This window comes from Streptomyces sp. NPDC102278 (assembly GCF_044766345.1).
In the GTDB taxonomy this organism is placed as follows: Bacteria; Actinomycetota; Actinomycetes; order Streptomycetales; family Streptomycetaceae; genus Streptomyces.
Genome location: NZ_JBIWLV010000014.1, coordinates 1 through 113,897, shown reverse-complemented (window position 1 = coordinate 113,897; position 113,897 = coordinate 1). Strand labels below are relative to the sequence as shown.

General features: G+C 72.1%; 102 protein-coding genes, 1 tRNA gene and 1 pseudogene (1 of these 104 running past the window's edge). 67 read left to right on the top strand and 37 right to left on the bottom strand.

What is annotated here, in order from left to right; genetic code table 11:
* The 6 genes from ACIRO3_RS28470 to ACIRO3_RS28445 all read left to right on the top strand — a co-directional run.
* Window positions 1-804, top strand: the 3' portion of a protein-coding gene (locus tag ACIRO3_RS28470; protein WP_404141550.1) for a TadA family conjugal transfer-associated ATPase. Its footprint begins 345 nt before the window's first position; 804 of the gene's 1,149 nt are visible here — the last part of the coding sequence; its start codon lies beyond the left edge, outside the window; its stop codon occupies window positions 802-804.
* On the top strand, window positions 801-1,694 hold the full coding sequence (locus tag ACIRO3_RS28465) for a type II secretion system F family protein (protein WP_404141548.1): 894 nt from the start codon (window positions 801-803) through the stop codon (window positions 1,692-1,694). The genes ACIRO3_RS28470 and ACIRO3_RS28465 overlap by 4 nt, the downstream gene beginning before the upstream one ends.
* A gap of 347 nt (window positions 1,695-2,041) precedes the next feature.
* Window positions 2,042-2,470, top strand: a complete 429-nt coding sequence (locus ACIRO3_RS28460; protein ID WP_404141546.1) for a type II secretion system F family protein — start codon at window positions 2,042-2,044, stop codon at window positions 2,468-2,470.
* A gap of 48 nt (window positions 2,471-2,518) precedes the next feature.
* Window positions 2,519-2,716: a DUF4244 domain-containing protein gene (locus ACIRO3_RS28455; RefSeq protein WP_361770087.1), complete on the top strand. Its 198-nt coding sequence runs from the start codon at window positions 2,519-2,521 to the stop codon at window positions 2,714-2,716.
* Window positions 2,703-3,080, top strand: coding sequence for a TadE family type IV pilus minor pilin (locus tag ACIRO3_RS28450; RefSeq protein WP_365998235.1), 378 nt, complete (start codon window positions 2,703-2,705; stop codon window positions 3,078-3,080). The genes ACIRO3_RS28455 and ACIRO3_RS28450 overlap by 14 nt, the downstream gene beginning before the upstream one ends.
* Window positions 3,077-3,490, top strand: a complete 414-nt coding sequence (locus tag ACIRO3_RS28445) for an Rv3654c family TadE-like protein (RefSeq protein WP_404141544.1) — start codon at window positions 3,077-3,079, stop codon at window positions 3,488-3,490. Before ACIRO3_RS28450 ends, ACIRO3_RS28445 begins: the two co-directional genes overlap by 4 nt.
* Before the next feature lie 412 nt (window positions 3,491-3,902).
* On the opposite strand, the gene ACIRO3_RS28440 is transcribed toward ACIRO3_RS28445, so the two are convergent.
* On the bottom strand, window positions 3,903-6,356 hold the full coding sequence (locus ACIRO3_RS28440) for a DEAD/DEAH box helicase (RefSeq protein WP_404141543.1): 2,454 nt from the start codon (window positions 6,354-6,356) through the stop codon (window positions 3,903-3,905).
* 79 nt (window positions 6,357-6,435) lie between these two features.
* Here ACIRO3_RS28440 and bldG point away from each other — a divergent pair, with 79 nt between their 5' ends.
* The 13 genes from bldG (at window position 6,436) to ACIRO3_RS28375 (ending at window position 24,294) form a co-directional block, all read left to right on the top strand.
* Window positions 6,436-6,777 carry an anti-sigma factor antagonist BldG gene (gene bldG / locus ACIRO3_RS28435; protein ID WP_008743037.1) on the top strand — a complete coding sequence of 114 codons (342 nt, stop codon included), beginning with the start codon at window positions 6,436-6,438 and terminating at the stop codon, window positions 6,775-6,777.
* 126 nt (window positions 6,778-6,903) lie between these two features.
* Window positions 6,904-7,344 (top strand): ATP-binding protein, encoded by a 441-nt coding sequence (locus ACIRO3_RS28430; RefSeq protein ID WP_404141541.1) that lies wholly within the window; start codon window positions 6,904-6,906, stop codon window positions 7,342-7,344.
* A 491-nt stretch (window positions 7,345-7,835) separates the two neighbouring features.
* On the top strand, window positions 7,836-10,238 hold the full coding sequence (locus ACIRO3_RS28425) for a sodium-translocating pyrophosphatase (protein ID WP_365998230.1): 2,403 nt from the start codon (window positions 7,836-7,838) through the stop codon (window positions 10,236-10,238).
* A 197-nt stretch (window positions 10,239-10,435) separates the two neighbouring features.
* Window positions 10,436-10,996 (top strand): small secreted protein, encoded by a 561-nt coding sequence (locus ACIRO3_RS28420; RefSeq protein WP_361770069.1) that lies wholly within the window; start codon window positions 10,436-10,438, stop codon window positions 10,994-10,996.
* A 112-nt stretch (window positions 10,997-11,108) separates the two neighbouring features.
* Window positions 11,109-12,623: a methyltransferase gene (locus ACIRO3_RS28415; protein ID WP_404141539.1), complete on the top strand. Its 1,515-nt coding sequence runs from the start codon at window positions 11,109-11,111 to the stop codon at window positions 12,621-12,623.
* Between the two features lie 143 nt (window positions 12,624-12,766).
* A complete protein-coding gene (locus tag ACIRO3_RS28410; protein ID WP_361770063.1) occupies window positions 12,767-12,964 on the top strand; it encodes a hypothetical protein in 198 nt (65 codons plus the stop codon).
* 278 nt (window positions 12,965-13,242) lie between these two features.
* Window positions 13,243-16,095: a type I DNA topoisomerase gene (gene topA, locus ACIRO3_RS28405; RefSeq protein WP_404141537.1), complete on the top strand. Its 2,853-nt coding sequence runs from the start codon at window positions 13,243-13,245 to the stop codon at window positions 16,093-16,095.
* A 178-nt stretch (window positions 16,096-16,273) separates the two neighbouring features.
* Window positions 16,274-19,540, top strand: coding sequence for a dTMP kinase (gene tmk, locus ACIRO3_RS28400; RefSeq protein WP_404141535.1), 3,267 nt, complete (start codon window positions 16,274-16,276; stop codon window positions 19,538-19,540).
* A 210-nt stretch (window positions 19,541-19,750) separates the two neighbouring features.
* Window positions 19,751-20,962, top strand: a complete 1,212-nt coding sequence (locus ACIRO3_RS28395) for a DNA polymerase III subunit delta' (RefSeq protein ID WP_404141533.1) — start codon at window positions 19,751-19,753, stop codon at window positions 20,960-20,962.
* A gap of 212 nt (window positions 20,963-21,174) precedes the next feature.
* Window positions 21,175-22,761: an alpha/beta hydrolase gene (locus ACIRO3_RS28390; RefSeq protein WP_404141531.1), complete on the top strand. Its 1,587-nt coding sequence runs from the start codon at window positions 21,175-21,177 to the stop codon at window positions 22,759-22,761.
* Between the two features lie 158 nt (window positions 22,762-22,919).
* Window positions 22,920-22,993: transfer RNA gene (locus ACIRO3_RS28385), tRNA-Thr, on the top strand.
* 177 nt (window positions 22,994-23,170) lie between these two features.
* Entirely contained in the window at window positions 23,171-23,401 is a 231-nt protein-coding gene (locus ACIRO3_RS28380) for a hypothetical protein (protein WP_404141529.1), read from the top strand.
* 392 nt (window positions 23,402-23,793) lie between these two features.
* On the top strand, window positions 23,794-24,294 hold the full coding sequence (locus tag ACIRO3_RS28375) for a GNAT family N-acetyltransferase (protein ID WP_404141527.1): 501 nt from the start codon (window positions 23,794-23,796) through the stop codon (window positions 24,292-24,294).
* A gap of 104 nt (window positions 24,295-24,398) precedes the next feature.
* Here ACIRO3_RS28375 and ACIRO3_RS28370 read toward each other — a convergent pair whose 3' ends face one another.
* Entirely contained in the window at window positions 24,399-25,994 is a 1,596-nt protein-coding gene (locus ACIRO3_RS28370) for a bifunctional 3'-5' exonuclease/DNA polymerase (protein WP_404141525.1), read from the bottom strand.
* 349 nt (window positions 25,995-26,343) lie between these two features.
* On the opposite strand from ACIRO3_RS28370, the gene ACIRO3_RS28365 reads away from it, so the two are divergent.
* A complete protein-coding gene (locus ACIRO3_RS28365) occupies window positions 26,344-27,513 on the top strand; it encodes a DUF2786 domain-containing protein (RefSeq protein WP_366147671.1) in 1,170 nt (389 codons plus the stop codon).
* 160 nt (window positions 27,514-27,673) lie between these two features.
* Here the strand turns inward: ACIRO3_RS28365 and tatA are convergent, their stop codons facing one another.
* Complete coding sequence (gene tatA / locus ACIRO3_RS28360; protein ID WP_404141522.1) at window positions 27,674-27,868, bottom strand: Sec-independent protein translocase subunit TatA; 195 nt, start codon at window positions 27,866-27,868, stop codon at window positions 27,674-27,676.
* Window positions 27,869-27,990: 122 nt separating this feature from the next.
* Here tatA and ACIRO3_RS28355 point away from each other — a divergent pair, with 122 nt between their 5' ends.
* Complete coding sequence (locus tag ACIRO3_RS28355) at window positions 27,991-30,057, top strand: FUSC family protein (protein ID WP_404141520.1); 2,067 nt, start codon at window positions 27,991-27,993, stop codon at window positions 30,055-30,057.
* 237 nt (window positions 30,058-30,294) lie between these two features.
* Window positions 30,295-30,540 carry a DUF397 domain-containing protein gene (locus ACIRO3_RS28350; RefSeq protein ID WP_267088410.1) on the top strand — a complete coding sequence of 82 codons (246 nt, stop codon included), beginning with the start codon at window positions 30,295-30,297 and terminating at the stop codon, window positions 30,538-30,540.
* Between the two features lie 168 nt (window positions 30,541-30,708).
* On the opposite strand, the gene ACIRO3_RS28345 is transcribed toward ACIRO3_RS28350, so the two are convergent.
* Window positions 30,709-31,227: an ATP-binding protein gene (locus ACIRO3_RS28345; protein ID WP_361770032.1), complete on the bottom strand. Its 519-nt coding sequence runs from the start codon at window positions 31,225-31,227 to the stop codon at window positions 30,709-30,711.
* Window positions 31,228-31,578: 351 nt separating this feature from the next.
* On the opposite strand from ACIRO3_RS28345, the gene ACIRO3_RS28340 reads away from it, so the two are divergent.
* From ACIRO3_RS28340 to ACIRO3_RS28320, 5 genes and pseudogenes are all read left to right on the top strand, one after another.
* Complete coding sequence (locus tag ACIRO3_RS28340; RefSeq protein WP_361770029.1) at window positions 31,579-32,457, top strand: helix-turn-helix transcriptional regulator; 879 nt, start codon at window positions 31,579-31,581, stop codon at window positions 32,455-32,457.
* A 92-nt stretch (window positions 32,458-32,549) separates the two neighbouring features.
* Window positions 32,550-34,007, top strand: a complete 1,458-nt coding sequence (locus ACIRO3_RS28335) for an aldehyde dehydrogenase family protein (protein ID WP_361770026.1) — start codon at window positions 32,550-32,552, stop codon at window positions 34,005-34,007.
* A gap of 63 nt (window positions 34,008-34,070) precedes the next feature.
* Window positions 34,071-36,137, top strand: a pseudogene (gene mrdA, locus ACIRO3_RS28330) (penicillin-binding protein 2); the annotation flags it as partial.
* A gap of 102 nt (window positions 36,138-36,239) precedes the next feature.
* On the top strand, window positions 36,240-36,998 hold the full coding sequence (locus ACIRO3_RS28325; RefSeq protein WP_404141518.1) for a MerR family transcriptional regulator: 759 nt from the start codon (window positions 36,240-36,242) through the stop codon (window positions 36,996-36,998).
* Window positions 36,999-37,138: 140 nt separating this feature from the next.
* Complete coding sequence (locus tag ACIRO3_RS28320; RefSeq protein ID WP_404141516.1) at window positions 37,139-37,843, top strand: DedA family protein; 705 nt, start codon at window positions 37,139-37,141, stop codon at window positions 37,841-37,843.
* A gap of 224 nt (window positions 37,844-38,067) precedes the next feature.
* Here ACIRO3_RS28320 and ACIRO3_RS28315 read toward each other — a convergent pair whose 3' ends face one another.
* Together ACIRO3_RS28315 and ACIRO3_RS28310 are read right to left on the bottom strand one after the other, a co-directional pair.
* Entirely contained in the window at window positions 38,068-39,714 is a 1,647-nt protein-coding gene (locus ACIRO3_RS28315) for a threonine/serine exporter family protein (protein WP_361770017.1), read from the bottom strand.
* Window positions 39,715-39,990: 276 nt separating this feature from the next.
* Entirely contained in the window at window positions 39,991-40,485 is a 495-nt protein-coding gene (locus ACIRO3_RS28310; protein WP_008742522.1) for an inorganic diphosphatase, read from the bottom strand.
* Window positions 40,486-40,649: 164 nt separating this feature from the next.
* On the opposite strand from ACIRO3_RS28310, the gene dacB reads away from it, so the two are divergent.
* The 7 genes from dacB (at window position 40,650) to ACIRO3_RS28275 (ending at window position 49,341) form a co-directional block, all read left to right on the top strand.
* Window positions 40,650-42,074 (top strand): D-alanyl-D-alanine carboxypeptidase/D-alanyl-D-alanine-endopeptidase, encoded by a 1,425-nt coding sequence (gene dacB / locus ACIRO3_RS28305; protein ID WP_404141514.1) that lies wholly within the window; start codon window positions 40,650-40,652, stop codon window positions 42,072-42,074.
* Between the two features lie 52 nt (window positions 42,075-42,126).
* Entirely contained in the window at window positions 42,127-43,269 is a 1,143-nt protein-coding gene (locus ACIRO3_RS28300) for a zinc-dependent metalloprotease (protein ID WP_366147669.1), read from the top strand.
* 325 nt (window positions 43,270-43,594) lie between these two features.
* Window positions 43,595-44,653 carry a tRNA lysidine(34) synthetase TilS gene (gene tilS / locus ACIRO3_RS28295; RefSeq protein WP_361770008.1) on the top strand — a complete coding sequence of 353 codons (1,059 nt, stop codon included), beginning with the start codon at window positions 43,595-43,597 and terminating at the stop codon, window positions 44,651-44,653.
* Window positions 44,654-44,721: 68 nt separating this feature from the next.
* Complete coding sequence (hpt, locus tag ACIRO3_RS28290; protein ID WP_404141512.1) at window positions 44,722-45,282, top strand: hypoxanthine phosphoribosyltransferase; 561 nt, start codon at window positions 44,722-44,724, stop codon at window positions 45,280-45,282.
* A gap of 247 nt (window positions 45,283-45,529) precedes the next feature.
* Window positions 45,530-47,560, top strand: a complete 2,031-nt coding sequence (gene ftsH, locus ACIRO3_RS28285; protein WP_053678470.1) for an ATP-dependent zinc metalloprotease FtsH — start codon at window positions 45,530-45,532, stop codon at window positions 47,558-47,560.
* 94 nt (window positions 47,561-47,654) lie between these two features.
* A complete protein-coding gene (gene folE, locus ACIRO3_RS28280; RefSeq protein ID WP_366147667.1) occupies window positions 47,655-48,263 on the top strand; it encodes a GTP cyclohydrolase I FolE in 609 nt (202 codons plus the stop codon).
* 154 nt (window positions 48,264-48,417) lie between these two features.
* On the top strand, window positions 48,418-49,341 hold the full coding sequence (locus ACIRO3_RS28275; protein ID WP_404141510.1) for a hypothetical protein: 924 nt from the start codon (window positions 48,418-48,420) through the stop codon (window positions 49,339-49,341).
* A gap of 14 nt (window positions 49,342-49,355) precedes the next feature.
* Here ACIRO3_RS28275 and ACIRO3_RS28270 read toward each other — a convergent pair whose 3' ends face one another.
* The 6 genes from ACIRO3_RS28270 to ACIRO3_RS28245 all read right to left on the bottom strand — a co-directional run bounded on the left by ACIRO3_RS28270 (window position 49,356) and on the right by ACIRO3_RS28245 (window position 54,330).
* A complete protein-coding gene (locus ACIRO3_RS28270) occupies window positions 49,356-49,844 on the bottom strand; it encodes a DUF3180 domain-containing protein (protein WP_361770001.1) in 489 nt (162 codons plus the stop codon).
* Window positions 49,845-49,897: 53 nt separating this feature from the next.
* Window positions 49,898-50,506, bottom strand: coding sequence for a 2-amino-4-hydroxy-6-hydroxymethyldihydropteridine diphosphokinase (folK, locus tag ACIRO3_RS28265; RefSeq protein WP_053678464.1), 609 nt, complete (start codon window positions 50,504-50,506; stop codon window positions 49,898-49,900).
* Window positions 50,503-50,862, bottom strand: coding sequence for a dihydroneopterin aldolase (folB, locus tag ACIRO3_RS28260; protein WP_053678462.1), 360 nt, complete (start codon window positions 50,860-50,862; stop codon window positions 50,503-50,505). Before folB ends, folK begins: the two co-directional genes overlap by 4 nt.
* A gap of 130 nt (window positions 50,863-50,992) precedes the next feature.
* Window positions 50,993-51,436 carry a nuclear transport factor 2 family protein gene (locus tag ACIRO3_RS28255; RefSeq protein ID WP_361769998.1) on the bottom strand — a complete coding sequence of 148 codons (444 nt, stop codon included), beginning with the start codon at window positions 51,434-51,436 and terminating at the stop codon, window positions 50,993-50,995.
* Window positions 51,437-51,464: 28 nt separating this feature from the next.
* Entirely contained in the window at window positions 51,465-52,337 is an 873-nt protein-coding gene (gene folP, locus ACIRO3_RS28250) for a dihydropteroate synthase (RefSeq protein ID WP_404141507.1), read from the bottom strand.
* Window positions 52,338-52,479: 142 nt separating this feature from the next.
* Window positions 52,480-54,330, bottom strand: coding sequence for a phosphatidylglycerol lysyltransferase domain-containing protein (locus ACIRO3_RS28245; RefSeq protein ID WP_404141505.1), 1,851 nt, complete (start codon window positions 54,328-54,330; stop codon window positions 52,480-52,482).
* Between the two features lie 152 nt (window positions 54,331-54,482).
* Between ACIRO3_RS28245 and ACIRO3_RS28240 the strand changes: the two genes are divergently transcribed.
* Window positions 54,483-55,592: an alpha/beta hydrolase-fold protein gene (locus ACIRO3_RS28240; RefSeq protein WP_361769989.1), complete on the top strand. Its 1,110-nt coding sequence runs from the start codon at window positions 54,483-54,485 to the stop codon at window positions 55,590-55,592.
* Between the two features lie 115 nt (window positions 55,593-55,707).
* Here ACIRO3_RS28240 and ACIRO3_RS28235 read toward each other — a convergent pair whose 3' ends face one another.
* Complete coding sequence (locus ACIRO3_RS28235; protein ID WP_365998198.1) at window positions 55,708-56,679, bottom strand: ATP-binding cassette domain-containing protein; 972 nt, start codon at window positions 56,677-56,679, stop codon at window positions 55,708-55,710.
* Between the two features lie 167 nt (window positions 56,680-56,846).
* On the opposite strand from ACIRO3_RS28235, the gene ACIRO3_RS28230 reads away from it, so the two are divergent.
* The 4 genes from ACIRO3_RS28230 to ACIRO3_RS28215 all read left to right on the top strand — a co-directional run bounded on the left by ACIRO3_RS28230 (window position 56,847) and on the right by ACIRO3_RS28215 (window position 60,526).
* Entirely contained in the window at window positions 56,847-57,575 is a 729-nt protein-coding gene (locus ACIRO3_RS28230) for an ABC transporter permease (RefSeq protein WP_404141503.1), read from the top strand.
* A 3-nt stretch (window positions 57,576-57,578) separates the two neighbouring features.
* On the top strand, window positions 57,579-58,250 hold the full coding sequence (locus ACIRO3_RS28225; RefSeq protein WP_404141501.1) for an ABC transporter permease: 672 nt from the start codon (window positions 57,579-57,581) through the stop codon (window positions 58,248-58,250).
* A 61-nt stretch (window positions 58,251-58,311) separates the two neighbouring features.
* Complete coding sequence (locus ACIRO3_RS28220) at window positions 58,312-59,301, top strand: glycine betaine ABC transporter substrate-binding protein (protein ID WP_361769977.1); 990 nt, start codon at window positions 58,312-58,314, stop codon at window positions 59,299-59,301.
* Window positions 59,302-59,413: 112 nt separating this feature from the next.
* Window positions 59,414-60,526, top strand: a complete 1,113-nt coding sequence (locus ACIRO3_RS28215; RefSeq protein WP_404141499.1) for a hypothetical protein — start codon at window positions 59,414-59,416, stop codon at window positions 60,524-60,526.
* 17 nt (window positions 60,527-60,543) lie between these two features.
* Here ACIRO3_RS28215 and ACIRO3_RS28210 read toward each other — a convergent pair whose 3' ends face one another.
* The 4 genes from ACIRO3_RS28210 to ACIRO3_RS28195 all read right to left on the bottom strand — a co-directional run bounded on the left by ACIRO3_RS28210 (window position 60,544) and on the right by ACIRO3_RS28195 (window position 64,241).
* Window positions 60,544-61,785, bottom strand: a complete 1,242-nt coding sequence (locus tag ACIRO3_RS28210; RefSeq protein ID WP_404141497.1) for an alpha/beta hydrolase family protein — start codon at window positions 61,783-61,785, stop codon at window positions 60,544-60,546.
* A gap of 85 nt (window positions 61,786-61,870) precedes the next feature.
* Entirely contained in the window at window positions 61,871-62,086 is a 216-nt protein-coding gene (locus tag ACIRO3_RS28205; protein WP_361769968.1) for a hypothetical protein, read from the bottom strand.
* A 42-nt stretch (window positions 62,087-62,128) separates the two neighbouring features.
* On the bottom strand, window positions 62,129-63,052 hold the full coding sequence (locus ACIRO3_RS28200) for an arylamine N-acetyltransferase (RefSeq protein ID WP_404141495.1): 924 nt from the start codon (window positions 63,050-63,052) through the stop codon (window positions 62,129-62,131).
* A 46-nt stretch (window positions 63,053-63,098) separates the two neighbouring features.
* Window positions 63,099-64,241 (bottom strand): NADH-quinone oxidoreductase subunit D, encoded by a 1,143-nt coding sequence (locus tag ACIRO3_RS28195; protein WP_361769962.1) that lies wholly within the window; start codon window positions 64,239-64,241, stop codon window positions 63,099-63,101.
* Between the two features lie 31 nt (window positions 64,242-64,272).
* Here ACIRO3_RS28195 and ACIRO3_RS28190 point away from each other — a divergent pair, with 31 nt between their 5' ends.
* Both ACIRO3_RS28190 and ACIRO3_RS28185 read left to right on the top strand, forming a co-directional pair.
* Window positions 64,273-64,764 carry a PH domain-containing protein gene (locus ACIRO3_RS28190; RefSeq protein WP_404141493.1) on the top strand — a complete coding sequence of 164 codons (492 nt, stop codon included), beginning with the start codon at window positions 64,273-64,275 and terminating at the stop codon, window positions 64,762-64,764.
* Entirely contained in the window at window positions 64,761-66,065 is a 1,305-nt protein-coding gene (locus tag ACIRO3_RS28185; RefSeq protein WP_404141491.1) for a PH domain-containing protein, read from the top strand. Before ACIRO3_RS28190 ends, ACIRO3_RS28185 begins: the two co-directional genes overlap by 4 nt.
* Window positions 66,066-66,153: 88 nt before the next feature.
* Here the strand turns inward: ACIRO3_RS28185 and ACIRO3_RS28180 are convergent, their stop codons facing one another.
* Both ACIRO3_RS28180 and ACIRO3_RS28175 read right to left on the bottom strand, forming a co-directional pair.
* Window positions 66,154-66,822 (bottom strand): response regulator transcription factor, encoded by a 669-nt coding sequence (locus tag ACIRO3_RS28180; RefSeq protein WP_053678436.1) that lies wholly within the window; start codon window positions 66,820-66,822, stop codon window positions 66,154-66,156.
* Window positions 66,823-66,839: 17 nt separating this feature from the next.
* The gene (locus ACIRO3_RS28175) at window positions 66,840-68,042 is read right to left on the bottom strand and encodes a sensor histidine kinase (protein WP_404141488.1); all 1,203 of its coding nucleotides are present in this window, start codon (window positions 68,040-68,042) and stop codon (window positions 66,840-66,842) included.
* 107 nt (window positions 68,043-68,149) lie between these two features.
* Between ACIRO3_RS28175 and ACIRO3_RS28170 the strand changes: the two genes are divergently transcribed.
* Entirely contained in the window at window positions 68,150-69,196 is a 1,047-nt protein-coding gene (locus tag ACIRO3_RS28170) for an SAM-dependent methyltransferase (protein ID WP_404141487.1), read from the top strand.
* Window positions 69,197-69,229: 33 nt separating this feature from the next.
* On the opposite strand, the gene ACIRO3_RS28165 is transcribed toward ACIRO3_RS28170, so the two are convergent.
* From ACIRO3_RS28165 to ACIRO3_RS28155, 3 genes are all read right to left on the bottom strand, one after another.
* Window positions 69,230-70,780, bottom strand: a complete 1,551-nt coding sequence (locus ACIRO3_RS28165) for a M28 family metallopeptidase (protein WP_404141485.1) — start codon at window positions 70,778-70,780, stop codon at window positions 69,230-69,232.
* Window positions 70,781-70,966: 186 nt separating this feature from the next.
* The gene (locus ACIRO3_RS28160; RefSeq protein WP_404141483.1) at window positions 70,967-72,091 is read right to left on the bottom strand and encodes a DUF5937 family protein; all 1,125 of its coding nucleotides are present in this window, start codon (window positions 72,089-72,091) and stop codon (window positions 70,967-70,969) included.
* A gap of 237 nt (window positions 72,092-72,328) precedes the next feature.
* A complete protein-coding gene (locus ACIRO3_RS28155) occupies window positions 72,329-73,453 on the bottom strand; it encodes a beta-eliminating lyase-related protein (protein WP_361769941.1) in 1,125 nt (374 codons plus the stop codon).
* A gap of 97 nt (window positions 73,454-73,550) precedes the next feature.
* On the opposite strand from ACIRO3_RS28155, the gene ACIRO3_RS28150 reads away from it, so the two are divergent.
* The 7 genes from ACIRO3_RS28150 to ACIRO3_RS28120 all read left to right on the top strand — a co-directional run bounded on the left by ACIRO3_RS28150 (window position 73,551) and on the right by ACIRO3_RS28120 (window position 80,282).
* Window positions 73,551-74,495, top strand: coding sequence for a DUF2520 domain-containing protein (locus tag ACIRO3_RS28150; RefSeq protein WP_361769938.1), 945 nt, complete (start codon window positions 73,551-73,553; stop codon window positions 74,493-74,495).
* A complete protein-coding gene (panC, locus tag ACIRO3_RS28145; RefSeq protein ID WP_365998184.1) occupies window positions 74,492-75,487 on the top strand; it encodes a pantoate--beta-alanine ligase in 996 nt (331 codons plus the stop codon). Before ACIRO3_RS28150 ends, panC begins: the two co-directional genes overlap by 4 nt.
* Window positions 75,484-77,214, top strand: coding sequence for an L-aspartate oxidase (locus ACIRO3_RS28140; RefSeq protein WP_404141480.1), 1,731 nt, complete (start codon window positions 75,484-75,486; stop codon window positions 77,212-77,214). Before panC ends, ACIRO3_RS28140 begins: the two co-directional genes overlap by 4 nt.
* Before the next feature lie 44 nt (window positions 77,215-77,258).
* Window positions 77,259-78,212: a carboxylating nicotinate-nucleotide diphosphorylase gene (nadC, locus tag ACIRO3_RS28135; protein WP_361770950.1), complete on the top strand. Its 954-nt coding sequence runs from the start codon at window positions 77,259-77,261 to the stop codon at window positions 78,210-78,212.
* Window positions 78,213-78,215: 3 nt separating this feature from the next.
* The gene (locus tag ACIRO3_RS28130; RefSeq protein WP_053678414.1) at window positions 78,216-79,025 is read left to right on the top strand and encodes a type III pantothenate kinase; all 810 of its coding nucleotides are present in this window, start codon (window positions 78,216-78,218) and stop codon (window positions 79,023-79,025) included.
* 208 nt (window positions 79,026-79,233) lie between these two features.
* The gene (locus ACIRO3_RS28125) at window positions 79,234-79,986 is read left to right on the top strand and encodes a GntR family transcriptional regulator (RefSeq protein ID WP_361769929.1); all 753 of its coding nucleotides are present in this window, start codon (window positions 79,234-79,236) and stop codon (window positions 79,984-79,986) included.
* A 98-nt stretch (window positions 79,987-80,084) separates the two neighbouring features.
* Complete coding sequence (locus tag ACIRO3_RS28120) at window positions 80,085-80,282, top strand: DUF397 domain-containing protein (protein ID WP_365998182.1); 198 nt, start codon at window positions 80,085-80,087, stop codon at window positions 80,280-80,282.
* A gap of 27 nt (window positions 80,283-80,309) precedes the next feature.
* Here the strand turns inward: ACIRO3_RS28120 and ACIRO3_RS28115 are convergent, their stop codons facing one another.
* A complete protein-coding gene (locus ACIRO3_RS28115; RefSeq protein ID WP_404141477.1) occupies window positions 80,310-80,621 on the bottom strand; it encodes a winged helix-turn-helix domain-containing protein in 312 nt (103 codons plus the stop codon).
* Window positions 80,618-81,013, bottom strand: a complete 396-nt coding sequence (locus ACIRO3_RS28110) for a hypothetical protein (RefSeq protein ID WP_404141475.1) — start codon at window positions 81,011-81,013, stop codon at window positions 80,618-80,620. The genes ACIRO3_RS28115 and ACIRO3_RS28110 overlap by 4 nt, the downstream gene beginning before the upstream one ends.
* A gap of 179 nt (window positions 81,014-81,192) precedes the next feature.
* Here ACIRO3_RS28110 and ACIRO3_RS28105 point away from each other — a divergent pair, with 179 nt between their 5' ends.
* From ACIRO3_RS28105 to ACIRO3_RS28085, 5 genes are all read left to right on the top strand, one after another.
* Window positions 81,193-81,780, top strand: coding sequence for a hypothetical protein (locus ACIRO3_RS28105; RefSeq protein WP_404141633.1), 588 nt, complete (start codon window positions 81,193-81,195; stop codon window positions 81,778-81,780).
* Between the two features lie 13 nt (window positions 81,781-81,793).
* Complete coding sequence (locus ACIRO3_RS28100) at window positions 81,794-81,961, top strand: hypothetical protein (RefSeq protein WP_266948012.1); 168 nt, start codon at window positions 81,794-81,796, stop codon at window positions 81,959-81,961.
* Between the two features lie 135 nt (window positions 81,962-82,096).
* On the top strand, window positions 82,097-82,612 hold the full coding sequence (locus tag ACIRO3_RS28095; protein WP_404141473.1) for a BlaI/MecI/CopY family transcriptional regulator: 516 nt from the start codon (window positions 82,097-82,099) through the stop codon (window positions 82,610-82,612).
* A gap of 10 nt (window positions 82,613-82,622) precedes the next feature.
* Window positions 82,623-83,153 (top strand): amino-acid N-acetyltransferase, encoded by a 531-nt coding sequence (locus tag ACIRO3_RS28090; protein WP_361769914.1) that lies wholly within the window; start codon window positions 82,623-82,625, stop codon window positions 83,151-83,153.
* A 176-nt stretch (window positions 83,154-83,329) separates the two neighbouring features.
* Complete coding sequence (locus tag ACIRO3_RS28085) at window positions 83,330-83,665, top strand: Lsr2 family protein (protein ID WP_267801306.1); 336 nt, start codon at window positions 83,330-83,332, stop codon at window positions 83,663-83,665.
* Here the strand turns inward: ACIRO3_RS28085 and ACIRO3_RS28080 are convergent.
* A complete protein-coding gene (locus ACIRO3_RS28080; RefSeq protein ID WP_404141471.1) occupies window positions 83,647-84,249 on the bottom strand; it encodes an SCO3374 family protein in 603 nt (200 codons plus the stop codon). The two genes, ACIRO3_RS28085 and ACIRO3_RS28080, sit on opposite strands and share 19 nt — an antisense overlap.
* Before the next feature lie 462 nt (window positions 84,250-84,711).
* Here ACIRO3_RS28080 and ACIRO3_RS28075 point away from each other — a divergent pair, with 462 nt between their 5' ends.
* The gene (locus tag ACIRO3_RS28075; protein ID WP_267801308.1) at window positions 84,712-87,237 is read left to right on the top strand and encodes an ATP-dependent Clp protease ATP-binding subunit; all 2,526 of its coding nucleotides are present in this window, start codon (window positions 84,712-84,714) and stop codon (window positions 87,235-87,237) included.
* 661 nt (window positions 87,238-87,898) lie between these two features.
* On the top strand, window positions 87,899-88,540 hold the full coding sequence (locus tag ACIRO3_RS28070) for a M23 family metallopeptidase (protein WP_361769908.1): 642 nt from the start codon (window positions 87,899-87,901) through the stop codon (window positions 88,538-88,540).
* Window positions 88,541-88,667: 127 nt separating this feature from the next.
* Here ACIRO3_RS28070 and ACIRO3_RS28065 read toward each other — a convergent pair whose 3' ends face one another.
* The 7 genes from ACIRO3_RS28065 to ACIRO3_RS28035 form a co-directional block, all read right to left on the bottom strand.
* Window positions 88,668-89,897 carry a LamG-like jellyroll fold domain-containing protein gene (locus tag ACIRO3_RS28065; RefSeq protein WP_404141469.1) on the bottom strand — a complete coding sequence of 410 codons (1,230 nt, stop codon included), beginning with the start codon at window positions 89,895-89,897 and terminating at the stop codon, window positions 88,668-88,670.
* 119 nt (window positions 89,898-90,016) lie between these two features.
* The gene (gene cseC, locus ACIRO3_RS28060; RefSeq protein ID WP_361769902.1) at window positions 90,017-91,330 is read right to left on the bottom strand and encodes a two-component system sensor histidine kinase CseC; all 1,314 of its coding nucleotides are present in this window, start codon (window positions 91,328-91,330) and stop codon (window positions 90,017-90,019) included.
* Window positions 91,327-92,031 (bottom strand): two-component system response regulator CseB, encoded by a 705-nt coding sequence (gene cseB / locus ACIRO3_RS28055; RefSeq protein WP_361769899.1) that lies wholly within the window; start codon window positions 92,029-92,031, stop codon window positions 91,327-91,329. The genes cseC and cseB overlap by 4 nt, the downstream gene beginning before the upstream one ends.
* 13 nt (window positions 92,032-92,044) lie before the next feature.
* Window positions 92,045-92,722 carry a hypothetical protein gene (locus ACIRO3_RS28050; protein WP_404141466.1) on the bottom strand — a complete coding sequence of 226 codons (678 nt, stop codon included), beginning with the start codon at window positions 92,720-92,722 and terminating at the stop codon, window positions 92,045-92,047.
* An 11-nt stretch (window positions 92,723-92,733) separates the two neighbouring features.
* On the bottom strand, window positions 92,734-93,294 hold the full coding sequence (locus ACIRO3_RS28045; protein ID WP_053678383.1) for a SigE family RNA polymerase sigma factor: 561 nt from the start codon (window positions 93,292-93,294) through the stop codon (window positions 92,734-92,736).
* A 206-nt stretch (window positions 93,295-93,500) separates the two neighbouring features.
* On the bottom strand, window positions 93,501-94,418 hold the full coding sequence (locus ACIRO3_RS28040; protein ID WP_361769896.1) for an A/G-specific adenine glycosylase: 918 nt from the start codon (window positions 94,416-94,418) through the stop codon (window positions 93,501-93,503).
* 29 nt (window positions 94,419-94,447) lie between these two features.
* Window positions 94,448-95,056 (bottom strand): phosphatase PAP2 family protein, encoded by a 609-nt coding sequence (locus ACIRO3_RS28035; RefSeq protein WP_404141464.1) that lies wholly within the window; start codon window positions 95,054-95,056, stop codon window positions 94,448-94,450.
* A 223-nt stretch (window positions 95,057-95,279) separates the two neighbouring features.
* Between ACIRO3_RS28035 and ACIRO3_RS28030 the strand changes: the two genes are divergently transcribed.
* Entirely contained in the window at window positions 95,280-96,026 is a 747-nt protein-coding gene (locus ACIRO3_RS28030; RefSeq protein WP_404141462.1) for a hypothetical protein, read from the top strand.
* A 60-nt stretch (window positions 96,027-96,086) separates the two neighbouring features.
* Here the strand turns inward: ACIRO3_RS28030 and disA are convergent, their stop codons facing one another.
* Entirely contained in the window at window positions 96,087-97,211 is a 1,125-nt protein-coding gene (gene disA / locus ACIRO3_RS28025) for a DNA integrity scanning diadenylate cyclase DisA (protein WP_365998171.1), read from the bottom strand.
* Window positions 97,212-97,432: 221 nt separating this feature from the next.
* A complete protein-coding gene (radA, locus tag ACIRO3_RS28020) occupies window positions 97,433-98,869 on the bottom strand; it encodes a DNA repair protein RadA (protein ID WP_361769884.1) in 1,437 nt (478 codons plus the stop codon).
* A 207-nt stretch (window positions 98,870-99,076) separates the two neighbouring features.
* Here radA and ACIRO3_RS28015 point away from each other — a divergent pair, with 207 nt between their 5' ends.
* Entirely contained in the window at window positions 99,077-100,822 is a 1,746-nt protein-coding gene (locus tag ACIRO3_RS28015; RefSeq protein WP_404141460.1) for a hypothetical protein, read from the top strand.
* A 77-nt stretch (window positions 100,823-100,899) separates the two neighbouring features.
* Here the strand turns inward: ACIRO3_RS28015 and ACIRO3_RS28010 are convergent, their stop codons facing one another.
* On the bottom strand, window positions 100,900-101,763 hold the full coding sequence (locus ACIRO3_RS28010) for a hypothetical protein (protein ID WP_404141458.1): 864 nt from the start codon (window positions 101,761-101,763) through the stop codon (window positions 100,900-100,902).
* Window positions 101,764-101,826: 63 nt separating this feature from the next.
* Here ACIRO3_RS28010 and ACIRO3_RS28005 point away from each other — a divergent pair, with 63 nt between their 5' ends.
* The 4 genes from ACIRO3_RS28005 to ilvD all read left to right on the top strand — a co-directional run bounded on the left by ACIRO3_RS28005 (window position 101,827) and on the right by ilvD (window position 106,377).
* On the top strand, window positions 101,827-102,756 hold the full coding sequence (locus ACIRO3_RS28005) for a Ppx/GppA family phosphatase (RefSeq protein ID WP_404141456.1): 930 nt from the start codon (window positions 101,827-101,829) through the stop codon (window positions 102,754-102,756).
* Between the two features lie 75 nt (window positions 102,757-102,831).
* Window positions 102,832-103,671, top strand: a complete 840-nt coding sequence (locus ACIRO3_RS28000) for a sugar phosphate isomerase/epimerase (protein ID WP_365998168.1) — start codon at window positions 102,832-102,834, stop codon at window positions 103,669-103,671.
* Window positions 103,668-104,288: a TetR family transcriptional regulator gene (locus tag ACIRO3_RS27995; protein ID WP_361769872.1), complete on the top strand. Its 621-nt coding sequence runs from the start codon at window positions 103,668-103,670 to the stop codon at window positions 104,286-104,288. The genes ACIRO3_RS28000 and ACIRO3_RS27995 overlap by 4 nt, the downstream gene beginning before the upstream one ends.
* A gap of 238 nt (window positions 104,289-104,526) precedes the next feature.
* Entirely contained in the window at window positions 104,527-106,377 is a 1,851-nt protein-coding gene (ilvD, locus tag ACIRO3_RS27990; protein WP_361769869.1) for a dihydroxy-acid dehydratase, read from the top strand.
* A 79-nt stretch (window positions 106,378-106,456) separates the two neighbouring features.
* Here ilvD and ACIRO3_RS27985 read toward each other — a convergent pair whose 3' ends face one another.
* Window positions 106,457-108,622: a protein kinase gene (locus ACIRO3_RS27985; protein ID WP_404141453.1), complete on the bottom strand. Its 2,166-nt coding sequence runs from the start codon at window positions 108,620-108,622 to the stop codon at window positions 106,457-106,459.
* A gap of 105 nt (window positions 108,623-108,727) precedes the next feature.
* Here ACIRO3_RS27985 and ACIRO3_RS27980 point away from each other — a divergent pair, with 105 nt between their 5' ends.
* From ACIRO3_RS27980 to proC, 5 genes are all read left to right on the top strand, one after another.
* A complete protein-coding gene (locus ACIRO3_RS27980; protein ID WP_361769863.1) occupies window positions 108,728-109,027 on the top strand; it encodes a peptidase in 300 nt (99 codons plus the stop codon).
* 149 nt (window positions 109,028-109,176) lie between these two features.
* Window positions 109,177-109,713, top strand: a complete 537-nt coding sequence (locus ACIRO3_RS27975; protein ID WP_404141451.1) for a hypothetical protein — start codon at window positions 109,177-109,179, stop codon at window positions 109,711-109,713.
* 108 nt (window positions 109,714-109,821) lie between these two features.
* Window positions 109,822-110,625, top strand: coding sequence for an ABC transporter ATP-binding protein (locus ACIRO3_RS27970; RefSeq protein WP_404141449.1), 804 nt, complete (start codon window positions 109,822-109,824; stop codon window positions 110,623-110,625).
* Window positions 110,622-111,359 (top strand): ABC transporter permease, encoded by a 738-nt coding sequence (locus ACIRO3_RS27965; protein WP_404141447.1) that lies wholly within the window; start codon window positions 110,622-110,624, stop codon window positions 111,357-111,359. Before ACIRO3_RS27970 ends, ACIRO3_RS27965 begins: the two co-directional genes overlap by 4 nt.
* A 105-nt stretch (window positions 111,360-111,464) precedes the next feature.
* The gene (gene proC / locus ACIRO3_RS27960) at window positions 111,465-112,274 is read left to right on the top strand and encodes a pyrroline-5-carboxylate reductase (RefSeq protein WP_053677118.1); all 810 of its coding nucleotides are present in this window, start codon (window positions 111,465-111,467) and stop codon (window positions 112,272-112,274) included.
* A 43-nt stretch (window positions 112,275-112,317) separates the two neighbouring features.
* Here proC and trpS read toward each other — a convergent pair whose 3' ends face one another.
* The gene (gene trpS / locus ACIRO3_RS27955) at window positions 112,318-113,316 is read right to left on the bottom strand and encodes a tryptophan--tRNA ligase (RefSeq protein WP_404141445.1); all 999 of its coding nucleotides are present in this window, start codon (window positions 113,314-113,316) and stop codon (window positions 112,318-112,320) included.
* Window positions 113,317-113,897: the final 581 nt, after the last annotated feature.

Here is a 113,897-nt window from a genome sequence, read left to right as displayed (position 1 = left end):
GACGCCCGGCCCTGGGTGGACGCCCGGATGCCGGACGGCACCCGATTGCACGCCGTGCTGCCACCGGTGGCCGTCGGATCCGCCTGCCTGTCACTTCGGGTCGTACGGCCGAAGGCCTTCACGCTCGATGAGCTGGTGGCTGCGGGGACCCTGCCGCCGGGCGGACACGAACTGCTCCGGGCGATGGTCGAGGCCCGACTCTCGTTCCTCGTCTCCGGGGGCACCGGGACGGGCAAGACCACCCTGCTGAGCGCCCTGTTGGGGCTGGTCGGACCGACTGAACGGATCGTGCTGGCCGAGGACTCGGCCGAGCTGCGCCCCGACCATCCGCATGTGGTGCGGCTGGAGACACGGCCGGCCAACCAGGAGGGAGCGGGCCTCGTCACCTTGGCGGACCTGGTCCGGCAGGCGTTGAGGATGCGCCCCGATCGGCTGGTGGTCGGGGAAGTGCGCGGCCCGGAGGTGGCGGATCTGCTGGCCGCCCTGAATACGGGCCACGAAGGTGGCTGCGGCACGGTCCATGCCAACGCGGCAGCCCATGTCCCGGCTCGGTTGGAGGCGCTCGGTACGACCGCGGGGCTCGATCGCGCAGCTCTGCACAGCCAGCTGGCAGCCGCGTTGACCCTGGTGGTCCACCTGGTTCGGGATCGGGCCGGGCGGCGTCGGGTGGCCGAGGTGCACGTCCTCGAACGGGACCCGGTCGGGCTGGTGGTGACGGTTCCCGCGTTGCGCTGGTCCGCGCGGGGATTCGTGCGGGAACGGGGCTGGGCCCGGCTCGGTCCGCTGCTGGAGGTCCTCCGATGAGCGCCGGGACGGTCGGAGCGGCAGGGTCCGTGCCGGTGCTCGCCGGGGTGCTGTGCGCAGGCGCCGCCGCCTGGATGCTGGCCGGCGGTGATCAGTTGTCCCGGCGGGCGCGGTTGTTGCCGGTCGGCGGCGCCACGGTGGTGCCGATCGGGCCCGCTCGTGGGGAACGGCTGTTGATCGCGGTGCGGGTACGGGCCGCGCGATGGCGGGAGTGGTCCGGCGTCGGGGTCGGGGCATTGGTGTCGTTGCTCGGCGGTTCGGTGGTTCCGTTGGTGCTGGGGGCGGTCTCGGTGCCGTTCGTGCGCAAGTGGTTGAGGAGCCGGGATCAGGAACGCGCCCGGGGCGCACGGGCCGCCGATGTGGTGGCGCTGTGCGGGGTCACGGTGGGGGAGCTGAGGGCGGGCGCGCAGCCCGGCCAGGCCCTGGGCGCGGCATTGAGGCGGACGACATCGGGCGCAGACGGTCTGGGCGCGGTGGAAGCCGGCGTGTTGGCCGCCGCGGCGTTCGGTGGCGATGTGGTCGCGGCGCTGCGCGAGGCCTCGCGGCAGCCGGGAGCGGAGGGACTGGCCGGGATGGCGGCCTGCTGGCGGGTCTCCGTGGACGGGGGCGCCGGTCTGGCGGCCGGTCTGGACCGATTGGAAGGGGCGTTGCGGGCGGAACGGGACCGGCAGGAGTCACTGCGGGCCCAGTTGGCCGGGGCCCGTTCGACGGCAGTGGTGTTGGCGCTGTTGCCCCTGGTGGGGCTGGTGATCGGTACCGGCCTCGGGGCGGACCCGCTCGCGGTGCTGCTGCACACCCCGGTGGGGTGGGGCTGCCTGGTGGCGGGCGCGGTGCTGGAGGCGCTGGGGATGTTGTGGTGCCGGCGGATCGTACGGGCGGGGGAGCGGTGATGGGTGGGGCGTGGGTCCACAGGCTGGGGATGGCGTCGTGCCTCGCGGTGGCGGTGCTGTGCATGGGATCGGCGGTCGCGTCAGGCATGCGGCGAAGGGCGACCCGGCGGCGGATCGGAGCGCTGCTGAGGGTGCGGGCGGTTCGGCGCGGGCCGCCGTTCGGGCCCCTGGCACGGGCTCGGGTCATCACCTGGTCGTGGCCGGCCGGCGCTCTGTTGGCGGGCTGGGTGCTGGTCGGCGGCGTCACGGGCGTCCTCGTCGGGTGCGGAGCGGCGTTCGGGGTGTGGCGCCTGCGGTCGCGGGTCGGACCGTCGGTCGGATGGGATTCCCGCGAAACGGAGCGTCAATTGCCCTTTGCGGCAGATCTGTTGGCGGCCTGTCTGGCAGCCGGCGCCGGTCCGGTGGAGGCGGCCGAGGTGGTCGGGGAGTCGCTGGGCGGCCCGGTGGGCGAACGGCTGGCGCTGGCCGGTGCGGAGCTGCGGCTCGGCGGAGAACCGGGCGCGGGGTGGGGGAGGTTGGCGGAGCTACCGGGCGCCCGGTCGCTGGCGGAGTGCCTGGAACGGGCCGCCCGTACGGGGGCCCCGGCCGCCGAACCGGTCTCCCGTCTGGCGTCGGCTCTCAGGGCGGACCGGGCTCGACAGGCCACGACCCGAGCGCAGCGGGCCGCCGTACTGATCACCGCACCCGTGGGGCTGTGCTTCCTCCCGGCATTTCTTGTGGTGGGTGTGGCTCCAGTGGTGATTGGGATGGCGTCCGGCCTTCTCGGAGGCACTTGAAATCAAAACCTGAAATCACATCAAGAGGAAATCAAACAGGAGGTTGTCATGAGGATCATCTGGTTTCGAGTGCGGTCCGCGCTCGTTGGTCGTGGTCGCGATGCCGGGATGTCCACTTCGGAATACGCCATGGGCACGATCGCGGCGTGTGCGTTCGCTGCCGTTCTGTACAAGGTGGTCACGAGCGACGTGGTGTCGACGGCTCTTCAGTCGACCATCGGGAAGGCGCTCGATGTGCCGTTCTGAGGGAAACCCGGGCGGAAAGGGCGACCGGGGATATGTGACGGCGGAGGCGGCTCTGGTGATCCCGGCGCTGGTGTTGTTCGCGGCGCTGCTGGTGTGGGCGCTGATGGCGGCGGCCGCGCAGATCCGGTGCGTGGACGCGGCCCGGGCCGGGGCTCGGGCCGCGGCCCGCTCGGAGCCGGCGGAGATCGTGGTGGCGGCGGCCGGGGCCGCCGCCCCGCGGGGAGCGGAGGTGGAGCTGGAGCGGGTGGGGGATCTGTGGCGGGTCCGGGTGGCGGCGCCGGCGCCCGGACCGGGCGGGTTGCCGGTACGGCTCGGCGCCCAGGCGGTGGCCTTGGCGGAGGACAGCGTGGGGCCGCCGCCGTGAGCCGGGACCGGGGCTCCGCCACCGTGTGGGCGGCGCTGGTGACGACGGTGCTGGGGGCGGTGTTCGGGGGAGTCCTGCTGCTCGGTCAGGCCGTCGTGGCGAGGCACCGGGCGGCGGCCGCCGCGGACCTGGCGGCCCTCGCGGCGGCGGCGACCTGGGCGCACGGCCCCGAAGCCGCCTGTGCGACGGCGGTGCGGGTGGCACGGGCACAGGGCGCGACCCTGACCTCCTGCGAGGTTCAGGGCGAGGTCGCCGAGGTCGTGGCGCGTGCCCCGACCGGCCCCTTCGCCCCCGCGCTCGGGTCCCGCGCGGGTCCGCCGCTCCCGCCCTCCCCGGCCGTGAGCCCTCCCCGGCCGTCAGCCGGGCCGAGCCGAGAGGGGGGCCGAGACGTGAGCCGGCCCGGCCCGTGAGCCCGGCCGAGCCATGAGCCTGGCCGAGCCATGAGCCCGGCCGAGCCGGGCCCCCGGCCGAGCCGAGGGCCCGCCCCGTGAGCCGTGCCGGTGCGCCGGTCCTGCCGGGGGCACCACGCCGGCGGCTGCCGGGGTGCCGTACCGACCGGTTCGGGGTGGGCAAGGTCTGCGGGGTGGGGTCGTGCTGGCCCCGTGGCGGGCCCTGGGGCGGCGGCACAGGGGCGTGCGACACCCGTTCGGCCCATCGGGCCCCGTCGGATTTTCGGGGGCACCGGGGCCCGGGTGTGGCGATCTGCCCGGCAGGGGGCGTGATACGCCTCCGCGCCGCCGACGGGCCGCAGCGGCCCGCCCACCCCGCCGGCGGCTCCCTCGGTGAGCTTGGTTCGCCGGGCAGCGGGCGGGGCGGGCCGGCTCAGCCCTCCGGGGCGTCGGCGAGCAGTCGGGTCAGGAGGCGGATGGCGCCACGTTTGTGGAGGGGGTCGTTGCCGTTGCCGCACTTGGGCGACTGGATGCAGGACGGGCAGCCCGCCTCGCATTCGCAGGCCGCGATGGCGTCGCGGGTGGCCGTCAGCCACGCGCGGGCCGTGTGGAAGGCGCGTTCCGCGAACCCGGCGCCGCCGGGGTGGCCGTCGTAGACGAATACCGTCGGCAACAGGGTGTCGGGATGCAGCGGGACGGAAACCCCGCCGATGTCCCAGCGGTCGCAGGTGGCGAACAGCGGGAGCAGGCCGATGGAGGCGTGTTCGGCGGCGTGCAGGGCGCCGCCGAGGATCTCCGGATTGATCCGCGCCTCGTCGAGCTGATCCTCCGTGACCGTCCACCAGACGGCCCGCGTGCGCAGGGTGCGCGGCGGCAGGTCCAGCTTGGCCTCGCCGAGCACCTCGCCGGTGATCAGCTTGCGTCGCAGGTAGGAGACGACCTGGTTGGTGACTTCGACGGAACCGAAGCAGAGCCGGCCCTGCCCCCACGGGATCTCGCTCTCGGTCTCCAGCACCGCGATGGACGTGGTGTCGCGCGCGGTGGTGGAGAACGGCGGATCGGCCTGTTCCACCAGCGCGACCGAGTCCTCCAGGTCGAGGTGCTTCACCAGGTAGGTGCGGCCCTGGTGGAGATGGACGGCCCCGTCGTGGACGGCGGTGTGGGAGGCCGATTCGTCGACGGTGCCGAGCAGCCGGCCGGTCGCCGCCTCCACGATCTGTACGGGACGGCCACCGCCTCCCCGGATGTCCGTCAGGTCCGAGGCGCGTTCCCGTCGGGTCCAGTGCCAGGCCGTGGCCCGGCGGCGCAACAGCTTCGCCGCCTCCAACTGCGGGAGCAGCCCGGACGCCGCCGGGCCGAAGAGATCCAGGTCCGCCTCGGTCAGCGGGAGCTCGGCGGCCGCCGCGCACAGGTGCGGGGCCAGCACGTACGGGTTGTCCGGATCCAGCACGGTGGCCTCCACGGGCTGCCGGAACAGCGCCTCGGGGTGGTGGACCAGGTAGGTGTCCAGCGGGTCGTCACGAGCCACCAGCACGGCCAGGGCGCCCTGCCCCGAGCGCCCGGCCCGCCCGGCCTGCTGCCACAGCGAGGCCCGCGTGCCCGGATAGCCCGTGATCAGCACCGCGTCCAGGCCGGACACGTCCACGCCGAGTTCCAGGGCGGTGGTGGCGGCCAGCCCCAGCAGTTGCCCGGAGTGCAGGGCCCGCTCCAGGGCGCGCCGCTCCTCGGGCAGGTACCCGCCCCGGTACGCGGCCACCCGCCGCGGCAACGACCGGTCCACCTCGGCGAGCCGCTCCTGGGCGATCACGGCGATCAGCTCGGCGCCGCGCCGGGACCGCACGAAGGCCACAGTGCGGACCCCCTGGACCACCAGGTCGGTCAGCAGGTCGGCGGTCTCGGCGGTGGCCGTTCGGCGCACCGGAGCGCCCTTCTCGCCCTTCATGTCGGTCAGCGGGGGCTCCCACAGGGCGAAGACCACCTCGCCGCGCGGGGAGGCGTCGTCGGCCACCTCCACGACCTTCAGGCCGGTCAGCCGGGACGCGGAGGTCGCCGGGTCGCTGGAGGTGGCGGAGGCCAGCAGGAAGACGGGTTCCGAGCCGTAGCGGGCGCACAGGCGCCGCAGCCGGCGCAGCACCTGGGCCACGTGCGAGCCGAATACGCCCCGGTAGGTGTGGCACTCGTCGATCACCACGTAGCGCAGCGCCTTCAGGAACGAGGACCAGCGCGGGTGGGCGGGCAGGATCCCGCGGTGCAGCATGTCGGGATTGGTGAGCACGTAGTTCGCGTACTGGCGCACCCACTCGCGTTCCTCGACGGGCGTGTCCCCGTCGTAGACGGCGGGCCGGATCGCGTTGCCCAGCGGGCTCGCCAGTTCCCGTACGGCGCGCCGCTGGTCGGCCGCCAGGGCCTTGGTGGGGGCCAGGTACAGGGCGGTCGACCCCCGGCCGTTGGGTGCCTCGGCGCCGTCCGCGAGGGCGGACAGCACGGGGGCCAGGTAGGCCAGCGACTTGCCCGAGGCGGTGCCGGTGGCCACGACCACGGACGTGCCGTCCAGGGCGTGCTCGACCGCCGCGGCCTGGTGTTCCCACGGATGTTCGATTCCGGCGGCCTGGATGGCGGCCACGACATCAGTTCGGATGCGGTCGGGCCAGACCGCATGACGACCCGCCCGAGGGGGCAAGTGCTCCGTATGGGTGATGCGCGCAGCTCGAGAAGGCCCCCGTGCCAGCCGGTCCAGGACCGTGCTCGGGGTGGGTCGAGAGTCCGCGGCTGCCGTGGGCCGACCGGGACGGTGAGTATTGGCCATTGGAACCGAGTGTGTCACCGGCGTGCGGGACAATGGACCCAAGGCGTCGTGCGCGCCTGCCGGTAAGTGATTGAATGCCATCGCGGCAGCCGATCCCTCTCCTCTTCGGACGGGGAGGCCCCTGGGGGGCGCCGCTCGATAGCAAGGTGCTGGAGGATCCGTGGACCTGTCCCTGTCGACTCGCACTGTCGGCGACCGCACGGTCGTAGAGGTCGGTGGCGAGATTGATGTGTATACCGCGCCCAAGCTGCGCGAGCAGTTGGTGGAGTTGGTCAACGACGGCAGCTACCACTTGGTTGTCGACATGGAGCGAGTGGACTTCCTCGACTCCACCGGCCTCGGTGTGCTCGTGGGAGGCCTCAAGCGTGTTCGTGCGCACGAGGGCTCGCTGCGTCTGGTCTGCAACCAGGAGCGCATCCTGAAGATCTTCCGTATCACCGGTCTGACCAAGGTGTTCCCGATCCACACGACTGTGGAAGACGCCGTCAACGCCACCGACTGACGGTTTCCGGCGGCCCGAAAGGCCGTCAGAAGCCGACGAGGAGCGGGGGGTACCGGACCACGGTCGGTCCGGGCCCCTGTCAAGGCGCGCCCGTTGGTCCGCGCCCAGAGTCCGAGGGGGACGCGCATGGCCACCGTTGAACTGCGCTTCAGCGCCCAGCCCGAACACGTCCGGACGGCCCGCCTGGTCGCGGCCGCCGTGGCGCGGCGGGCCGGTGTGGAGGAAGCCGTCCTCGACGAGGTCCGCCTCGCCGTGGGCGAGGCCTGCTCGCGCGCCGTCGGGCTGCACCGCAGCAACGGACTGACCGGGCCCGTCCGGGTCGTGCTGACCGAGGAGGAGAAAGTTTTCTCCATCGAGGTCGGCGACGACGTTCCCGGCGCGGCCGGCGGTTCCGCCGAGGCCGTGTCGGGCATCGCGGCCGCCTTGGACCCGGACAACGAGGGCGAGGACGAAATGGGCCTCGCCGTGATCAGTGGACTCGTCGACGACGTCGAGGTGACCAGCGGGGAAGCCGGCGGCACCATCCGGATGAGCTGGCCCGTGGCGAAGATTTCCGCGCTCCCGTAGGGCCCCTGCCACCCGAATGGCCCCTTGAGGGTCGATTTTCGGCCGGCACGCGGATCTTTCCCCTGTCCCGGCCCCTGGATCTGCCGGGTGCGCGGCGAGGCTGTGGGTCCGCCACTTCCGCCCGCATGCCGGCTCTTCGCCATCGATGCACAGTCGGCGGCGGCCGTGCCGGGAACAGACGTCCGAACAGATGGGCTCGCGCCCCGTCGCGTGCCCGTCCCGCTGTCCCCGAACGGGTACTCCTTTCACATCGTCCGATCTTCGAAGGCCCTGCTCCGCGGGGCCTTTTTCGCTGTCCCGCCATGAATTCCCACTTCGATGACCAGGCGTCAATGCCTTTGCCCCATTACCACTTTCGAGGGTAATGGAGTGACGTGATCTATTGCTGAGGAGCAAGTGCAGGCCAATTACGTTTCCCGCCCACTGTTTTGATCAGGTCGCGCTCCCTACAATCCGTCCACATCTTGAGCTCATCACGTCAAGGAGGACGAATGACGGGGCTCTTCACCCCCAACGCGCCGATCGGCAACTCCGATCTGGCCGCCGCAGTACTCACCGATGACAATCGGCTCATCGTGATCGTGATTGCAGCGGTCGCACTTCTCGCACTCGTCGTCGCGCAGATCCTGGTCCGCCAGGTGCTCGCGGCCGACGAGGGCACCACCGGCATGAAGGAGATCGCCGCCGCCGTTCAGGAAGGCGCCAACGCCTACCTCGGACGACAACTGCGCACACTCGGCGTCTTCGCCGTCGTGGTCTTCTTCCTGCTCTTCCTGCTCCCCGCCGACGACTGGTCGCAGCGGGCGGGCCGCTCCGCCTTCTTCCTCGTCGGCGCGCTCTTCTCGGCCGCCACCGGATACATCGGCATGCGCCTCGCGGTCCGCGCGAACGTCCGCGTGGCCGCCGCCGCGCGGGAAGCCACCCCCGCCGAGGGCGAACCCGCCAAGGACCTGACCGAAGTGGCCCACAAGGCCATGAGGATCGCCTTCCGCACCGGTGGCGTGGTCGGCATGTTCACCGTCGGCCTCGGTCTGCTCGGCGCCTCCTGCGTCGTGCTCGTCTACGCCGCGGACGCCCCCAAGGTGCTGGAGGGCTTCGGGCTCGGCGCCGCGCTGATCGCCATGTTCATGCGTGTCGGCGGCGGCATCTTCACCAAGGCCGCCGACGTCGGCGCCGACCTGGTCGGCAAGGTCGAGCAGGGCATTCCGGAGGACGACCCCCGCAATGCCGCGACCATCGCCGACAACGTGGGCGACAACGTCGGCGACTGCGCCGGCATGGCGGCCGACCTCTTCGAGTCCTACGCCGTCACCCTCGTGGCCGCGCTGATCCTCGGCAAGGCCGCCTTCGGGGACCTGGGTCTGGCGTTCCCGCTGATCGTTCCCGCCATCGGCGTCGTCACCGCCATGATCGGCATCTTCGCGGTGTCCCCGCGCCGATCCGACCGCAGCGGGATGACCGCCATCAACCGCGGCTTCTTCATCTCCGCCGCGATCTCCCTGGTGCTCGTCGGGATCGCCGTCTACGCGTACCTGCCGGCCACCTACAAGGAGCTCGTCGGCGTCGAGGACCCCGCGATCCTCAACCACGCCGGGGACCCGCGGATCCTGGCCGTCGTCGCCGTCGCCATCGGCATCGTGCTCGCCGCCCTGATCCAACAGCTGACCGGCTACTTCACCGAGACCAGCCGGCGCCCCGTACGGGACATCGGCAAGTCCTCGCTGACCGGCGCGGCCACTGTCGTCCTTGCCGGCATCTCGGTCGGCCTGGAGTCCGCCGTCTACACCGCGCTGCTCATCGGCCTCGGCGTCTACGGGGCCTTCCTGCTCGGCGGCACCTCGATCATGCTGGCCCTCTTCGCGGTGGCCCTGGCCGGTACCGGCCTGCTCACCACCGTCGGCGTCATCGTCGCCATGGACACCTTCGGACCGGTCTCCGACAACGCCCAGGGCATCGCCGAGATGTCCGGGGACGTCGAGGGCGCCGGCGCGCAGGTCCTGACCGACCTGGACGCCGTGGGCAACACCACCAAGGCCATCACCAAGGGCATCGCGATCGCCACGGCCGTGCTCGCCGCCGCCGCGCTCTTCGGCTCGTACAACGACGCCATCGCCACCGCGGTCAAGCAAGTCGGAGCCAAGGCCGGGGAGATGAACCTCAGCCTCGACATCGCGCAGCCCAACAACCTGGTCGGCCTGATCCTGGGCGCGGCCGTCGTGTTCCTGTTCTCCGGACTCGCCATCAACGCCGTCTCCCGCTCCGCGGGGGCCGTCGTCTACGAGGTGCGCCGGCAGTTCCGCGAGCACCCCGGGATCATGGACTACACCGAGAAGCCCGAGTACGGGCGCGTCGTGGACATCTGCACCAAGGACGCGTTGCGCGAGCTCGCCACGCCCGGCCTGCTCGCCGTGCTCACCCCGATCGCGGTGGGCTTCTCGCTCGGCGTCGGCGCGCTCGGCTCGTTCCTCGCGGGCGCCATCGGCACCGGCACCCTGATGGCGGTGTTCCTCGCGAACTCCGGTGGGGCGTGGGACAACGCGAAGAAGCTCGTCGAGGACGGCCACCACGGCGGCAAGGGCAGCGAGGCCCACGCCGCGGTCGTCATCGGCGACACCGTCGGCGACCCGTTCAAGGACACCGCCGGCCCGGCCATCAACCCGCTGCTCAAGGTGATGAACCTGGTGGCCCTGTTGATCGCCCCGGCCATCGTGCAGTTCAGCTACGGCGACGACACCAGCCCGACCGTGCGGGCGATCGTCGCGATCCTGGCCATCAGCGTCATCATCGTCGCGGTGTACGTGTCCAAGCGGCGCGGCATCGCCGTGGGCGACGAGGGCGAGGACGGCGCGGCCGAGCGTGTGGCCCAGCCCACTGACCCGGCGGTGGTTTCCTGACCCTCCCCGAGCCGGGCCCCGAGCGGTTCCCGGTCGGTGTCCCGAAGGGCCTCGGGCCCCGTCCAGCACGGGGTTCGAGGGTACGACCGAACGGCGGACGGGCGGCGCGGACTGACGCGCCGTCCGTCCGCCTTTCCGTGTCCGCCCAGGGTGGGCGTGTATCTTCCGGGCCGAGAGTCTTCGAAGGGACCAATCCGGTGAACAAGAAGTTTGCGGCCGCAGTGTCCGGCGGTGCGGTGCTGATGCTCGTGCTGTCCGGATGCGGCGGCGAGGACGACGGGCAGAAGAAGACCGACGCGTGGGCCAAGAAGGTCTGTGACGCGTGGGGACCCCAACTCAAGAAGATCGAGACCTCCAACGTCGACATCAAGCGCGTGGCCACGGAGAGCAGCAAGCCGGAGGAGGTCCAGCAGACCGACTCGGCGGCGTTCCAGGTCATGTCCGACGCCTACAAGTCCATGGGCACCGCCCTGACCGGGGCGGGAGTTCCGCCGGTCAAGGGCGGCGAGGAGACGCAGAGCGCCGCCGTCCAGGGCTTCGCGGCGACCTCAAAGGGCTACGCCGACCTCAAGGTGAAGATGGACGCCCTCGACGTCAAGGACCAGACGAAGTTCGCCGAGGGCCTCAAGGAGGTGGCCGGCGGACTGGAGTCGGCGACGCAGGGCGGCAAGCAGGCCCTGGACAAGCTGAAGACGGGAGGCCTGGACAAGGCGATGAACGGCCAGCCGGGCTGCCAGGTCCAGACGACGACGGGTTAGTCCCTGTCGCCGACGCGGTGGGGCCGGTGACCCCGGCCCCGCCGCCGTCGCGTTCACCGAATGCCCGGGGTGGGCCGCCACGATTGCCGGGCCCAGCGGCCACAATGGACGCGTGAGTACCACCAGCCTTCCCTCGCCCGACCGTGCCGCCGCGCTCCGCGCCGCCCTGCTGGCCGCCGGCTTCACCGCCGACGGGCTGCTCGACGTGCTCGGCGCCCCCGCCTACGCCGCGTTGGCCCGCAGCGAGACGGTCCCCGCCCTGCGCGCCACCCGAGACCGCGCGGACGATCCGCTCGCGAGCCTGGTCCGGTTGTTCCTGCTTCGCCGGTCCGTGTCGTACGGACACGCCCGCACGGCGCTGCCCGTCGACGCGGCGCTGGAGGACGGCTGGCTGCGGCGGGAGGGCGACGAGGTGTACGCCACCGTCGACGTGCGCCCGTACGGCGGTCCGGACGGTGAGGACTGGTTCATCGTCTCCGACCTCGGCTGCGCCGTGGGCGGTGCCGGTGGCATCGGCCGCCGTGAGGAGGGCGTGGTCCTGGGAGTCGGCGGCGCCTCCACGACATTGGCCGGAATCACCGTCCGCGTCCCCGTGGGCTCTGCCCTCGACGTCGGCACCGGATCGGGCATCCAGGCCCTGCACGCGGCCCGGCACGCGACACGGGTCACGGCCACCGACGTCAACCCGAGGGCCCTGGAGTTCACCCGTTTGACGTTGGCGTTGTCCGGGGAGGCCGAGGCCGAACTGCTCGCCGGTTCCCTCTTCGAGCCGGTCGGCGAGGCCACGTTCGACCTGATCGTGTCGAACCCGCCCTTCGTGATCTCCCCCGGCGCCCGGCTCACCTACCGGGACGGCGGCATGGGCGGCGACGACCTGTGCCGGACCCTGGTCCAGCAGGCCGGCGAACGGCTGAACCCGGGCGGGTACGCGCAGTTCCTCGGCAACTGGCAGCACGTGGAGGGCGAGGACTGGCATGACCGGCTCCGCTCCTGGGTGCCGCGCGGCTGCGACGCGTGGATCGTCCAGCGCGACGTGCAGGACGTGACGCAGTACGCGGAACTCTGGCTGCGGGACGCGGGCGACCACCGCGACGACCCGGGTGAGTACGAGCGCCGCTACGCGCACTGGCTGGACGAGTTCGAGGCCCGCAAGACCAAGGCCGTCGGCTTCGGCTGGATCACCCTGCGCCGGACGGACGCGGCCGAGCCCTCCATCGTGGTCGAGGAGTGGCCGCACTCGGTGGAGCAGCCGCTGGGCGAGAGCGTCGTGGCGCATTTCGCCCGTCAGGACTACCTGCGCGAACACGACGACGCCGCGCTGCTCGCGGGGTACTTCGTCCTGGCCGAGGAGATCGTCCAGGAACAGGTCGGCGCGCCCGGGGCGGAGGACCCCGAGCACGTCGTGCTCCGGCAGAACCGCGGAATGCGCCGGGCCACGAAGGTGGACACCGTCGGGGCCGGGTTCGCCGGAGTGTGTGACGGCTCACTCAGCGCCGGCCGGATCCTGGACGCCATCGCCCAGCTGATGCAGGAGGACCCGGTGGTGCTGCGGGACCGGACCCCGGAGGCGATCCGGATGCTGGTGGAGCAGGGCTTCCTGGACCCCGTGCGCGATCCCGCCCCGTAGGCGTCGCCGGGCCGGGCCGGGGGGCGGCGCCGAAGCCGTGATGTAACCCGGGGTTCGCCTGCCGTACCCCCTCGGCCGGCAGGCTCCCGGGAAGCGGGATCCGGGGGGATCCCGGAGCGGCCCGGGGGCAAGGGGGGAACGGCATGGAACGCGGTCCGGCGCTCTTCTCCGCGCTCGTGTTCCTGCTGTTCGGGGCCGCTCTGCTCGGCTGGACAGGGGCGCGGGCCCTACACCGTGCGCCGGTGGCCGAGGGCGTACGCCCCGCCGTCGCCGTGCCCCTCGCGCTCCTGTCCGGATTCGGCTCGTCGGCCCTCGGCGTCTGGTGCCTCCAGCGGTTCTGAGGCGCCCTTCACGGATGATGTTTCTCCGAGTGGGAAACCCGACGTCGCAAGGGCCGGGCGGCAAGGCGCGGCCGGGGGCCAGACGGCCCCGGGGCCACTCCGCCCGGTGACCGTGGGGGGTCCGCCGTGGCATCCGGGCGGCAGAAACGGCGCTTGTCGGGTTACCGTTCGAGTGGCCGTTGCGGGCTTGTGCCGTTTGACACGGGTGCGGGTTGTACCGTCACACTCCGCAGCGTCGCCGTACCGCGACCGAGTGCCGACCGGAGAGAAGAGCCAAGTTGTCCCCGACTAGCGAGACCGCAAAGGGCGGCCGCCGACTCGTCATCGTCGAGTCCCCTGCCAAGGCGAAGACGATCAAGGGCTACCTCGGCCCGGGATACGTCGTCGAGGCGAGCGTCGGGCACATCCGCGACCTCCCCAGTGGCGCGGCCGAGGTTCCCGACAAGTACACCGGCGAGGTCCGTCGCCTCGGCGTGGACGTCGAACACGACTTCGCACCGATCTACGTCGTCAACGCGGACAAGAAGGCCCAGGTCAGGAAGCTCAAGGAGCTGCTGGCCGAGTCCGACGAACTCTTCCTCGCCACCGATGAGGACCGCGAGGGCGAAGCCATCGCGTGGCACCTGCAGGAAGTCCTCAAGCCCAAGGTCCCCGTCCACCGGATGGTCTTCCACGAGATCACCAAGGACGCGATCCGCGACGCCGTCGCCAACCCGCGCGAGCTCAACCAGCGCATGGTCGACGCCCAGGAGACCCGACGCATCCTCGACCGCCTCTACGGCTACGAGGTCTCGCCGGTCCTGTGGAAGAAGGTCATGCCGAAGCTGTCGGCGGGCCGGGTCCAGTCGGTGGCCACCCGCCTCGTCGTCGAGCGGGAGCGCGAGCGCATCGCCTTCCGTTCCGCCGAGTACTGGGACCTCACCGGCACCTTCGGCACCGGCCGCGCCGGTGACGCCTCCGACCCCTCGACGCTGGTCGCCCGCCTGAACACGGTCGACGGCAAGCGCGTCGCCCAGGGCCGTGACTTCGGTTCGAACGGGAAGCTCAAGAGCGAGGTGCTGCACCTCGACGAGGCCGGCGCCCGGGGGCTCGCCACCGCACTGGAGAGCGCTTCGTTCGCCGTCCGGTCGGTCGAGTCCAAGCCGTACCGCCGCTCCCCGTACGCCCCGTTCCGCACGACGACGCTCCAGCAGGAGGCCTCGCGCAAGCTCGGCTTCGGTGCGAAGGCGACGATGCAGGTGGCGCAGAAGCTGTACGAGAACGGCTTCATCACCTATATGCGTACGGACTCCACGACGCTCTCCGACACCGCCGTGAACGCGGCGCGGGCGCAGGTCACCCAGCTCTACGGAGCCGACTACCTGCCGGAGAAGCCGCGCGTGTACGCCGGCAAGGTCAAGAACGCGCAGGAGGCGCACGAGGCGATCCGACCCTCGGGTGATCGTTTCCGCACCCCGGCCGAGACCGGCCTGACCGGCGACCAGTTCCGTCTCTACGAACTGATCTGGAAGCGGACCGTCGCCTCCCAGATGAAGGACGCGGTCGGAAACTCCGTGACCGTGAAGATCGGCGGACGGGCCTCCGACGGCCGTGACGCCGAGTTCAGCGCGTCCGGCAAGACGATCACCTTCCACGGCTTCATGAAGGCCTACGTCGAGGGCGCGGACGACCCGAACGCCGAACTCGACGATCGTGAGAAGCGGCTGCCGCAGGTCGCCGAGGGCGACGCGCTGTCGGCCGAGGAGATCACGGCGGACGGCCACTCGACCAAGCCGCCGGCCCGGTACACCGAGGCCTCGCTGGTCAAGGAGCTGGAAGAGCGCGAGATCGGCCGCCCCTCGACCTACGCGTCGATCATCGGCACCATCCTCGACCGCGGCTACGTCTTCAAGAAGGGCACGGCCCTCGTGCCGTCCTTCCTGTCGTTCGCCGTGGTCAACCTGCTGGAGACGCACTTCGGCCGGCTCGTCGACTACGACTTCACCGCGAAGATGGAGGACGATCTCGACCGCATCGCGCGGGGCGAGGCCCAGTCCGTGCCGTGGTTGAAGCGGTTCTACTTCGGCGCCGAGGACGCGTCCGAGGTCGTACCCGCCGACGGCGACCACCTCGGTGGCCTCAAGGAACTGGTCACGGACCTCGGCGCCATCGACGCCCGGGAGATCTCCTCCTTCCCGGTCGGCGAGGGGATCGTGCTGCGCGTCGGCCGCTACGGGCCGTACGTCGAGCGGGGCGAGAAGGACACCGAAGGCCACCAGCGGGCCGACGTGCCGGACGACATGGCCCCCGACGAGCTCACGGTGGAGTACGCGGAGGAACTCTTCGCGAAGCCGAGCGGCGAGTTCGAGCTGGGCACCGACCCCGTCAGCGGGAACCAGATCGTCGCGAAGGACGGTCGTTACGGGCCCTACGTGACGGAGATCCTGCCCGAGGGCACGCCGAAGACCGGCAAGAACGCGGTCAAGCCGCGGACGGCCTCGCTGTTCCAGTCGATGAGCCTGGACACGGTCACGCTGGACGAGGCGCTCAAGCTGATGTCCCTGCCCAGGGTCGTCGGAGCCGACGCGGAGGGCGTGGAGATCACGGCCCAGAACGGCCGCTACGGCCCGTACCTGAAGAAGGGCACGGACTCGCGTTCCCTGGAGACCGAGGGCCAGCTGTTCTCGATCACGCTGGACGAGGCGCTCGCCATCTACGCGCAGCCGAAGCAGCGCGGGCGGGCCGCGGCCAAGCCCCCGCTGAAGGAGCTGGGCACCGACCCGGTGAGCGAGAAGCCGGTGGTGGTCAAGGACGGCCGCTTCGGTCCGTACGTGACGGACGGCGAGACGAACGCGACGCTGCGGCGGGACGACGACGTCGAGACGATCACGCCGGAGCGCGGCTACGAACTCCTCGCGGAGAAGCGGGCGAAGGGGCCGGCGAAGAAGACGGCCAAGAAGGCCACGGCGAAGAAGGCGCCCGCCAAGAAGGCCACGGCGACGACCGCCAAGAAGACGGCGGCCAAGAAGACGACGACGGCCAAGAAGGCCACGGCGACCAAGAAGGCCACGGCGACCAAGAAGACGGCAGCGGCCGCGAAGAAGACGGTGGCGAAGAAGGCGACGACCGCTCCGGCGGCGTCAGACGACTAGTCGCCGGACGCCGGCGTTCTCGGCCGGCCGAACCGAGTCGTGAAGGGCCCCCCGCGCATGCTGCGCGGGGGCCCTTCGGTTTCCCGGGGGAGGGCGGGTCGAGCGGTGGGTTCGGGGTCACACCCGGGGTTGTCCACAGGCCTCCGCAGCCACGAAGCACAGCGGATAGGCTGGGCGGATGACGCGAGCCGAGCAGCCGACGGTCGTGACCGACACCGAGACCGCCGACGAGAACGCCACCTACGACGAAGCCCTGGCCGCGGACTCCCGCGAGCGTGCGGTGCGCGCCCTCCTGCGCACGCCCAGACTGCGGCGTTTGTGGAGTGCCCAGTTGGTCAGCGGCATCGGCGACGCCCTTGCCCTGTTGGTCCTGGTGTTGCTGGCCTATCAGGCGGCGGTCTCCGAGGGAACCTTCGGGGAGGGGTACCGCGGAGCGGCCCTGGCCGTCGCGGCCGTGTTCGGGGTCCGGGTCGTGGCCACCGTGCTCTTCGGGGCCGTGCTCCTCGGGCCGCTCGCCAAGCTGACCGCCCCCGGCGGCAAGCTCGACCGCCGCTGGACGATGGTCGGCGCCGACGGGGTCCGCATCGGACTGTTCGTCGTCGCCCCGCTCTGGCTGGACTGGATCCCGGCGCACGCCATGACCGCGCTGCTGGCCACCGTCTTCGTCTCCGGGGCCGCCGAACGACTGTGGACGCTGGCCAAGGACAGCGCGGCTCCCGCCCTGCTCCCCGCGCCGCCGCCGGAAGGGGCGACCGTACGGCCGCTCCCGGACCACCTCGACACCCTGCGGCGCCTGACCCTGCGTACCGCCTTCGTGGCGCTGCCCGTCGCGGCCGCCGCGCTGCTCGCCTCGACACTGGTCGGCCGCGCGCTGGGGCTCGGCGTGGACTGGTTCGCCGCGAACCAGGCGGCCCTGGGGTCCTACGTGGCCGCCGGCCTGTTCGCCGCGTCCGTGTCACTGCTGCTTCCCCTGGTGCTGCCGGGCACGAAGACCCCGCGCCCGCGCTCCCCGCTGGAGGGCCTGCGCGCCCCCAAGGCCGGGGACCGGCCCGACAAGGGTCGTACGGGCGCCGTCCCGCTGCTCGTCCTGGCCTCCGCCGCCGTTGCCGGAGGGGTGGCCTCCGCCGCCTCCGTCTCCGTACTGCACGCCTTCGACCTGGGCAGGGGACCCGCTTCGTACGCGCTGCTGGTCCTCGCGCTGGTCGGCGGCACCGGCCTCGGCATCCGCGCCACCCAGGCCGGCAAGATCCTGCCCGCCCTGTCCCGCCGGCGGCTGCTCGCCCTCGCCATAGCGGTCACCGGGCTCGCCCTGCTGCTGGTCGGGCTGGTCCCGGACATGGCGACCGGACTGTTCCTGGCCCTGCTCGCGGGCACCGCCGCCGGTACCGCCGCCAACACGGCGCACACCCTGCTGGACCAGGAGACCGAGGAATTCCGTCGGGCCCGGGTCACCGAGCACCTCCAGGCCGTCGTACGGGTGGCCGTGGCCGTCGGGGCGGTGGCCGCCCCGCTGCTGGCCGCCGGGATCGGCCCGCACCGGCTGACCGGCGGCGAGGTCGTCTTCGCCCACGGCGGCGCGGCCTTCACCCTGATGCTGGTCGGCGCCCTGCTGCTGCCCGTCGCCGTGGTGGTGCTGACCAAGGTCGACGATCGTCGCGGAGTACCGCTGCGCCGCGACCTGCGCGAGGCACTGCGCGGCGGGGAACCGCTCCAGGCCGCCTCCACCACCGGCTTCTTCATCGCCCTGGAAGGCGGTGACGGCGCCGGCAAGTCCACCCAGGTGGAGGCGCTGGCCGACTGGATACGGGGCAAGGGCCACGAGGTCGTCGTCACGCGCGAGCCGGGAGCGACCCCGGTCGGCAAGCGGCTGCGCTCGATCCTGCTCGACGTGTCCTCGGCCGGGCTGTCGAACCGCGCCGAGGCACTGCTGTACGCCGCCGACCGGGCCGAACACGTGGACACCGTGGTCCGACCCGCCCTGGAACGGGGCGCCGTGGTCATCTCCGACCGCTACATCGACTCCTCGGTGGCCTACCAGGGCGCGGGCCGCGACCTGTCCCCGACCGAGATCGCCCGGATCTCCCGCTGGGCCACGGGCGGGCTCGTACCGAACCTGACCGTGCTGCTCGACGTGTCGCCGGAGGCGGCGCGGGAACGGTTCACCGAGGCGCCGGACCGGCTGGAGTCGGAACCCGCGGAGTTCCACCGGCGCGTGCGCTCCGGCTTCCTGACGCTGGCCGCGGCCGACCCCGGGCGCTACCTCGTGGTGGACGCGGGGCAGGACCCGGGCTCGGTCACCACCGTCGTCCGCCACCGCTTGGACCGGATGCTGCCGCTCTCCGAGCAGGAGATCGCGGCGCAGCTCGAAGCCCGGCGGCTCGCCGAGGCAGAGGCGAAGCGCAAGGCCGAGGAAGAGGCGGCGCGCAAGGCCGAGGAAGAACGGGTGCGCGTCGAGACGGAGGCCCGCAAGGCCCGCGAGGCCGAGGAGGCCCGGGTCAAGGCCGAGGCCGAGGCGGCGCAGGCACGCCGGCTCGCCGAGGCCGAGGCCGTCCGCAAGGCGGAACAGGAACGACTGCGCGTCGCCGAGGAGGCCCGGGCCCGGGCCGAGGTCGAGCGGCTGCGCGCGGAAGCCGAGGAGAAGGCCCGCGCGGCGGAGGCCGAGCGGCTGCGCGCCCAGGCGGAGGAAGAGGCCAGGCAGCGCGCCGAGGCCGAGGACCGGCGGCTGGAGAAGCAGCGCCGCGCCGAGGAGGCTCTGCTCAGGGCCGAGGAGGCACGCCGACTGGCGGAGGCCTCGGCTGCCGCCTCGGCGGCCCGGGCGGCCGCCGCTCCGACGTCCGCTCCGAAGCCGCCCCCGGCTCCCGCGCCGACCTCGCGCCCGGCTCCCGCCTCGACGTCCTCCGTACCTGCCGATGCCCCTGCCGAGGCGCCCGCGCCCAAGGTCGGCATGCGCAAGAACCCGCACCCGGACGACGCCGTCACGCTGGAAACCCCGGTGATCAAGCGGTTGGTGCAGCCCGACGACGTCACCCAGACGGTTCCCGTGCCGAAGGTCGACCCGGCCGCGGGGGCCTCGGTGCTGCCGCCGGTCCGTGAGACGGGTCCGGCCGATGGCCCCGCACGGTCGGCGCCCGCGCCCTCGGGGCGGACCCCGTCCGCCTCCCGGCCGACGACGCGCCGCCCCCAGGAGAGCCCCGCGGACCGGGTGCCTTCGGACATCTTCCGGGACACGGGGAACCGCGGGAGGGGCGCGAACGCCGACCGCGAGGACGACGTGACCCGTGAGCTTCCGGTCGTCGACGACGACGGACGGCCGCGTCGGACGCCGTCGGACTGGGCCGAGGCGACCCCGATGGACGACCTGCCGACACTGGCGGACGAACTGCTGGGCCCGCGGCCGCGCGAGCGCGACGAGGACGACGAGGACGGTCGGGGCCGCCGCCGCTGAGCGGCCCGGGACGCCGGCGGTGCTGACGGTTGCGGACAGAGCGGCCCGCGACGCCGGCGGTGCTGACGGCTGCCGACAGAGCGCCCCGGGACGCCGGCGGTGCTGACGGCTGCCGACGGTTGCGGACGACGCGGACGTGCCGTCGCTGTCAGTGCCGTCCGTCAGAATGTGTGTGCAGCTACGCACGGACAGTGAAAGGTGGTGGGCGGGATGCCCGTATGGGACGACCTGGTGGGTCAGGAGCGCGTGCAGACGCAGCTCGCTGCCGCCGCCCGTGACGCCGACGCCCAGGTCACGGCCACCTCGGACGGGACGACGCTGCCCACCGGGTCCAAGATGACCCACGCCTGGCTGTTCACCGGCCCGCCCGGATCGGGACGGGCCACCGCCGCCCGCGCCTTCGCGGCGGCCCTCCAGTGCACCAGCCCCGACCGGGCCCTCGGCGGGGAACCGGGCTGCGGCTTCTGCGAAGGCTGCCACACCACCGTGATCGGTACGCACTCCGATGTGGAGATCGTCCGTACCGATCTTCTGTCCATCGGTGTGAAGGAGACCCGCGCCCTGGTCCGCCGGGCCCAGCTGTCGCCGGCCGTCGGACGTTGGCAGGTCATCGTCCTGGAGGACGCCGACCGACTCACCGAGGGCGCCGGCAACGTCCTGCTGAAGGCCGTGGAGGAACCGGCTCCGCGGACGGTGTGGCTGCTGTGCGCGCCCTCCCTGGAGGACGTGCTGCCCACCATCCGCTCCCGCTGCCGGCACCTGACCCTGCGCACCCCGCCCGTGGCCGCCGTCGCCGAGGTGCTGATGCGCCGTGACGGCATCGAGCCCGCCCTCGCCGCCGCGGCCGCCCGCGCCACGCAGGGCCACATCGGCCGGGCCCGCCGACTGGCCACCGACGAGGCGGCCAGGACGCGGCGCAGCGCCGTGCTCAGACTGCCGCTCCGGGTGGACGACGTGGGTGATTGCCTCAAGGCCGCCCAGGAGCTGGTCGACGCCGCCGCCGAGGACGCCAAGTACCTCGCCGAGGAGGTCGACACCAAGGAGACCGAGGAACTGCGGGCGGCGCTCGGGGCCGGAGCGGGCGCGGGCAGCAGGATGCCAAGGGGCACGGCGGGCGTCATGAAGGAGCTGGAGGACCGGCAGAAGCGCCGCCGCACCCGCACCCAGCGCGACAGCCTCGACCTGGCGCTCACCGACCTCACCGGTTTCTACCGGGACGTGCTGGCCCTGCAGCTCGGCTCGGGCCTGGCCATCGCCAACGAGGAGATACGGGCCGACCTGGACCGGATCGCCCGGGACTCGGGCCCGGAGCGCACCCTGCGACGCATCGAGGCGATCATCGGCTGCCGGGACGCGCTCGACCGGAACGTGGCCCCGTTGCTCGCCGTCGAGGCCATGACGATGGCGCTGCGCGCGGGCTGAACCGTGTGGCCCGGCCATGACGGGTCGGCGACCGGCCCGCCGGTGTTCGTCGCGTGACGTCCGTTGACCTGTTCACCCGTACGAGCGTTCCGGCGCGGCGGCCGTGACGCCGCCCGTCCGCGCCGGGCGGTGGCCCGTGCCCGGGCCGGGCGGTTGACCGCCCGGCCCGGCGTGGCCCGCCCGGGTGCTCCGGCAGGCCGTAGGCTCGCCGCATGGACACCAGTCGCCTGCTGCGAACCACCGGAACCGTGATCGCAGCTGCCGGGCTGCTGCTTGCCGGGTGTACCTCGGAGGGTTCCGGGGGAACCCGGGCCGCGGCGTCCTCGTCCGGTGGTTCCGCGCCCAAGTCCACCGCGACGGCCACGCCGGCCGCCGTCCCGGCCGCGCTGCGCCCGTACTACGAGCAGAAGCTGAGCTGGCGCGACTGCGGTGTCCCCGGTTTCCAGTGCTCGACCATGAAGGCACCGCTGGACTACGCGCACCCCGGTACCCCCGGTTCGGCGCAGTCCATCGACATCGCGGTGGCCCGCCGCGCGGCCACCGGACCGGGCAAGCGGCTCGGCTCGCTCGTGGTCAACCCCGGCGGGCCCGGCGGGTCGGGCATCGGGTACCTCCAGGCGTACGCGGGCATCGGCTACCCGGCGGCCGTGCGGGCCCGGTACGACATGGTGTCCTTCGACCCGCGCGGGGTGGAACGCAGCAGTCCGGTCGAGTGTCTGTCCGGGCCGGAGATGGACCGCTTCACCCAGGTGGACCAGACGCCGGACGACAAGGCGGAGCAGGCCCTGCTGGTGGCGGCCTTCAAGAAGTTCGCGGCGGGCTGCCAGGCGCGGTCGCAGCGGGTCCTGCCGCACGTCTCCACCGTGGACGCGGCGCGGGACATGGACATCCTCAGAGCGACGCTGGGTGACGAGAAGCTGTCGTACGTCGGCGCCTCATACGGGACGTTCCTGGGGGCGACGTACGCGGACCTCTTCCCGGGCCGGGTCGGCCGACTGGTCCTGGACGGGGCGATGGATCCGTCCAGGCCCGCGCTCGAACTCAACCGGGACCAGACGGCGGGATTCGAGACGGCCTTCCGGTCCTTCGCCAAGGACTGCGCGAAGCAACCCGAGTGTCCGCTCGGCTCGGGCGACCCCGACGCGGTGGCGCAGCGGCTGAAGGAGTTCTTCCGCAAGCTGGACGCCCAACCGGTGCCCTCGGGCGAGCCGGCCCGCCCGCTCGGGGAGTCGCCGGCGACGACCGGGGTGATCGCCGCGCTGTACGACGAGAGCGCGTGGCCGCAGCTGCGCGAGGCGCTCACCTCCGCGATGAACGGCGACGGGGCCGGCCTGCTGGCGCTCGCCGACAGCTACTACGAGCGCGAGGCGGACGGCACGTACGCGAACCTGATGTTCGCCAACGCCGCCGTGAACTGTCTCGACCAACCGCCGGCCTTCTCGGGACCGGAATCGGTCCAGGCGGCGGTGCCCTCCTTCGAGAAGGCCTCACCGGTCTTCGGCGCCGGGTTGGCCTGGGCCTCGCTGAACTGCACGTACTGGCCGGTGAAGCCGACCGGATCGGCGCGGGCGCTGGAGGCCGAGGGCGCCGCGCCGATCGTGGTGGTGGGTACCACCAGGGACCCGGCGACCCCGTACAAGTGGGCGCAGGCACTGGCCGGGCAGCTCGCCTCGGGCACGCTCCTGACGTACGACGGGGACGGGCACACGGCGTACGGGCGCGGCAGCGACTGCATCGACACGGCGATCAACACGTACCTGCTGGAGGGCAAGGCGCCGAAGGACGGCACCAAGTGCTGACGTCCCACGGACACCCCGCGAGCGCCCCTTCTGTCCTTACTTATGGCTGTTTTCCGAACGCTGGACAACCCGGTTCGGGGCACCCGGTTTAACCCTGTAGACTTGGCGCCGCTGCTGATGAGAGCGTCCCTTCGGGGGAATTCTCGTCTCCCAGCGGTGCCGCCTTAGCTCAGTTGGCCAGAGCAACGCACTCGTAATGCGTAGGTCTCGGGTTCGAATCCCGAAGGCGGCTCTGTAGAAGCCTCAGGACTCACTCGCCGTGACCTGGGGCTTTTGCTTTTTCCCGGGGCGGGTTCGGTGGGGGGCCATCGACTGGTGGACGCGAGGTTCAACCGGTAGAGCCCGCCGGGCGGGTGGGGCTCGCGGCCGGCATGCAAGGCATGACGAATCTTCCTGTACGCATGGCCCGTTGGAACGCCGGGCACCCGTGGCGCGCGATCGTTTCGGTTGGTTCCTCTTCATCGCGCTGTGCCTGGGTGCGGGGACCGCCGTCGGGGGCAACCCGGCCACGACCGAGGACTTCCGCATCGGTGCGGCCGGTCGGGCGGAGGCGATGGCGGCCGAGGGCGGTCTCCAGCAGAGACCGGTGGAGCGCCGAGGTCCGGTACGGGCCGGTTGGACGTGGCCGAGGCCGACGTGACCGCCCGGGAGATCTCCGACCGGATGTGGAAGCTGCCCCAGGGGGCTGGTTGGTCGCTGCCCATGGGGTCGGGGCGAGGCGGCATGGCGCGTCCTGGCCCAACAGGCGAGTCGGTTCGGGGCTTTGCTCCACGGCGCCGGGCAAGGCTTGGGGATCTTCGTCGTCGAGTGCTCACGTCAGCCACGAGGGCTCTGTGCCGAGTGCGTGCTCGGCGCGGCGATCACCGGGATCGGGGCTCCGGGCCACGTCCTCAGGCCGCAGGCCGCGCCGCGCTCCTGTCCGGGAAGCTCCGAGCCCGCGTTGCGCCGTGTCGTGATGGCCCCGCCCGGCACCGGCTTCGTGGCACTTGCGGACAATGGTCGTCCGCGAGGAACGGACGAGGGAGAACAGACATGCACGGTCAGTCGGCGGAGCACGCCACCCAGGCCCCGCGGGAAGGTTCCGGGGTCGTCCTGCGGGTCGCGGGCGAGGCGGACGTCCCGATCGCGGCCGAGCTGTTCCGCGGCTACCTGGACTTCTACGAGGTGACCGTCGAGGACCCCGACCAGCCGCGCGCCTTCCTCGCCGAGCGCATCCGCAAGGACGAATCGCTTGTCCTGCTCGCCGATGTCCCGGAGATCGGAACGGTCGGCTTCGCCCAGGTCTACCGCACCTTCTCGTCGCTCTTGATGCGGCCCATGTGGATCCTGTACGACCTGTACGTCGCGCCGACCGGCCGGCGCACCGGCGCGGGTCGGGCGCTGCTGCGCGAGGTCCTGCGCCGCGCGGCCGAGGCCGGGGTCGCCGGCGTGCAGCTGGAGACCGCCTACGACAACCACGTCGCCCAGGGGCTGTACGAGTCGGAGGGCTTCGAACGCGACGAGTTCCACGTCTACTTCCACGGTCTCGGCTGACCGACTCCTGGCCGTGCGCCGTGAACGCCCGCACCGTGAACGCGCACTGTGAACGGCCTTGGTGTCGGCGGTGTTTCACGTGAAACGTCCTCGCGCGGGGTCGCTCACTTCGCGTCGGCGTAGCACTCCACGACCGCCGTCGTGAAAGGGAACCGGACCGGGGTGTCGCCGAAGGCGATGCGTCCGGCCCGGTCGCCGGCGGCGCGGATGGCCTCCGCGACGGCCTCGGCCTCCTCGGCCGGGCAGTGCACGATGACCTCGTCGTGTTGGAAGAACACCAGCTCGGCCCGCATCCCGGCGGCGGCGATGGACTGCCGCAGCGCCGCGAGCAGCAGCAGCGCCCAGTCCGCCGCACTGCCCTGGACGACGAAGTTCCGGGTGAACCGGCCGCGCGCACGGGTGTTGGTGGAGGCGTAGCTCGGTGTCCAACCGTCGTCCCGGTCCTGCGGTACGCCCGCCTCGCCGTCCGCGTCCTCGTCGGCGGAGGAGGAGACCGGCGGCGGGCAGGTCCGGCCGAGCCAGGTGCGGACGAGGCGGCCCTCCTCGCCGGCCCGGGCGGCGTCGTCCACGTAGGCCACGGCCTGGGGGAAGCGGCGCCGAAGCGCGGCCAGGTTCTTGAGGCCGTCGCCCGAGGTCTGCCCGTACACCGCGCCGAGGACGGCCAGTTTGGCCATGTCCCGGTCGCCGGAGAACCCCTGCCGGGAGATGGCCGTGTACAGGTCCTCGGGACGGCCCGCGACCTCCATGAACGCCGGGTCGCGGGAGATCGCGGCCAGTACCCGGGGCTCCATCTGGTCGGCGTCGGCCACGACGAGCCGCCAGCCGGGGTCGGCGACGACGGCCCGCCGGATCACCTTGGGGATCTGCAGGGCCCCGCCGCCGTTGGTGACCCAGCGGCCGGTCAGGGTGCCGCCGGGGATGAACTCGGGACGGAAGCGGCCGTCGTGGACCCAGTCCGCGAGCCAGGACCAGCCGTGGGCGGTGTGGATCCGGTACAGCTTCTTGAACTCGATCAGCGGTTTCACGGCCGGGTGGTCCAGCTCCTGGATCTCCCAGCGACGGGTGGACTTGAGCTTGATCCCGGTCTCGGCGAAGGCCTTGATGACGTCGGCGGGCAGGTCGGGGCGCACCCGGCGACCGAACGCGGCCGACACCTCGTCGGCCAGCTCCGCGAGCCGGCGGGGCTGCCCGCTGCCCGCGTACCGCTCGCCGAGCAGTTCGGTGAGCAGGGCGCGATGCGTGTCGGCCCGCCAGGGAAGTCCCGAGCGGTGCATCTCGGCGGCCACCAGGAACGCGGCCGACTCGGCCGTGGTGAGCAGCCGCATCCGGTCGGGATGGGCGGTGGCGTCGTGCCGTTCCACCTGGTCGGCGTGGACGGCGATCAGGGCGTCCAAGGGGACCGGGGCGGGTTGCGGTTCGAAGAGGGAGTCCTGGGCTCCGGGTTCGGCCGCCCGCTGCGGGGGATCCGGCGGAACGGGCCGGCCCTCCAGCCGGGCCCAGGCGGCGGCCGCCGAGCGGGGCTCGCCGAAGCGGCCCTCGTGACGCAGCAGCAGCAGTTCGGCGTTCTCGACGTCGTAGCACCGCTCGACGCGGACCCCGGCGGCGAGCAGGCGCGGATACACGGCGGCGGTGGACCGCCACACCCACCGGGTCCCGGCCGGGGCGGCCCGTACGGCCTCTGCGACCTGCCGCGAGCGCACCGGCGGGGTCCCGGGATTCGCCGACGCGGCTCCGCGAGACTCTCCCGACTCACCAGTGCGATGAGACCTGCCGGTCCCACGAGGCTCACCGGTCCCACGGAGCCCGCCGGCCTCGCTCGGGCTGTCAGGCCCGCCGGTTCCGCCAAGCCTGCCCGTCCCACCGGCCCCGCCCGTCCCGCCGGGCTCGATGGGTGCGGCGTGCCACCAGCCGTCTCCGTCCTCGGCGAGGGCCCAGCGGGGGGTGCGGTCGGTCATGTCCGCGAGTGTCCCACCGGGGTGTGACAGGGAGCCGGCACACCTGTCCGACCTGCGCGGCGGTGGCCCCGGTGGGCCGTGCCAAGCTTGAGCGGTGAGAGACATCGTCGACCGTGCCTGCGAAGCCGCCCTGTACGCCGACGGCGACAGCGGCCTGGACACCGGGGCCTCGCTGCTCGCCGCCGACACCGCCCGCTGGAGCGGAGCCGCGCGGGAGCTGCTGGCGCGCGGGGAGGGGTACCTGCGGCAGGCCTGGGAGCGGGGCTGGCGGCCCGCCGACGTGGTGCGGCTGGTGCGCCGGGACCTCGACGAGACGCACGTGCGGATCACGGGGGACCTGGTCGCGGCCGAGGCGCGACGGTACGCGCGCCTGCCCGAGCGGTGGACCGACGCCGAGGTGTGGTGGGGGGACGACACCCGCTACGGCGACGCCCTCGCGGGGAGGGAGCGGACGGACCGGTTCACGCTGGCGACCTCTGTCCTGGAGGTGTTCCGGCTGCTGATCCGGCTGCCCTCCATCGAGCCCGTCGGGCCGCTGCCGGGCGATCCGACGGACGCCCTGGAGCACGCCCACATCGAGCCCCGCATGCTGGGGCGGATCCGTGCGCTGCTGGCGAAGGCCGAGGCGACGAACTTTCCCGAGGAGGCCGAGGCGCTCAGCGCGAAGGCCCAGGAGCTGATGGCCCGGCACACGGTGGACGAGGCCCTGCTTGCCGCTCGCGGCGCCGGTCCCGACCGGCGGCCGGGCGCCTGCCGGATCGGGGTGGAGCCCCCGTACGAGGAGGCCAAGGCGGTGCTGCTGGACGCGGTGTCCACCGCGAACCGCTGTCGGGCGGTGTGGAACAGCGGGTTCGAGTTCTCCACGGTGGTCGGCTTCGAGAGCGACCTGGAGGCCGTGGAGCTGCTGTACACCTCGCTGCTGGTGCAGGGGACGGCGGCGATGACCCGCGCCGAGGCCGCGCAGCGCTCCGGCGGGCGCAAGCGGACCAAGACGTTCCGGCAGTCGTTCCTGTTGGCCTACGCGAGCCGGCTGGGTCAGCGGCTGGCCGAGACGGCCGAGCACACCGCGTCCGAGGCCCCCGACAACCTGCCGGCCCTGGTGGCCCGCGACGTGGCGGTCACCTCCCGGGCCGAGGAGATGTTCCCCCGTACGACCACGACCCGGTTGCGCGGCGCCACCGATCTGGCGGGCTGGGAGGACGGCACGGCGGCCGCCGACCGGGCGCGGGTGGGCGGCGGAAAGCGCCGGTCCCTGCCGGGGTGAACCCGGCCCGCCTGTACGCGCGCCTCTCGTAGCCTCCGCCCGCCTGCCCCGCCTGCCCCGCCTGCCCCGCCTGCCCCGCCTGCCCCGCCTGCCCCGCCTGCCCCGCCTGCCCCGCCTGCCCCGCCTGCCCCGCCTGCCCGCCCCGTCCGCCCGCCCGGCCTCAGCGCTCCGCCGGCGGCGTCGGGCCCTGCGCGGGGGAGTCCTCCGTGCGCAGCGCCCGCGTCTCCGACTTCAGGATCCGCATCGAGCGGCCGAGCGAGCGGGCCATGTCGGGCAGCTTCTTCGATCCGACTACCAGCAGGCAGACGACGAGCAGCACGATCAGGTGCCAGGGCTCAAGGGCGTTGCGGAGCATGGTGGACCCACCTCTCGGACGACCGGGGTCGTGATGGTTGTGATGATCCGCCTTATGGAACAGCCATGTGCCATACCTGTACAAATCTGAAGAAGTCCTGAAAGGGCTTTAGGCTCGACCCCATGAGTTGGCTCCGGGCGCTGAAGCACACCGCCCAGGCCGGCATGAAAGTCGAACGCACCCGCCTCGAACCGCTCGTCGCCCTGCGCGCCGCCGCGGGCCTCGCGATCGTGATCGGCTTCGGGCTCGCCTTCCTGGGGCCCGCAGCTGCCGCCAGCTCCGCCTTCGGCGCCTTCACGGCCGCGATCGCCACCTTCCAGAAGAGCTGGCGCCCACGTCCCGTCCTCGCGCTGGCCTCCGGGCTGACCCTGGCCGTCTCCACCTTCGTCGGCTACCTCGTCGGGTCCTCGCACACCACCCTGTTCCTCGCCCTGCTCGCCGTCTGGACCTTCGCGGCGGGGCTGCTCTGGGCGGCCGGCCCCACCGCCGGGATCATCGCCTCGGGCAACGTCGCGGTCATGCTCGTCACGGTGACCCTGCCGACCTCCGTCGCCCAGGCCGCCGGGCACGCCGCGATGATCGCCGCGGGCGGGGTGGTGCAGGCCCTGCTGATCGTGCTGTTCCCGATCCGCCGTTGGGGCGCCCAGCGCGACGCCCTGGCCGACGCCCTCGCCGCCGAGGCCGACTACGCCCGCCGGCTGCGCCACGACCCCGTCTGCGCCTTCGACCCGCAACCCCTGATGCGGGCCCGGGACGCCGCCACCGTGACCGCGCGGCAGGCCCGCCGCCGGCCCGCCGAGTTGCACGGGGCGCGGGGGCTCGCCGAGCGGGTCCGGCCGGTCCTCGCCTCCCTCGCCGACCCGGCGGTCGGGGCGCCGGCCGAGGGGCCGGCGCGGGACCGGGTACGGCAACTGCTGGACGCCGCCGGGACGGTGCTGGACGCCGCCGCCCGGGCGATCCGGCACGGGGATCCGGTACGCCTGCCCGCGCCGGCCCTGGCCGTGCTGAAGTCCCCCGACACGGCCGACCTCCTCACCGGCGCGCCGCTGCGGGCCGCGCGCCGGCTCGCCGCGCTGCTGGACGACGTCCTGGAGACCGCCGAGCCGGGCTCGGGCCGCGGCCGGAGCGTCGCCCCCGACGCCTCGATGCTGCGGCCGACCCTGACCGCCCTGGTGCCGATGGTGCTGAGGGCCGTACGGGCCGAACTGCACCCCGACTCGCCGATCCTGCGGCACGCCGTGCGCGTCACCGTCGTGACCTGCGCGGGCTACCTCATCGGGCACGCCCTGCCGTTCGGACACGGCTACTGGGCCCCGATGGCATCCGTCATGATCATGCGGCCGGACTTCAGCCAGACCTACGCGCGGGCCGTCGCCCGCTTCACCGGAACCCTGGTCGGCGTCGCCGTCGCCACGGGCATCGTGCAGCTCGCGCACCCGGGGATGTACCTGTCCGGGTTCCTCGCGGTGGTCTGCGCGGGCCTGATGTACGTGTTGATGCGCACCGGCTACGCCGTCTCGCAGGTCTGCGTCTCCGCGTACGTGGTGTTCCTGCTCGGCATGGGCGGCGTCCGCTGGGACCAGACCGTGCCCGACCGGGTCGCGCTCACCCTGGTCGGCGGGCTCCTGGCGATGCTCGCGTACGCCCTCTACCCGGCCTGGGAGACGCCGAGGCTGCGCAACCGCCTCGCCGACTGGATCGCGGCCGACGGACGGTACGCGGCGGCCGTGCTCGGGCACTACGCCGCGCCGGCCGACGCCCGGCGCGAGGACGTGCGCACCGCCCTGCTGGCCGCCCGGGACGCCCGGATCGACTGGCAGGACGCCGTGGACCGGGCGGCCGGGGAACCGGTGCGCCACCGGGGCCTGTCCCGCGCGGCGGCCGACGGCGCGGGCGATGCGGTGTCCGCCTTCGGGCGCAACGCGATGCTGCTGGAGGCCCACCTCCCGGACCGGTCCCACGCCCCGGTGCCCGGCGCGGCCGCCCTGGCGGAGGCGGTGCGCGCCGATACCGAGGCGGCCGCGAAGGCGGTGCGGGAGCGGGAGGTGCCGCGGTGGGAGCGGGTGCGCGCGCTCGTGGCGGACGGAGGCACGCCGGTGTGGGACGCCCGGGACCCGGGGGTTTTGCGCGCGGCCGGAGGACAGCTCCTGGACGCCCTGGACGAGGTGTCCGAGGCGCTGCGGGCCTGAGGGCGCGGCCCGCCGGCGCCGCTTTCCCCCCTTCCCGATGGCCCAGGGGAGAGGCGCCCCCGTACGAACGCGCCGGTCACCGCGGGGAGAATGCGGGAGGCGCTCCCGACACGCATAACGGCGCCCGCTCCGGTGACGACGACAGCACCCTCCGTGCACGTGCATCTGCCCATGCAGCTGCTTATGAACAGAGCTATGATCCGGTGCAGTTGACATCTGCACTATCGGGGGCTTCCTGTGGACCACGCGTACAACGGGATGGCAGCTGCAGAACTCGCTTCCTTGTACGGGCTGACCTGGCAGAAGAGCAGACACAGCAACTCACAAGGCTCCTGTGTCGAGTTCGCGAAACTGCCGGGCGGCGATGTCGCCATGCGCAATTCGAGATTCCCGGACGGCCCGGCCCTGGTCTACACGCCGGCCGAGATAGAAGCGCTGCTCCTGGGCGTAAAAGACGGCGAGTTCGACCACCTGATCGGCTGACTGGAACAGCGCAATGATCAAGCCATGCACGTGCACTGGCCGGGACTGATCGAAATGATCAATCCCGGCCGGTTGCCGTTCATGTGTCGAATTGTCCAGCGAGGGCGCGTGCCTGACGCGCGGTCGATCGGCAGGTGGCGTCCGGTAGCCCCGGAGTCGGTCCCGGAGTCAGTCCTGGAGCATGAAGAGCGCCCAGACGACCTTGCCGGTCAGCCGCCCGGCGAGCGGGTGCCAACCCCAGCTGTCGCTGTACGAGTCCACCAGGAACAGTCCCCGCCCCGACTCCAGGTCGAAGTTCTCCTCGGTCCGCTCCGGCGAGAACGCCCCGCCCGGCCGGTCCTCGCTGGGGTCCCGCACCGCGCACACCAACCGGGTGCTCCACCGCATCAGGTGCAGCCGAACCGGCGGTTCCGGCGCGTCCGAACCCTGACGTCCCACCCTGTCCTCGTCGGGCAGGGCATGGCGCAGCGCGTTGGTGACGAGTTCGGAGACGACCAGGGAGACATCGTCGAACCGGTCGTCGAGGCCCCACTGGGAGAGCGTCGACCGGGTGAAGGAACGCGCACCTCGCACCGCCTCGAAGCGGGCGGGCAGGGCGCAGGAGGCGGACCCGGAGACAGCCGTGGGGTCGACCGGGGGCAGCCCCTGCCGTAACGGCTCGAGCATGGTCGATCCATTCGTCCCCATGCGAGGCACTCCCGGGATTCGCGGACGGAGCGGCGGCTGTCGTCCAGAAAGAACTGCGGGGTGGGTCGGTCCGGCGCCTGCGCGAATGAAGAACGCAGGTGCGCGGGACCATCGTTCCGAATGCCGAAGCCGGATGCAAGGGCAGATGCACGTGCACGCGCCGGACCTGTCCCCTCCCGTGACGGTTCTTGCTCATTTCTTCCTACGCATACTTACGGACTTCTTTTCCGGGACGCCGGATTCCGTTACAGAACGAGTACGGGTCATAGCGTTTTGGTGGCAGACTGCGGGCCCTGGGGTTCGGGGGCCCGGGACGCGACACACCGCGCAGACCACGCGCACACCATTGCGATGGGGAGGGCAGGACTAGTGACCGCAGACGCCGGCGGTTCCGTGGTGCGCCGCATCCTCCTGGGCTCACAGCTCAGGCGACTCCGAGAATCCCGCGGCATCACCCGTGAGGCGGCCGGCTACTCGATCCGCGCATCCGAATCGAAGATCAGCCGCTTGGAGTTGGGAAGGGTGAGCTTCAAGGCAAGGGACGTCGAGGACCTCCTCACGCTCTACGGAGTGACCGACGGCGCGGAGCGGGAGTCCCTCCTGGGGCTGGTCCGCGAGGCCAACGCCGCGGGTTGGTGGCACAGTTACGGCGACGTGCTGCCCGGGTGGTTCCAGACGTACATCGGACTGGAGGGTGCGGCCTCGCTCATCCGCATCTACGAGGTCCAGTTCGTCCACGGCCTGCTCCAGACCGAGGCCTACGCGCACGCCGTCGTCAAACGCGGCATGCCCGGCGCCACTCCCGGCGAGATCGACCGCCGCGTCGCCCTGCGCCTGGAGCGCCAGAAGGTCCTGGTGTCGGAGAGCGCCCCGGTCTTCCACGCCGTCCTCGACGAGGCCGCGCTGCGCCGCCCGTACGGCGACCGCGACGTGATGCGCGGACAGTTGGAGCACCTCATCGAGGTCTCGCAGCGCCCCAACGTGCAACTTCAGGTCATGCCCTTCTCCTTCGGCGGACACGCGGGCGAGAGCGGAGCCTTCACCCTGCTGCGCTTCCCGGAGTCCGATCTCCAGGACATCGTGTATCTGGAACAGCTCACCAGCGCCCTCTACCTGGACAAAGAAGAGGAAGTGGGTCAGTACGCACGGGCCATGGAGCGGCTCCAGGGCGACTGCCCCGACGCCGACCGGACCCGCGATCTCCTGCGCGGACTGCTCCAACTGTCTTGATCCGCACGTACTATGACGTCTGATCAGTGCATGACGATGACCGATCGGTCTCCGGTGCAGCGCACGGGTGCGCGCTCGCAGTAAGGGATGGCATGTCCATATTCGACGACCTGGCTCACCAGTACATCGACGGCGAATGGCTGGCCGGCACCGGTTCGTGGGACATCATCGACGTCAACCCGTACAACGGGGAGAAGCTCGCGGCCATCACCGTGGCCACCGTCGAGCAGGTGGACCAGGCCTACCGCGCCGCCGAGCGCGCCCAGAGGGAATGGGCCGCCACCAGTCCCTACGCGAGACGCGCCGTCCTGGAACGGGCCCTGCGGATCACCGAGGACCGCCGCAAGGAAATCGTCGAGGCGATGATCGACGAGCTCGGCGGGACCCGCCCCAAGGCCGAGTACGAGGTCGACCTCGCGATGGAGTTCATCCGCGAGGCGATCCAACTGGCCATCCGACCCGAGGGCCGCATCCTGCCCTCCCCGGTCGCGGGCAAGGAGAACCGCGTGCAGCGGCTCCCCGTCGGGGTCGTCGCGGTCATCAGCCCCTTCAACTTCCCCTTCCTGGTGACCCTCAAGTCCGTCGCCCCGGCCCTGGCCCTCGGCAACGCCGTCCTGATCAAGCCGAACCAGAACGCGCCCGTGGTCGGCGGCGGGGTCATCGCCAAGATCTTCGAGGACGCGGGCCTCCCGGCCGGGCTGCTCAACGTCCTGGTCACCGACATCGCCGAGATAGGCGACGCGATCCTCACCCATCCCGTCCCGAAGGTGATCTCCTTCGCCGGTTCGGACCGGGTCGGCCGTCACGTCGGCGCGGTCGCCGCCCGCCACTTCAAGCGGACCGTCCTGGAACTCAGCGGCAACAGCGCGCTGGTCGTCCTCGACGACGCCGACCTCGACTACGCGGTGGACGCCGCCGTCTTCAGCCGGTTCGTGTACCAGGGCCAGGTCTGCATGTCCGCCAACCGCATCCTCGTCGACGCCTGCGTCGCCGAGGAGTTCACCGAGAAGTTCGTCGCGCGGGTGCGCGGCCTGAAGACCGGTGACCCGCGCGAGGCCGACACCCACATCGGCCCGCTGATCAACTCTTTCCAGGCCGACGCCCTCACCGCCCTCGTGGACCGCGCCGTCGAAGCCGGCGCGCAGGCGCTCGTACGAGGGTCTACGCGCGGCAACCTCGTCGAACCGACCGTGTTGGCCGGCCTCCCCGAGGACTCCCCGCTGCTGGGCCAGGAGATCTTCGGTCCGGTCGCGCTGCTGGTGGTCTTCGACGGCGAGGACGACGCGGTCCGGCTCACGAACGCGACCCCGTACGGGCTCAGCGGAGCGGTGCACACGCGCGACGTGGAACGCGGGGTCCGCTTCGCGCAGCGGATCGAGACCGGCATGATCCACGTGAACGACTCCACCATCGGCGACGAGCCGCTGGCGGCCTTCGGCGGCGAGAAGGCCTCGGGTCTGGGCCGGCTGAACGGCGAGGCCACGGTGGACGCCTTCACCACCCAGAAATGGATCTCGGTCCAGCACGGACGGACGCAGTTCCCGTTCTAGGCGGGGCTCCTCTTAGACTCGGCCGGGCAAGCTGCAGGCGCGCACGTCCCGGGGAGAGCCGAGTTGACCAACATTCCGGAGACCGGGCGGACCCAGCGGGTCCAGAACCGCCTCGTGATCATCCAGATAGTGGTCTTCTCGCTGCTGCTGACGCTCGGCGGGCGCCTGTGGTACCTCCAGATCCGCAACGGTCAGGAGTACACGGACGAGGCGAAGAACAACCACACCCAACAGGTGGTCCAGCCCGCCGTACGCGGTTCCATCCTCGATTCCCGAGGAGTCCCGCTGGCCGACAACGAGACCCGCATGGTGGTCTCCGCCAGTCGCACCGACCTGTCCAAGATGAAGGACCGGGGCAAGGACGTCCTGACCCGTCTCGCCGGGGTCCTCGGCCTCGACGCCCGGGAAGTCGCCGACAGCGTCCGGTTGTGCGACGCCAAGACCCCCAAGCCCTGCTGGAACGGCTCCCCGTACCAGCCGATCCCCATCACCGACGAGGCGACCACCGAGCAGGTCCTGGAGATACGCGAGCACGCCGAGCAGTTCCCCGGCATCACCGCCGAACCCACCGCCCTGCGCCGCTACGCCGCCCCCGACCAGGCCAACACCTCGCAGGTGCTGGGCTACCTCTCGCCGGTCACCGACGAGGAGATCACCAAGGCCAAGAACTCGGACTCGCCCTACCTGCGCTCCGACCAGGTGGGCCGCTCCGGTCTGGAGCGCACGTACGACAAGGACCTCCGCGGCAAGGCCGGCGTGACCCACTACGAGGTGGACAACCTCGGCCGGGTCATCGGCGAGGCCGAGAGCGTGAAGCCGCAGCCCGGATCGAACATCGTGACCTCGATCGACTCGCGGGTGCAGGCCGTCGCCGAGCGGGAACTGAACAACGCGATGATCGAGGCCCGCAAGGGCTACGACAAGAACACCCACCGCAACTACGAGGCCGACTCCGGCGCCGTCGTCGTCATGGAGTCCAAGACCGGCCGGATCGTGGCGATGGCCTCCAACCCGACCTACGACCCCAACGCCTGGGTCGGCGGGATCTCGGCCAAGGACTACAAGGCCCTCACCGAGAAGGGCTCCAACTATCCGCTGCTGAACCGGGCCATCCAGGGCCAGGCCGCCCCCGGCTCCATCTTCAAGGTGGTCACCTCCACGGCCGCCGTGAACGCCGGCTACCCCTTCAACGGCCGCTACCCCTGCCCCAGCTCCTACTCGGTGGGCAACCAGACCTTCACCAACTTCGAGTCCCAGGGCTACGGCGACATCACCATCGGCAAGGCCCTCGAAGTCTCCTGCGACACCGTCTACTACGGCATCGCGGACCGCGAGTGGAAGAAGGACGGCGGCATCAAGCCCAAGAAGGACCCCAACGACTGGTTCTTCAAGACGGCCCACGAGTTCGGTCTGGGCAAGCGCACCGGCATCGACCTGCCCAGCGAGGTCCCCGGCCGGGTGCCCGACCGGCAGTGGAAGAAGGACTTCTTCGAGGCGAGCAAGGCCGCCTGGTGCCGGGACGGCAAGAAGGACGGCACCTACGGCGAGAAGATCGCCTACGAGAACTGCCGCCAGGGCAACCAGCTCCGCGAGGGCGACGCGATCAACTACTCCATCGGCCAGGGCGACACCCTCGTCACCCCGCTCCAGATGGCCTCCGTCTACGCGGCCATCGCCAACGGCGGAACCCTGCACCAGCCCGCCGTCGGCAAGGCCGTCATCAGCCCCGACGGCACCTCGGCCCGGGAGATCGCCCCCAAGGAAATGGGCCGGCTCCCCATGGACGAGAAGCTCCGGGACAACATCGACCAGGCCCTGGCCTCCGTGGTCACCGACGGCAGCGCCGCCTGGCGCTTCGGCGGCTGGCCGCAGAAGCAGATCCCGATGCACGCGAAGACCGGCACCGCCGAGGTCCAGGGCAAGCAGACCACCTCGTGGTTCGCCTCCTACACCGCGGACTACTCGATCGTGATGACGATCTCGCAGGGCGGTACCGGCTCCGGAGCCTCGGGCCCGGCGGTCCGCAACATCTACGAGGCGATGTACGGGCTCGACGACGCCGGCAAGCAGGACCTCTCCAAGGCCCTCATGCCGAAGCCGCGCACCGAACTCCCGGCGATCAAGCCGGAAGCCCGCTAGCGACTCCGGCGGCCGGCGCGGCGTGCGGGCTTGCACCTCACGCCGCGTGAGGCACCACAGTGAGGGGCGTACTCGACCAGAGGAGCGGGAACCATGGGCCATTCCGTGGGCCAGGTCGCGGGGTTCGCCGGAGTCACGGTGCGCACCCTGCACCACTACGACGAGATCGGGCTGCTCTCCCCGAGCGGCCGCAACCACGCGGGACACCGGCGGTACGACGACGCCGACCTCGACCGGTTGCAGCGCATCCTGTTCTACCGGGAGCTCGGCTTCCCGCTCGACGAGGTCGCCGTATTGCTGGACGACCCGGACTCGGACCCGAGGGAGCACCTGCGTAGGCAGCACGCCCTCCTGACCGACCGGATCGCCCGGCTCCAGCAGATGGCCAAGGCCGTCGAGCACGCCATGGAGGCGAAGAGGATGGGCATCGACCTCACACCCGAGGAGCGGTTCGAGGTGTTCGGGGACAAGGACCCCGCGCGGTACGAACAGGAGGCGCGGGAGCGCTGGGGGGACACCGAGAGCTACGCGGAGTCGCAGCGCCGGGCCGCCACGTACACGAAGGACGACTGGAAGCGGATGCAGGACCAGGTGGCGGACTGGGGCGTCCGCTACTCGGCCCTGATGGACGGCGGCGAACCGGCCGACGGTGAGCGCGCCATGGACATGGCCGAGGAGCACCGGCAGCACATCCGCACGTGGTTCTACGACTGCGGGTACGAGCTCCACACGTGCCTCGGTGACATGTACGTCGCCGACGAGCGGTTCAAGGAGTTCTACGACTCGATGAGGTCGGGCCTCGCCGAGCACCTGCGGGACGCGATCACCGCCAACGCCATCCGGAAGGCGTAGCCGGGGCGGGGCGGAAGTTCCACGCCCGGTCCCCGCAGGTACCTGGAACCTGGCGGGGACCGTGTGCGTTCATAATTGGAACCACCCGTCCTGCCTCGTGTCCCCGCACACACCCCCCGATCCAGGAGATCCCGGAACTCGTGTACACGCTTGCGCTCGGCCCTGAGTGGCTGTCCCCGGAGTATCTGATCGGGCATTTCGGCCTGATCGGCATCCTGGTCATCGTCTTCGCGGAATCCGGCCTCTTCGCGTTCCTGCCCGGCGACTCCCTGCTCTTCACCGCGGGCCTGTTCGTCGCGAGCGGTGACATCAGCCAGCCGCTGTGGCTCGTGTGCACCCTGATCGTGGCCGCGGCGATCATCGGTGACCAGGTGGGCTACCTGATCGGAAAGTACTTCGGTCCGAAGCTGTTCAACCGCCCGAACAGCAAGGTGTTCAAGCGGGAGAACCTGGACGCCGCGCACGACTTCATGGAGAAGCACGGCCCCAAGGCGATCGTGCTGGCCCGCTTCGTGCCGATCATCCGCACGTTCGCGCCGATGGTCGCGGGCGCCGGCGCGATGAAGTACCGCACCTTCCTGACCTACAACGTCATCGGCGGCATCGCCTGGGGCGCGGGCGTCACCTGCCTCGGCTACCAGCTGGGCCAGTTCGACGTCATCAAGGACAACGTCGAGACGATCTTCATCGGCATCGTGCTGATCTCCGTCATCCCGGTGATCCTCGAAGTGCTCAAGGCCCGCAAGAACAAGGCCAAGGGCGCGGAGGCCCCCGCCCGGCCCGGCGACGGCGCCCAGGACGACCCGCAGCCCCCCGGTGGGCGCGGCCGGCACGCGAAGCGCTAGAGCGACCCGTCCGGGCGCCGTGCGGCCCGCACGCGGCCGCACACGCTCTCGTACGCAGAACGCCCCGCGGACCTTCCGGTCCGCGGGGCGTTCGCGTGCCCGGGTCCGCGAGGGACGGCGGAGCCCGTGAGGGGCGGCAGGGTCCGCGAGGGACGGCGGAGCCCATGAGGGACGGCGGAGCCCGTGAGGGACGGCAGGGTCCGCAAGGGACCGGCGGGGACGTCCTAGAAGCCGCGGGTGCGCTTCGCGGCCCGGCGGTTGGCGGCGCTCGCGGCCCCCGGGATGCGCATGAAGAGCCGCGAGGCCTCCGACCCGAGGTTGACGCCGATCGCGATGGCCAGGGCGATGGCCGCGGCGTTCACCAGCGATCCGAGCCCCTCGTTGAGCCGGTTCTCGGCGATCAGCAGCAGCCCGTAGTACGTGGCCGAACCCGGCAGCAGCGGGCCGATCGCGGCCGTCGTGTAGGGCAGGGCGGAGGCGAAGCGGTAGCGGGAGAAGAGCTGCCCGAACAGGCCCACCAGCCCGGCCGCGATGGCCGTGGACGGCACGGGCGGGATCTCGCCCGCGTAGTGCAGGGCGCCATAGGTGATCCAGGCGACGGCGCCGTTCAGCGTCACGATCAGCACGGTGGAACGTTCCTGCTGGAGCAGGACCGCGAAGGTGAACACCAGCACCATCGACGCGGCGATCTGGATCAGCGGCCGCTGGGTGATCTGGAGGACCTCGTCGGGGTTCGGCTGGGCATCGAGCTGGAGCCCGATGTACAGCACGACCAGCACGCCCATGATGATGCCGATGAAGAGGTACATGACCTCCAGCAGGCGGGCCGACGCGGTGATGTAGTACCCGGTCAGGCCGTCCTGCACGGCCGCGACCAGGGCCCGCCCCGGCAGCAGCGCGAACAGCCCACCGGTGATCACCGCCGAGGCCTTCACGTCGATCTCCGCCAGCTTCAGCGCCACCCCTATCGCGGCGGGCGGCATCGCGGCGACCACGAACTGGTAGAACTCCGGCAACCCGCGGCCCGCGCACAGCCAGGCCAGCCGGTCACCGAGGACCGCCCCGATCGCGGCGGCGAAGAAGACGAACACCCCACCGCCGACCAGGGTGGAGGCCGCCCCGGCGAGCAGCCCGGCGGACGCCGTGAGCATCCATCCCGGGTAGGGATGCCGGTTGCGTCGGATCTCGGCGAGACGGCGGTAGGCCTCCTCCAACGAGACGTCCATCTCGTGGGCGCTGATGTCGTCCACCAGCCGGAAGACGGCCGCGAGCCGGTTGTAGTCGGTGCCGCGACGACGCACCGTGCGGTTCGCCGAGACCGGATCGTCCACCAGCGAGGGCTGGTGCGTGACGGACAGCATGGTGAAGGTGACGGTGGGCTCGCAGCGGTCCAGGCCGTAACTGCGGGCCACGGCGAACATCGCCGCCTCCACGTCCTCCGCCCCCTCGCCGCCGGCCAGCAGCAGCTCGCCGATGCGCAGCGTGAGGTCGAGAACGCGCCCCACCGCGGGACCGGACTCGCTCACCCGCTGCACGGCCTCCGGCACGGGCCGCACGTCCACCGGCATGCGCAGCATCGTGCGCATCCGGTCCTGCCAGGGGGACTCCTTCATCCGCACCACGGGAAAGCCCTGGCCGGGCGTGTACGCGGGCGGGGACTGCGCGGCCGTGTAGGTGTGCGGCGTGGCGAACGCGGACCCCTCGGGTTCCGCGGCCACCGACGCCAAGCCGTCCGGAACGGCGAACTCCGAGGTCGGCTGATCGTCCTCCGGCGCCTCCGCGTGCGTCCCGGCGGGCGCCGTGAACGCACTGCGTGCCTCGTCGGATTTCGGCTTCCGGTCCTCGGAACCGACGCCCTCGCCCTCCGCCACCCGTCCTCCAGTCCACCGGCCTGATCATCAGTATGCGGAACACGCCCGTCCACGGCGAAAGCGGAAGCCGCGCCCCGACTCCGCCTGCCCGACTTTCCCGCCCGCACCCGACCTGCGAGACGGGGCGCACACCGCTCGCACACCGCCCGTACGCCGCTCGCACACCGCCCGTACGCCGGGCGCCGACGACAACGGGCGGCACCCCCTCCGAAAGGGGATGCCGCCCGCGATGTCACCGGGGTGGCGGAACGCGCCCACCCGTCACCGAGCCGGAGCTCAGTGGTGGCCGCCCTGGGCCTCAAGGCGCTTGTACGAGGCCTCGATCTCGGCCTCGGCCTCGGTACGACCGACCCAGTTGGCGCCCTCGACGGACTTGCCGGGCTCCAGGTCCTTGTAGACCTCGAAGAAGTGCTGGATCTCCAGGCGGTCGAACTCGGACACGTGGTGGATGTCGCGCAGGTGCTCGACACGCGGGTCCGAGGCGGGGACGCAGAGCAGCTTGTCGTCGCCGCCGGCCTCGTCCGTCATGCGGAACATGCCGATCGCGCGGCACTTGATCAGGCAGCCCGGGAAGGTCGGCTCGTCCAGGATGACCAGGGCGTCCAGCGGGTCGCCGTCCTCACCCAGGGTGTTCTCGACGAAGCCGTAGTCGGCCGGGTAGCTGGTCGAGGTGAAGAGGCGACGGTCCAGACGGATCCGGCCGGTCTCGTGGTCCACCTCGTACTTGTTCCGCGAACCCTTGGGGATCTCGATGGTGACGTCGAACTCCACGTCCTGCTCCTCCATGATCAGCTTCATTGCTTCGAGACTGCGCTGGTTCACCTGCGAGCGCGGCCGACCCGTCCCTGCCGGGGTGGGGTGCCATGCTCGCGGCAAGACGCAGTGGTTAAGTGTCCCTCACGCATATGTGTGATCGCGAAAGGGGCTGGTCCGAGGTGCCATTGGACAAGACGTGGCAGCTCATCGCGGGGTCGGCCGTCGCCGGCCTCGCCCTCTCGCTGGCGACGGTGGCCGCCGCCGGTCCGTGGGACTCCGGCCAGCGTAAGGCCGAGCGGGACAGGGCCGCCTCCTGGAGCCATACGGGTGGCGCAGATCACGCCGCCGGCGGCCTCCCGCAGGCCGCGCCGAGCGCCCCCGGCGTACTGGCCGGGATCGGCCGAGAGCCCCGGCCCGTGCCCGCCGGCGGCCCGGCACTCGCCGAGTCGCTGGAGCCGCTGCTCGCCGACCGCGGACTCGGGGACCTGCGTTCGGCCGCCGTGGTGGACACCGCCACCGGGCAGGTCCTCTTCGAATCCCGCGCGCGCGAGGCCATGACCCCCGCCTCCACCGTCAAGATCGCCACGGCCGCCGCCGCGCTGGCCGCCCTCGGCCCCGAACACCGGATCCGCACCACCGTCGTCCCCGGCCCCGGCCCCGGACAGATCGTCCTGGTCGGCGGCGGCGACCCCTCCCTCACCGCCAAGAAGAAGGCACCGGCCGGCTCCGGCGGCAGCCTCGTCGCCCTCGCCGCCGACACCGCCCGCGCCCTCAAGGCCGCCGGCACGGACTCCGTCGCCCTCGGCTACGACGACTCGCTCTACAGCGGCCCGGCCCGCCACCCCATCGGCGTCAACGACAACATCGCCCCCGTCACCGCCCTCATGGCCGACGAGGGCCGCCCCGACGACTCGGTCTCCGGACCCGTCGAGCGCACCGAGGACCCCGCGGGGGACACCGCCCGCGCCTTCGCCGCCCTGCTCAGGGAACGCGGCATCAAGGTCACCGGCGACCCCGCCGAAGCCACGTCACCCACCGGGGCCAAGCCGCTGGCCACCACCCTGTCCACCCCGCTGGGCGGCCTCGTCGAGCGCATGCTGACCAACAGCGACAACGACATCGCGGAAGCCCTGGCCCGCCAGACCGCCGTCGCCTCCGGACAACCCGCCAGCTTCGAGGGCGGGGAGAAGGCCGTCGCCGCCCGACTCGCCGCCCTTGGCGTCGACGTCACCGGCGCCCGATTCGCCGACGGCAGCGGCCTGGCCCGCGCCGACCGGGTCACCACCGCCCTGCTCACCTCCCTCCTCGCCCAGTCGGCCGACCCCCGGCGCCCCGAGCTGCGGCCGGTCCTCACCGGACTGCCCGTCGCCGGATTCTCCGGAACCCTGCGCGCCCGCAACGCCGGAAACTCGCCGGCCGCCGGCCTCGTCCGGGCCAAGACCGGCACGCTGAGCGGGGTCAACGCCCTCGCCGGCACCGTCGTGGACCCGTCCGGACGGTTGCTCGCCTTCGCGTTCCTGACCGCGAACAGCCCCGACCCCGCCGCCGCCGAGAAGGGCCTGGACAAGCTGGCCGCCACCGTGGCGGGCACATCCGGGCCGTGACCGCGCCCTTCGGGGGGATCCGCCACGGCGCGGGTCCACGTACGGTTGACGCATGACGAGCATCGGTGGTGTGGAGATGGTCGACTGGAACCTCGCGGTGGCGACCGCGACCCGGCTGGTCCGGCCGGGTCCGGAGGTCAGCCGCGACGAGGCCCGGGCGGTGGTGGCGGAGCTCCGCCGGCACGCCAAGACCTCGGAACGGCACGTGCGCGACTTCACCCGGATGCTGCCCGACGGCGCCGAGGTGAACGACACCCCCGTCCTGGTCGTCGACCGGGCCGGCTGGGTCAAGGCCAACGTGGCCGGCTTCCGCGAGCTGCTGGGCCCCTTGCTCGGAAAGATGCAGGAGCGCCGCGCGGGAACCCCCGGCGGCTCCGTGCTCGGGGCGGTCGGCGGCAAGGTCACCGGCGTCGAGCTGGGCATGCTGCTCAGCTTCCTGGCCTCCCGCGTCCTCGGCCAGTACGAGACCTTCGCGCCGGCCGCCCTCGACCTGCCGGGCTCCACCGGCGGCGGCCGACTGCTGCTCGTCGCACCGAACATCGTGCACGTGGAACGCGAGCTTGAGGTCGATCCGCACGACTTCCGGCTGTGGGTCTGCCTCCACGAGGAGACGCACCGTACGCAGTTCACGGCCGTCCCGTGGCTCCGCGCCCACCTGGAGGGCGAAATCCAGACGTTTCTCGGAGCCACCGAGATGGACCCGATGACCGTCCTGGAACGACTGCGCGAGGCCGCCCAGTCCTTCGCGGGCGCCCGCTCCGACGACGAACGCGGCGAAGAGGGCCGCTCGCTGGTCGAGCTCGTACAGACCCCCGAACAGCGCGAGGTACTGGGCCGGCTCACCGCCGTCATGTCCCTGCTGGAGGGCCACGCCGACTTCGTCATGGACGGGGTCGGCCCCGAGGTGGTGCCCTCGGTCGCCGAGATCCGGGAGAAGTTCCAGCAACGCCGCGCCAGCGGCGCCGGCCGGCTCGACGCCACCCTGCGCAAACTGCTGGGCCTGGACGCCAAGCTCCGCCAGTACCGCGACGGCGAACGGTTCGTCCGGGCGGTCGTCGGCCAGGTCGGCATGGACGGCTTCAACCGGGTCTGGACCTCCCCGAACACGCTGCCGACCAAGGCGGAGATCGCCAAACCCGCGGACTGGGTGGCACGGGTCCACGGCAAGGGGAGCGAGGACGGCGGACCGCAGTGACCCCGGGCGCCCCGGCCGTTCGCCGCCGCCCGACGAGCGGGCACCGCCGCCGGGACCCCCTGTCACCCGACTCACCCGCCCGGCAGGCTTGAAATTGTCCCGTTGGGGGAAACAGCGTCACCCGTCCGAGGGACCGTGGGCCGTGGAAGGGCGTGCGATGCTCGGGGAACGGCTCGGTTCTGTCACCATCGACGCACTCTGAGTGACAACCGGTGCTCGCCGGAGGCTCCTCGCGGAGGCCCCGCCGATCACCGGCACCACCGAACACCCCTGCGCACCACCCCAACGCCTCCGAGGCATCCGAACTCCACGAAGGGCACCGGACATGGGTCCCCATCCTGCGGTCGCGGCGATACGCCTGGCGGTCCGCCGCGTACTCCACGACGTCCTCACCGACCTCACCGATCCGATCGAGCCGCACCCGACCGGCCGCCCCGCCGACCGTCGCACCGCGCCCGGCACCCCGCCACTCGTCCTCGTCGCCTGCTCCGGCGGCGCCGACTCCATGGCCCTCGCCTCCGCCCTCGCCTTCGAGGCCCCCAAACTCGGCATCCGCGCCGGCGGCGTCACCGTCGACCACGGACTCCAGGCCGGATCCGACCTCCGCGCCGCCGAAGTCGTCAGCCGCATGACCGCGCTCCGCCTCGACCCGGTGGAGTCCGTCGCCGTGCGCGTCGGCCGTGACGGCGGACCCGAGGCCGCCGCCCGCGACGCCCGCTACGGAGCCCTGGACGCCACCGCCGAACGGCTCGGAGCCGCCGCGGTACTGCTCGGCCACACCCGGGACGATCAAGCCGAAACCGTCCTGCTGGGCCTCGCCCGCGGCTCCGGCACCCGCTCCCTCTCCGGCATGGCGGAGAAGTCCGGCGGACCCGGGCGCACCAACCGCTACCGCCGCCCCTTCCTGCAGATCGACCGGCAGACCGCCCGCAAGGCCTGCATGGTCCAGTCGCTCCCCGTCTGGGACGACCCGCACAACATCGACCCGGCCTACACGCGCTCCCGGCTGCGCCACGAGGGACTGCCCGCCCTGGAGAAGGCGCTGGGCAAAGGGGTCGTGGAAGCGCTCGCCCGCACCGCCCAGCTCTCCCGCGACGACGCCGACGCCCTCGACGCCTGGGCCGCCGACGCGGACGCCGGCGTCCGCGACGCGGACGGCCGCCTGGAGTGCGCCAAGCTGTACGCGCTGCCCCCCGCCGTCCGCCGCCGCGTACTGCGCCGGGCCGTGGTCGCCGCCGGCTCCCCCGCAGGCTCCCTCTTCGCCCGTCACATCGAGGAAGTGGACCGCCTCATCACCGGATGGCGCGGCCAGGGCGCCATCAACCTGCCCGGCCGGGTCGAGGCCCAGCGGCAGGGTGGCAGACTTGTCATCCGGCAGGGCTGACCGGTGCTGAAACGCGGCTGAGCCTCCGGGGGCACCCACCTCCGGAGTCGTGGCCGACAACGAAAGTGATGCGGGTGGACGAGAAGGACATGGGCTCCGACCTCGAGTCGGTGCTCATCACCAAGGAAGAGATCGACGCGAAGCTCGACGAGCTGGCAGCGAAGATCGACGCGGAGTACGCGGGCAAGGACCTGCTCATCGTCGGTGTGCTCAAGGGCGCGGTGATGGTGATGGCGGACCTGGCACGCGCCCTGTCCACCCCGCTCACCATGGACTGGATGGCGGTGTCCTCCTACGGCGCCGGGACCCAGTCCTCGGGCGTGGTCCGGATCCTCAAGGACCTCGACACCGACATCAAGGGCAAGCACGTCCTGATCGTCGAGGACATCATCGACTCGGGCCTGACGCTGTCCTGGCTGCTGTCGAACCTGGGCTCGCGCGAGCCGGCGTCCCTGCAGGTCGTCACGCTGCTGCGCAAGCCCGAGGCCGCCAAGGTCGCGATCGACGTGAAGTGGGTCGGCTTCGACATCCCGAACGAGTTCGTCGTCGGATACGGCCTGGACTACGCGGAGAAGTACCGCAACCTGCCGTTCGTCGGCACGCTCGCCCCGCACGTGTACGGCGGCTGACCCCGACGGCCGCAGCGGCCCCGGTCCGACGCGGGCCGCGCCACCCCCCGAGCACTCCGGGGAACCGACAGGGAAACCTGGGGAACCTGGAGGCGATTCCCGCCGTTGGAGCAGGGGAAGGTGGGTCTGTCAGCCGTCCCACGAGGCCGCGGGTGACAATACAGGGGTACATTCCGAAGAACAGTCTTTACTCACAGCAGCATTTACCTACGGGCAGGAGGGACGGGGTGCCTAGCGCCCCGTATGGATGGACGTGAAGCGATACTTCCGTGGGCCGGTCATGTGGATCGTGCTGGCCGTCCTCGCCGTGGTCGTGTTGATGAACGTCGTCGGCTCCGGCGGCGGCTACAAGTCGGTGGAGACCAGCGAGGTCATCAAGGCGATCAACAGTGGCCAGGTGGAGAGCGCCAAGCTCACCACCGGTGACAGCCAGATGATCAAGATCGAGCTGAAGAAGGACCAGAAGCTCGGCGACAACGACGGCACCAAGTTCCAGGCCAACTACATCGGGGACCAGGGCGTCCAACTCGCCCAGAACCTCCAGACCAAGTACGAAGCCGGTCAGATCCCGGACGGTTACACCGTCTCGCCGGACAAGACCAGCCCGTTCCTCAGCGTGCTGCTCTCGCTGCTGCCCTTCGTTCTCATCGTGGTCGTCTTCCTGTTCCTGATGAATCAGATGCAGGGCGGTGGCTCCCGAGTGATGAACTTCGGGAAGTCCAAGGCCAAGCTCATCACCAAGGACACCCCGAAGACGACGTTCGCCGATGTCGCGGGCGCGGACGAGGCCGTCGAGGAACTCCACGAGATCAAGGAGTTCCTCCAGGAGCCGGCGAAGTTCCAGGCGGTCGGCGCGAAGATCCCCAAGGGCGTGCTGCTCTACGGCCCGCCCGGCACCGGAAAGACCCTGCTCGCGCGTGCCGTCGCGGGCGAGGCCGGTGTTCCCTTCTACTCGATCTCCGGTTCCGACTTCGTCGAGATGTTCGTCGGTGTCGGTGCCTCGCGTGTCCGCGACCTGTTCGAACAGGCCAAGGCCAACGCTCCGGCGATCGTGTTCGTCGACGAGATCGACGCAGTCGGCCGGCACCGCGGTGCGGGCCTCGGCGGCGGTCACGACGAGCGTGAGCAGACCCTCAACCAGCTGCTCGTCGAGATGGACGGCTTCGACGTGAAGGGCGGCGTCATCCTGATCGCCGCCACGAACCGGCCCGACATCCTCGACCCGGCGCTGCTGCGCCCGGGCCGTTTCGACCGGCAGATCGCGGTCGACCGTCCCGACATGCAGGGCCGTCTGGAGATCCTCAAGGTCCACCAGAAGGGCAAGCCGGTCGCCCCGGACGTCGACCTGGGCGCGGTCGCCCGTCGCACGCCCGGCTTCACGGGCGCCGACCTCTCCAACGTCCTGAACGAGGCCGCGCTGCTCACGGCCCGCTCGGACAAGAAGCTGGTCGACAACCACGCGCTGGACGAGGCGATCGACCGTGTGGTGGCGGGCCCGCAGAAGCGGACCCGGATCATGTCGGACCGGGAAAAGAAGATCACCGCGTACCACGAGGGCGGACACGCCCTGGTCGCGGCGGCCTCCCCGAACTCCGACCCGGTCCACAAGATCACCATCTTGTCCCGCGGTCGGGCCCTGGGCTACACCATGGTCCTGCCCGACGAGGACAAGTACTCGACCACGCGCAACGAGATGCTCGACCAGCTGGCGTACATGCTGGGCGGGCGCGCGGCCGAGGAACTGGTCTTCCACGACCCGACCACCGGCGCGGCGAACGACATCGAGAAGGCCACCGCCACGGCCCGCGCGATGGTCACGCAGTACGGCATGACCGAGCGTCTCGGTGCGATCAAGTTCGGCGGCGACAACACCGAGCCGTTCCTCGGGCGCGAGATGTCGCACCCGCGGGACTACTCGGAAGAGGTCGCGGCGCTGGTCGACGAAGAGGTCAAGAAGCTCATCGAGACCGCGCACAACGAGGCCTGGGAGATCCTGGTCGAGAACCGCGACGTCCTCGACAACCTCGTCCTCGCCCTGCTGGAGAAGGAAACGCTGAACAAGGAGCAGATCGCCGAGGTCTTCTCCACCATCGTGAAGCGTCCGGCCCGCCCCGCGTGGACCGGTTCCTCCCGCCGTACCCCTTCCACCCGTCCGCCGGTGCTCTCTCCCAAGGAGCTCCAGCTGACGAACTCGGCGAACGGCACCTCGGCGGCGACGCCGGCCGTGTCGGTGGACAAGGACCCGGAGCCCTCCCCGGAGGAGCGTCCCGAGGCCTGATCAGTCCCGGAATGGATGCCGCGCCCCCCAGGTTCTAGCCTGGGGGGCGCGGCACTTTCACGTGTGCGCGTGTGCAGACAGGAACGAGGAAGAGATGACCGACCCAGTGACCCTGACCGGTGGCGAGGGCACGATCGGCGAGTTCGACGAGAAGCGCGCCGAGGCGGCCGTCCGGGAACTCCTGATCGCGGTCGGCGAGGACCCGGACCGCGAGGGCCTGCTGGAAACGCCGGCGCGCGTTGCGCGAGCATACCGGGAGATCCTGGCGGGGCTGCGGCAGAAACCCGAGGACGTCCTGACCACGGTGTTCGACCTGGGTCACGACGAGCTGGTCCTGGTGAAGGACATCGAGATCGTTTCGTTGTGTGAACATCACCTTCTGCCCTTCCATGGAGTGGCCCACGTTGGCTACATCCCGGCGGACAACGGCAAGATCACGGGACTGTCGAAGCTGGCCCGTCTCGTGGACGTCTTCGCCCGCCGCCCCCAGGTGCAGGAACGTCTCACCACGCAGATAGCCGACTCCCTCATGCAGATCCTGGAGGCTCGGGGGGCGATCGTCGTGATCGAGGCCGAGCACATGTGCATGTCGGTGCGCGGGATTCGCAAGCCGGGGGCCAAGACGATCACGTCGGCGGTCCGCGGTCAGCTGCGTTCCTCGACGACCCGTGCCGAGGCCATGAGCCTCATCATGGCCCGATAGGTCCACAGGTCCCCACGGGCAGTGCGTTGTCGGTGGGGACCGCTACGGTGCCCTTCCTGAAGCCGTCGGGAGTGCGGGAGGGGCACCGATGCTCTGTGGTCTGCCAAGCCGGCAGACGGTCAACGTCGTGGGCGGGAGGTCACGCGCGTGCGACGTGCGACCTGGGCACCGTCTCTGGACCCTCCACGACGGCCGCACGGAACAGACCACGGTGGTCGACGTGTGGGCGGCCACGACGCGCGAGGTGCTCGACGTGACCACGACCCACACGACCTTCGGCGTCATGCCCGAACAGCTCTTCCTGACACCGGATGGCTGGACGCGAGCGCGGGACGCCGCGGGCACCAAGATCGCCTGGACACACGCCCGCCGACTCTGCAGGGAACGGCCCGTGATCCGGCCGACCTACCCGTGGGGTTACCTGATCGGCGCGACCTGCGCGGACGGGACGGTGGGAAAGAACTACGTGTCCCTGGTCGTGAACGACGAGGGCTTCGCCACCAAGTACGCCCGGGCCCTCACGGCCGCCACCGGGCTTCCCGCCCGACTGGAGGCGGTAAGCCGGCCCTCGGGGTGCCTCGGGCGGGAGGCTCCGGGCTTTCGGGTGCGTGTCGTCTCGTCGTACCTGGCCGACCTGCTGCGGCAGTACGTGGGCGGGGACGCGCACCACATGCGACAGCGCTTTCCGAGGGTCGTCCTGCGCGACCGCGAGTGTTTCGACGGGTTCCTGGACGGCTACGCCGACAGCGACGGGTGCCGGATCGCACGGTGGCCCGCCCGCATGCTGGTCAGCGCGAACATTGCGTTCCTCACGGACCTCGCCGAGATCATCGGGGCGCGGTTCACACCCGATGCGAAGCGGTCGGCGTCGCACCTCGTGGTGAGTGACCGATGGGCGGCCCGAGGAACCTTCCGGGCCGAGGCGCACCGCGTCGAACTCGACGAGGGGGGATGGGCCGAGGTCGGCGCGGTCGGGGCGCGACCCGCGAGCACCAAGCCGTACACGGTGTACGGCTACCGGCTCGGGCCGCATCCGCACTTTCTGGTGAACGGGCACGTGGCGTGGGGCGGAGCCTGACGTCCGCGGGCGGGTCAGGCCGGGGCGGGGGCCTCGGGGGCGGTGTCGTCGTCCTCCGGGAGCTTCAGGACGTGTTCCAGGAACAGGGCGGCGGCGATGACCGCCGCGCCCGCCAGGACCGAGCCGCCCGCGTACCAGGCCTGGTCGCGGCGGGCGGGCACGTCGAGGGCGTCCGTCAGCAGGAAGACGCCGACGCCGCCGTACATGCCCGCCACGAGGGCCGCGACCAAGGCGCTGGCCTGTCCGAAGACCACCGCGCGGGCCGCCATCAGGGGCTCCACGCCCTTGGCTCCGGGGCGGCGCTCGCGCTGGGCCTTGAGCCGGGCGCGCATCGACAGGGCCGTGGCGAAGAGCACCACGGCGATGACCGCGAGCACGATCGGGGCGGCCAGGGGGACGCCCGGCAGCGTGCCGTAGGAGTTCCACATCCGGGCGCCCGCCCAGGACAGCACCCCGGCGACCACGAAGATGCCCGCCAGGACCGCCGGCCTCAGTTGCTTCACGTACCCGTTCCCCGCTTTCCGCACCGATTCGTCAGCAGTGAACAGGCTAACGACTAGTCGGGGAGGTGGAGTTCCAGGTCGGGTCGCGGCGTGACCCCGGTGAGGCCGATTCCGGCCAGCAGGGCGGCGACCGCGCCGCGGCCCGGGAGCTGGGCCTCCGGGTCGATGTCGTGCCAGGGGGCCAGCACGAAGGCGCGCTGGTGGGCCCGCGGGTGCGGGAGGGTGAGGACCGGGTCCTCGGAGATCACGTCGGCGTACGCGACGATGTCGACGTCGATGGTGCGGGGCCCCCAGCGTTCCTCGCGGACGCGGTCGAAGGCCTCCTCGATGGCGTGTCCGCGCTCCAGGAGCGAGGACGGCGGCAGGGTGGTCTTCACCGCGATGACCGCGTTGAAGTACGCGGGCTGCGAGCCGGGCTCGACGCCCCACGGCTCGGTCTCGTAGACGGGGGAGACGGCCTTGACCCGCAGGCCCGGGGTGTCCCCGAGGGCGTCGATGGCGCCCTGGAGGGTCTCCAGCCGGTTGCCCAGGTTGGCTCCCAGCGCGACCACGGCCCATTTCGGGTTGGACAGGGTGACGTCCGCCGCGTCGACCGCTTCGACGACGGAGGCGGGCACCGGCTGGACGGTGGGGTCGCTCTGGGCGTTCAGTCCGTTGTTCATGCGCGGCTCCGGGTGATCGTGATGGTCACGTCGTCGAAGGGGACGGTGATCGGCGCGTCCGGCTTGTGGACGATGACCTCCACCTGCGCCACCGCTTCGTGCTTCAGGCACTGCTGGGCGATTCGCTCGGCGAGCGTCTCGATCAGGTCGACGGGCTCTCCCTGGACCACGTCGACGACTTCTTCCGCGACTACCCCGTAGTGCACGGTCTTAGCCAGATCGTCTCCGGCGGCGGCGGGACGGGTGTCGAGGTGGAGCACCAGGTCCACGATGAAGGTCTGGCCCTCCTCGCGTTCCCGGGGGAAGACGCCGTGGTGCCCGCGAGCCTTGAGGCCGCGCAGCGCGACACGATCCACGCGAATCACTCCAACTTTCGTAGGTGCATCCGCCCCGGGACTCCCCGGGGCCATGGGCCTACGCCGAGTGCGGTCGGCGTCGTCCGCCTTCGAATTTACCTGCGATGTACGTCGCCCCCCGCCCTTGGGGTCAGTCGGAGTCCTCTTCGTCCTCATCTTCGGAGTCCGTAAGGACCGGTGAACCGTGGTGGGACCAGAGCCGCCAGCCCTCGGGTGTGCGTCGGAACACATTCGTGGCGACGACCAGCTGACCGACCAGCGGACCCAGTTCGCCGCCGTCCTCGGCGGGGCCGCCGCTGAGGATGTTCTCCGTACAGGTGACGAGTGCGGTGTCGCCCGTGACGGCGACCTTGGTGTCCGTGAGGAAGAACTGGATGTACTCGGTGTGGGACATGATCAGGGCGTAGGAGCGCAGTACCTCGCCCCGCCCCGACAGCACGGGCCAGCCCGGGTGGACACAGGAGATCTCGTCCTCCAGCCAGAGCGCCGACAGTGCGTCGAAGTCCCCCTGCTCCATGGCCTCGTAGAAGGCCGTGTTGACCTCTTCGACGGCTTCGATGTCGGTACGGCTCACCGTGCTCCTTCCTTGTCGGTACGGCGGATCACAGTGCCCCTTCCACCGCACGGGCCACCCGAACCGCGTCGGCGGTCGCCCGTACCTCGTGTACCCGGACCGCCCAGGCGCCCTGGTGGGCGGCGATGGCGGACACGGCGGCCGTGGCGGCGTCCCGTTCGCGGGCGGGCGGCGGGGCGGCGCCGTCCGGGCCGGCCAGGACGCGGCCGAGGAAGCGCTTGCGCGAGGCGGCGACGAGGAGCGGGAAGCCCAGGGCCCGCAGCTCGCGCAGGTGGGCGACCAGGGCCAGGTCGTGGTCGGCGTTCTTCGCGAAGCCCAGGCCCGGGTCGACGAGGAGCCGTTCGGGGGCGATCCCGCCGGCGACGACGGCGTCGACGCGCTCGCGCAGTTCGGCGGTGACCTCCGCGACGACGTCCTCGTAGACGGCGAGGTTGTTCATGCCGGCGCTGAAGCCGCGCCAGTGCATGACGACGAACGGCACCTCGGCGGCGGCGACGGCCGGGATCATGCCGGGGTCGGCGAGCCCGCCGCTGACGTCGTTGACCAGGACGGCGCCGGCGGCCACGGCCCGGGCGGCGACCTCCGCGCGCATGGTGTCGACGGAGACGGCGATCCCCTCGGACGCCAGTCCGCGGACGACGGGGACGACCCGGCGCAGTTCCTCCTCGGCGTCGACGCGGGAGGCGCCGGGGCGGGTGGACTCGCCGCCGACGTCCACGAGGTCGGCGCCCTGCGCGACCAGGTCCAGGCCGCGTTTGACGGCCGCGGTGGTGTCGAACCAGCGGCCACCGTCGGAGAACGAGTCGGGGGTGACGTTGACGACGCCCATGACCCCGCAGCGATCCCACTCCGGCAGGCCTGTCACCCGGCCCCTGGCGGTGACCCCGTGGTTCGTGTTCATGGGTCCAAGAGTAGAGCTGACCTGGATATGACAGGGCGCCGAGACGTTTCGGTCCGGTGTCGCGGGGGCTCGCGGAACGCGGACGGCCCCGCCCGGGTGGGGGCGGGGCCGTACGGGACGGGGCCGGGTGCGGTCCGGGGGCTCAGGCCGCCTGGATCTCGCGTTCGGCCTGGGCCGGCACCTTCGCGACCTGGTGGTGGGCGCAGGTGCGGACCGGCTTGGGCCGGCGGCGGCCGGCGAACAGCCGGGGCAGTGCCAGCGTGACGAATCCCTCGGCCTGCATCGCGGCGAAGCCGATGCGGGGCAGGTCGCGGCTGTGCCGGAAGACGACGAAGCGGGGCTCCCAGCGGGGGCGGAACTTCGCGTTGAACTTGTACAGGGACTCGATCTGGAACCAGCGGGAGAGGAAGACCAGCAGGCCGCGCCACATCCGCAGGACCGGGCCGGCGCCGATCTTCTCGCCGCGGGCGAGCGCCGAGCGGAACATCGCGAAGTTCAGCGAGACCTTCTCGATGTTCAGGGCGGGGGCGGCCTCCAGGGAGGCCACGATCAGCAGCTCGTTCATGCCGGGGTCGGCGGCGCGGTCGCGGCGCATCAGCTCCAGCGACATGCCGTCATTGCCCCAGGGGACGAAGTGCAGGACGGCCTTCAGGTCGCCGAAGGGGCTGGTGTCGCCCTCCTCCTCGCGGTGCGCGGTGGCGATGAAGCAGTCGCCGTCGCCCGGGTCGCCGACCCGGCCGAGCGCCATGGAGAAGCCGCGCTCGGTGTCGGTGCCACGCCACGCGTCGGCGGCGCCGCGGACCTGCTCCAGCTCTCGTTCGGTGAGGTCGCTGACCCGGCGCACCTTGGTGGTGTAGCCGTTGCGCTCGATGCGCTTCACCATCTGGCGGACATTGCGCATGGCGCGGCCCGCGAGGGAGAAGTCTTTGACATCGACAATCGCCTCGTCACCCAGCTCCAGGGCGTCCAGACCGGTCTCGCGGGTCCAGACCTCGCCGCCGGTCTCGCTGCAGCCCATGACGGCCGGGGTCCAGGAGTGGGCCTTGGCCTCCTCCATGAACCGTTCGATGGCGCCGGGCCAGGCCTCGACGTCGCCGACGGGGTCGCCGGAGGCGAGCATCACGCCGGAGACGACGCGGTAGGTGACGGCGGCCTTGCCGCTCGGGGAGAAGACGACGGCCTTGTCGCGGCGGAGCGCGAAGTGGCCGAGGGAGTCGCGGCCGCCGTGCCGGGCGAGGAGCTCGCGCAGCCTGGTCTCGTCGTCGGCGGTGAGTCGCGCGGCCGGGTGCTCGGGGCGGAAGGCCAGGTAGATGGTGGTGACCGCGGTGAGCATGCCGAGGGCGCCGAGGGAGTAGCCGACGGTCCAGGACACGCGTCCCGCGTATTCCACGGGGCCCTCGATGCCGAACAGGCCGTACACGACGTGGCTGATCTGCTCGTAGAGGCTGGGGTCGCCGACGACCTTGCCCGGGTGGACGTTGACGATGACCAGGCCGAGGCCGATGGAGCCGGCGCTCATCAGCACGAGGTTGGCCAGCGCCTTCCACCGGCTGCGGGGGTCGGGCAGGGCCTTGAACTCGTTCTGGTGGCGCAGCAGCAGGGCGAGGAGCACCGCCGCGATGATCACGCCGATGACGGAGTGCCTGTACGTGAACTGCGCCACCGCGCCGGCGGGCAGCAGGACGACGGAGGCGCGCCAGGCGCGTCGCTTGTGCCGCTTGAGGCCGTGGGCCAGCAGCAGGAGCAGGACGCCGGCGCTGATGGACAGGGCGGCGGCGAACGGGCCGAGGGAGCCCGGGAGCACCTCGGTGACCGCGTGGAACCTGCTGTGTCGGAATCGCGGGAAGACCCCCGCCGCGATGTCCAGAAGGCCGACGATCATGACGGCCGTACCTACCAGGCCAGGTACCGATTCCGGCCGTGGGCCACGGAGGATTCGGCGCACCCCGCTCGGAACCTGTCCCGACTTATCGCCATCTATCCTGCTAGACATCGCTTCCCGTTGCTCCGCGAGAGATCATGTGGCCGAAGGCTGCGACAGCCTCCGGGGTGTGGTGCGTCCATTAGGACGACATCGACGGGGAGCGGGTTCACTCTTCCGTCGGAAATTTCCAGTCCTGCCATCAGAAAGACGACTGACTGCTCATGGGTCTCACCAGTAATACGGTTCTGGTCCTGGCCATCATCGCCGGCGTGGTGCTCTTCGCTCTCACGCTCTGGTTCTGGCCTCGGCTCTCGGGCCGCACCTGGCGCGCGTACGTGGGCCGGGTCGGTCTCCTGCTCGCGACGCAGTTGGCGCTGTTCGCGGCGGTGGGGCTCGGAGCCAACAAGTCGTTCCTCTTCTACGGGTCCTGGGCCGACCTCTTCGGTCAGGAGACGTCGATCGGCAAGGTCGTCGACCACTCGATGAGCAGCAAGGACATCAAGGTCGTCGACAAACAGAAGCTGGACGTCCCGGGCGGCGGGAAGCCTCAGGTCGGTGGTCAGATCCTGAAGGTCGCCATAACGGGGCAGAAGTCGAAGATAACGAGCCCCGGGTACGTGTGGCTGCCGCCGGAGTACTTCCAGCCGCGGTACAAGGACCAGAACTTCCCCGCGTCGATCGTGCTGACGGGCTACCCGGGCACCGCCGAGAACCTGATCAAGGGCCTCGACTACCCCATGAAGGCCTTCAGCCTGTCCAAGGCGGGCAAGATGAAGCCGATGATCCTGGTCATGCTGCGCCCGACGATCGCGCCGCCGCGTGACACCGAGTGCGTCGACATACCCGGTGGCCCGCAGACCGAGACCTTCTTCGGCCAGGACCTGCCGCAGGCCATCCAGAGCACCTTCCGGGTCGGCAAGAAGCCGCAGAACATGGGCTTCATCGGGAACTCCACGGGCGGCTACTGCGCCCTGAAGATCGCCGCGCACTACCCGCAGACCTTCGGCGCCGCCGCCGGCCTCTCCGCGTACTACGAGGCCCCCGACGACCCGACGACCGGTGACCTGTTCCACGGCGACGACAAGCTGAAGAAGCGCGCGGACGTGCTGCACAGCATGCGGAACAAGCAGCCGGCCGGTACGTCCTTCCTGGTCACCAGCAGTGAGAAGGGCGAGCCGAACCTCGGTGACACCAAGAAGTTCATCAAGCTGGTCAAGGGGCCGGACCGGGTCTCCTCGATCATCCTCGACAGCGGCGGCCACAACTTCAACACCTGGCGGCGGGAGATCCCGCCGATGCTGACGTGGATGAGCGGCCGCATCCAGGCCTGATCGCGCCCGGCCCGATCAGGCCGCTCGATCTGCGCCGACCGACCGACCGCCCGGCCCGACCGACCGCCCGGCCCGACCGTCTCACGGTCGGGCCGGGCGCGTTCCGGTCAGGCCGTCAGGCCTCCTGGAGTCGGACCCGGCGCAGTGCCCGGTGCACGCCCTCCGGGGTGAGTACGCCGATCAGCGCGCCGGAGTCCGGGTCGGTGACCCCGATCCGGCCCTCGTCCTCCTGGAGCAGGGCCGCGAGGGCCTCGCGCAGGCTCGCCCCCAACGCCACCGTGGCGGCGGGGGCCTTTTCGTGTGCCGGACCCCCTTCCGCGAGGTCCGCGGTCTCGACCGGGGTGACCGCGAGGCGCTTGAGGCCCCGGTCCGAGCCGACGAAGGAGGCGACGTAGTCGGTGGCGGGCGCGGCCAGCACGGTGGCCGGCTTCGCGAACTGCTCGATGGTGCCCGTGCCGTAGACGGCGATCCGGTCCCCGAGTCGGATGGCCTCCTCCAGGTCGTGGGTGACCAGCAGGATCGTCTTGCGGACGGTCCTCTGCAGGGCCAGGAACTCGTTCTGGAGCCGCTCGCGGACCACCGGGTCCACGGCGCCGAACGGTTCGTCCATCAGGAGCACCGGCGGGTCGGCGGCCAGGGCGCGGGCCACGCCCACCCGCTGGCGCTGCCCGCCGGAGAGCTGCTCCGGGTAGCGGCCGCCGTACACGGCCGGGTCGAGACCGACGAGTTCCAGCAGTTCCGCCGCGCGGGCGCGGGCCTTGGACTTCGGGGTGCCGAGCAGGTGCGGCACAGTCGCCGTGTTCTCCAGCACCGTCTTGTGGGGGAACAGGCCGACCTGCTGGATGACGTAGCCGATGCGGCGGCGCAGCTCGACGGGGTCGGCGGCGGCGATGTCCTCGCCGTCGACCAGGATCCGGCCCGACGTCGGCTCGATCAGCCGGTTGACCATCTTCATCGTGGTCGTCTTGCCGCAACCGGACGGGCCGACCAGGGTGACCAGTTCGCCCTCCGCGACCTCGAAGGAGAGGTCCCGGACGGCCGTCGTCCCGTCGGGGTAGCGCTTGGTCACTTGCTCGAATCGGATCACCGGACCATCCTTCCTCACGCGCGGGTGCCATGTGTGAAGGGCATGTTGCCCGACTGCGAAGGAATCCGGCCATTGTCGGTGGCGGGGGTTAAGGTCGGTCTGACCAGGCCTTCGGGTCGGACGCGTGTTCGACGACAGGCTGACGGAGCGAGGCGGGGGTGAGCGGCATGGCCGGGCAGAGCTGCCTGGTGGCGAACGACTGGATCTGCTGGGAGTACGTCACCTCCCGCTCCCAGGAGCTCACCGACGCCACCGTCGAGCACATCTGGATCACCGGTCTGTCGGTGGTCGTCGGGCTCGTCGTGTCCGTTCCGCTCGCCCTGCTGGCCCGTCGCGGCCGCGGCTGGGCGGCTCCCGTGCTCGGTCTGACCACTTTGCTCTACACGGTTCCCTCGCTCGCCATGTTCTCCCTGTTGCTGCCGGTCTTCGGGCTCTCGGCCACGCTGGTGGTGACCGGTCTGGTGCTGTATTCGCTGACCATCCTGGTCCGCAACGTGCTGGCTGGTCTGGAAGCGGTCCCCGACGAGGTGCGGGAGGCCGCGCGCGGCATGGGGTACGGCCCGGGCCGGCTGCTGTGGCAGGTCGAACTGCCGCTGGCGCTGCCCGCGCTGCTCGCGGGCGTCCGCATCGCCACCGTGTCGACGGTCGCGCTGACGACCGTGGGGTCGATCGTCGGCAAGGGCGGGCTGGGCAACCTGATCGCGCCGGCCGTGAACAGCTCCTTCAAGGCCCAGGTGCTCACCGCATCGGTGTTGTGCGTGCTGCTCGCGCTGGTGGCGGACCTGCTGCTGCTCGGCGTCCAGCGGCTGCTCACCCCGTGGACCCGGGCCTCGAAGCCCACCACGAGGAAACGTTCCTCCACGTCGGCCCCGACACCCGTCGCCAAGGAGGCCTGAGCCATGGGCGTACTGGGCGAGGCCTGGGACTGGCTGGCCGACGGTGCCAACTGGGCCGGCGATAACGGTGTTTGGCACCGGCTCGGCGAGCACGTCTACGTCAGCGGGATCGCCCTGGCCGTCGCCTGCGCGGTGGCGCTGCCGGTCGGGCTCTGGCTCGGCCACCTCGGAAAGGGCGGGGCCCTCGCGGTCAACGTGTCCAACGTCGGCCGGGCGATCCCCGTCTTCGCGGTGCTGGCCCTGTTCATGGTCTCGCCGCTGCGCGGGGCGGGGTACCTGCCCACCATCGTCGCGCTCGTCCTGTTCGCCATTCCGCCGCTGCTGACCAACGCGTACGTGGGTATGCGCGAGGTGGACCGCTCGGTGGTCGAGGCGGCGAGGGGGATGGGCATGTCCGGGACACAGCTGTTCCTGCGCGTGGAACTGCCGCTCGCGCGCGGACTCGTGATGACGGGGCTGCGCTCGGGCGCGGTCCAGGTCATCGCCACCGCCACCATCGCGGCCATGGTCGGCCAGGGCGGTCTGGGGCGGATCATCACCGCCGGCTTCAACACGTTCGACACGGCCCAGGTGGTCGCCGGCGCCCTCCTGGTGGCGCTGTTGGCCCTGCTGGTGGAGGGCGTGCTGGTGGCCGTCGACCGGCTCCTGCTGCGGCGCCCCTCGGTGGCCCGCTGAGCCCTGCCGCCGTTCCCGTCCCTCTTTCTTCCCGCTGTACTCACTCCCTGGAGGAGCAACCATGAGCAAGTCCACGCGCGTTCTCGGCGCGGCACTGGGCGCGGTGGCCCTGACCGTCTCGCTCGCCGCGTGCGGTGGCGACAGTCTGGAGAAGGCCAAGGACGGCGGCTCGTCCACCCCGGCCTCCTCCTCGGGCGGCGGCGCCAAGGGCAAGCTGGTGGTCGGCGCGGCCGGCTTCACCGAGTCCAACGTGCTGGCGGAGCTGTACGCCCAGGTCCTGAAGGACGCCGGCTACTCCACCTCGATCACCACGGTCAACAACCGTGAGCTGTACGAGCCCTCGCTGGAGAAGGGCGAGATCGACGTCGTCCCGGAGTACGCGGCCACCCTCGCCGAGTTCCTCAACGCCAAGGTCAACGGCAAGGACGCGCCGAAGGACAAGCCGGTCGCCTCCAGCGACGCGGCGGCCACGGTGGCGGCGCTGGAGAAGCTCGCGACGCCACTCGGCATCAAGGCGCTCCCGGCGGGCGAGGCGGTCGACCAGAACGCCTTCGCGGTGACCAAGGAGTTCGCCGAGAAGAACAAGCTCAAGACCCTTTCGGACCTCGGCAAGTCCGGCCTGAAGGTGAAGATCGCAGCGGGCGACGAATGCGCCGTCCGTCCGTTCTGCGCGCCCGGGTTGGAGAAGACGTACGGCATCTCCGTGGCCGGCATCGACCCCAAGGGCGTCGGCACCCCCCAGTCCAAGCAGGCCGTCAAGGACGGTGTGGACCAGCTGGTGCTGACCACGACGACCGACGCCACGCTCGACACCTTCGGCCTGGTCCTGCTGGAGGACGACAAGAAGCTCCAGAACGCGGACAACGTCCTGCCGGTGGTCAACGCCAAGGACGCGGGTGCCCCGGAGGTCGCCGCCGCGCTCGACAAGCTCACCAAGGCGCTGACGACGGCGGACCTCGTCGACCTCAACCGCAAGGTGGACGCGGAGCGCGCGAAGCCCGCCGATGTGGCCAAGGCGTACCTGGAATCCAAGGGTCTGCTGAAGAAGTAGCCCCACAGCAAGATCAGTTACGCGATTGATGCGGAAATGACGGGTAACTGCCCGGCAAGAGATTGCCGGGCGGCTTCCCCACACCCCACCTACTCCCTGTAAATTTCAGGCCATGCCCCGTGGACGCCACCGCAATCCAGAACCTCTGCACCGACTGCTCACGCCGACCCTCGTCGCCGGTGTCTGCGTGGCCGGCGCCGGCGCGGCCTGGCTGCTCGCGGGCCCCGAAGGCGGCGCCGCCTGGCGCCTCCTCGTGGCCCTCACGGCCGCCTCGGGCGTGGCCGGCGCCGTCGTCATGCGCTCCTGGGACCGCTCGGCCGGGCGCCGGGTGGCCGAACTGACCCGAGAACGGGTCAAGGACGAGTGGAAGACGGAAGAGCGGATAGCCGAGCTCGAATCCGACCTCGAAGAAGCCCGCACGCTGCGCGCCAGGCTCGACACGAAGCTGCGCGCCAAGCGGGTCGAACTCGCGGGCCTGCGCGGCGAGCACGCCGCGCTGCTGCGCCGGTACGCCACCGCCGAGACGGAGCGGGCCACCGCCCTCGAAGGACGCCGACTGCTGGCCATCGAGGCCGCCGCGGCCCCCGCGGGCGCGCCGAAGGAACTCCCGGCCGCGTCGCAGGAGCGCACCCCCGCCGGGGCGCCCACGGCGATCGGCTACGCCCGGGCCAACGCGGCCATGGCGGCACTGGTGCGCAAGGGTCAGGAGCGGGCCTCGGCGCGACCCAAGGCCCTGGCGTCCGGCGCGGACCCGATCCCCGGCCCCCCGAACCCCGGCCCCCCGAACCCCGGTGCCCGCACCCCCGGCACCTCGCCCGCCGTCGCCCCGGCCGCGGCGCCGCGCGGCCCCGAGGCGCACGGCCGTACGACGACCGGCGACGGGCCGTCCGCCGTCCCGGCGCGGCGGCAGGCGGCGACCGTGGCCCCGTACGCGGCCCCGAGGCGGTCCGCCTCGCGCGTCGAGGGCGGCTTCGACTTCTTCGGCACCAAGAACGCCGCCCAGGCCCGCGCCGCGATCGAGGCCGTGCAGAACGAGGACCTCGCCGACGTGGTCGGCGCCGAGGTCCTCGCCGTGCACAAGGCCGAGGCCGTACGCGCGGCCGACGACACGGAGTTCAAGCCGGTGACCCCCGAGCAGCGCGCGGTGGGCCAGGTCATCGACCTGACGGCGCACGACGAGACCGAGCCGATCGACGTGGTCCGGCTCCGCACCGCGATCTCCTAGCACCCGCGTTCCCGGACTCAGCGCAGCGCGTCGAACCAGCGCACCACCTGGGGGGCCGACCTGAGGGCCGTCGTGACGTGGGCCGCGTCCGGGCCCTGGTCGACGACCTTCGCCCGGACCCCGTGGCGGGCCAGGTCGGCGGCGCAGGCGCGGGAGTTGGCGATCGGCACGTCCGTGTCGGCGCCGCCCGCGTAGAGCCGTACCGGCACGTCCGGCTTCCAGTCGCAGGCGCCGTCGTTGGCCCGCAGGGCGGTGCGCAGGGCGCCGCGCGGGGACCGGACGTTCTCGACCCAGGCCGGGGTGAGCAGTTCCTCGGGGGTCGCGGGCAGCGCGGCGACGATCTCCTCCTCCGGGTGCGTCCCGTCGAACAGGCCCTCCACCGTCCCCGCGTACGGCGCGCGGAACACCTCGGCGGTGTCCTTGTAGAGCGGGTGGAGCCGATTCCGGGCGGTCAGGAAGTACGAGAGGTAGAAGACGGCGGTGCGCGGGGCGACCCGGCCGTCCGCGATCCCGGGCATCTCGGAACCGGACAGGTCGTACGGGCCGGCCATCGGGGCCAGCGCGCGCAGCCGCAGCCCGTCCCGGCCGCGGGAGAGTTCGCGGCCGACGGCCATGGCCACCTGGCCGCCCTGGGAGAAGCCGGTGGCGTACACGTCCCGGGTCAGGGGGCGGCCCAGCCGGTCGGCGGCGGTGCGGGAGGCGTTGAGCATGTCGACGGTGGCGGTGACGGCGGAGCGGGTGTCCATGTAGGGGTGCGGGCCGGCGCCGCCGCCGAGGCCGAGGTAGTCCGGCGCGGCGACGGCGCGACCGGCCGAGGCGTGCAGGTAGGGGGTGAGCCGGTTGTGGCCCTTGCCCCCGCTCGGCGCGCCGTCGCGGTGGGCGACGGTGCCGTGGGTGTCGGACACCAGGTCGGGCCGGGCCGGGCCGCCGCGCGGCAGGACCAGCAGCCCGGTGGCCGCGGTGGGGCGGCCCTTCGGGTCGACGGTGGCGTAGGTGAGGCGGTACGCGCGGACGCCGTACCGGACGCCCGTGGTGTCGACCCCGAGAGCGGCCGGCTCGGCGGTGACGCCGGCGCGGTCGAGGGCGTCGACGGGGGTGACGGAGATCAGGCCGCCCCGGGCGGCCGGCGCGCGCACGGGGGCGGTGGCGGGTGCGGCGAAGGCCGCCGGCGCGGCCGCCGCGCCGGTGACGGCCGCGAGGACCACGGCCGCGGCCGCGCGCCGAGGCCACTGCTTGTTCTGGTGCGAGGTCGTCGTCATGTCCCGAACGCCATGAGCGGCCCGCGCTCCCCGACATCCCGCATTCCCCCGGCAGTCGAGGGGGATACCCCCCGACCGGTCCCTGTCAGAACAGCGGGAGCTGCCCCGGGTGCGGGCCCAGGGCGAAGCCGTCCAGGGTCGGCGCCGACGCGCCCAGCATGACGCGGGCGCGGGAGCCGGGGCAGGACACCAGGTCGCCGCGTCCCCGGCCGGCGGGCGGGTCGTGGCGGGCGATACGGCCGGCGGTGACGGCGCAGTCGCGGCCGCAGGTGGGGCAGGCCCTACGGGGGGAGTGGGACATGCCCCAAGTCTGCACCCTCGCACCGACAACACGGGCCCGGCGTCAACCCACCCGCGACTCCTCGGCGGCCCGCTGCCGGGGCTCGTCCCGCAACGCGTCCCGCGACTCCTCCCGCGACTCCTCCCGCGACTGGCGCCACGTCTCGTGCGCGCGGTCCACCCGCTCCCACAGGGCCGCCCGGTCCGCCGCGGTCAACTCGTCGAGCGACCGGCCGAAGACCCCGTGCAGCACGCCGAAGAACTCCTCGGGCGTGTGCAGTTCCCGGTCCGTCGTCCCCTTGAGCGGGTCGATCCGGCTCAGGACGCGCCCGCGCAGGGCGTCGATGCCGTGCGCGTCGCGCCGCAGCATCGCGAAGGTCCGTACGAAACCGGAGTCCCGCGAGGTGGACAGCCGCAGGTGCTCGGCCTCGAACCCGGCCATCGTGGCGGTGGTCGAGCGGAAGTTCATCACGGGGAAGGGGCCGTCCGGGTTCCGGTACGTCCAGCCCGGTCCTTCCCCGTCGAGCGGGACGAGGGGCTCCAGCGTGTACCGGAAGTCCCCCCGCCGGTGGGTGCCCTCGCGCAGCGGCAACGGCTCGTGCGGCCCGTCGCCCAGTCCGACGTCCACGAAGAACGCGGCCCCGCCCACCCGGACGACCAGCGCGAGGTGGTCGCCGTTGACGCCCCGGGCGTCGGACTCCTTGTACACGCCGCCGAGATGGCGGGTCACGTCGTAGCCCAGCGCTTCGAGGAGCGCGGAGAAGGCGCCGTTGAGGTGGAAGCAGTAACCGCCCAGGCCCGCCGCGAGCCGGCGCACGGACAGCTCGGGGTCGATCCCGGGCGGCCGGCCCAGCTGGATGTCGATGTTCTCGTACGGCACGCGCTCCAGATGGGCCCGCTGGAGAGCGAACAGCCCCTCGACGGAAGGCGCCGCCGGCCGGTCGACGCCGAGCCGGCGCAGGTAGTCCAGGCACATGTCGGAGATCATGTGGTCACCCTAGACAAGGCCGGTCGAACACCCGTCGCGTTCAGGACTACTTGTCGATGTCGCCGACGACGAAGAACAGCGACCCCAGGATCGAGACCATGTCCGCGACCAACTGCCCGGGCAGCAGCACGGCCAGCGCCTGGATGTTGTTGAAGGACGCCGAGCGCAGCTTCAGCCGGTACGGGGTCTTCTCGCCCTTGGACACCAGGTAGTAGCCGTTGACGCCCAGCGGGTTCTCCGTCCAGGCGTACGTGCTGCCCTCGGGCGCCTTCAGAACCTTCGGCAGCCGCTGGTTGATCGGGCCCGGGGCCAACTCCGCCATCCGGTCCAGGCAGGCGACGGCCAGGTCGAGGGCGTTGTGCGTCTGGTCGAGCAGCACCTCGAAGCGGGCCAGGCAGTCGCCCTCGGTCCGGGTGACCACCTTCAGCACGTCCTGGAGTTCGCCGTACGCCAGGTAGGGCTCGTCGCGCCGCAGGTCGAAATCGACGCCGGAGGCACGCGCGATCGGGCCCGAGACCCCGTAGGCGTGCACGGCCTCCGCCGGGAGCACGCCCACCCCGCGCGTGCGGCCGCGGAAGATCTCGTTGCCGTGGACCAGCTTGTCGTAGACGTCCATGCGGGTGCGGACGTCCGCGACGGCGTCGCGGGCCCGGCCCAACCAGCCGGCGGGAAGGTCCTCCTTGAGGCCGCCGACCCGGTTGAACATGTAGTGCATGCGGCCGCCGGAGATCTCCTCCATGACGGCCTGGAGTTCCTCGCGCTCGCGGAACGCGTGGAAGATCGGCGTGATCCCGCCCAGCTCCAGCGGGTACGAACCGAGGAACATCAGGTGGTTCAGCACCCGGTTCAGCTCGGCCAGCAGCGTGCGCATCCACACGGCCCGCTCGGGGACCTCCATCCCCAGCATCCGCTCGACGGCCATGACCACGCCCAGCTCGTTGGAGAACGCGGACAGCCAGTCGTGGCGGTTCGCGAGCATCACGATCTGCCGGTAGTCACGGGCCTCGAAGAGCTTCTCGGCGCCCCGGTGCATGTAGCCCACCACCGGTTCCGCGCTGACGATGCGCTCCCCGTCCAGGACGAGGCGCAGGCGCAGCACGCCGTGCGTGGAAGGGTGCTGCGGCCCGATGTTGAGCACCATGTCGGTGCTCTCCGCCGCGCCGCCGATACCGACCGTGGTCTCCGTCATGGCGGCATTGTCTCAGCCCTAGGGTGTATGCATGGGAACCGGGACAACGGGTGGGACGAGCGGACCCGAGTGGGTGGGGCTGCCGGGCGGGCTCCTTACGCTCCGGCGGCTGCTGCTGGTGATCTGGATGACGGTACTCACGGCGCTCACGGCGGTCGTACTGGGCCTCACCGCCGGACCGGCGTGGGCCGCCCTCGGGGCGCTGTGGCTCGGGGTGCTGGTCTGGGGCTGGGTGCTGCTCGGCCGCAACTGGCGGTCCTGGCGGTACGCCGAGCGCGCCGACGACCTGCTGATCAGCAGGGGTGTCCTGTGGCGGGAGCAGACCGTGGTGCCGTACGGGCGGATGCAACTGGTCGAGGTGACCTCGGGCCCGCTGGAACGCCGCTTCGGGCTGGCCTCCGTACAACTGCACACGGCGGCCGCGGCCACCGACGCCAAGATCCCCGGGCTGGTCCCGGCCGAGGCCGACCGGCTGCGCGACCGGCTGTCCGCCCTGGGCGAGGCGAAGTCGGCGGGCCTGTGAGCGACACCGGGGCGCCGGAACGCCGGCTGCACTTCCTGACCCCCCTGCTGCGGGCCTGGGTGCCGATCGCGGCCACCCTCGGCGTCATCGCCCAGCAGGGCGAGCGGGCGGGGGAGTGGATCGCGGACCTGTCCGGGCTGCTGCGGCTCCTGGTGCTGACCGGGCTGGTCCTCGTCTTCGGCGCGTACGGCTTCCTGAGCTGGTGGTTCACCCACTACGCGGTCACCGACACCGAACTGCGCATCCGCAGCGGCCTGCTCTTCCGGCGCACCGCGCACATCCGACTCGACCGGCTCCAGGCCGTGGACGTCACCCGACCGCTGCCGGCCCGCGTCGCCGGGGTCGCGAAGCTGCGGCTGGACGTCATCGGCACCGAGGACAAGGACGAACTGGCCTACCTCGCGGAGAAGGACGCCGTCGCGCTGCGCGCCGAACTCCTGGCCCGGGCGGCCGGCTTCGCCCCCGCCGAAGCCGTCACGCTCGGCGAAGCCCCGGAACGCGAACTGCTGCGGGTCCGGCCGAGGGACCTGGTGGTCTCGCTGGTGCTGACCCTCGCCGTGTGGGCCGCCCTGGTCGCCGGGCTGGTCGTGCCGGTCGTGGTGTGGTGGCTCAGCGGAAGCGTCTGGGCCACCGTCGCCACCCTGCTGCCGTTCCTCGGCGGGGTCTGGGCCGGCACGGCGGGCCGCTTCCTCACCGAGTACGACTGGACGGTCGCCGAGTCCCCCGACGGGCTCCGGATCGACCACGGACTCCTCGACCGGGCCCACGAGACGGTGCCGCCCGGGCGCGTGCAGACCGTACGGATCGTCGAGCCGCTGCTGTGGCGCCGGCGCGACTGGGTCCGGGTGGAGCTGGCGGTGGCCGGCTCGAAGAACGACGTCCTGGTCCCGGTCGCCTCGCGGGCGGCCGCGTACGAGGTCATCGCGCGCGTCCTGCCCGGCGTGGACCTGGCGGCCCTGTCCTTCAGCCCCTCCCCGGAAGCCGGCTCGCGCTGGGTGGTACCGGTGTGGTGGAAGGGGTACGGCCTGGCCGTGTCCGAGGACGTGTTCGCCGCGCGCAGGGGGCGCCTGTGCCGCCGCACGGAGATCGTCCCGCACGCCAAGGTGCAGAGCGTGCGTCTCGCCCAGGGGCCGTGGGAACGCGCCCGCGGCGTGGCCGACCTGCACGTGGACACCGGCGCGAACGCCACCGTCACCGCGCGGCTGCGGCCGTCGGCGGAGGCCGCCGCGCTGCTGCCCGCCCAGGCGGCCCGCTCCCGCACCTCCCGCGCCGCGGCCCGCCCGGACCGCTGGATGACCTGACCGGGCCCCTCCCCGGACGATCCGGTGCCGCGGCCTTCCCGATCACCGCACTGGACGATCCGGTGCCGCGGCCCTCCCGGCGACAGCCCTAGAGACCGCCGGCGCGGACCAGGCCCGTCTCGTACGCCAGGACCACGACCTGTACCCGGTCGCGCAGGCCGAGCTTGGTCAGGATGCGGCCCACGTGCGTCTTGACCGTGGCCTCCGAGAGGACCAGCCGCGCCGCGATCTCGCCGTTCGACAGGCCCTGCGCCACCAGCAGCATGACCTCCCGCTCGCGCTCCGTCAGCCGCTCCACGTCCTTGTTCCGCGGCTCCGCCGTCGTGGTCGGCAGCATCGGCGCGAAACGGTCCAGCAGGCGCCGGGTCGTCGACGGGGCGACGACGGCGTCCCCGCTGTGCACGGAACGGATCGCGGCCAGCAGTTCCGCCGGCGGGACGTCCTTCAGCATGAAGCCGCTCGCGCCGGCCTTCAGCCCGGAGAACGCGTACTCGTCCAGGTCGAAGGTGGTCAGGATGATGACCTTGGGGTGTTCCTCGGGCTCGCAGATGCGCCGGGTCGCCTCGACCCCGTCGAGCCGCGGCATGCGGACGTCCATCAGCACCACGTCCACCTTCGTGGCCCGCAGCACCTCCAGCGCCTCCAGGCCGTCCCCGGCCTCGGCGACCACGTCCATGTCCGGCTGGGCGGCAAGCACCATTCGGAAGCCGGTGCGCAGCAGCACCTGATCGTCGACCAGCATCACTCGGATGGACATCGGTTACCTCGTCCTCGTCATCTCTTCTTGAGCGGGAGCAGTGCGCTGATCCGGAAGCCGCCGCCGGGGCGCGGGCCCGCGTCCAGGGTGCCTCCGACCATACCGATGCGTTCCCGCATGCCGATCAGCCCGTGTCCGGCGCCGTCGGCGCCGCCGTCCTCGTACAGTTCGTGGGCCGCGCCCCGGCCGTCGTCCTCCACGAGCAGGCCCAGCCCGTCGTCGAAGTAGACCAGCCGCACGCTCGCGCTCGCCTCGGGGCCCCCGTGCTTGCGCGTGTTGGTCAGCGCCTCCTGGACGATCCGGTACGCGGTCAGTTCGACCCCGCTCGGCAGCCGGCGGGGGGAGCCCTCGACCTCGAAGTCCACCGTGAGGCCCGCGGCCCGTACCTGCTCGACCAGGACCTCGATCTGTTCCACGTCGGGCTGCGGCACGTAGTCCTCGGACTCCTGCGGTTCGCCGGTTCGCAGCACGCCCAGCAGCCGGCGCATCTCGGCCAGGGCCTGCCGGCCGGTGCCGGAGATGGTCTGGAGGGCCTCCTTGGCCTGTTCCGGTGCCACGTCCATGACGTACGCGGCGCCGTCGGCCTGCACCACCATCACCGACACGTTGTGCGCGACGACGTCGTGCAGCTCGCGGGCGATCCGGGCGCGTTCGGTGGTGACGGCCGCCTTGGCCTGGGCCTCGCGTTCCTTCTCCAGGCGCTGGTTGCGTTCGACGAGCTGGGCGTAGTAGGCCCGGCGGGTGCGCACGGAGTCGCCGAGGACCCAGGCGAGGGCGAAGGGCACGACGGCGAAGAGGGTGCCGATGACGTTGTCGGTGGTCGCGCCCCGGTCCACGTGGAAGCGCAGGAAGTACAGGGGGGAGGCGGTCAGCCCGATGCCGAACGCCGCTCGGGACAGCCGGCGCGAGACGTCCGCGGACGCCGCGACCGTGTAGAGGATGATCAGCATCCCGAAGTCGCCGAGGTGTGGATCGGTGCGGGTCAGCAGTTGGTAGACGCCGGTGCCGACGGCCAGCCAGAACATCGGCACGGTCCACTTGCGGCGCAGGGCCACCACCGCGCTCATCGCGATCACCGAGGGAATGGCGATCAGGCGGGTGGCGGTGCCGCTCAGACCGCTGTTGGTGACTTCCAGCAGGGAGACCCCGAAGATCAGGGCAGCCCAGAAGCTGTCGACGCCCGTCGGGTGTCTGCGGAGGAAGTCGTAGAGACGCTGCACGTAACCCAGAGTAGGCAAAGCGGATAGGTGCTGGAGTCAACCAGAGGAGCGATCCGTTGAGGGATGAAGTACTCCCGAAGGTGGAGGGTGAGCTTAGCCTTGGGTCGATGAGCACTCAGGGCGAGCGCACGGTTCCGCTTCGTTGGCGGTCGGCCATGGAGGCCGCGCTCTACGGACCCGACGGCTTCTACGTACGCCCCGGCGGCGCGGGCCCCGCCGGGCACTTCCGCACGTCCGTGCACGCCTCGCGGCTGTACGCGGGGGCCGTCGCCCGGCTCCTCCTCACGGTGGACGAGGCGCTCGGGCGCCCTCGGGGGCTGGACCTGGTCGACGTGGGGGCCGGGCGCGGCGAGCTGCTCACCGGGGTGCTGGCCGCCCTGCCCGCGCGGACGGCCGCGCGGGTGCGCCCGTACGCGGTCGAGCGCGCGGCCCGGCCCGAGGGGCTGGACCCCCGGATCCGCTGGGTCCCGGTACCGCCCGAACGGACGACGGGGCTGTTGTTCGCCAACGAGTGGCTGGACAACGTGCCGCTGGAGATCGCCGAGGGCGGGCGCTACGTCACGGTCGCGCCCGACGGCACGGAGAGCCGCGGCGAACCCTTGGAGGAGGCGGACCGGGCCTGGCTGGAGCGGTGGTGGCCCGGCCCGGGCCGGGCCGAGATCGGCCGGTCCCGCGACGAGGCCTGGGCGGCGGCCACCGCGACCCTGGAACGGGGCCTGGCGGTGGCGGTGGACTACGCCCACACCCGGGAGGCCCGGCCCCCGTTCGGCACGCTCACCGGCTTCCGCGCGGGCCGGGAGGTCGCCCCGGTCCCGGACGGCGGCTGCGACGTCACCGCCCACGTGGCGCTGGACTCCTGCGCGGGACCGGACGCGACCCTGCTCACGCAGCGCCGGGCCCTGACGCTCCTCGGGGTCTCGGGGGACCGGCCGCCCCTGGCCCTGGCCTCGACGGACCCGGTGGCGTACGTCCGCGCCCTGTCGGCGGCGGGCGAGGCGGCGGAACTCACGGCGCGCGGGGGCCTGGGCGACTTCGGCTGGCTGGTCCAGCCGGTCGGCATCGCCCCCTGGCCGGCGGGCCACGGCGAAGGGGCCGGGCGGGGCGACGGATCCGGGCACGGCGACGGACACGGCGAAGGGGCCGGGACCCCCTGACGGGATCCCGGCCCCCGCTCACCCCGTCGGGTGTTACCGCTCCGTGTGGTGGTCGTGCCCGGGGCGCAGGCCCCCGCCGTTGCCCGAACCGGTGCTCGGCTTCGCGACGACCGGCTGCGACAGCGGGGCCAGGTCGTAGGCGTAGTGGCCGACCGCGTTCGCGATGACGTCGACGTTGATGTCGAGCGCCTTCTGGTCGATGTTGTCGATGTCGTCGCCCTTGCCGTGGTAGTTCACGTCGTAGGCGACACCGGCCTGGCCGCCGAACTTCGCGGCCTGCTCGGCGGTCTTGATGCCCTCGGCGCCGGTGTCCGTACCGCCGGACGGGATGCCGGCCTCGATGAACGGGCCGTAGTCCGAGCGGCCCGTGAAGTCCGAGCCCTCGTGCGGGATGCGCTGCGCGTCGAGGAAGTCGGTGATGCCCTTCTCCAACTGCGCGGAGCCCTCGGGGCCGGGGCCCGAGCCGACCTTGTCCGAGTCGTCGCCGTCGTAGACGAAGTAGGCGGCGTTCGGCGAGGCGATCATGTCGAAGTTCAGGTAGAGCTTGATCTGCTTCTTCTGCGCGTCGGTCAGCCCGGCCACGTACGCCTCGGAGCCGAGCAGGCCGAACTCCTCCGCCGACCACCAGGCGAACTTGACCTTGTTCTTGATCTTCGTCTGGCTGCTCGCGAGGCGCTGCGCGACCTGGAGGATGCCGGCCGAACCGGAGCCGTTGTCGTTGATGCCGGGCCCCTCGGAGACCGAGTCCAGGTGCGCGCCCAGGAAGACGGTGTTGTTCTCGTCGCCGCCCCGCGTCTCGGCGAGGAGGTTGTACGTCTTGCGGTTCTCGCGCAACTCGCGGATGTCCAGGGTGATCGAGACCGGGCCGGCGGCCGCCTCGGCGGCCAGCTTCTCGCCCTCCGCCTGGGTGACGCCGCCCGTGGGGACCTTGCCCGCGTCCGCGGCGCCCAGGGTGCCGTTCAGCGCGCCCTCGGTGTTGTTGTAGATGACCGCGCCGACCGCGCCGGCCGCCGCCGCGTTCTCCTGCTTCACCGCGAAGGTGCAGCCGCCGCGCTTCACCAGGGCGATCTTGCCGGTGAAGGTGCCGGAGGCGAAGTCGGCGGGCTCGCAGCCGTTCGTGCCGTCGGCGTCGACGGGGGCGACGGCGAGTTGCGCCGTGATGCCCTCCTCGGGGCCGCTCGCGGTGTACGTCATCAGGTTGATCGGGACGTCGCGTTCGGCGTCGCCGTTCACCGTGAGCTTTTCCGCGATGGTTTCCACATACACGAAGTCGAACTCGTTCTTCGTGACCTTGTATCCCGCCGCGCGCAGCACGGCTTCGACGTACTGGGCGGATTGCACGTGGCCCTTGGAACCGGCCACCCGGGTGCCCTTGTTGTAGTCGGCGATCGACTGGAAGACCTTCAGGTGGTTGTTGGCGCCCTTGCCGGTCGCCTCCTTGACCAGCTTCTTGGCCAACGCGTCGCCCTTGGCGGCGTCGCTCTGGGGGCCGGTGGCGCCGGCGGGACCGGCGAGGAGCAGCGGGGAGACGAGAGCCACGGCGGCCAGGGCGGCGGTGGCGGCGGCTATACGGCGTGAGGGCATGAAGGTCCTTTCACGACAAGTGCAGGCATACGTGTGGTGTCGCACGGTGCGCGAGGGGGAGTGGTGATCGCACGTTAAACAGCAAGGAGCCACTCTGGCCAGAGTTTTCACTGATTCCGGTTTATGAATTCCGTATATCGGTGAAGCTGCGCGGGTGTTAATCGGCCACTGTCCGCCGGTTTCGACCTACCGGAGGATGCCTTCCATGAAGTCGGATCCGAGGCGCGCCACCGCGGTCACGTCCAACTGGTGTTGCGCGTAACGCCCCTGACGGTGCGTGTGCAACAGGTCGGCCTTCTTTAGCACCGACAGGTGGCGGGACACCTCGGGGGCGGATATGCCGTAGACCGTGGCCAGTTCGCTGGTGGTGTGCGGTCCCCGGGCCAGGCTCCGGCACAGCATCATCCGCATCGGGTGCGCCAGGGCCTCCATGCGCCGCCGGAGCAGCTCCACCGAACCGGGCGCGGAGGCCAACTCCGGTGCCCCGAGCGGGTAGTGGACCACCGGACGCCAGCCCGGGGCGTGCAGGACCAGCAGGTGCGGCCAACCGAAGTGGGTCGGTATGAAGACCAGCCCCCGTCCCACCCGGGGATCGGTGGCGGTCGCCGAGCCGTCGACCATCTTGTCGGCGGTGATCGTGGTACCGGCCCGGTCCAGGCTCAACGCCGAGGAGACCTCCCGCAGCGCGGCCGGCAATCCCTTGCGCCGCAGCACCTCCGCCTTGTGCCGGGCGTCCGCGGCCTGCTGCGGGCCGATCCGCCGCCAGACCTCGCCGAAGAAGGCCTCGTGACAGTCCTCCAGCAGCCGGCGCATCCACACCCGCACGGCGGCGGTGTCGTCCAACAGGCGAAGCGAGAAATGCAACTGGCGGGGTCCGCGCGCGGCGGCCGCCTCCAACGCCTTGGCGCGCGAGGCCGCGTCGTGGAGCGGGGAGGCCACACCGCCCTCGTTGTAGAGGGCCAACCAACAGTGCTCCAGGGCGGCGATCACGAACCGCTCGTCGTCGAGTCGGTCGAGTACGTCGAGTTCCCCGGCCAGCGTCCCGGCGGGCAGGCCCGAGCCGCCGGGCACCCCGGCGAAGGGCATGAAGACGTCGGAGAACGAACTCCGCCACATGAAGTCGGCTTCCAGCAGCCGATCGGCGAGGGAGGGGTCGAGCCCGGCCCGCGTGGCGTTCGCCCACGACTGGAGCCCGGGGTGGTGGGCGGGTTGGGAGAGCGCGTGCAGGGCCATGCAGAGCTCGGCGAGCGGGGACGGCGCGAACGCGATCCGCTCCACGGGGAGCCCGGCGATGTCGATGGTGACGCTCATCGCCCCATTCTGTCCGGTGCGGGTTCCGCGGACGTTCGCCGGGGGGCGCCGGTCCGGAACCGGGTATCCCGCCCGGCAAGCCGCCCACCAGCCGGAATCCGGCTCCACCGGCGAGGACCGTCCGTCGAGCGGACGGGTGCGGCCGAGGGGGTGAGGGCGGGGCCGTCAGCGCGATCGCGCGGTACCCCCTCGACGCCTGCCGGGCCTCCGGCCCCCGCTCCGCCGGCCGCACCGCCGCTACAAGCGGGCCACGAAGTCCGCCACCGCCGCCCGGACATCCGCCCCCTCCCACTCCAGACCCGGTTCGGTGACCTCCAGCTCCGTCATCGACAACCCCGGCGGCCCCTCCGCCGACCAACGGCGGAACAGCACCGTCCCCGTCTCCTGCGCCTGCCGCAGGCCCGCATCCGTCAGCCGGTCCGCGTCGTACGGCAGCCACACCTGGAACTGGTGGGTGTGCGGCTCCTCCGGGTGGACCCGGAACCACGGCACCCCGGCCGCCGCGAAGCCCTCCCGCAGCGCCCCGGCGACCATCCGCGCCCGCTCCACGTACGACGGCAGCCGCGGCAGCTCCCGCTCCAGCCCCGCCAATGCCGACAGCGCCTGCGGGAACTGCCGGAAGATCTGGCCGCCGTACCGGTGCCGCCACACCCGGGCCTCCGCGATCAGCTCCGCGGACCCCGCCAGCGCGGCCCCGCTCAGCCCGCCGAGCGACTTGTAGAAGGACACGTACACGGAGTCCGCGAGCCCCGCGATCTCCGACAGCGGCCGCCCGAAGTGCGTCGTGGACTCCCACAGCCGCGCCCCGTCGAAGTGCACCACCGCGTCCCGCGCCCGGGCCGCCTCCACCAGCGCCGTCAGCTCCTCCCACGTCGGCAGGAGGAACCCGGCGTCCCGCAGCGGCAGCTCCAGCATCAACGTGCCGAAGGGCTCGGCCACCTCCGCGACCTCCTGCGGCGTCGGCTGCCTCGGATCCCGGGTCGGGTACACCGTCCGCAAACCGGAGACCACCGACAGCGCCCCGCCCTCCCACATCTCCGGATGGCCCATCGGGTGCAGCGCCACCACCGGGTTCCCGGTGCGGCCCGCCCAGCACCGCAGCGCGATCTGCTGCGCCATCGTCCCGGACGGGAAGAACGCCGCGTCCGCCGTCCCCAGCAGATCGGCGACCCGCTGCTCCAGCCTGGCCACCACCCCGTCCCCGTACACGTCGGCGGGCTCGTCCGGGTCGGCGGACGCCGCCTCCGGCAGGGCCGCGAGCAACTCGCCCACCGTCGGTTCCAGCAGGCTCCGCGAGAGCGTCCGCCCCGCCCCGCGCCAAGCCGCCACCAGCCGCTTCGTACGGTCTTCATCAGCAGTCATGCCCCGATCATCGCCGACCGGCCGACACGCCCAGGGGCTAGCATGGCGGCGTATCGTCCGGTACCCCCCGCGGACTGGAACGGAAGGCATTCCCCGCGTGAACGCACCCCTTCAGACGGAGCCCAGGGATCCGTCGGACCGCCCCGCACGGCTCACCGTCGGCGTCGTCGGCGCCGGCCGGGTCGGCCCCGCGCTGGCCCGCGCCCTGCAGCAGGCCGGACACCGCCCCGTCGCCGTCTCCGGCGTGTCCGAGGCGTCCCGCCGGCGAGCCGCCCGGCTGCTGCCCGACGTGCCCGTCGTACCGCCCGCCGAGGTGCTGGAGCGGGCCGAGCTGGTCCTGCTCACCGTCCCCGACGACGCGCTCCCCTCCCTGGTCGAGGGCCTCGTCGAGACCGGCGCGATCCGCCCCGGCCGGCTCCTCGTCCACACCTCCGGGCGGTACGGGACCGCCGTCCTGGACCCCGCCCGCCGCGCGGGCGCCCTGCCGCTGGCCCTGCACCCCGTGATGACCTTCACCGGTACCGAGGTCGACGTGCAGCGCCTGGCCGGCTGCTCCTTCGGCGTCACCGCCCCCGACGAGCTGCGGCTCGCCGCCGAGGCCCTCGTCATCGAGATGGGCGGCGAACCCGAGTGGATCGCGGAGGAGAGCCGCCCGCTCTACCACGCGGCCCTCGCCCTCGGCGCGAACCACCTGGTCACCCTGGTCGCCCAGTCGATGGAACTGCTGCGCACGGCCGGCGTCGAACACCCCGACCGGATGCTCGGCCCGCTCCTCGGCGCCGCCCTGGACAACGCCCTGCGCTCCGGCGACGCGGCGCTCACCGGCCCCGTCGCCCGCGGCGACGCCGGCACGGTCGCCGCCCACGTCGCCGAACTGCGCAGGCACGCGCCCGCCACCGTCGCCGGTTACCTGGCGATGGCCCGCACCACCGCCGACCGGGCCCTCGCGCACGGCCTGCTCAAGCCCGAATTCGCCGAGGACCTGCTGGGCGTGCTCGCCGACGGCGGCGACGGCGCCGGCCCGGAGGGCGAACGCCGATGACCGGCCCCCTGCTCCTGAACACCGCCGGGGAACTGCACGCCCTCGCCCGCCCCGGCCGCCGCGCCGTCGTCATGACCATGGGCGCCCTGCACGACGGCCACGCCTCGCTGATCCGCACGGCCCGCGAGCTCGCCGGAACCGACGGCCAGGTCGTCGTCACCGTCTTCGTCAACCCGCTCCAGTTCGGGGCGAACGAGGACCTCGACCGCTACCCCCGCACCCTCGACGCCGACCTGCGCATCGCCGCGGACGCGGGCGCCGACGCGGTGTTCGCCCCGGCCGTGGACGAGGTCTACCCGGGCGGCGACCCCCAGGTCCGGATCACCGCCGGCCCCATGGGCGGACGCCTCGAAGGCGCCACCCGCCCCGGCCACTTCGACGGCATGCTGACCGTCGTCGCGAAACTGCTCCACCTCACCCGCCCCGACCTGGCCCTCTTCGGCCAGAAGGACGCGCAGCAACTGGCGCTGATCCGCCGGATGGTGACCGACCTGAACTTCCCCGTCGAGGTGGTCGGCGTACCCACCGCCCGCGAGGACGACGGCCTCGCGCTGTCCTCCCGCAACCGCTACCTCTCCCCGGCGGAACGCCGCACGGCCCTCGCCCTGTCCCGCGCCCTGTTCGCGGGCCGCGACCGCCTCGCCGCCCAGGCCGCGCTGCGCGCCCGCGCCGAGGCCGCCCCGGCGAGCGACGGACGCGCCACCGCCCTGGCCCGGCTCGGCGAGATCCGCGCCTCCGCCGACGCGCACGCCGTCTCCGCGGCCGGCTCCGGCCTGCCCGACGCCGTACGGTCCGCCGCCCGGCACGTCCTGGAGGACGCGGGCCGGCACGATCCGCCGCTGACCCTGGACTACCTCGCACTGGTCGACCCCCGGGACTTCACCGACATCGGCCCCGGGTTCACGGGACGGGCCGTGCTGGCCGTCGCCGCCAAGGTGGGCGCGACCCGGCTGATCGACAACATCCCATTGGAGTTCGGAGCACACTCGTGAGCACTGGCAGAAGTGCCGCCGGCACCGGCATACGGCTGCACGCCCCCGCCCCCGGCTGGTCCCTCGACGCGGACGTCGTCGTCGTCGGCTCGGGCGTGGCGGGCCTGACGGTGGCGCTGCGCTGCGCCGCCGCCGGCCGCCGTACGGTCGTCGTCACCAAGGCCCGGCTCGACGACGGATCCACCCGCTGGGCCCAGGGCGGCATCGCCGCCGCCCTCGGCGACGGCGACACCCCCGAGCAGCACCTGGACGACACCCTGGTGGCGGGGGCCGGCCTGTGCGACGAGGCCGCCGTCCGGCTGCTGGTCACCGAGGGACCGGGCGCCGTACGACGCCTCATCTCGACCGGCGCCGTCTTCGACACCTCGGCCGAGACCGGGGAGATAGAGCTGACCCGGGAGGGCGGCCACCACCGCCGCCGGATCGCGCACGCCGGCGGCGACGCCACCGGCGCCGAGATCTCCCGGGCCCTCGTGGAGGCCGTCCAGGACGCGGGCATCGAGACCGTCGAGAACGCGCTCGTCCTGGACCTGCTCCAGGACGCCGAGGGCCGCACCGCCGGCGTCACCCTGCACGTCATGGGGGAGGGCCAGCACGACGGCGTGGGCGCCGTCCACGCCCCCGCCGTGATCCTCGCGACGGGCGGCATGGGCCAGGTCTTCTCGGCCACCACCAACCCGTCCGTCTCCACCGGCGACGGGGTGGCCCTCGCCCTGCGCGCCGGCGCCGAGGTCTCCGACCTCGAATTCGTCCAGTTCCACCCGACGGTGCTGTTCCTCGGCGCCGACGCCGAGGGGCAGCAGCCGCTGGTCTCCGAGGCCGTCCGCGGCGAGGGCGCCCACCTCGTCGACGCGGACGGGGTGCGCTTCATGGTCGGGCAGCACGAACTGGCCGAACTCGCCCCCCGCGACATCGTCGCCAAGGGCATCATGCGCCGCATGCAGGAGCAGGGCACCCGGCACATGTACCTCGACGCCCGGCACTTCGGCGCCCGGATGTGGGAGCAGCGCTTCCCGACGATCCTCGCCGCCTGCCGCTCCCACGGCATCGACCCGGTCACCGAGCCCATCCCGGTCGCGCCCGCCGCGCACTACGCGTCGGGCGGCGTACGGACCGACCTGCACGGCCGCACCACGGTGCCCGGCCTGTACGCCTGCGGCGAGGTCGCCTGCACCGGCGTGCACGGCGCGAACCGGCTCGCGTCCAACTCCCTGCTGGAGGGCCTCGTCTTCGCCGAGCGGATCGCGGACGACATCACCCGCCGGCCCCCGGCGGGCAACGGCCCCGGCATCCCCGTGCCGGCCACCGGCCCGCTCCAACCCGCCGGGGCGCGGTACGAGATCCAGCGCATCATGACGGACGGCGCGGGCGTGCTGCGCTCCGCGCAGTCCCTGGCCACGGCAGCCGCCGCCCTCGAGGACCTGTACGCCGAGGCCCTGAACAACCTCGAAGCGCACGGCAAGACCGCCGAACCGGGCGTGGACACCTGGGAGGCCACGAACCTCCTGTGCGTGGCCCGGGTCCTGGTCGCCGCCGGCCGGCGCCGCGAGGAGACCCGCGGCTGCCACTGGCGCGAGGACCACCCCGACCGCGACGACGCCCACTGGCGCCGCCACCTGGTCGTGCGCCTGTCCGCGACCGAGAAGCGCGCACTGGTCGTCACCCCCACCGACTCGGCGGAGTTCCCGCCCGTTTCCCACCCCCTCAGCCAGGAGCAGCAAGCGTGAGCACGCACGAGCACGAAGACACCGACCGCACCGCGCACGACGAACTGCCCCTCCTGGGGCAGGCCGAGGGCGGCTGCGGCGACGACTGCGCCTGCGGTGACGGCGAGGAGTCCGGCCTGGACCCGGCGCTCGCCGAACTGCTCGCGGACGCCGGCCTGGACCCGATCGAGGTCGAGGACATCGCGCACATGGCGCTGTCCGAGGACCTCGACGGCGGGGTCGACGTCACCACCGTCGCCACCGTCCCCGAGGAGGCCGAGGCCGTCGCGGACTTCATCGCCCGCGAGGACGGCGTCGTGGCCGGCCTGCGGATCGCCGAGGCCGTGTTCTCGGTGGTCTGCACCGAGGCGTTCGAGGTCGAGCGGCACGCCGAGGACGGGGACGCCGTCAAGGCCGGCCAGGTGCTGCTGTCCGTCCGCGCCCGTACCCGCGACCTGCTGACGGCCGAGCGCAGCGCCCTGAACATCCTGTGCCGGCTGTCGGGCATCGCGACCGCCACCCGCCGCTGGGCCGACGTCCTGGACGGCACGTCCGCGAAGGTCCGCGACACCCGCAAGACCACCCCCGGCCTGCGCGCGCTGGAGAAGTACGCGGTCCGCTGCGGCGGCGGCGTCAACCACCGCATGTCCCTGTCGGACGCGGCGCTGGTCAAGGACAACCACGTGGTCGCGGCCGGCGGCGTCGCCCAGGCGTTCACGGCCGTCCGCGAGGCCTTCCCCGACGTCCCGATCGAGGTCGAGGTCGACACCCTGGCGCAGATCGGCGAGGTCCTGGACGCGGGCGCCGACCTGATCCTGCTGGACAACTTCACCGTCGAGCAGACCGCCGAGGCCGTCGCGCTGGTCGCCGGCCGCGCCGTCCTGGAGTCCTCCGGCCGGCTGACCCTGGACACCGCCCGCGCCTACGCCGAGACCGGTGTGGACTTCCTCGCGGTCGGCGGCCTCACCCACTCCTCGCCGATCCTGGACATCGGCCTCGACCTCCGCGAGGCGGTGTAACCGATGCTCCTCACCATCGACGTGGGCAACACCCACACGGTGCTGGGCCTGTTCGACGGTGACGAGATCGTCGAGCACTGGCGCATCTCCACCGATCCGCGCAGGACGGCCGACGAGATGGCCGTCCTGATGCAGGGCCTGATGGGCATGCACCCGATGCTCGGCACCGAGTTGGGCGACGGCATCCACGGCATCGCGATCTGTTCGACGGTCCCCTCGGTGCTGCACGAACTGCGCGAGGTCACCCGCCGCTACTACGGCGACGTGCCCGCCGTCCTGGTCGAGCCCGGCATCAAGACGGGCGTGCCGATCCTCATGGACAACCCGAAGGAGGTCGGCGCGGACCGCATCATCAACGCGGTCGCGGCCGTCGAGCTCTACGGCGGCCCGGCGATCGTCGTCGACTTCGGCACGGCCACCACCTTCGACGCGGTGTCCGCGAAGGGCGAGTACGTCGGCGGGGTGATCTCCCCGGGCATCGAGATCTCGATGGAGGCCCTCGGCGTGCGCGGGGCCCAGCTCCGCAAGATCGAGCTGGCCCGCCCGCGCAACGTCATCGGCAAGTCCACGGTCGAGGCGATGCAGTCGGGCGTGGTCTACGGTTTCGCCGGCCAGGTCGACGGGATCGTGAACCGGATGGCCAAGGAGCTCGCCGGCCCCACCGGCGACCCGGACGACGTTCGCGTGATCGCCACCGGCGGCCTGGCGCCGATCGTCCTCGGCGAGGCCTCGGTGATCGACGACCACGAGCCCTGGCTGACGCTGATCGGGCTGCGGCTGGTCTACGAGCGCAACGCGCCCAACTTCGAGTGAGCGCGCGGCGCGACGACGCGTGACGGAAGGCCCCCGCCCACCGGACGGGGGCCTTCCGCGTCGTTCCGTCGTCGTCCGCGTCGTCCCGCGCCGTCCCTCGTCGTCGTGGTGCTTCACCGGCCGTCAGGCTGACGCGTCGGGTTCAACCTGATGCCTTAGCTTTGTCGGCGTCGGACGCACGTGTTTGAGACGCTCCAGGATGGTCCAAATGCCCCGTGAATCACCGTACTTGCTGGTGGTCGACGCCCTTCGGGCCCGCATCGAGGCGGGTGAGTGGGAGATCGGCGACAAGCTTCCCTCCCGGTCGCGGTTCGCCGCCGAGTACTCCGTCGGACAGAGCGTCACCCAGCGCGCCCTGGAACGCCTGATCATCGAGGGCCTCCTCGAAGGCCGCGCCGGTTCCGGGACGTACGTCCGCACCCCGCGCCGGCGGATGCGCATGGTCCGCACCCGCCGCCGCGTGCCGAACTCGGGCAACGCCTTCCGCGCCGAGGCCCTCGAACACGGCTTCGCGGCCTCCTGGGACGCCCGGACCGTCGCCCACACCCCGGCCCCCGACAACATCGCGGCCCGCCTCGCCATCGCCCCCGGCGACCCGTGCGTGATGACCCGCTACGAGTTCATGGCCGACGGCAGCCCCGCCGAACTCTCCCAGTCCTGGGAGCCGATGGCCCTCACCGCCGACACCCCGGTCGTCCTGCCGGAGGACGGGGACCTGCGCGGGGCCGGCGTGGTCGCGCGCATGCGGTCCATCGGCATCACGGTCGCCTCGGTGCTGGAGATACCGCGCCCGTCGCGCGCCAACCAGGCGCAGGCCAACCTGCTGGGCATCAGCGTCGGCTCGCTCATCACCGAGATCGAGCGGACCTACCTGGACTCGGACGGCCGCCCGGTGGAGACCGCCGACCTGGTCATCCCCGATTCCCGGTACGAGATCGCCTATGCGTTTCCGATCGAATGAGCGGGAACTTCAGCGGAAATGGCCGAAGTGTGCCCCCGGCGGGGTTACGGTCGGCCCACGACAGGCACCGTGACCCCGTTTCCGTCGGAGGAGACACCATGACCACGACCACTCGCCCCACCTGGCAGAAGTCGTCCCACTGCGACGACGGCGTCAACTGCGTGTACGTCGCCGCCGCGCCCGGCACCCTCGTCCGGGTGGCCGACCGCTCGGACCCCGCCCACCTCGTGATGGCCACGACGCACGCGGCGTGGGCCGCGTTCCTGGACGGCGTCAAGGCGGACGGCGGGTCCTGAGGCCGCAGGGGCGGCGCCCCGGCCCCGCTACGGCCCCGCGATGGCCCGCAGGGCGTCCAGGTGGCGCCGGTAGACGGTCCGGCCCTGGGCGGTCAGCGAGAGCCACGTGCGCGGGCGGCGGGCCACCCGGCCCTTGGCGACGGCCACCAGGCCCGCCTCCTCCAGCGCCGCCACCTGCTTGGACAGCACCGAGTCGGACACCTCCACGAGGTCGCGCACGAAGCCGAACTCCGCCTTGTCCACCGCGGCCAGCGCCGCCATCACCGACAGCCGCACCGGCGCGTTCAACAGCGGCGCGAGCCCGTGCCGGGGATGGGCGCCCGGCTTCCGCGTGCTCACGCGCCCCGCCTCTCGGTCACCGCGCCCACCACGGGCGGCAGCGCACACGCCACCGCGGCCACGAGCGTGAACACCAGGTCGTCCCGGAACACCCCGCCGCCCAGCACCACCGTCGCCGCGAACACCACGGACCAGAGCCCGATGACCAGCCCGTGCTTGACGCCGAAGCCGCGCCGCACCACTCGCTGCCGCGCCGCGTACACGCTCAGCCCGCCCACGAGCAGCACGTTGACCGCCGCGAAGGCGACGGCCTGCGCGGTCCCGTGCCACAGCTGGGACATCGGTACGAGTACCAGCTGGCCCGCCCCGAAGACCCACAGGTAGCGGGCGTACCAGCCGCTGCTCAACAGCGCCGCCGCCTCCATCCGTTTGGCCTCGGTGTACTCGCTCACGGTGTCCCCCTCGTGGTCGGCGACGCCCGGCGGGCGCCACCTTCTTTCCAGAATAGCGCGTACTTTCCACTCTGGCAAGTGTCGATCCCGCCGCGCCGCAGCTGTCCTAATTGAGGGGATTTAGTGCGATTAGCGCGTATCTTCGGCCCATGCCCACGCCCTACGGATCCCGCGGCGGCATGGCGTTCAGTGCCGATGAGCTGCACGTGCTCAGGCGCACGCTCGCCCACGCCCTCCAGTCCTCCACGGCCCCGCTGCGGGCCGCCGAGGTCCACGCCTGCCTTCGCCTCGCGGCGTCGGTGGACGACGCGGTCGCCGAGGCGGGGAGACTCAGAGACTTCCTCCTCGCCGACCTCGCCCGCTACCGGGGCGCGCTGCCCGGCAGCCTCCCCGGCTACCTGGAGCTGCTGCAGGACGCCCTGGCCGCCGGCTACGAGCCGGTGCCCGACGACCTCGCGGCCCTGCGGGCCCTGCGCGCCCACCCGCTCGCCGCCGCCGTGCTGGAAAGGGCCCAGGCGGTCGCGGAGCGCTCCGTGCGCCGCCGGCTGCGGACCGCGCCCGCCCCCCGCACCCGACTGCTGGCCCTCGCCGGCGGCCGCGAGGACGAGCGGGGCGGCGAGCCCGGGCCCGCGCCGACCCCCGCCCCCGAGGAGCAGCCGCGCCCCGAGCGGGAACGGCCCATCCCGACCCCCGGGGAGGTCTTCCCGCCCCGCCGGAAGCCCGCCGCGCCGGGCCGGCCCCCGGCGGACGGCCGCGCCGCCGGGTAGCTAGGCTGGGGGCATGGACTACGTCTCCGCGCTCGTGCCCCCCATCGTGATGGCCGCGTTCTTCATCGCTCTCGTCGTGACGATCGTGAAGAGCCAGGGCGGTGCCAACAAGGCGAAGGAGGACGCGGCCGTGGACGCCGTGCTCGCCTCCGCCGAGGCCACCCGGCAGCCCGGGAAGTAACCCCGGGCGAAAGCCTCGGGGACGGGCGTACGGCCTGCGGGCCGTGCGCCCCATTTTGTTGCCCGGCGCCGGTTCCTCGCGCGTTGCCGGCCGAATGGTCGGGCAATTCCGCACAACCCGCACTATCGTGCTGTTGTGCCTCGCCCCTTGGGAGAACTCGAAGACGCAGTGATGACACGGGTGTGGCAGTGGAACCGCCCGGTCACCGTTCGGGAAGTCCTGGAAGACCTCCAGCAGGAACGGTCCATCGCGTACACCACGGTCATGACCGTTATGGACAATCTCCATCAGAAGGGCTGGGTCCGCCGGGAAGCCGAAGGCCGCGCCTATCGATATACGGCGGTCTCCACCCGACCCGCCTACTCGGCCGCGCTGATGAACGAGGCCTGGTCCACCAGCGACAACCCCGCGGCCGCTCTCGTGGCCTTCTTCGGCATGATGTCGGCGGAACAGCGCGAAGCCCTCCGTGACGCCGTACGCATCGTCGGTCACGACGGCGAGGTCACCGCCCCCGAACCCCGGGAAGCCCCGCGAGGGCCGGAACCCGCGGAAGAGCCGGAAGCGGCGGAAGACCCGGAACCCGCGGAAGGCGCGGAAGACCCGGAACCCGAAGGGGACTCCGGCGAGCGCGGGACCGAGACGGGGCGATAGCGTCCCCCGCATGGGAGAGTTTTCCGCCGCAGAAGCAAATACCGTGACGATCCGCCGCGCACGCACCCGCGATGTTCCCGCGCTGCGACGCCTGCTCGACCAGTACGTGCAGCAACGGATCCTGCTCGACAAAGCCCCCGTGGTCCTTTACGAGGACATCCAGGAGTTCTGGGTCGCGGAACGCGTCGCCGACGCTCAGGTGGTGGGCTGCGGCGCTCTGCACGTCATGTGGGAAGACCTCGCCGAAGTGCGCACTCTCGCGGTGGATCGCGAGTTGAAGGGCGCCGGTGTCGGCCATCGGGTACTGGCCAAGTTGTTGGAGACGGCCCGCCTGCTCGGTGTGAGCCGGGTTTTCTGCCTCACCTTCGAAGTGGACTTCTTCGCGAACCACGGCTTCGTCGAGATCGGCGAGACTCCGGTCGAGACCGATGTCTACATGGAGCTCCTGCGTTCCTATGACGAGGGCGTCGCCGAGTTCCTCGGTCTCGAACGAGTGAAGCCGAACACCTTGGGCAACAGTCGGATGCTTCTGCACCTCTGATCGATGGCGGATCGATCTCGGCCGCTTTTACGGGCCTCCGCCCGCCTGTGGCCTATGTCCGAATCGCGTACGTTTCCCGCCCTGTTGACGTCCTGAACCTCTCGGCGGGGGTTTGTGTTTTCCAGGCAAAAGCGGTTTCCTTTCCGCGTACTGCATTTTCGATGAAAGGAAATCCGGTGGCACAGAAGGTTCAGGTCCTTCTTGTCGACGACCTCGACGGTGGCGAGGCGGACGAGACCGTGACGTTCGCTGTGGATGGCAAGACCTACGAGATCGACCTCACCGCCGCCAACGCTGAAAAGCTCCGCGGCCTGCTCGAGCCCTACACCAAGAGTGGCCGCCGTACCGGTGGCCGTGCCGCCGCGGGACGCGCCAAGGGCCGCGCCGCCGTTTCGGCGGGGAACCCGGACACCGCGGAAATCCGTGCGTGGGCGAAGGCGCAGGGTCTGACGGTCAACGACCGCGGCCGTGTCCCCGCCGACATTCGCGAGGCCTACGAGAACCGGGGCTGACCCACGGCGCCGACGGGCCTCGCGGGGGCCGTACGTCGCCGCAGGCGTGCCCGGTGGCACTCCGTGGCCGCCGCGGCGACCAGACGTACGAGATCGGGTCCGGTGCTCCCTCGGCCGGCCCCGGCGCCCTGTCCGGTACCGGGCAGGGACGGCAGGAACGCCTCGCACCCCTGTTCGGGGGGCCGCAGCCACACGGCGGCCCCCTGAGGACTTCCCTGCGGCCGCCCCGGCGGCACGGGGGCGGTGATGCGACCTCCGGCGCCCAGGGCGGTCAGATCCAGGGCCACCGGTCCCCACTCCAGCCAGTCGAGAAGCCCGTCCAGCTCCTCGGCGCTGCCCGGGGCCACCAGGAAGCGCATCCTGCGTCCCATGACGGCCACCGGCCCGGTGTCGACCGGCCTGCGCAGCAATCGGCCACCCGCGTCGGCCGGCAGCTCCAGTACGTCGAACCGCGTCCCGGTGACCAGCTGGGCGGGAGGCCCGCCCGCGAGGGTCCAGCCGAGGACCCGCCCGTACCAGGAGACGTACGCGTCCTCCTCGGACGGGGAGCGCGGATGCGGGACGGTCTCGGCGGTGAGGGCCATGACCGGAGCAACTCCGGAAGCGCACTTGAGTTACGCAGCGCGGCGGGAACAATGCGGAACGTAAACGTCCGTGGGTCGGAGTCCCACATTCGGAGACGGAACCGTGTTCGCCCGTAGCGGAGGGAACCGCCTCCGGCCGCATGGAGTGTCAGTCCCCACGGGTAAGACATTCCTAGTGGATCGGGGCGACACGCTGATTTGAAGGGTCTCCGACCGGCTTACGTTCGCCATCGGCGTACACGTGTGACGGGTATCTGCCTGGCCTGCGGGAACATCGTCTCGCACCATCGGGTTGGAGCAGTTGTCGGCACTTACGGCCGGGTTTTCCCGCGGACGTGAGGGTGAGCCGCGGACGGATGTCGGCAGTTGGAATGAGCTGTCCCGCCCCGCGGGACTAGCATGCGGAAGGACAGGGCGGGGACCGACCCCGAACTGCCCGACCGCTCTGAGGAGCGATAAACGATGTTCGAGAGGTTCACCGACCGCGCGCGGCGGGTTGTCGTCCTGGCTCAGGAAGAAGCCCGGATGCTCAACCACAACTACATCGGCACCGAGCACATCCTCCTGGGCTTGATCCACGAGGGTGAGGGTGTCGCCGCTAAGGCCCTGGAGAGCCTCGGGATTTCGCTCGAGGCTGTTCGCCAGCAGGTTGAGGAGATCATCGGCCAGGGGCAGCAGGCCCCGTCCGGCCACATCCCCTTCACCCCGCGGGCGAAGAAGGTCCTGGAGCTTTCGCTCCGAGAGGCCCTCCAGCTCGGCCACAACTACATCGGCACCGAGCACATCCTGCTCGGCCTGATCCGCGAGGGCGAGGGCGTCGCCGCCCAGGTCCTCGTGAAGCTGGGCGCCGATCTCAACAGGGTCAGGCAGCAGGTCATCCAGCTGCTCTCCGGCTACTCCGGAGGCGGCAAGGAGTCGGCCACGGCAGGCGGCCCGGCCGAGGGCACCCCCTCGACCTCGCTCGTCCTCGACCAGTTCGGCCGCAACCTGACGCAGGCCGCTCGCGAATCCAAGCTCGACCCGGTCATCGGGCGCGAGAAGGAGATCGAGCGGGTCATGCAGGTGCTGTCCCGCCGGACCAAGAACAACCCGGTCCTCATCGGCGAGCCCGGCGTCGGCAAGACCGCCGTCGTCGAGGGCCTGGCCCAGGCGATCGTCAAGGGCGAGGTGCCCGAGACGCTCAAGGACAAGCACCTCTACACCCTCGACCTGGGTGCACTGGTCGCCGGTTCCCGCTACCGCGGTGACTTCGAGGAGCGCCTCAAGAAGGTGCTCAAGGAGATCCGCACCCGCGGCGACATCATCCTGTTCATCGACGAGCTCCACACCCTCGTGGGTGCGGGTGCCGCCGAGGGCGCGATCGACGCCGCCAGCATCCTGAAGCCCATGCTGGCCCGTGGTGAGCTCCAGACCATCGGTGCCACGACGCTGGACGAGTACCGCAAGCACCTCGAGAAGGACGCGGCGCTGGAGCGCCGCTTCCAGCCGATCCAGGTGGCGGAGCCTTCCCTCCCCCACACGATCGAGATCCTCAAGGGGCTGCGCGACCGCTACGAGGCCCACCACCGCGTCTCCATCACGGACGAGGCCCTCGTGCAGGCGGCCACCCTGGCCGACCGGTACATCTCGGACCGCTTCCTCCCGGACAAGGCGATCGACCTGATCGACGAGGCCGGCTCCCGGATGCGCATCCGCCGGATGACCGCGCCGCCGGACCTCCGCGAGTTCGACGAGAAGATCGCGAACGTGCGTCGCGACAAGGAGTCGGCCATCGACTCCCAGGACTTCGAGAAGGCGGCTTCCCTCCGTGATTCGGAGAAGCAGCTGCTGGCGGCGAAGGCCAAGCGCGAGAAGGAATGGAAGGCCGGCGACATGGACGTCGTCGCCGAGGTCGACGGCGAGCTCATCGCCGAAGTCCTCGCGACCGCGACCGGCATTCCGGTGTTCAAGCTGACCGAGGAGGAGTCCTCGCGACTCCTGCGCATGGAGGACGAGCTCCACCGTCGCGTCATCGGTCAGAAGGACGCCATCAAGGCCCTCTCGCAGGCGATCCGACGGACCCGTGCGGGTCTGAAGGACCCGAAGCGTCCCGGTGGCTCGTTCATCTTCGCCGGCCCGTCCGGTGTCGGTAAGACCGAGCTGTCCAAGACGCTCGCCGAATTCCTCTTCGGCGACGAGGACGCGCTGATCTCCCTCGACATGTCGGAGTTCAGCGAGAAGCACACGGTTTCCCGTCTCTTCGGTTCGCCCCCCGGCTACGTGGGCTACGAAGAGGGCGGCCAGCTGACCGAGAAGGTCCGCCGGAAGCCGTTCTCCGTCGTCCTCTTCGACGAGGTCGAGAAGGCCCACCCGGATATCTTCAATTCCCTTCTCCAGATCCTGGAGGACGGTCGCCTGACCGACTCCCAGGGCCGGGTCGTGGACTTCAAGAACACGGTCATCATCATGACGACCAACCTGGGTACGCGGGACATCTCCAAGGGCTTCAACCTGGGCTTCGCGGCCCAGGGCGACACCAAGACCGGATACGACCGGATGAAGGCGAAGGTCAACGAAGAGCTGAAGCAGCACTTCCGGCCCGAGTTCCTCAACCGTGTCGACGACACGGTCGTGTTCCACCAGCTCACGCAGGAAGACATCATCCAGATCGTCGACCTGATGATCGCCAAGGTGGACGAGCGCCTCAAGGACCGCGACATGGGCATCGAGCTCAGCGGTGACGCGAAGCAGCTCCTGGCCAAGCGCGGCTACGACCCGATCATGGGTGCGCGCCCGCTGCGCCGGACGATCCAGCGCGAGATCGAGGACATGCTGTCGGAGAAGATCCTCTTCGGCGAGCTGCGTCCCGGTCACATCGTGGTCGTGGGTGTGGAGGGTGAGGGCGAGGCCGCCAAGTTCACCTTCCGCGGCGAGGAGAAGACTCCGATCTCGGACCTTCCCCCGATCGAGGCCACGGGCTCCGGCCCGGACCTCTCCAAGGGCGCCTGAGCCCTGACGGCCCGCTGAACGAAGGGGCGGCCCCGGAACCGAAGGGTTCCGGGGCCGCCCCTTTTCGCGCTCCCGGGGCGGGGCTGCCCGGGCCCCGGTGCCCTGCGGGGCGGGGCGGGGTTGCCGGGCCCCGGGGCCCGGTGGGGCCCTGCGGGCGGGATTGGGGCCGGGTCCTGCGGGTACGCGGGGCCCAGGCGGCGCCGCAGGGGCCCGTGCCGGGCTTCCAGGCCCCGGGGTCCACACCGGGCGGCTCGGCTGGGCCCGCGGCGAGTGCATGGCGGGCTCGCGACGGGCGCGCGGCGGCAGGGGGCGGGCGGGCTTCGGGGTGGTTTCCGGGCGGGCCCGGGGCGTGACCTGGGTCTCGATCAGGGCGGGCGGGGCCTGCGGGACCGGTGACAAGCCGCACAGGGCAAATCGGACCTACTAGGACCTTTCGTAGATCAAGTGTCCGATTTGCCCCCTCCCTCGCCCCAGTAATCGCGGGGTCAACAGTCCTGTCGACCCCCCTCGCACCTACGAGCCGACGTAGTAACGAGGACGTTTGAGGAAGCCGGGGGGCTCGGGTTACCAAGGTGGAGCAAGTTCGCCCGGCACCCGCTCAGCATCCGCTCAGCGTGCCGGGTCACTTATTGCCCTTGTTCCCGGCCCCGGAGGTCCACACATGTCCGCGAAGCGCGTCAGCACCCGTCGTACCCGTATCGCCCTCGCCGCCACCGGCCTCGGTGCCGCTCTGGCCCTCGGCGCCGGAACGACCGCCGCTTTCGCCGGCGAGGCGCAGACCGCTCTGACCGGCACCCCCGGCCTCGTCGCCGCTCAGGCCAAGGCCCAGGCCGCCGCCGCCAAGCCCGCCGCCGCCAAGCCCGCGGCCGCCGCGAAGTCGGCCGGCTCCTGGAAGAAGCCGGTCTCCGGCTACACGCTGTCCGCGACCTACGGCAAGGGCGGCAACATGTGGTCGCACAAGCACTCCGGTCAGGACTTCGCCGTTCCCGTGGGCACCAAGGTCCGTGCCGCGAGCTCCGGCGTGGTCGTCAAGGCCGGCCCCAACGGCGGTGGCGACGGTCCCGCGTACGGCAACGCCGTCGTGATCAAGCACGCGAACAACAAGTACTCCCAGTACGCGCACCTCTCGCGGATCCAGGTCAAGATCGGCCAGAAGGTCTCGGCCGCCCAGCAGATCGCCCTGTCCGGCAACACCGGCAACTCCAGCGGTCCGCACCTGCACTTCGAGATCCGCACCACCCCGAACTACGGCTCGGCCATCAACCCGGTGAGCTTCCTGCGTCAGGTCGGCGTCACCGTCTGACGAGCCGAAGCCGAAGCCGAAGCCGAAGCCGAAGCCGAAGCCGAAGCCGAAGCCGAAGCCGAAGCCGAAGCCGACGACGCCGGTCGCCCGGCGTTCGACCCCGCCGCACCGGGCAGCTCGCAAGGGCTCAGAACAGCAGCCAGGACCCGGTCGGCGTGACCATCGGGTCGAGCTTGCCCGGCTTGAGGGCGTCGATCCGCTCCTGCGGCAACGCCGCGTCGTAGACCCGCAGGCTGTCCATGGCGCCCTGCCAGGGCGACACCCACTGATCCTGGTGGCGTGAGCGGGCCAGTTGCAGCGGGCCCGGGGCGGGGAAGATGTCCGCGGGAACGGGGGCCTCGCCGGTCCGCTTGCCGTTCACGTACAGGGCGATCACCTTCTTCTCCGCGTCGTAGGTGCCCGTCAGCTCCGAGAAGGTCTTCTCCATCTTCGCGCTCGTGCCCGTCACCGTCGTGGTGCTGGCGTTCGCGCCCGGGGTGCCGGTCTGCACCCGGAAGATCCAGGACGGCTTGCCGTTCACCTCGTCCAGACCCAGCTCGAACGAGAACGACTTCTCGTTGCCCTGGCTCACCGCGATCTGCTGCCCCTTGGGGGAGCGGTTCCAGAGCCGGGCCGAGATCGTGAAGCTCTTCGAGGGGTCCACGACACGCTGCTGCGACTCGGCGAACGAGTTCGCGTTGCCCTTCGTGCGGATCTCGTGCCGCTTGTCGATCGGGAAGACTCCGGCCTCGGGGCCCATCTTCAGGTTCGCCTTGCCGATCTGGTCCCGGACGGTCGTCGGGTCACCCGCGACCGTGGGCGTGAGATCGATCGGACTCTTGACCCCGCTCTGCGAGGGCGCGGGCGTGTCCGAGGTGGCCGTCGTGGGCTTGTCGTCGCCCTTCCCGTCGCCGTCTCCCAGCAACAGGAACGTTCCACCACCGGCGAGCAGCGCCAGCACGGTCACCGTGCCACCGATCACCCACAGCCGCTTCCTGCGCCGCTGCGCCGCCGAACGATCGGCGAGCGCGTCCCAGTCCGGCTGGTCCGACCGCTGCCGGAACGGCTCGGGCGCCGGCACCGGACCCTGCGTCGACCCGCCCTGCTGCCACTGCGCGGGCGGCGCCTCGTAGGGGCCGGGCATCCCCGGATCCTGCCGGTACGGATTCGCCTGCTGCGGTCCGGGCTGCCGCGGGTAGCCGTACCCGCCGTCCTGGTCCGCTCCCGGCGGGGGGCCGAAGCCGCCCGGCGCGGGGGGCCCGGGCGGGAATCCGTAGCCACCGGACGCGGGCGCCCCCGGCGGGAACCCGTAGCCACCGCTCCCCGGGGCGGGCTGCTCGGGCTGCGGGTTGGTCGGGGGGTTCGTACCGTCGGTCATGCCACGGATGCTAGAACATCAGCCCGGCGGAGCGAACGGCCGAGGGTCCCGATACGGCCGCGATCCCCGGTCGGCGCCGCCGAGGGCCCCTCCTGCCCCGGGTCGCCGAGGCGCCCGACTCAGGTCTGGGGCTTCAGGATCGGGAAGCTCCCCGTCGCCGTCGGCGCGTGCTCCGGCAGCCACAGCACCGCCACCGCCCCGGCCGCCGAACCCTCCCGGTCCGCGCCGCCCGGCGCGGCCACGTTACGGAACGTCAGCCGGGCGCCCAGCACCCGCGCCTGGCCCTCCGCGATCGTCAGCCCCAGCCCGTGGCCCACCCCGGCCCGATCCGTGGACCCGGTCCGGAAGCGGCTCGGCCCCTCGCGCAACAGGGCCTCGGGGAAGCCCGGTCCGTGGTCCCGCACCCGTACGACCCGGCCCTCGACGTCGACCTGGATCGGCGACCGCCCGTACCGCGCGGCGTTCGCCAGCAGGTTGCCCAGGATCCGTTCCAGCCGGCGCGGGTCGGTGCTCACGATCTCGTCCGCCACGACGCGTACCGACGCGTCCGGCATCAGCGACGCCACCCGCCGGCTGACGAACTCGCCGAGCGCCACGTCCTGCAACTCGGCCCGCTCCGAGGCGCTGTCCAGCCGGGCCACCTCCAACACGTCCTCGACCAGCGCCCGCAGCGCCTGCGCCCGATCGCGCACCAGCTCGGTCGGCCGTCCCGGGGGCAGTAGTTCCGCCGCCGTGAGCAGGCCCGTCACCGGGGTCCGCAGCTCGTGCGCGATGTCCGCCGTCACCCGCCGTTCGGCCTCCAGCCGCTGCTGGAGCGCGTCCGCCATGGCGTCCACGGCCCGTGCCAGGTCATCCGTCTCGTCGCGTACGACACCGCCCACCGCGTCGCGCACCCGGACCTCGGGATCGCCGTGCGCCACCCGCTGCGCGGCGGTCGCCGCCTTGCGCAGCCGGCGCGAGATCTGCCCGCCGATGAGCACGCCGAGCGCCGAACCGCCCACCACCACGGCGAGGGAGCCGACGACCAGGGCGCGGTCCAGGTCGCGCACCATGTTGGCGCTCTCCTTGAACGGCAGGTGCAGGGACAGCACCTGCCCGCTGCCGAGCGGTACGGCCGCCCACACCTCGGGAACGCGCCGGGTGTTCTCCTGGATGAACGTGCCGCGCCGCCCGGACTGGACCTTCTGCCTCAGTTCGATCGGCAGGTCCGGGTCGTTGAGCTTGGCGCCCATGATCGGCTTGCGACCTGCGTCCACGCTGCGGGCGATGAACTGGACCCGTTCCAGCTGGGATTCGCGGGCGCTCTCCAGCATCGACACGCGGGCAGCACTGTGCACCACCAGACTCAGCGCCAGCGCCGTCAGCGCGCCGACGGCGGCGATGGCGAGGGTGATCTTCCAGCGGATCCCGGTACGGAGTGTGAACCGCCTCATGCCTTCAGCTTGTATCCGAAGCCTCGGACCGTCTCGATCCGGTCCTGTCCGATCTTGGTGCGCAGCCGCTGGACGTGGACGTCCACGACCCGGGTGTCGCCGCCCCAGTCGTAGTCCCAGACCCGCTCCAGCAGCCGGTCGCGCGACAGCACGGTGCCGGGCGCCGAGGAGAACTCCAACAGCAGCCGCATCTCGGTCGGCGTCAGGCCCACCGGGGCACCCGCCTTGCGCACCTCCATGCCCTCGGTGTCGACCTCCAGGTCGCCGAAGGCCAGCACCCCGCGCTCGTCGGCGGTGTCGTCGTCCGACGCACCGCCGTTCGGGCCGCCCGCGTGGCCGAAGCGGCGCAGCACGGCGCGGATCCGGGCGACGAGGACCGACCCGTCGAAGGGCTTGGTGACGTAGTCGTCGGCGCCGGCCTCCAGGCCCAGTACGACGTCGATGGAGTCGGCGCGAGCCGACAGCATGATCACCGGCACGGTGGACTCGTCACGGATGCGGCGGCACAGGCTGACGCCGTCCATCCCGGGCACCATGACGTCGAGCAGCGCGATGTCGGGGCGGTCGGCCCGGAAGGACTCCAGGCCCGACAGTCCGTCGGGCATGGCGGTCACCACGAACCCGTCGCGCTCCAGCGCCAGGGTCGTGGCCTCGCGGATGACGTCGTCGTCCTCCACGAACAGCACATGGGTCTCGGCCATCCGGAGCCTCGCTTCAGTTCTTCTCTGAGATGGCCGGGGCGGGCTGGCCGCCGCCGTCGACCACGTTGCTGTAGTCCGTGTGCACACGGTCCTGCTCGGTGAACCTCTCGCCGCTCCAGCGGTAGGTGATCACGTCCTCGCCGGACGGGTACGAGAGCGTGTCGCTCTTGCCGTAGACCGGCTTCGTGACGACCAGGTCCCCCCGGTCGATCTCCGCGTAGACGGGCGGTTGTTCGTCCGAGAAGACATTCTCGTACTTTCCGTCGTCCGCCCGGTACACGTACGAGCCGCGCCCCAGGGCGTCGGCGCAGGAGAGCACGTTGACGACGATGTCCACGGCCGGGCTCCCGGTGACCTTCCCGTAGCTCACGTCGACCGGGTACTCCCGGCCCGTGCAGGGCTTCAGGTCCCGCTTGATCTCCGGGCTGACCTTGGGGTCCGCCTTCAACAGCGCGACCGGGTCCACCTTGGGCGGCTTGCCCGCAGAGGTGTCCGAGGTCGTCGGTGAGTGGTCCCCGCCGGAGGGGGCCGGGCCGACCGGGGGGCCGGTCTTCGCCACGGATTCGGTGCGGGCCGGACCGCCGTCGCGCAGGCCCGTGCCACCGGTGGCACAACCGACCGCGAACAGCGCTGTGCCGGCAAGGACGACCGTCCCCGCCGACACCAACACCAGCGACTTTCTGCCGCTCAAGCCTGGGCCGTTCAGGCCGCGCACCGCTCCCGCCCCTCGTACCGGATGGTGTGGTCACCGCGTTCCAGCGCGCGCATGTCGAGGTCCCGGCTCTCCAGCTCCTGCCGGAGCCGGGCCAGTGCGCGGTGCAGGGTGCTCTTCACGGTTCCCGCCGACATGCCGAGCGCCGCGGCCGTTTCCTCGGTGCTCATCTGCTCCCAGTGTCGCAGCACCACGACGCTTCGCTGCTTGGGCGCCAGGACCTTGAGGATGTCCATGAGCAGGGCACGGTCGGCGCGCTGGTCGGAGCCGTCCTCGACGGACGCGTCCGGGAGCTGTTCGGTGGGGACCTCGTCGAGCTTGCGGGCCCGCCACCACTCGGTCCGCGTGTTGATCATGACGCGGCGGAGGTAGGCGTCGGCCAGGGACTTGTCGGCGATTCCGTCCCAGCGGCCGTAGGTGCGCACGAGGGCGGTCTGGAGGAGGTCCTGGGCGTCCGTGGGGTCCGGGACCAGGCGCCGGGCACTGCGCAGCAGCGCGTCCTGCCGGGTGCGTACGTACTCCTCGAATTCGAGTACCTCGCCGTGCGCCATCTCAGACCGCCTCCGTTCCGTCCCAACCCGCCACCGCTGTCTTACGGGTTCGAAGGTACGGAGGCGTTGTCACGGCACTGTGCGGGTCAGCCTTCGGTGGGCGCACGGACACCCGTAGATTGTGTAACAGCGGCATTGAGCTGCGGTTTCCCGGCGCCAAGCGGAATCTTCGAGTCAGCTTCGAGCCGGGTCCCTCACGGAATGGATCAGTTGCGGGCCGGTCCCTGCGGAAGTCGGAACATCCCCTGGGCGAGCGGCTCGACCAGACCGTCGGACACCAGCCCGTCCAGCGCGCGGGCCCGCTGCACCGGCTCGTCCCAGACCGTGTCCAACACCGCCCGCGGAACGGCGCCGACCGCCTCCCGCAGGACGGCGAGCAGCTTGCCCCGCACCTGGCGGTCGGTACCGGCGTACGTCTGCCCGCGGCGCGGCGGCCCGTCGTGCGCCGGCTTCCCCGCGAGGCGCCACGCGCACAGCCCGGCGACCGGGCAGCGCGCGCAGTCCGGACTCTTGGCCGTGCACACCAGCGCGCCCAGCTCCATCGAGGCCGCCGCCCAGCGGGCCGCGGTCTCCTCGTCCGGCGGCAGCAGCGCCCGCGCCAGGCGCCGCTCGGCGGCCGTGGTCGCGTTCGGGGGGTACTCGACCCCGCCGGCGGTGCGGGCGAAGACCCGGCGCACGTTGGTGTCCAGCACCGCGTGCCGCTGCCCGTACGCGAACGAGGCCACCGCGGCGGCCGTGTACTCGCCGATCCCGGGCAGGGCGAGCAGCTGCGCGTGATCCCGCGGCACGTCGCCCCCGTGGCGTTCCGTTATCGCGACGGCCGCGCCGTGCAGGCGCAGTGCCCGGCGGGGGTAGCCGAGACGACCCCAGGCGCGTACGGCCTCGCCGGGCGCGTCGGCGGCCAGGTCGGCGGGTCGGGGCCAGCGGGCGAGCCACTGTTCGTACACCGGCAGGACCCGGTTGACGGGGGTCTGCTGGAGCATGAACTCGCTGACCATCACGCCCCAGGGGCCGGCCTCGGGGCGGCGCCAGGGCAGGTCGCGGGCATGCTCGTCGAACCACGCGATCACGGGGGAGTGCAGTGCGTGGGCGACGTCGGGGGAAGGAGTGGTGGATGCAGTCATGGCAGACGGCATCCTGGCACGTTTCGTCCCTACCGCGCGGGGCCCGGACCGGTGAACCACAGCACGGGCCGGGCACCACTGGCCCGCATGGTGGCGGTGATCCTACTGATCGGACCGGTGAGGGCGAGCACGAACAGGGCGGCCAGCGATCCGCCGAGCAGCAGGCCCAGCGCCACGTCGTGGGGGAAGTGCACGCCGACGAACACCCGGGAGAAGGCCATGAGCAGGGCGAGCGGCACGGTCAACAGCGCGAGCCGGCCGACGGCCAGGGCGATCGCGACGGCGGCCGCGCCTGCGATGGAGGAGTGGTTGCTGGGGAAGGACCAGTCTCCGTACTCCGGGCACGGGATCAGCGACGCGGCCGCCCCGGCGACCGTCCGACAGGGCCGGTCCTCGTCGACGGTGGACTTCACCAGCTCGGAGGCGACGTAGGCGACCGCGGTGGCGAGCGGTGCGAGGACGGCGAGCGCCATCGCGCGCGAGGCGGCCTGTCTGCGGGCACGCCACCAGACGGCTATGAAGAGCAGGCCGAACGCGAACAGTCCGTACTCCGTCCAGGCCTCGGACGCCGTCCGCACCCAGGGGGGCGTGGTGTGGGCGAAGTCGGTGATGTCTCTGTAGAGGTCGGAGCTGTCCATGATCACAGACCGTACTCAATGAGATGTCGAGGTCGTGTCAGCCCCTTGGCCGGTTCCGATCGGTCGGGACTGGTTCCGCAGGATGATCATCGGCAAAACAAGCCCGTCGCCCGGCATGTGGGGCACTGATCGCGGCGCGAACTCTCGTAAGGTTCCGCTCGTGGGATCTCTGCGCAATCCGGTCGGGCCGCTCCCCTCCTCCATCTACTGGCGACGGAGGGCTGTGCTGGCGTCCGTTGTCGCGCTCCTCGCGCTCCTCGCCGTGTGGACCGTCAGCTCCGGTGGGGTGAGGTCGAGTACGAACGGCAAGGGCGAAGGCGGGCGAGATCCCGTCGCACCCATCACCCCGGGCCCCTCCGGCTCCGGGCCGGCGATCAGTCAGGCCCCTGGCGGCCGGGCCGAGTCGGGCACCGGCTCCGCCGGCTCCGGTTCGGGTTCCGGTTCGGACGCGGGCACGGCGGGCTCCGGCAAGAACGGCGAGCCGAGCGGCGGAACGGGCGGTGGCTCCGGCAACTCCGTCCCGGGCGGCGCCGCGAGCCAGGTCCCGGTGGACTCGCCGCTCCCCACGTGCGCGCCGTCCGCGTGGCAGTGGGAGGTCAAGAGCGAGAAGAACGAGTACGAGGCGAACGAGAAACCGCGTCTCGAACTGATCGCCCGCAACGTCTCCGGCACCACCTGCAAGGTGGACCTCGGCCCGAAGCAGGCGGTTCTGACCATCACTCAGGCGAGCAACCCCAAGGCCGTCTGGTCCTCGACGGACTGCCCGACCGGCGCGGGGAACGTGTTCTTCCGGCTGGCCGCGCAGAGCGAGACCAAGGTGCCGTCGGTGGAATGGGACCGCAGGTTCAGCGCCGCGGACCAGTGCCAGTCACCGCCCGCCGCGACCGCGACCGCGGACACCTACGTGGTGGAGGTCAAGACCCCCGGCATGCCGGTGGCCCGCACCTCGTTCGTGCTCAAGCAGGACTGACGCGCCACGGCCGGGCGGGCGCGCCCGCCCGGGCCCGCCGGGCCCGGGCGCCGGCAGGTCCTAGACGTACCGTTCCAGGATCGAGGACTCCGCCAGCCGCGACAGGCCCTCGCGGACGCTCCGCGCCCGGGCCTCGCCCACGCCGTCCACCGTCTGCAGGTCGTCCACGCCGGCGGCGAGCAGCTTCTGCAGCCCGCCGAAGTGCTCCACCAGCCGCTCGATGATCGCCCCGGGCAGCCGCGGCACCTTCGCCAGCAGCCGGTAGCCGCGCGGGGACACCGCCGAGTCCAGCGTCTCCGGCGACCCCGTGTACCCCAGGGCCTTCGCCACGATCGCCAGCTCCAGCAGTTCCGGATGCGTCAGCGCGTCCAGCGCCGGCAGCGCCTCCTCCACCGTGCGGGAACGCTTCGCCGTGGGCTCCGGAACGTAGTCCCGGATCACCAGCTCCCGTTCCTGCTCGATGCCGACCGTCAGCTCGTCCAGTTGGAGGGACAACAGTCGCCCGTCCGTGCCCAGCTCGACCACGTACTCGGCGATCTCCGTAGCGATCCGGCGGACCATTTCCAGCCGCTGCGCGACCGCCGTGACATCGCGGACCGTGACCAGGTCCTCGATCTCCAGCGCGGACAACGTGCCCGCCACCTCGTCGAGCCGCAGCTTGTACCGCTCCAGCGTGGCCAGCGCCTGGTTCGCCCGCGACAGGATCGCCCCGGACTCCTCCAGGACCCGCCGCTCACCGTCCACGTACAGCGCGATCAGCCGCATCGACTGCGACACCGACACCACCGGGAAGCCGCACTGCTTGGAGACGCGGTCGGCCGTGCGGTGCCGGGTGCCGGTCTCCTCCGTGTGGATGGACGCGTCCGGGACCAGCTGGACACCGGCCCGCAGGATCTTGGTGATGTCCTTGTCCAGGATGAGCGCCCCGTCGAGCTTGCACAGCTCGCGCAACCGGGTCGCGGTGAACTCCACGTCCAGCACGAAACCGCCGGTGCACATCGCCTCGACGTTCTTGTCCATGCCGAGGACGATCAAGCCGCCGGTGTTGCCGCGAACGATCCTCTCCAGACCGTCCCGCAGGGGCTGACCGGGTGCCACCGCGCTCAGCGAGGCACGCATCATGGCCTCTTGCCTGGAGCTCGCGCCCGACTTCCCGGATGCTGCTGCCCCGTCCTTGGCTGCCACTGCACTCCTCCGGTCGCGGGTTGCGCCGCCTGCGTACGGCCGGGCGGACCAGCACAAAGTCTACCGGCGCGGCCTGTGCGCCCGCCGAGCCTTGGCCCGCCTCGTCCCGGACCGCCTCCGCGCGGGCCTTCGGGACACCCCCCGCCGGGGTCCGCGGACCCGCCCCTGACCTGGCCGGGACCGCCCGCGGGACCCCCGGGAGGCCCGCCCGCAGGCGCCCGCTATCCGGTCGTGCCGTTCTTGGCCGGGGTGCCCGCGCCGTCCTTGGCCGGGGTACGGGAGCGCCCGCGCGGCAGGACCCGCAGCGCGTCGCCCATGTCCGCGACCTCGATCACCTTCATGCCGGCCGGCACCTTGCCGGGGTCGCTCGGGACCAGCGCGTGCGTGAAGCCGAGCCGGTGCGCCTCGGCGAGCCGGCGCTGGACGCCCGTCACCCGGCGCACCTCGCCCGCGAGACCGACCTCCCCGATGGCGACGAGGTTCTTCGGAAGCGGGACGTCGCTCGCGGCCGAGGCCAGCGCCAGCGCGATCGCCAGGTCGGCGGCCGGCTCGGTCAGCTTCACCCCGCCCACGGTGGCGCTGTAGATGTCCCGCTTGCCCAGTGCGGTGATCCGGCCGCGCTGCTCCAGCACCGCCAGCATCATCGAGACGCGGGAGGTCTCCAGCCCCGACGTGGTCCGGCGCGGCGAGGGGATCTGCGAATCCACCGTCAGCGCCTGCACCTCCGCGACCAGGGGCCGCTTGCCCTCCAGCGTCACCGTCAGACAGGTCCCGGGGACCGCCTCCGCGCGCCGGGTCAGGAACAACCCGCTCGGATCGGCGAGCCCGGTGATCCCCTCGTCGTGGAGTTCGAAGCAGCCGACCTCGTCGGTGGCCCCGTACCGGTTCTTCACGCCGCGCACCAGGCGCAGCCGCGCGTGCCGGTCGCCCTCGAAGCTCAGGACCACGTCGACCAGGTGCTCCAGCAGCCGGGGGCCGGCGATCGCCCCGTCCTTGGTGACGTGGCCGACGAGGAGCGTGGACATGCCGCGTTCCTTGGACGCCCGGATCAGCGCGCCCGCGACCTCGCGCACCTGGGCCATGCCGCCGGGCGCGCCGTCGATCTCGGGCGAGGCGATGGTCTGTACGGAGTCCAGGATGAGCAGCGCGGGTTTCACGGCGTCGAGGTGACCCAGCACGGCCGACAGATCGGTCTCCGCGGCCAGGTACAGGTGGTCGCTGAGCGCCTTGATCCGGTCCGCGCGCAAGCGCACCTGGCTCGCCGACTCCTCGCCCGTCACGTACAGCGTCCGGTGGTCGGCGTCGGAGGCCTTCGCCGCGACGTCCAGCAGCAGCGTCGACTTGCCCACGCCCGGTTCGCCCGCCAGCAGCACCACCGCACCGGGCACGAGACCGCCGCCCAGTACGCGGTCCAGCTCGCTCACGCCGGTGCTGCGCGCGGTCGCCGTCCTGACGTCGACCTGGCCGATCGGCACGGCCGCGGTGGAGACCCGACCCGCCGCGGTGGTCCGCACGGCGGGCGCGCCCATTTCCTCGACGGTGCCCCACGCCTGGCACTCGGGACACCGCCCGAGCCATTTCGCGGTCGTCCAGCCGCACTCGGTACAACGGTAGGACGGCCGGTCCTTGGCGGATGAACGAGATGTGCGGGCTGCCATGCGCCCACCGTAGTCGCCGCCACCGACACCGCCGCCGCCGGCCGCGTGCGCCCCCCCGGGCCGGGCGGTCCGGCCGCCCGGCCCGTCCGGGTTCGTCGGTCGTGGCGTCAGGGCGGCTGTCAGCGCGAGCCCGATCTGTTCACCCGTAAGGGCTAAAACTGCTGAAGGCTTCCGGGGCATCACCGGCGCGCCGCCTACGGTCGCCAGGTGAACAGCAGCAACCAGGGACCCCCCTCATCGCGCACCGGCGCACACCGGGCGCACGGGCGCACGCCTTCAGAGGGACGCGGAGGACAGGGACACGCCGGCGAACAGCCTCCCCCGTTCCGACACGAGCCCTACCTCGACGGCCTGTTCACCTACTGCCTTTCGGTGCTCTGCGACCACGACACGGCCACCGACGTGCTCGGAGACGCCCTGGCCGCCGCCGAGCGGCATCCCGGCCGCTGCCCCGACGAGGGCGAGCGCCGGGCCTGGCTCTACGCGCTCGCCCGCTGGGGCTGCCTGCGCCGGCTCGCCGAGCAGCGGCGCGCGCGGCAGGGGGCGCACAGCGCCCGTCGTACGCCGGAGCACACCGGCGCCGAGCACGCGCCGGGTGGCCCCGGCACCCTCGACGTGTCCGCGTACCGCCGCACCGAACTCGCCCGCCTCGCCTGGCCGGAGGCCGCCGGCACCACCCCCGAGCAGCGGGAGGCCCTCGAACTCGCCGTCCGCCACCGACTCGGCGTCCCCGAACTCGCCTCCGTCCTCGGGACCCCGCCCGCCGCCGCCCGCGAACTCCTGTCCGCCGCCGCCTGCGAGGTCGAACGCACCCGCGCCGCGCTCGCCGTCGTCGAGACCGGCCACTGCCCGGCCGTGTCCCGGCTCACCGGCGACGACGGAGACCCCCGGGTACTGCTCTCCACCCCGCTGCGCGCCGAACTCGTACGCCACGTCGACGACTGCCCGCGCTGCCGCCGCGTCGCCGAACGCGTCGGCGCTGGCGGCCCCTGGCCCGGCACCGGGGGCATCCACCCCGCCGCGCTCCCGCTCGTACCGGCCCCCCGCGCCGCCGTCCGCGCCGCGATGCTGCGCTCCGGGCGACGCGGCGGCGGCCCCGGTCCCCGCTTCGACCGGACCGGCTTCCCGATGGACCCCAAGGACCGCGCGGCCCGCCGCGACCGGTTCCGGGCCCGCGCCGTCACCACGACCGTCGTCGCCACCGTCGTCGCCGCGCCCGTACTGGCCCTGTGGGCGGCCTACCGGGGCGCCCCCGCCACCGGCGAACCCGTTGCCGGCGACGCCACCCGGATCTCCGCCAGCGAATCCGACATCCCGCCGCCCCCGGCCGGCGGCCGCCTGCTCGCCGCGTACGAGAACACCGGCAACACCGCCCACACCGGCGACGGGCCGGGCTTCGCCCCCGGTACCGCCGCACCCGACGTCTCCGTGGAGGTCATCAGCTCCGGCGCGCCGGCCACCCCGGAATCGGACCGTCCGGGAGCTCCAGGCCGGCTCACCGTGTCCGCCACGACACACGGCTCCACCACCCTGCTCACGCTCAGCGCGTCCGGCGGCGCCCCCGTGGACTGGCGTCTGTGGTCCGACGCGCCCTGGCTGCGGGCGGGCCAGACCGCGGGCACCCTGGCCCCCGGAGAATCGGTCACCCTGCGGATCACCGTGGACGCCGCGGCCCAGCCCGTCGGCGCCTGGTCGGCCCGGGTCGGAGTGGACCCGTCCGGCGCGGTCGTCGCCATCACCGGCCGCGGCCGGCCCGCCCCGCCGCCGACCGGGAGACCGCCGACCTCCACGCCCACCCCGGCGCCGACTCCCACGCCCACCCCGACGCCGACCCCGACCCCGACTCCCACGCCGACCCCGACTCCCACGCCGACGCCGACGCCGACGCCGAGCGAGTCAGAAGGAACGGTTTCCCCGACGCCGCCCCCCGACCCGGCGGACCCGCCCTCCTGACCCGCCGGCCGACAGGCCTCACGCCCCGCTCCTCACACCGCCACGCCGTCACGCGGTCGTGCACGTCGTCCCGTCGTTCACGTCGTCGTCGGATCCGCGGGGTGCGGGGCCATCGGCAGCAGCGAGGCCAGCCGTGCCTCGCACAGCGCCACGAGCGCCTCGTACCCCTCCTTGCCCATCAGCTCCGTCAGCTCGGGGCGGTAGGACACGTACACCGGGTCACCGGCACCGTGCGCGGACGTGGCGGACGTGCACCACCAGTGCAGGTCGTGGCCGCCCGGACCCCAGCCGCGCCGGTCGTACTCACCGATCGAGACCTGGAGGACCCGCGTGTCGTCGGGCCGGTCGATCCAGTCGTAGGTCCGACGGATCGGCAGCTGCCAGCAGACGTCGGGCTTGGTCTCCAACGGCTCGCGCTTCTCGCGCAGCGCCAGGATGTGCAGCGAGCAACCGGCGCCGGCGGCGAAGCCGGGCCGGTTCTGGAAGATGCACGACCCCTCCCAGCGGCGGGTCTGCCGCTCGCCGTCCTCGTCCTTCTGCACCCAGCCGGACTCGGTGCCCACGTCGTGGAACTGCCACAGCTCCGGCGTGAGGCGGGCCACGTTCTCCGCGACGCGCTTCTCGTCGTCCTCATCGGAGAAGTGCGCGCCGAGGGTGCAGCAACCGTCGTCCGCCCGGCCGGCCTGGATGCCCTGGCAGCCGCTGCCGAAGATGCACGTCCAGCGCGAGGTCAGCCAGGTCAGGTCGCAGCGGAAGATCTGTTCGTCGTCGGCGGGGTCCGGGAACTCCACCCAGGCCCGGGGGAAATCGAGGCCCTTCTCGTCACCGGGAACCATCTCGTCACCTGCGACCTTCTCGTCACCTGCGACCGCGGGGGACTCGCCGCCCTTGGTCTTCTTCGACTTGGGGCGGGACTTGTTGGCCTTCTTCGTATTTGGCACAAACCCAAGCCTAAGCGCCCCTTACTCCACCCCTTCGCGACAGGACCAGTAGCGTTTCCTCGTATGAGACTCGGTGTCCTTGACGTGGGTTCGAACACGATCCATCTGCTGGTGGTGGACGCGCACCCCGGTGCGCGCCCGCTGCCCGCGCACTCCCACAAGGTGGAACTGCGGCTGGCGGAGCTCCTCGACGGGCACGGCGCGGTCACCCCCGAGGGCATGGAACGCCTCGTGTCGGTCCTCGCCGATGCCGTGCAGGCCGCCGAGGACAAGGGCTGCGAGGACCTGCTGCCCTTCGCGACGAGCGCCGTGCGCGAGGCGACGAACGCCGACGAGGTCCTGGCCCGGGTGAAGGCCGAGACCGGCCTCGACCTGCCCATCCTCAGTGGCGAGGACGAGGCGCGGCTGACGTTCCTCGCAGCCCGCCGCTGGTTCGGCTGGTCGGCCGGCAGGCTGCTGGTCCTCGACATCGGCGGCGGTTCGCTGGAGATCGCGTGCGGCATCGACGAGGAACCCGACGCCGCCGTGTCCCTCCCGCTGGGCGCCGGCCGCCTCACCTCGGGCTGGCTCCCGGCCGACCCGGCCGACCCCGCGGACGTGAAGGCCCTGCGCCGGCACGCGCGGGCCCAGATCGCCCGCTCGGTCGGCGTGTTCAGCCGCTTCGGGGCGCCGGACCACGTGGTGGCGACGTCCAAGACGTTCAGGCAGCTGGCCCGCATCGCGGGCGCGGCCCGCTCGGCCGACGGCTTGTACGTCCAGCGCGACCTGACCCGCAAGTCCCTGGAGGAGTGGGTCCCGCGCCTGGCCGCGATGACCATCGCGCAGCGGTCCACCCTCCCGGGCGTCTCCGACGGCCGCGCCGGACAGCTCCTGGCGGGAGCGCTGGTCGCGGAGGGAGCGATGGACCTCCTCGGCGTCGAGGAGCTGGAGATCTGCCCCTGGGCCCTGCGGGAGGGCGTCATCCTCCGTCGCCTGGACCACCTCCCGTCCTGACGGGCACGCCCGGCCGAACCGGTGGATCCCCCCCACCCCGCCCGGCCGGGGCGCGGGCATCGGTAACCTGTCCCCGTGGCAGAACCCCGCCCCCAGACCCCGACCCCAAGGCCCAAGGTCGCCCTCTCCACCGCCTCCGTCTATCCGGAGTCCACGGCGACCGCCTTCGAGATCGCCGCGCGCCTCGGCTACGACGGCGTCGAGGTCATGGTCTGGACGGACCCGGTCAGCCAGGACATCGACGCCCTGCGCCGCCTCTCCGACCACCACCACGTCCCGGTCCTGGCCATCCACGCCCCGTGCCTCCTCATCACCCAGCGCGTCTGGTCGACCGACCCCTGGACGAAGCTGAGGCGCGCCCAGGCGGCGGCCGAGCGGCTGGGCGCGAGCACCGTCGTCGTGCACCCGCCGTTCCGTTGGCAGCGCGCCTACTCCCGCGACTTCGTGTCCGGCATCTGGCGCATGGCGGACGAGACCGACGTCCGTTTCGCCGTCGAGAACATGTACCCGTGGCGCTACCGCGACCGCGAGATGCTCGCGTACGCACCCGAGTGGGACGTCACCAAGGACGACTACCGGCACTTCACGGTGGACCTCTCGCACACCGCGACGGCCCGCACCGACGCCAACGCGATGATCGACCGGATGGGCGACCGGCTCGCCCACATCCACCTCGCCGACGGCAACGGTTCCGCGAAGGACGAGCACCTCGTCCCCGGCCGCGGCACCCAGCCCTGCGCCGAACTGCTGCGCGGCCTGGCCCGTACGTCCTTCGACGGCCACGTCGTCATCGAGGTCAACACCCGCCGCGCCATGTCCTCCGCGGAACGCGAGGCCGATCTCGCCGAGGCCCTGGCCTTCACGCGGCAACACCTCGCGGCCGCGACCAGCGACAGCCCGGCCCGCCGCCCGTGACGGAACCGGTCAGGAAGCCCCGCCGCGGACCCGGCCGCCCCCGCCAGGACGAGGCCGACGACGGCCCCGGCACGCAGGAGCGGATCCGTCTCGCGGCCCGCTCGGAGTTCGCGGCGCGCGGCTACGACAAGACGTCCGTACGCGGGATCGCGAAGGCCGCCGGCGTGGACCCGGCCCTGGTGCACCACTACTTCGGCAGCAAGGACGACCTGTTCGCCGCCGCCATCGAGGTCAGCCTGGAGCCGGCCCTGGTCGTCCCGCAGATCGTCGGCTCCGGCCCGGACGGCATCGGCGAGCGCCTGGCCCGCTACTTCCTGGGCATCTGGGAGAACCCCGCCACCCGCGCCCCCCTCCTCGCGGTGATCCGATCCGCCCTCACCCACGAGGCCGCCGCCGCCGTGCTGCGCCGGTTGATCCTGCGCCGGGTCCTGGAGCGGGTCGCCGCCGACCTCGACGTCCCCGATCCCACCTTCCGCGCCGAACTGGCCGCCTCGCACATGATCGGCATCGCGATCCTGCGGTACGTGGTCCAGATCGAACCCCTCGCGTCCGCGGACCCGGAGGCGATCGTGGCCCTCGTGGCCCCGACCCTCCAGCGCTACCTCACCGAGGAGTGACCGAACCCGAGGGTGACCGAACCCGACAAGTGACCCAACCCGGGCAGTGACCGAACCCGGGCGGTGACCGAACCCGGGCGGTGACCGAACCCGGGCGGTGACCGAAAGCTGAGCCGGCCGTCCCGGCATGCGGACGCCGTGTCCGCATCGCGGGCGAGAGGCGTAGCCTCGTAAACAGCCATATCCACAGTCGCGGCGGGCCCCTCCGGCGCCGCCGCACTCATGGGGAGTGAAACCGATGCCCGAGCTGAGGTCCCGCACCGTCACCCACGGCCGCAACATGGCAGGCGCACGTGCGCTGATGCGCGCCTCGGGCGTAGCGAGCGCGGACATCGGAAAGCCGATCATCGCGGTGGCCAACTCGTTCACCGAGTTCGTCCCCGGGCACACCCACCTGGCGCCGGTCGGCCGGATCGTCTCCGACGCCATCCGTGAGGCGGGCGCGATCCCGCGCGAGTTCAACACCATCGCGGTCGACGACGGCATCGCCATGGGGCACGGCGGCATGCTGTACTCCCTGCCCTCCCGCGACCTGATCGCGGACAGCGTGGAGTACATGGTCGAGGCGCACTGCGCCGACGCCCTGATCTGCATCTCCAACTGCGACAAGATCACCCCCGGCATGCTGATGGCCGCCATGCGCCTCAACATCCCGGTCGTCTTCGTCTCCGGCGGCCCGATGGAGGCCGGTCAGGCGGTCCTCGTCGACGGCACCGTCCGCAAGCTCGACCTGATCGACGCCATGGTCGACGCCTCCAACGAGAACGTCTCGGACGAGGACGTGCTGCGGATCGAGGAGAACGCCTGTCCGACCTGCGGTTCCTGTTCGGGCATGTTCACCGCCAACTCCATGAACTGCCTCGCCGAGGCCATCGGCCTGGCCCTGCCGGGCAACGGCTCGGTCCTCGCCACGCACACCGCCCGCCGCGCCCTGTACGAGGACGCCGGCCGTACGGTCGTGGAGATCACCAAGCGCTACTACGAGGACGGCGACGAGTCCGTCCTGCCGCGCAACATCGCCACCCGCGAGGCCTTCGAGAACGCCATGGCGCTCGACATCGCGATGGGCGGCTCCACCAACACGATCCTGCACCTGCTGGCGGCGGCGCAGGAGGCGGGCCTGGAGTACGACCTCACCGACATCGACGCCGTCTCCCGCCGCGTCCCGTGCCTGTCCAAGGTCGCGCCGAACGTGGCGCCCGGTGGCACGTACTACATGGAGGACATCCACCGGGCCGGCGGCATCCCCGCCATCCTCGGCGAACTGCACCGCGGCGGCCTCCTCAACAAGGACGTCACCTCCGTGCACTCCGAGGGCCTGGAGGACTGGCTCGCGAAGTGGGACGCCCGCTCCGGCACGGCGAGCGACACGGCCATGGAGCTGTGGCACGCGGCCCCCGGCTGCAAGCGCTCCGCGACCGCCTTCTCGCAGTCCGAGCGCTGGGACGCCCTCGATCTCGACGCCGAGGGCGGCTGCATCCGCTCCGTCCAGCACGCCTACTCCAAGGACGGCGGCCTCGCGGTCCTGCGCGGCAACATCGCCGTCGACGGTTGCGTCGTGAAGACGGCCGGCGTGGACGAGTCGATCTGGACCTTCGAGGGACCGGCCGTGGTCTGCGAGTCGCAGGACGAGGCCGTCGACAAGATCCTCCGCAAGGAGATCAAGGCGGGCGACGTCGTCGTCATCCGCTACGAGGGCCCGCGCGGCGGCCCCGGCATGCAGGAGATGCTGTACCCGACGTCCTTCCTCAAGGGCCGCGGCCTCGGCAAGGTCTGCGCCCTCGTCACGGACGGCCGTTTCTCCGGCGGCACCTCGGGCCTGTCCATCGGCCACGCCTCCCCGGAGGCGGCCTCGGGCGGCGACATCGCCGTGGTCCGGGACGGCGACCGGATCCGCATCGACATCCCGAACCGCTCCATCGACCTGCTCGTCTCCGACGAGGAACTGGCCGCCCGCCACGAGGCCCTCGGCGGCGTCTACGCCCCGAAGAACCGCGAACGCAAGGTCTCCGCGGCCCTGCGCGCCTACGCCGCCATGGCCACCAGCGCCGACAAGGGCGCGGTCCGCGACGTCTCCCTCCTGGGCTGACCCCCGACGGCACGTACGAGACGGCACGTACGAGACAGCACATACGAGACAGCACGTACGAGAACCCCGCCGGGCGGCCTCACCACCCGGCGGGGTTCCCCGCGTCCACGGCGAAGACGGCGCCGTCGGGCGTCGCCGCGTACACCCGACCGTCACGGACGACCGGGGCGGGCAGGGTGGCGGCGAAGGTGCCCTGCCCACCGCCCGCGCCCGGCTTCGTCTGCCCCACCAGCCGGCCCGCGCCCGCGTCCACGGCCAGCAGCCGCCCGTCGGCGGCCGTCAGGTAGACCCGCCCGCCGGCGAACACCGGCCGCGAGGCGACGGCCGCCCCCGTCTCCAGCCGCCACTCCTCCTTGGCCGGGCCCACGGCCGCCAGCCCGCCCGCCGTCCCGAAGACGTACACGACACCCTCGGGGCTCACCGCCGCCTGCGTCTCGTACAGCGGCCTCGCCAGCGGCACCCGGTGCACGGCGTGTGTTCCCAGGTCGACCCGCACGACCGCCTCCGTCGCGGTCCGCACGTCGTTGTCCAGCAGGTACAGGCCGCCGCCCGCCACGCCGACGGGCTGCAGCATGCCCGGTACGCGCACCCGCCGGCGCTCCGATCCGCTCGCGGGGTCCACCTCGGAGAGCTGCGTCGAACCGCCCGCGCCGTCGATCGTCGACACGTACGGCACCGGTTCCCCGGAGGGCCCCGGGCCGGCCGTCCAGACGGAACCCACCCCGCCGATCCGCTTCGTCCAGCGGGTGACCCCGGTGGCCGCGTCCAGGGCCGAGGTGTTCCCGTTCGGCGCGACGATCAGCACCCGCGCCCCGAAGGGCACGACCCGCGCGCCGTCCGGCAGTTCCCGGCGCCAGCGCCTCGTCCCGCTCGCGGGGTCGAGGGCCTCCAGCAGCCCGCTGCCCGACGCCACCGCGAGGACGAGCCCGCCCGCGTGCGAGGGAGCGTCGTCCCGCGCGGCCAACCGCGTCGACGCGGCGCCCGGGACGGACCACAGCACCGTCCCGTTCACCGGATCCAGCTTCGCCGCGGCCACCCCCGGCCCCGAGCAGTACAGGGCCGCGGCGTCCGCGGAGCAGGACACGGTCCGCCGCCCCGAACGCCGGTCACCCACCGCGGCGGTCCACGGGGCGAAGGCCGGGGCCCGCTCCTTCGAGGCCGCGGCGCTCTTCGCCGCCGCGCGGGCGGCCGCGTCGCCGTCCGTCCCGGAGTACAGGTACCCGACGGCCGCGCCCGCCCCGAGCAGGAGCGCCACTCCCGCCGCCAGGGCCGTCCGGGCCCGGACCCGCGGCAGCCGTCCGGGCGGGGGCGGGGCGGCCGGGGGGTCCGTGGCGATGTGCTCCCGCCGGTGCGTGACCACCTCGGGCCGCGCGACCCGCGCGGGTCGCCGCGGTCCGGGGACGAAGGAGTGGGTGTCCTCGGAGGTCGGGTAGGCCAGTGCCCGCATCTCGGCGATCAGTTCGTCGGCGGTCGGCCGCTCCGCCGGCTCCTTCGCCAGGCACCGGGCCACGAGCGGCACCAGCCGCGCCGGCAACCCGGTCAGGTCGGGCTCGCTGTGCACGACCTGGTACGCCACGAGGTAGTGGCTGTCGGAGTCGAACGGCCCGCGCCCCGTCGCCGCGTACACCAGCACCGCGCCCAGCGCGAAGACATCGGCGGCCGTGCCCACGTCCCGGGGGCTTTGGAACTGCTCCGGCGCCATGAACGGCGGGGTCCCGATCAGCTTCCCGGTCTCGGTCCGCAGGTCGCTGTCCGCCGGCCGCGAGATCCCGAAGTCGATGACGCGGACCCCGTCCGGTGCCATCAGCACGTTGCTGGGCTTCAGGTCCCGGTGCACCACCCCGGCCCGGTGGATGTCCCGCAGGGCCTCCGCCAGCCCGGCGGCGAGCCGCACCAGTTCGACCGGGTCCAGGACCCGTTCGCGTACCCGCTCGGACAGCGTCGGGGCGTCGATGAAGGAGGTGGCCATCCAGGGCCGCTCGGCGTCCGGATCGGCGTCCACCACCGGGGCGGTGAACGCTCCGCTCACCCGCCGCGCGGCCGCGACCTCCTGCCGGAACCGCGCCCGGAACTCGGGATCCACCGCGTGCTGGGCGTGTACGACCTTGACGGCGAGTTTCAGCCCCGCGCCGGACGTGGCCAGGTGGACGACGCCCATGCCGCCGGAGCCGAGTACGGATTCGAGCCGGTACTGCCCGGCGTACTCCGGAAACCCCGCACAGTCCGTCGCGCGCAGCGAACGCACCACTCATCACCCCCGCCGGAGCCTAGTCGATGGCCCATGCGAACATCCAAGGGCTTGCTACCCTGCGCGCGTTGCGCAGAGCAACACTCAAGGGGGGACTTCCACATGTCTGTTGAGAACGATTCAAGCCAGGTTCAGAGCCTCTCGGGGTCGGGCTTCCCGACCTTCCCGGTGGCGCCCGGGTACCGCGTCAACGTACGCAGCGGCCCCGGCACCAACTACTCCGTCTCACGGGTGCTCCCGCTGGGCGCGTACGTCCAGATCCGCTGCCAGTGCGAGGGCACGACCGTCTCGGGCCCGTACGGGACGTCGGACATCTGGGACTGCGTGGGCAACGGCGAGTTCGTCGCCGACGCGTACGTGAAGACGGGCGCCGACGGCTACGTCACGGGGCAGTGCGGCTGACGCTCTGAGCCCACGGCCGCACACCTCCACCGGACGACGCCCGTCCGGCCGGGCCCCGGGCCCGGGCGGCGGCCCGCGGCGCCGGCCCCGCCCGTCTGCCACGTGAGACACCCCCGGCGCGCCCGGCCCGCCGGGGGATAATCGCCGGTGTGAGCGACGACGACCAGCGAGACCAGAGCCAGCCCGCCCCGCCCGCCGCCCCCGCGGCGCCAGCCCCCGGCCCCGAGCCCGAGCCGATCAAGTTCTTCGGGACGACCTGGGTCGAGCACGACGGCGGCTACGCCCTGCGCCGCGTCGGCATGGCCGCCGGCTCGCTCGTCACCGCCGTCGCCGCCGCGTTCCTGCTGCGCATGGCCTACGAGGGGCTGGAGATCGGCGACGTCGGCCCGTTCCTCAGCATCTCCGTCGTCATCCTCTTCGCGATCGCCAGTTCCATCGCCTTCGCCAAGACCTGGGAGTCCTTCGGCAGCCACCCCCGCCCCTCGTCCGACGAGGCCGCGCTCAAGGGCCTGAAGGCGATCGGTTTCATCGGCTCCCTCATCGCCTACTTCTTGCGCTGCCTCGTCGAGGCGCCCGGCGAGAAGCTGCGCCGCACCGAGTACGAGCGCGCCAAGGTCGAGTTCGCCCGGCGCCGCAGTTCCCGCACCGGCAACCCGGCCGCCCGCCGCCCCAAGCGCAAGCGGTAGCCCCCGGGGTTCCACACCCGTACCCACACCCGCGCCCGCACCCACACCCACACCCGCGCCCGTCCGCCCGGTTGACGCCCCGGCACAGCCGGGAGCATTATTCATCACATGATGAATAACTCGCGGGACGGAGCCCCGGCCGCCGTCCACGCCCGCGGCCTCACGGTCCGCCGCGGCGCCGGGCGCCACCCCCGCACCGTCCTCGACGCCCTCGCCTTCGACGTCCCCCGCGGCCGCGTCACCGGCCTCCTCGGCCCCTCCGGCTGCGGCAAGTCCACGCTCATGCGCGCCGTCGTCGGCTCCCAGGCCCACGTCACCGGCACCCTCGACGTCCTCGGCCGGCCCGCCGGCCACCCCGCACTGCGCTCCCGCATCGGCTACGTCACCCAGGCGCCCTCGGTCTACGACGACCTCACCGTCCGGCAGAACCTCGAATACTTCGCCGCCGTCCTCGACCCCGGCCGAGCCGCCGCCGACCGCCGCGCCGCCGCCGTCACCCGCGCCATCACCGACGTGGACCTCACCGGACGCGCGGGCGCCCTCGCCGGCAACCTCTCCGGCGGCCAGCGCAGCCGCGTCTCCCTCGCCGTCGCCCTGCTCGGCACCCCCGAACTGCTGGTCCTCGACGAACCGACCGTCGGCCTCGACCCCGTCCTGCGACGCGACCTGTGGAACCTCTTCCACGACCTCACCACCGACCGCGGCGCCACGATCCTCGTCTCCTCGCACGTCATGGACGAGGCCGAACGCTGCCACGACCTGCTCCTCCTGCGCGAGGGCCGCATCCTCGCCCAGGACACCCCCGACGCCCTGCGGACCCGCACCGGCTCCGCCACCGTCGAAGAAGGCTTCCTCCGCCTCGTCGACGACGCCGACGCCCTCGCCCGGGAGACCCTGGAGCAGCACTCGTGAACACGGCCCGCACCCTCGCCACCGCCGCCCGCGTCCTGCGCCAGCTCCGCCACGACCCGCGCTCGATCGCGCTGATGCTGCTGGTCCCCGTCCTGATGCTGACCCTGCTCCGCTACGTCTTCGACGGCAGCGCCCGCACCTTCGACAGCGTCGGAGCCTCCCTCCTCGGGATCTTCCCCCTCATCACCATGTTCCTGGTGACCTCCATCGCCACCCTGCGCGAGCGCACCTCCGGCACCCTGGAACGCCTCCTCGCCATGCCGCTGGGCAAGGGCGACCTCATCGCCGGCTACGCCCTCGCGTTCGGCGCCGTGGCCGTCGTCCAGTCCCTCCTCGCCACCGGCCTCGCCCTGTGGGTCCTCGGCCTCGACGTCGTCGGCTCCCCGTGGCTGCTCCTGCTCGTCGCCCTCCTCGACGCGCTCCTCGGCACGGCACTGGGCCTGTTCGTCTCCGCCTTCGCCGCGTCCGAGTTCCAGGCCGTGCAGTTCATGCCGGCGGTGATCTTCCCCCAGCTCCTGCTCTGCGGCCTCTTCGCACCCCGCGACACCATGCAGCCCGTCCTCGAAGGACTCTCGAACGTCCTGCCCATGTCCTACGCCGTGGACGGCATGACCCAGGTCCTCACCCACACCGACATGACCGCCGAGTTCGTCCGCGACGCCGTCGTCGTCGCCGGCTGCGCCCTGCTCGTCCTCGTCCTGGGCGCGGCCACCCTGCGCCGCCGCACCCCCTGACCGCACTCCGGACACCCCCTCGCCGCCGCGCCCCCGGGTGCAAGGATGAGGAGGTGGAGGCGGCACGCCCCCCACGCACGCATCGTTCGGCGAGGTGAATCGGGCATGACCCAGACAGTCGCAGTCCTCGGTACCGGCAAGATCGGCGAGGCCCTGCTCAGCGGGATGATCCGCGGCGGATGGCCCGCCGCGAAGCTCCTCGTCACCGCCCGCCGCCCCGAGCGCGCCGAGGAACTGCGCACCCGCTACGGGGTCGAGGCCGTCACCAACGCCGAGGCCGCCAAGCGCGCCGACACCCTGATCCTCACGGTCAAGCCGCAGGACATGGGCAAGCTCCTCGAAGAACTCGCCCCCCACGTCCCCACCGACCGCCTGATCATCAGCGGCGCCGCCGGCATCCCCACCTCCTTCTTCGAGGAGCGGCTCGCCCCGGGCACGCCGGTCGTCCGCGTCATGACGAACACCCCCGCCCTCGTGGACGAGGCCATGTCCGTCATCTCGGCCGGCAGCCACGCCACCGCCGCGCACCTCCTGCACACCGAGGAGATCTTCGGCGGCGTCGGCAAGACCCTGCGCGTTCCGGAGTCGCAGCAGGACGCCGCGACGGCCCTCTCCGGCTCGGGCCCCGCGTACTTCTACTTCCTCGTCGAGGCGATGACCGACGCCGGCATCCTCCTCGGCCTGCCCCGCGCGCAGGCGCACGACCTGATCGTCCAGGCCGCCATCGGCGCCGCCGTGATGCTCCGCGACAGCGGCGAGCACCCGGTCAAGCTCCGCGAGGCAGTGACCTCCCCGGCCGGCACGACCATCAACGCCATCGTCGAGCTGGAGAAGCACGGCGTACGGGCGGCCCTCATCGCCGCACTCGAGGCGGCCCGCGACCGCAGCCGCGAACTCGCCTCCGGCAACAGCTGACGGGCGGTACGGGTCCCCGCGCGGGGACCCGTACCGCGGCCCTTCAGGGCTCCAACAACCCGATCGCCCGGTACGCCCGGTCCACCACCGGCCGCGCCAGCCCGCGCGCCCGCTCGGCGCCGGCCCGCAGCACCTTCTCCACCCCGCCGGGATCGGCCGCCAGCTCGGCGTGCCGCTCCCGCACCGGCCGCAACGTCTCCACCACCGCCTCGGCGACGTCCCGCTTCAACGCCCCGTAGCCCTGGTACCCATCGGCCAGCGCCGCGGGCTCCCCACCCGTGCAGGCGGCGAGGATGTCGAGCAGGTTGGCGACCCCGGGCCGGTTCTCCCGGTCCAGGACCACGCCGCCGTCCCCGCTGTCGGTGACGGCCCGCATCACCTTCCTCGTCACCACCGCCGGTTCGTCGAGCATGAACACCACCCCGGGCCCGGCGTCCCCGGACTTCCCCATCTTGGAGGTCGGGTCCTGGAGGTCCATGACCCGCGCCGCCACCACCGGGTGCGTGGCCCGGGGCACCGCGAAGGTGTGCCCGTACCGCTGGTTGAACCGCACCGCGAGGTCCCGCGTCAGTTCCACGTGCTGCCGCTGGTCCTCACCGACCGGCACCTCGTCCGTCCCGTACGCGAGGATGTCGGCCGCCATCAGCACGGGATAGGTGAGCAGCGACAGCCGCACCCCTTCCCCCGCGTCCCGCGCCCGCGTCGCCTTCTCCCGGTACTGGACCATCCGCCGCAGTTCCCCGTCGGTCGCGGTGCACTCCAGCAGGTACGCCAGCCGCGTGTGCTCGTCCACGTGGCTCTGCACGAAGAGCGTGCACCTCGCCGGCTCCAGCCCCGAGGCCAGCAGCAGGCTCGCGGCCTGCCTGCTCAGCCGCCGGACCCGCGCCGGATCGTGCTCCACGGTCAGCGCGTGCAGGTCCACCACGCAGAACAACGCCTCGTCGGGCTCCCGGTCGGCGGCGACCCACTGCCGTACGGCGCCCAGGTAGTTGCCCAGCGTCAGATGCCCGGTGGGCTTGACCCCGCTGAAGATCCTCGTCATGTCCCGTCTCCCTGCTGTGTGGCTGTCATGTCGGCGCCACCGCGTCGGGCGACCGAGCCACTCCCGGGAAGGGGAGAAACGAAAAACGGCCGCCGAGGCGGCGGCCGTGAGCGCATGCGTGCTCGTGTGGATGGTCGGCCGCCGTCAGGCGGCCCACCAGCACAGGTTGAGCGTGTGCGCATGCGTGGTCATGGGAGCCAGGCTAGCCGTCCGGGTGACGCCTGTCCCAGGGTTGACACACCTTGACCCGATCCGTAAGGTTCTTCGAGTTGTCCGAAGTGAGCGCCGACCCCGGTCGGTCCCCGGACAACCATCCCGCACCACACACATTCGAACGAACGACGCACTTTGTCGTCTCGTTTTCATGCGTATATGCGAATGAGGAATCCGCGTTCCAGGACGCAGTCGCCGATTAGGTTCGGGGGCAAGGAATCCGCTACTGTCTCACTCGCCGCAAGGGCCCAACAGCCCAAGCAGCGAAACCCGCTGACTGGGAGTCAGGCCCGAAAGGTTCTGATAGAGTCGGAATCGCCGGAAAGGGAAACGCGAAAGCGAAGAACCGGAAGGCGGAAAACAAGCGG

Coding starts and splice junctions, on each gene's coding strand:
- ACIRO3_RS28465 (WP_404141548.1), top strand. CDS start 801: ATGAGCGCCGGGACGGTCGGAGCGGCAGGGTCCGTGCCGGTGCTCGCC.
- ACIRO3_RS28455 (WP_361770087.1), top strand. CDS start 2,519: ATGAGGATCATCTGGTTTCGAGTGCGGTCCGCGCTCGTTGGTCGTGGT.
- ACIRO3_RS28450 (WP_365998235.1), top strand. CDS start 2,703: ATGTGCCGTTCTGAGGGAAACCCGGGCGGAAAGGGCGACCGGGGATAT.
- ACIRO3_RS28440 (WP_404141543.1), bottom strand. CDS start 6,356: ATGGCATTCAATCACTTACCGGCAGGCGCGCACGACGCCTTGGGTCCA.
- ACIRO3_RS28430 (WP_404141541.1), top strand. CDS start 6,904: ATGGCCACCGTTGAACTGCGCTTCAGCGCCCAGCCCGAACACGTCCGG.
- ACIRO3_RS28425 (WP_365998230.1), top strand. CDS start 7,836: ATGACGGGGCTCTTCACCCCCAACGCGCCGATCGGCAACTCCGATCTG.
- ACIRO3_RS28410 (WP_361770063.1), top strand. CDS start 12,767: ATGGAACGCGGTCCGGCGCTCTTCTCCGCGCTCGTGTTCCTGCTGTTC.
- tmk (WP_404141535.1), top strand. CDS start 16,274: ATGACGCGAGCCGAGCAGCCGACGGTCGTGACCGACACCGAGACCGCC.
- ACIRO3_RS28395 (WP_404141533.1), top strand. CDS start 19,751: ATGCCCGTATGGGACGACCTGGTGGGTCAGGAGCGCGTGCAGACGCAG.
- ACIRO3_RS28390 (WP_404141531.1), top strand. CDS start 21,175: ATGGACACCAGTCGCCTGCTGCGAACCACCGGAACCGTGATCGCAGCT.
- ACIRO3_RS28375 (WP_404141527.1), top strand. CDS start 23,794: ATGCACGGTCAGTCGGCGGAGCACGCCACCCAGGCCCCGCGGGAAGGT.
- tatA (WP_404141522.1), bottom strand. CDS start 27,868: ATGCTCCGCAACGCCCTTGAGCCCTGGCACCTGATCGTGCTGCTCGTC.
- ACIRO3_RS28355 (WP_404141520.1), top strand. CDS start 27,991: ATGAGTTGGCTCCGGGCGCTGAAGCACACCGCCCAGGCCGGCATGAAA.
- ACIRO3_RS28345 (WP_361770032.1), bottom strand. CDS start 31,227: ATGGGGACGAATGGATCGACCATGCTCGAGCCGTTACGGCAGGGGCTG.
- ACIRO3_RS28340 (WP_361770029.1), top strand. CDS start 31,579: ATGGGGAGGGCAGGACTAGTGACCGCAGACGCCGGCGGTTCCGTGGTG.
- ACIRO3_RS28335 (WP_361770026.1), top strand. CDS start 32,550: ATGTCCATATTCGACGACCTGGCTCACCAGTACATCGACGGCGAATGG.
- ACIRO3_RS28325 (WP_404141518.1), top strand. CDS start 36,240: ATGGGCCATTCCGTGGGCCAGGTCGCGGGGTTCGCCGGAGTCACGGTG.
- ACIRO3_RS28300 (WP_366147669.1), top strand. CDS start 42,127: ATGACGAGCATCGGTGGTGTGGAGATGGTCGACTGGAACCTCGCGGTG.
- tilS (WP_361770008.1), top strand. CDS start 43,595: ATGGGTCCCCATCCTGCGGTCGCGGCGATACGCCTGGCGGTCCGCCGC.
- hpt (WP_404141512.1), top strand. CDS start 44,722: ATGCGGGTGGACGAGAAGGACATGGGCTCCGACCTCGAGTCGGTGCTC.
- ftsH (WP_053678470.1), top strand. CDS start 45,530: ATGGACGTGAAGCGATACTTCCGTGGGCCGGTCATGTGGATCGTGCTG.
- folE (WP_366147667.1), top strand. CDS start 47,655: ATGACCGACCCAGTGACCCTGACCGGTGGCGAGGGCACGATCGGCGAG.
- folK (WP_053678464.1), bottom strand. CDS start 50,506: ATGAACAACGGACTGAACGCCCAGAGCGACCCCACCGTCCAGCCGGTG.
- folP (WP_404141507.1), bottom strand. CDS start 52,337: ATGAACACGAACCACGGGGTCACCGCCAGGGGCCGGGTGACAGGCCTG.
- ACIRO3_RS28245 (WP_404141505.1), bottom strand. CDS start 54,330: ATGTCTAGCAGGATAGATGGCGATAAGTCGGGACAGGTTCCGAGCGGG.
- ACIRO3_RS28240 (WP_361769989.1), top strand. CDS start 54,483: ATGGGTCTCACCAGTAATACGGTTCTGGTCCTGGCCATCATCGCCGGC.
- ACIRO3_RS28230 (WP_404141503.1), top strand. CDS start 56,847: ATGGCCGGGCAGAGCTGCCTGGTGGCGAACGACTGGATCTGCTGGGAG.
- ACIRO3_RS28225 (WP_404141501.1), top strand. CDS start 57,579: ATGGGCGTACTGGGCGAGGCCTGGGACTGGCTGGCCGACGGTGCCAAC.
- ACIRO3_RS28220 (WP_361769977.1), top strand. CDS start 58,312: ATGAGCAAGTCCACGCGCGTTCTCGGCGCGGCACTGGGCGCGGTGGCC.
- ACIRO3_RS28215 (WP_404141499.1), top strand. CDS start 59,414: ATGCCCCGTGGACGCCACCGCAATCCAGAACCTCTGCACCGACTGCTC.
- ACIRO3_RS28210 (WP_404141497.1), bottom strand. CDS start 61,785: ATGACGACGACCTCGCACCAGAACAAGCAGTGGCCTCGGCGCGCGGCC.
- ACIRO3_RS28205 (WP_361769968.1), bottom strand. CDS start 62,086: ATGTCCCACTCCCCCCGTAGGGCCTGCCCCACCTGCGGCCGCGACTGC.
- ACIRO3_RS28200 (WP_404141495.1), bottom strand. CDS start 63,052: ATGATCTCCGACATGTGCCTGGACTACCTGCGCCGGCTCGGCGTCGAC.
- ACIRO3_RS28195 (WP_361769962.1), bottom strand. CDS start 64,241: ATGACGGAGACCACGGTCGGTATCGGCGGCGCGGCGGAGAGCACCGAC.
- ACIRO3_RS28190 (WP_404141493.1), top strand. CDS start 64,273: ATGGGAACCGGGACAACGGGTGGGACGAGCGGACCCGAGTGGGTGGGG.
- ACIRO3_RS28180 (WP_053678436.1), bottom strand. CDS start 66,822: ATGTCCATCCGAGTGATGCTGGTCGACGATCAGGTGCTGCTGCGCACC.
- ACIRO3_RS28170 (WP_404141487.1), top strand. CDS start 68,150: ATGAGCACTCAGGGCGAGCGCACGGTTCCGCTTCGTTGGCGGTCGGCC.
- ACIRO3_RS28165 (WP_404141485.1), bottom strand. CDS start 70,780: ATGCCCTCACGCCGTATAGCCGCCGCCACCGCCGCCCTGGCCGCCGTG.
- ACIRO3_RS28160 (WP_404141483.1), bottom strand. CDS start 72,091: ATGAGCGTCACCATCGACATCGCCGGGCTCCCCGTGGAGCGGATCGCG.
- ACIRO3_RS28155 (WP_361769941.1), bottom strand. CDS start 73,453: ATGACTGCTGATGAAGACCGTACGAAGCGGCTGGTGGCGGCTTGGCGC.
- panC (WP_365998184.1), top strand. CDS start 74,492: ATGACCGGCCCCCTGCTCCTGAACACCGCCGGGGAACTGCACGCCCTC.
- ACIRO3_RS28130 (WP_053678414.1), top strand. CDS start 78,216: ATGCTCCTCACCATCGACGTGGGCAACACCCACACGGTGCTGGGCCTG.
- ACIRO3_RS28125 (WP_361769929.1), top strand. CDS start 79,234: ATGCCCCGTGAATCACCGTACTTGCTGGTGGTCGACGCCCTTCGGGCC.
- ACIRO3_RS28120 (WP_365998182.1), top strand. CDS start 80,085: ATGACCACGACCACTCGCCCCACCTGGCAGAAGTCGTCCCACTGCGAC.
- ACIRO3_RS28105 (WP_404141633.1), top strand. CDS start 81,193: ATGGCGTTCAGTGCCGATGAGCTGCACGTGCTCAGGCGCACGCTCGCC.
- ACIRO3_RS28100 (WP_266948012.1), top strand. CDS start 81,794: ATGGACTACGTCTCCGCGCTCGTGCCCCCCATCGTGATGGCCGCGTTC.
- ACIRO3_RS28090 (WP_361769914.1), top strand. CDS start 82,623: ATGGGAGAGTTTTCCGCCGCAGAAGCAAATACCGTGACGATCCGCCGC.
- ACIRO3_RS28080 (WP_404141471.1), bottom strand. CDS start 84,249: ATGGCCCTCACCGCCGAGACCGTCCCGCATCCGCGCTCCCCGTCCGAG.
- ACIRO3_RS28075 (WP_267801308.1), top strand. CDS start 84,712: ATGTTCGAGAGGTTCACCGACCGCGCGCGGCGGGTTGTCGTCCTGGCT.
- ACIRO3_RS28070 (WP_361769908.1), top strand. CDS start 87,899: ATGTCCGCGAAGCGCGTCAGCACCCGTCGTACCCGTATCGCCCTCGCC.
- ACIRO3_RS28065 (WP_404141469.1), bottom strand. CDS start 89,897: ATGACCGACGGTACGAACCCCCCGACCAACCCGCAGCCCGAGCAGCCC.
- cseC (WP_361769902.1), bottom strand. CDS start 91,330: ATGAGGCGGTTCACACTCCGTACCGGGATCCGCTGGAAGATCACCCTC.
- cseB (WP_361769899.1), bottom strand. CDS start 92,031: ATGGCCGAGACCCATGTGCTGTTCGTGGAGGACGACGACGTCATCCGC.
- ACIRO3_RS28045 (WP_053678383.1), bottom strand. CDS start 93,294: ATGGCGCACGGCGAGGTACTCGAATTCGAGGAGTACGTACGCACCCGG.
- ACIRO3_RS28040 (WP_361769896.1), bottom strand. CDS start 94,418: ATGACTGCATCCACCACTCCTTCCCCCGACGTCGCCCACGCACTGCAC.
- ACIRO3_RS28035 (WP_404141464.1), bottom strand. CDS start 95,056: ATGGACAGCTCCGACCTCTACAGAGACATCACCGACTTCGCCCACACC.
- radA (WP_361769884.1), bottom strand. CDS start 98,869: ATGGCAGCCCGCACATCTCGTTCATCCGCCAAGGACCGGCCGTCCTAC.
- ACIRO3_RS28005 (WP_404141456.1), top strand. CDS start 101,827: ATGAGACTCGGTGTCCTTGACGTGGGTTCGAACACGATCCATCTGCTG.
- ilvD (WP_361769869.1), top strand. CDS start 104,527: ATGCCCGAGCTGAGGTCCCGCACCGTCACCCACGGCCGCAACATGGCA.
- ACIRO3_RS27980 (WP_361769863.1), top strand. CDS start 108,728: ATGTCTGTTGAGAACGATTCAAGCCAGGTTCAGAGCCTCTCGGGGTCG.
- ACIRO3_RS27970 (WP_404141449.1), top strand. CDS start 109,822: ATGATGAATAACTCGCGGGACGGAGCCCCGGCCGCCGTCCACGCCCGC.
- proC (WP_053677118.1), top strand. CDS start 111,465: ATGACCCAGACAGTCGCAGTCCTCGGTACCGGCAAGATCGGCGAGGCC.
- trpS (WP_404141445.1), bottom strand. CDS start 113,316: ATGACGAGGATCTTCAGCGGGGTCAAGCCCACCGGGCATCTGACGCTG.